Raw genomic sequence first — 111,600 nt, 5'->3', positions numbered from 1 at the left:
GCACCCCCGTGCACGCTTTCGACCTGGTGCTCACCCCTGAGCGCAAACTGGCCCGCGAGGACATCACCAAGGTGCTGGAGAACCTCGAAAGCCAAGGCTACCACCTGCAGATGCCGCCGCTGGAAGATGAGTACATCGAGCACCTGCCCGAAGAGCTGCTGCGCCGCAACGACCCCGTCTGACCATGCGCGTACTGATCGCTGAGCATGACCATGCTCGATACGCCGGGCTTTTGCGCGTAGCCGCGCCTGACGTGGACGTTGTGACCAGCGGCGACTCTGCCGAACTGGCCCGCCAGGCACCGCAGTGCCCGGTGTGGCTGGGCCAGCCGGACTTGCTGGCCAGTCTGCTGCGCCAAGGCCACAAGCCGGGCTGGATACAGTCGACATGGGCCGGTATCACGCCGTTGCTGGCCGACGGCCTGCCGCGTGATTACCGCCTGAGCCGCGCAGTTGGCATATTTGGTCAGGTGATGGCCGAGTACATGCTCACCTATATGCTAGGCCATGAGCGTGAGGTGCTGTCGCGCCTGGTCAGCCAGGTCGAGCGGCGCTGGGATGACCGCCCGGGGCGCAGCCTGGAAGGGCGCAAGGTCCTCATTGTGGGGGCGGGCGACATTGGTCAGCGTGTGGCCGAGTTCCTGCAGCCGTTTGGTGTGGAGCTGTACGGGGTTGCCAGCAGCGCCCGTGAACAGGCCCCGTTCGTCGAGGTGGCGGCGCTGGCCGACCTGCCGCGCATGGTCGGCCAGGTCGACTACGTGCTGAACCTGCTGCCGGATACCCCGGCGACTCATGACCTGTATGACGCCGCGCTGTTCAAATGCTTCCAGCCCTCGGCCTTGTTCATCAATGCCGGGCGTGGTGTGGCGGTGGTCGATGCCGACCTGGTCGAGGCGTTGAAAGAGGGCCATCTGGCTGGTGCCGTGATCGATGTGTGCCGCCAGGAGCCGTTGCCCAAGCAACACCCGTTCTGGACCGCCTGGGGCTTGCTGCTGACCGGGCACAGCTCGGCGCCCACCTCGCCGACAGCGATGGTGCGCTTGTTTGTCGAGAATGTGCGGGCTTATGAAGCGGGGCAGGGGTTGCGGGGTGAAGTCGATTTCGCCCGGGGCTACTGATCGCTGTGGCCTGTATCGGCCTCTTCGCGGGTAAACCCGCTCCAGCACAGGGTGGTGATACCCCCCGTAGGAGCGGGCTTGCCCGCGAAGAGGCCAGCACCTGCCAACACAAACCTTACAGGCTGAAATCGCCTTCAGCAGCCAGCTCGCTCAGCGGCTTGCGCGGGCTCGGCACTTCACGCGCCTGCAGGGCTTCATCCAGGCTGGCCTTGTCCCCCAGCTTGCCGATCGCCACCATGGCATGCAGTACGTAACCCTCGGGAATCTTCAGTTCCTGACGTGCCAGGTCCTGATCGAAGCCGGCCATGCCATGGGTATGCCAGCCGCTGATGCTGGCCTGCAGGGCCAGGTGCCCCCAGGCAGAGCCCGTGTCGAAGGTGTGCCACAGCGCCGGTTTTTCTTCCGTAGCGCCCGGGGCCGCGAACGTGGTCTTGGAAATGACCAGCACCAGCGCCGACGCCTGTTGCGCCCAGCTGCGATTGAAGGGCACCAGCAGGCTCAGGTAACGCTCCCAGTTCGGCGTGTCGCGGCGGGCATAAAGGAAGCGCCAAGGCTGCGAGTTATAGGCCGAAGGTGCCCAGCGGGCGGCTTCGAGGAAGCTCAGCAGGGTTTCTTCGCTGATCGGCTCGGCGGTGAAGGCGCGTGGCGACCAGCGGTTGATGAACTGCTCGTTGATGGCGTAATCGGCAATGCGGGGGTTGGCGCTCATGGCGGCTCCTGCGAACGGACGGGAAAAGCGCACGCTACTGCGTGCCGTCGCGACTGACAAGCGGTCTGGCTTTGCCGAAGGCCAGGCTCTAGACTGGCGCCGCCGCGCGCCGTGGCCCCCAAGATGAAGGCAGGAACCCTGTGTGATGATCGCTGAAAACGCGCCGTTCTGGCGGCGCAAGACCCTTGAAGAGCTCAGCCAGCAAGAGTGGGAGTCGCTGTGCGATGGCTGCGGCCTGTGCTGCCTGCAAAAGCTCGAGGACGAAGACGACAACAGCGTCTATTACACGCGCATCGCCTGCAAATTGCTGGACCTGAATACCTGCCAGTGCAGCGACTACCCCAACCGCTTCGCCCAAGTGCCAGACTGCATCCAGCTCACCCCGGGCAAGGCCGACCAGTTCAAGTGGCTGCCGAGTACCTGCGGTTACCGCCTGGTCAGTGAGGGCAAGGACTTGCCGGCCTGGCATCACCTGGTCTGTGGCGACCGGCAACAGGTTCATGAACAGCGCATTTCCCAGTCGGGACGTATGCTCAGTGAACACGATGTGCACGAAGACGACTGGGAAGACCACCTGATCTTTCGCGCCAGCTGACCGGCGCGGCCCGCTGCCTCGGGGAAACAAGGAGTTTCTGTATGCGTTGCCACCTGATGTTGCTGTTGGGCCTGATGGCCAGTTCGCCGGCCTGGGCGAAAAAGGTCGACCTCGACTACCAGGTGCGCTTGCTGCCTGCCAGCGGCCAGGCCGAGGTCCGCGTGACATTGGCCGAAGGCAGCGCCGTGCGCAGCCTGGACTTCGACCTGGGCAAGGCTGGGGCCTACAGCGGCTTCCAGGCTGATGGGCAATGGCAGCTGAAGGGGCAACGTGGTATCTGGCAGCCAGCGGCCGGCAAGACCAGCCTCAGCTACCGTGTGCAACTGGACCAGAAGCTGGCCAGCGGCGCCTATTCATCACGCATCACCCCGCACTGGGCCCTGTTCCTCGGCGACCAGCTGATACCCCCTGCGCGCCTCGACCAGCAGGATGGTACCGAGCTGGTGGCGCGCCTGGCTTTCGACCTGCCCGAGGGCTGGAAGAGCATCGAAACGTCCTGGCCGCGCATCGGCAAGGGGAAGTTTCGCATCGACAACGTGTCGCGCCTGTTCGATCGCCCGACCGGCTGGATGCTTGCCGGCGACCTGGGCAGCCGCCGCGCTCGCCTGGGCGAGACCGAAGTGACCGTGGCCGCGCCGGTGGGGCAGGGCATGCGGCGCATGGACAGCCTGACCTTGCTCACATTCGTCTGGCCACAACTACAAGCTGTGTTCCCGCGTAACCCGCCCAAGCTGCTGTTGGTCGGGGCGCGTGACGGCATGTGGCGAGGGGCTATGGCTGCGCAGGGCTCGTTGTACCTGAACAGTGCCCGGCCCATGGTCAGCGAAAACGGCAATAGCCCGTTGCTGCGCGAATTGGTGCAACTGTTCGCGCAGATTGAGGGGCGTGACGGCAGTGACTGGCTGGTAGAGAGCCTGACCGATTATTACGCCAACGAGTTGTTACGCCGCTCGGGCGGGATGAGTGATGACCGTTACCAGGTCTGGCAGGCGCGTCTGAGCAAGCAGGGCGCCAAGGTCAACCGGCTCAAGGGTGAGCGCGCAAGCCCGGCCCAGGTGGCCCGTGGCGTGATGCTGTTGCAGGCATTGGACAAGGAAATCCGCATTCACACCCAGGCCAAACGTTCGTTGGACGATGTAGTGCGTGGGCTGATGCGCCTGCCCAGCGTCAGTACCGAAGACTTCGTGCAGATCAGCGAGAACGTGCTGGGGCGGGGTTCGGATGTGCTGCAGAGCAAGGTGTTGCACTAAGGCCCGTATGAAAAGCCTTGCCTGACCTTCGTCTCAAGGCTTTTCATACAGGCCCAAGGCATCCCTGGCGCCTGTCCCGGCCTTTGACAGCCCAAGCTTCGCCGCATGGCCTTGTTATTTGAACTTGGGCCCTGAGCGGGTATTCAGCCCTTTGGCCATGCGGTCATACAACACCACATTCACCGTCGCCGCCAGGTTCATGCAGCCCTCGGTCGGGATGTAGATAGTCTCTTCACACCATCCCCGCACGTCTTCGCTCAACGAGCCGTCCTCTGGCCCGAAGATGTAAATGGCCCGGTCCGGATGGGTGTAATCCGGCAATGGCCGCGCACCCTCTACCAGTTCCACCGCCACGGGCGTGCAGCCCAACGGAATAATGCGCTGCAGGTCGTCGATGCCGATCAGCGGGATGTCGTAGTGCACGCGCTTGGTGTCGGTGACGAAGTCACGCGCGCGTTCATAGCGTTTGCCCGTGTAGAACACCGAATTGACGCCATAGCAGCCCGCGGCGCGCATCACAGAGCCGACGTTTTCTGCCGACTTGGGGTTGAACAGGCCGATGCAGCTGTATCGTTTGTTTGCCACGTACCGGGGCCCTTCGCGAAAAAAGCGCGATTATACGGGCTGCCCGGTAACAGCGGGGGGCGAATCGATGGTCAGTCTTTCTTCAGCATGCCCGCCAGCCCGGCAAACGGGTTGTGCGTAGCCTTGGCAATGCTCGGGGTGCTGGTGGAGCCTTCGCTGAAGTACTGCTGGTCGGTGTAGCGCGAGTGCTCGTTGTCGTGGCAGTACAGGCACAGCAGCTCCCAGTTGGAGCCGTCCTGAGGATTGTTGTCGTGGTTGTGGTCACGGTGATGCACGGTCAGCTCGCTCAGGCGCTTGCCAGCGAACTCGCGGGCGCAGCGACCGCACACGTGCGGGTACATTCTCAGGGCCTTGTCGCGGTAGCCCATTTCCTTGTCGCGCTTGGCATCGGCCAGGATGCGGTCGAGGCGCGCGGTAGCGGCGGCAGAAGAGGTGGAGCTCATGGTGTTTCCTTTGTTCTGATCAGGCAGGTGACGGTTATGCCATTGAGTCTAGCGCGCTTGCAGGTCAGGCGGACAGGCGAAAGCGTTGATTTAGGCGTAGCCTGTAGAAAGGTTCCCGACAGGAGGTTGCTGATGTTTCACGCGATCCTCGCCGCGCTGTTGATGGCTGGCCTGCCCCTGGCAGAAGCTGCCAGCACGCCACCTCGTCTCAATACGCCAGTGCCTGGTGCACCGGGTACGCCTACGCCCACGCCATACCCGCAGATAACCCCGAGTACACCGCCCAAGGCTTACGACAGCCAGCCGGGGGCGCCACTGTTGCCGCCGATGCCAGTGCCCGGCCCGCCGAAGGATCAGCCATTGCCCGGGTTGCGGCCGGAGCCGCCGAAGCCGGTTGTGGAGGATGATTGACGGGTGCGAGCTGAGGGGGCTGGGGGGTGCAACCCGCCCCCCGCTATCTCAAAGAATACCCAGCTCGCCAAACACGAACGCATACTCCAGAGCCACATCCTTCAACCCCTGGTACCGCCCGCTCATCCCGCCATGCCCAGCCCCCATCTCGGTCTTGAGCAGCAGCAGGTTGCTGTCGGTCTTGAGTGTGCGCAACTTCGCCACCCATTTGGCTGCCTCCCAATACTGCACGCGGCTGTCGTTGTAGCCCGCCACCACCAGCATCGCCGGGTAGGCCTGCGCTTTCAGGTTCTCGTACGGCGCATAAGCCTTGATCCGTTCATACACCTCCGGCTCCTCAGGGTTGCCCCATTCGTCGTACTCGGTCACGGTCAGCGGCAGCTCCGGGTCGAGCATGGTGTTGAGCACGTCGACGAACGGCACTTCGGCAATGGCGCAGCGGAACAGCGCCGGGCGCAGGTTGAGCACCGCGCCGATCAGCAGGCCGCCAGCGCTGCCACCACTGATGGCCAGGCGGTCGGCGGCAGTCACGCCCTGGCTGATCATGTGCTCGGCGCAGGCGATGAAGTCGCTGAACGTGTTGTGCTTGTACTCCTGCTTGCCGGCACGGTACCAGGCTTCCCCCAGTTCACCACCACCTCGCACGTGGGCGATGGCAAAGGCCACGCCGCGCTCCAGCAGGCTCAGGCGCGCATGTGAGAACCAGGGGTCGAGGCTTTCGCCATAGGCACCATAGCCGTACAGGTACAGTGGCACGGTCTTGCCCAGGTCCTGGCGGCGGCGTACCAGGCTGATCGGCACCAGGGTGCCGTCCGCTGCGGTTGCCCACAGGCGCTCACTGACATAGTCATCGGCATCGAATGCACCGAGCACCGGGGTTTGCTTGAGCACCACCTGGGCGCCCGTGGGCAACGTCAGTTGGCGCACCTGGGCCGGGCGGTTGAGCGCTTCGTAGCGCAAGCGTATGCGAGTGCTGGCAAATTCAAGGCTGTCCTGCACGTACAGGCTGTAGGCTGCGTCTGGCAGTTCGACGCGGTAGGCCGGCAAGCCCTGCGGGCGGACTTCGATGATCGGCAGGCCGCCTTCGCGCAGGCTCAGGGTGAGGGCACCGGCGTTCAGGCTGAGGCCTTCGAGCATGACCGCGTCGCGGTGCGCCACCAGCACCTGCCACTGTTCGCGGCTTGGCACTGGCGCGGCTGGCGCGTGGTACAGGGCGAAGTTGATGCCATCCTGGTTGGTGCGGATGAACCAGCGCCACTGGCCGTCGAGTTGGCCATGGTCGGGGAAGTATTCGTGGCCTTCGACGCGCGGCGCCAGGCAGGTGAACGGCGCCTGCGGGGTTTCGGCGTCCAGCACCCAGGCCTCGCTGGTGGTCTTGCTGTTCAGCAGCAGCACCAGCTGGCGCTCGGAGCTGGTGCGGTAGCAGTGCAGGAAGAAACGCCCATCTGGCTCTTCGAACACGGTGTGCGCGGCGTCGGTGCCCAAGGTGTGGCGACGCAGGCGCCATGGGCGGTGGGTGTCGTCCAGCTCTGCGAAGAAGAGCGTCTGGCTGTCGTTGGCCCAGGTCAGGCTACCGTCGCAGTCGTCGAAGGGCAGGGTAGTGACACTGCCACTAGCCAGGTCTTTGACGTACAGGGTATAGATTTCGTCGCCGCTGGTGTCGAGGCTATAGGCCAGCAGGCGGTGGTCGGGGCTGATGTTGAACGCGCCCAGGGAGAGGAAACCGCCGTTGGCCAGGGCGTTGGGGTCGAGCAGCAGTTGCTCCTGGCTTTCATCGACGGTGTTCGAGTCGTCGGCCGGACGTGGGCAGCGGTAGTGACGCGGATATTCGTCGCCGGCGGTGGTACGGGTGTAGTACAGGTAGGGGCCCCAGGGCGCCGGCAATGACAGGTCGGTCTCCAGGATGCGGCCCTTGATTTCTTCGAACAGGCGCTCACGCAACGGTGCCTGGTCGGCCAGGCAGGCTTCCTGGTAGGCGTTTTCAGCTTGCAGGTAAGCGAGTACCTCGGGGGTGTCGCGCTGTTGCAGCCAGGCATACGGGTCGGTGGCCTGGTCGGCTTGGGCAATCGGGGGTTGGGGCTTGGTTGGCATTGAAGGTCTCTTGATTGGAGTTGCCTGTGCCGGCCTCTTCGCGGGTAAACCCGCTCCAACAGGGATCGCACCGAGGTAGGAGCGGGTTTACCCGCGAAGAGGCCGGCACAGGCAAACACTGTCTGCGCCCGGAAAAGTGTTTATCATAGGCATCTCTTTGCCTGGCTTGCACGAACACCATGACCGAGAACGACTACACCTTCGCCTGGGGCTTGTACGCAGTAGCCGCCTTAGGGTGCCTGCTGGTGGGCTTCAAGCTCACCGGCTGGATGTGGCGCTGGCTGCGCGAACCGCTACGGGTGGTGCTGGCGGTGCTGCTGCTGACCCCGACCATCGTCGACCCGGTCAAGGACAGCTTCGCCCCTGCAATCGCCATCACTGCGCTGGATGTCGCTTTCAAGGTCGGCAACAACGCCTGGCGCGCTGTGTCCGACTTCGCCATGTACGGCATGATCGCCTTCGGCCTGTACTTCCTCTTCGTGCTGCTGCGCTGGCCGCTGGAAAAGCGCGCGCACGCACGCCGTGAGCAGGCCGAAGCCGCCGCCAGGCGTCAGCAGGCCGAGGATGACCAGCTCGGCACCCATGCGCCGCTGGCTGCCGAGCGCAGCGATCGTTACCGTGACGACTTGCCGCCAGCCGCTACGCGTGGCGCAGGCCGGGTCGAGCCTCGTCTGTAAACGGAGACACGCCTATGTGCGAACTGCTGGGCATGAGTGCCAACGTCCCTACCGACATCGTTTTCAGCTTCACCGGCCTGATGCAGCGGGGCGGGCGAACCGGCCCGCACCGTGACGGCTGGGGGATAGGCTTTTACGAAGGCCGCGGCCTGCGCCTGTTCCAGGACCCGGCCGCGAGCAGCGAGTCGGAAGTGGCCAACCTCGTGCAGCGCTACCCGATCAAAAGTGAAGTGGTGATCGGTCATATCCGTCAGGCCAACGTCGGCAGGGTATGCCTGTCCAACACCCACCCGTTCGTGCGGGAAATGTGGGGCCGCAACTGGTGCTTCGCGCACAACGGCCAGCTGGGTGACTTCAAGGGCCTGGCCAGTTTCTACCGGCCAGTGGGCGACACCGACAGCGAAGCGGCCTTCTGCGACTTGCTCAACCGCATCCGCAGCGCCTTCCCCGAACCGGTGCCGGTGGAACAGCTGCTGCCCGTGCTGGTCGAAGCCTGTGCCGGCTACCGGGATCTGGGGGTGTTCAACTGCATGCTCAGCGACGGCGACTGGCTGTTCTGCTTTTGCTCGACCAAGCTGGTGCACATTACACGCCGTGCGCCATTTGGTGCCGCACGGTTGAAGGATGTCGACCTGATCGTCGATTTTCATACCGAAACCACCCCCAACGACGTGGTCACGGTGATTGCCACCGAGGCCCTGACCGAGAACGAGACCTGGCACCGCTACGCGCCGGGTCAGTGGGCCCTGTGGCGGCACGGCGAGTGCGTGGCGCACGGCCAGAGCTAAGGACGCTGCATGTTCAGAAGTTACCTGCGATTGCTGTTGTTCACCTTCGGCCTGCTGGCCGGTATCCAGGTCCCGGGGCTGGTCAAGGACTATAGCCAGCGGGTCGAGGCGCACCTGTTCGAATCGCGCGAGGCGCTCGATGGGTTCCGGCAAACGGCCGAGCGCTTTTTCAAGGGCGACTTGCAGGCGCTGCTGCAGCACTACCGCAGCAGCGACGACCCGGTGTTCAACAGTGATGCCAACAGCATCGAAAGCCTGATGATCCGCAACGAACTGCTGGAAAACGAATGGCAGGTGCTGCAAGGGTCATGGGCCGGGCGTACCTGGCATGTGCTGGTACAGGCCGACCCGCAGTTGCGTGAAGAAACCCTCAATGGCTACAGCTACCAGATTCTGCTGGTACCCGAGGCGATTGGCTGGGGTGTGGGTGCCGGTTTTGTGCTGGCCTTTGTGGTCGAAAGCCTGTTGCTGGGGATTGGCTGGCTGATCCTGGGCGGGCGGCGCAGGGTGGTGAAAGAGAGCTGGCGCTAAGTTCTGCTGTACCTGTACCGGCCCTTTCGCGGGCAAGCCCGCGAAAGGGCCGGTACAGGCAGAGACTGTTGGTCAGACCAGCACGATCCGCTGCCCCCCCACATCCCGCGCATACCGCTCCAACACCTGCCTGCAAACCCCAACCACCTCATCGACCAACGCCACCCCGGTCTGCCACGCCACCACCAGCTCAAGGCTCGGCGGCGGCTGCAACCCTTCCAGCAGCACCAGCTCGCCCCGGCCCAACTCGGCATCCACCAGCGCCGGCGGTAGCGCGCCAATGCCAAAACCATCGCGCAACAGCCGGGTAATCGCCGCCACCGAATTCACACAATTCAACCGCGGCGCCTCTGCCCCCGCAGCCTGCAGCAAGCTCAGCACCTCTTGGTGCGGCCGTGAATTCTTCGAGAAGGTGATGATGCGCTCGCGCCCAAGTTCGGCCAGCGACGCATAGTCCCGGTGCTGGTGGGCGCCTGCGGCCACCACCCAGCCCATTGGGTAGCGCGCCAGGTCGAGGCTGCGGATCGATTGCTCGCGCAGCAAGTCGGTCTGCAAAATCACGTCAAGAAAGCCCTTCTGCAGCTGCTCGCGCAAGTTCAGCGCGGTGTCGGCCACCAGTTCGATTTCCACCTGCGGGTAGCGCTCGGTCAGCTCCGCCACCAGCGCGCTCATCCAGGTGTGGATCACCGTGTCCATTACCCCGATGCGAATGCGTCCGACCTTGGCCCGGTCGCTGTCCAGCGACTGCTTCATGGCCTTGGCGGTTTCCAGCATGCGTTCGGCGTATTCCAGCACCTTGCCGCCCTCCGGGGTCAGGCTGACGCCGCGGGAGTCGCGCAGCAACAGCTTCACGCCCAGGTCAGCCTCCAGTGCGGCAATACGGCTGGATACCGAAGCCTGGGTGGTGAACAGCTTTTCTGCCGTCAGGCGGAAGCTCTTGAGCCGGGCGACCCAGACGAAGGTTTCGAGGAAGCGAAGGTTCATGATCAGTTTTTCTTGTTCCAGACCGGCGGTTTTTTTCGTTGGACGCAGGCGAGGCGGCCTCTGAACAATGACGCCCAGGCCGCGACGCTTCATGTCGCCCATAAAACAATACCAACAAGCCGAGGCATCCATGAACCCCACCGGCGTGCAACAGCAGGTCAGTTCCCTCCGTTCGTCCGGGCCTTTCGCCTGGTACCGCGACATCGACAAACAGCAACGACGTACCTTCTGGAGCTGCAAGATTGGCTATGGCCTGGACGGCATGGACACACAGATGCTCAGTTTCGTCATTCCTACGCTGATCATGCTGTGGGGTATCACCACCACCGAAGCCGGGTTGATCCACACCAGCACGCTGATCGCCTCGGCTGTAGGAGGCTGGGTGGCCGGTATCCTCTCCGACCGCATCGGCCGGGTGCGTACCCTGCAACTGACGGTGTTGTGGTTCGCCTTCTTCACCTTCCTGTGCGGCTTCGCTCAGAACTACGAGCAATTGCTGATTGCCCGAACCCTGATGGGCTTTGGCTTCGGTGGCGAGTGGACCGCCGGCGCGGTGTTGATAGGCGAAGTGATCCGCGCCCAGGACCGCGGCAAGGCGGTGGGCATGGTGCAGTCCGGCTGGGCAATTGGCTGGGGCCTCACGGCCATCCTTTATGCGCTGCTGTTCTCCTGGCTGCCGGCAGAGCAGGCCTGGCGTGCGTTGTTCCTGCTGGGGCTGGTACCGGCAATCTTCGTGATCTTCGTTCGCCGCCTGGTCAAGGACCCTGAGGTCTATCGTAAGGCCAAGGCAGTGGAAAACACCGAGGCACCCTCGCGCTTCTACGAAATCTTCGCGCCGGGCATGCTCTGGACCACCGTGCGGGCATCCCTGCTGACCACCGGCGCACTCGGCGGTTACTACGCCATCACCTCGTGGTTGCCAACCTTCCTGAAGAACGAACGCGGCCTGAGTGTGCTGGGCACGGGGGGCTATCTGGCCATGGTGATCGTCGGCTCGTACATGGGTTATGTGGTCAGTGCTTATCTGTCCGACCTGCTGGGGCGCAAGAAGAACTTCATCCTGTTCGCCGTGGGCTCCTTCGTCATTGTGCTGTTGTACACGCAGATGCCGGTCAGCGATGGCGTGATGCTGTGGCTGGGCCTCCCGTTGGGCTTCTTCGCCTCGGGTATCTTCAGCGGCATGGGGGCGTTTCTGACCGAACTGTTCCCCACGCGCATTCGGGGTTCGGGGCAGGGCTTCTGCTACAACATCGGCAAGGTCATTGCCGCGCTGTTCCCGTTAATGATCGGCATGCTCGGCCAAAATGTTCCGCTGGGGTTGGGTATCGGCGTGTTCTCTGCTGTGTCATACGGCATTGTGATCGTGGCGGCCTTGAGCTTGCCGGAAACCCGCGGCAAACAGCTGCAGGCGCGGTAAGGTAGGCATATGCACAACAACAACGGAGGCCTCGTGGTGGAACGCCTGCTACTCAATTGCGACATGGGCGAGAGTTTCGGCAGCTGGCGCATGGGCCTGGATGCCGAAGTCATGCCTTACATCGATTGCGCCAACATCGCCTGCGGCTACCACGCCGGCGACCCCGGTATCATGCGTCGCACGGTGACGTTGGCGCTTGAGCACGGGGTGACTATCGGCGCTCATCCGGCCTACCCGGACCTGGTCGGCTTCGGCCGCCGCTCCATGGCCTGCAGCCCGGAAGAAATCCGTGACCTGCTGCATTATCAGATCGGTGCGCTGGATGGCATCTGCAAAGTGCTGGGTGGTCGCGTGGCCTATGTGAAGCCCCATGGTGCGCTGTACAACGACATGATGGCCGACCCGCTCAAGCTGCGTACCGTGCTGGAGGCCGTCGCGGCCTATGACAGCAACCTGCCGTTGATGCTGATGGCCACCGCCGACAACCGTGCCGCCCAGGCACTGGGCGATGAAATCGGCGTGCCGCTGTGGTTCGAGGCGTTCGCAGACCGCGCATACACTGCCAGCGGCCATCTGCTGTCGCGGCGCCTGCCGGGCGCGGTGCATCACGACCCGGCGCGGGTGGTGGAGCAGGCGGTGCGTCTGGCCCGAGGCGAAACGCTGTTGGCTGACGATGGCAGCGCCTTGCAGCTTGCCGCCCGCACCCTCTGCGTGCATGGCGACAACGACAGTTCGGTGGAGGCGGTGCGGCAGATTCGCCAGGCCCTCGATGGGCTGGAGGTGTGATGAAGCCGCGAATCGAAGTGGTCGCCATCGACAGCCTGATGGTACGCCTGTTCGACCGTATCGATGAGGTCAACATGCCATGGATGCTCGCCGCCAGCCGGCGCTTGAGCGCGGCGTTCGGCGAGCATTTGCTGGACCTGGTGCCGTCTTATACCACGCTGATGGTGCAGTCTGCCCTGGCGCCAGGCGAGGCCAGGGCGCGAATCGCTCAGGCGCTGGACGGCTTGCAGCCTGACACAGGCAGTGGCGGCCGCCGACACGAGATCCCGGTGTGGTACGACGCCAGTGTCGGCCCCGAGCTGCCTGTGCTGGCAGCCCGCAGCGGCTTGAGTGAAGCGGAGATTGTTCGCTTGCACGGTGAACGCGATTACCCGGTGTTTGCCCTGGGCTTCGCACCGGGTTTCGGCTTCATGGGCCTGGTCGACGAGCGCCTGGCCAGTCCTCGTCTGAGTACCCCACGCAAGCGCGTGGCGGCGGGCAGCGTGGGTATTGCCGAGCGCCAGACGGCGGCCTACCCGGCAGTATCGCCGGGTGGCTGGAACCTGATCGGGCGCACCCCGGTGCGGTTGTTCGACCGTGAGCGTGAGGGTTACAGCCTCTTGCAACCCGGTGACCGGGTGCGCTTCGTGCCGGTTTCGCGCAGCGAATTCCTGGCCATGGGTGGTGATGTGGAGGCGCAGGGATGAAGCAGTTGATGATCGAGGCCAGTACGCCGTTGTGCCAGTTACAGGATGCCGGGCGCTTTGGCGTGCGCCACCTTGGCGTGACCCAGGGCGGGGCGCTGGACTGGGTGGCGATGCACTGGGCCAACTGGCTGCTGGGCAACCCGTTGGGGGCGCCGGTGGTCGAGGTGGCGCTGGGTGGTTTTTGCGTGGTGGCCGAACAGGATTGCGTGCTGGCCCTGGCCGGTGCCGACCTGGATGCGTGTGTCGATGATCAGCCCCTGGCGCCATGGCGCAGCTTTGCCCTGGCCAAGGGGCAGCGCTTGACCCTGAAGCAGCCCAAAGTGGGTGTGCGGGCGTATCTGGCGGCACCGGGTGGGTTTCTGGGCGAGGATGTGCTGGGCAGTTGTGCCACTGTGGTACGTGAAGCACTGGGTGGCATCGATGGCCAGGGTGCTGCGCTGGCTAAACACCAGGCATTGGCTTTTACCGGTAGCAATGCCCCCCTGCGCGAAGTGCCGCAAGCGTTGTGCCCGCAGTTCGCCCAAAAGCCGGTGCTGGACCTGGTGATGGGCGCGCAGATCGGTGAATTCAGCGGTACCAGCTTGTTCGAGGCATTCAACCGGGAGTGGACGCTGGATAGCCGGGCCGACCGCATGGGCATCCGGTTGTTGGGGCCGCAGCTGGTGTACCAAGGGGCGCCGATGATCTCCGAAGGGATCCCGCTGGGGGCGGTACAGGTGCCGCCAGACGGGCAGCCGATCGTGTTGCTCAATGACCGGCAAACCATTGGTGGGTACCCGCGGCTGGGCGCGCTGACGCCGCTGGCGCTGGCGCAACTGGCGCAGTGCATGCCGGGGACGGTGGTGCGGTTCAGGGCGGTGGTGCAGGACGAGGCCTGGCGAGAGCAGCAGCTTTACCTGGGGCGTTGGTCGTAAGGCTGCTGGCCCTTTCGCGGGCTTGCCCGCTCCCACAGGGATAGCACTGCATTTGAGGGTTGTGAATGTGGGGGGCCTGTGGGAGCGGGCGAGCCCGCGAAAGGGCCGGTACAGGCAACCTCACTTGGACAGGTAGCGCATCCCGTCCTCCAACCCTTGCAGGGTCAGCGGATACATCTTGTCCTCGATCAGGTCGCGCACCAGATGTGTCGAGGCGGTGTACTCCCAGGCCTGCTTGGGGTACGGGTTGATCCAGATGACCTTCCTGAATTTTTCCATGAAACGCTGGATCCACACATACCCGGCTTCTTCGTTCCAGTGCTCCACGCTGCCACCGGGCTGGGTGATCTCGTAGGGCGCCATGGCCGCGTCACCGACGAACACCACCTTGTAGTCATCGCCGTACTTGTGCAGCAGGTCGAAGGTGGAAAAACGTTCGGACGTGCGGCGCAGGTTGTTCTTCCACACCGACTCATAAACGCAATTGTGGAAGTAGTAATACTCCAGGTGCTTGAACTCGGTCTTGCAGGCCGAGAACAGCTCTTCGCAGACTTTGACGTGGGCGTCCATCGAACCGCCAATGTCGAACAGCAACAGCAGCTTCACGGTGTTGCGCCGCTCGGGGCGCATCTGGATGTTCAACAACCCGGCATCACGCGCGGTGTGGTCGATGGTGCCATCGATGTCGAGCTCTTCGGCGGCGCCTTCGCGGGCGAACTTGCGTAGCCGGCGCAGGGCCAGCTTGATGTTGCGGGTGCCAAGCTCGACCTGGTCGTCGAGGTTCTTGTACTCGCGTTGGTCCCAGACTTTTACTGCCTTGCCCTGACGCTTGCCGGCGTCACCGACGCGGATGCCCTCGGGGTTGAAACCACCCGAGCCGAATGGGCTGGTGCCGCCGGTGCCAATCCACTTGTTGCCGCCAGCGTGGCGTTCCTTTTGCTCTTCGAGGCGCTGCTTGAATGCCTCGATAAGCTTGTCCAGGCCGCCCAGCGACTGGATCTGCGCGCGTTCTTCATCGGTCAGCGAGCGCTCGAATTCCTTGCGCAGCCAGTCTTCGGGGATTAGCGCCTCGATATGCCGGTCGAGGTTTTCCAGGCCCTTGAAATAGGCTGCGAAGGCACGGTCGAACTTGTCGAAGTGGCGTTCATCCTTCACCAGGATGGCGCGGGCGAGGTAGTAGAACTCGTCCATGTCGGCGAACACCACGCGCTTTTGCAAGGCCTGGTGCAGGTCGAGCAGTTCACGCACCGAAACCGGCACCTTGGCCGCACGCATCTCATTGAACAGATTGAGCAGCATGGCCCTGCTCCTGTCAGCGGTTGCCGCGCCGGCTCATGAAGGCCAGGCGCTCGAGCAGTTGTACATCCTGCTCGTTTTTTACCAGCGCACCGGCCAGCGGCGGGATGGCCTTGGTCGGGTCGCGTTCGCGCAGCACCGCTTCACCGATGTTGTCGGCCATCAGCAGCTTGAGCCAGTCGACCAGCTCGGAGGTGGACGGCTTTTTCTTCAGGCCCGGCACCTTGCGCACGTCGAAGAACACATCCAGCGCCTCGCTGACCAGCGACTGGCTGATGTTCGGGTAGTGCACGTCGACAATCTGCTGCAGGGTAGTGCGGTCGGGGAAGGCGATGTAGTGGAAGAAGCAGCGGCGCAGGAAAGCGTCCGGCAGCTCTTTTTCGTTGTTCGAGGTAATGATGATGATCGGACGCTGTTTGGCCTTGATGGTCTCGTCGATTTCGTAGACGTAGAACTCCATCTTGTCGAGTTCTTGCAGCAGGTCGTTGGGGAATTCGATATCGGCCTTGTCGATTTCGTCGATCAGCAGGATGACCCGCTCGTCGGCCTCGAAGGCCTCCCAGAGCTTGCCCTTTTTCAGGTAGTTGCGCACATCGTGCACCTTGTCCACGCCCAGCTGCGAGTCGCGCAGGCGGCTGACCGCGTCGTACTCGTACAGCCCCTGGTGGGCCTTGGTGGTGGATTTGATGTGCCAGGTGATCAGGCGCGCCCCGAACGAAGCCGCCAACTGCTCGGCGAGCATGGTTTTGCCGGTGCCCGGTTCGCCCTTGACCAACAGCGGGCGTTCGAGGGTAATGGCCGCGTTTACCGCCAGTTTCAGGTCGTCTGTGGCGACGTAGTCGCGGGTGCCTTCGAACTTCATGGGGGGTTGTCCTCTGTTTAGGGCTGTGCGGGCCTTTTCGCGGTACAGGGTTGAAGGTGCGGGTTTACCCGCGAAGCGGCCCGAACAGGCAGCACATAATCCGGATTTGTTTCCGACTATAACGCGGGGCCAGGCGGCTGCAAACGCAGACCGGGTATTCAGTCCCTGAATGCCCCGTCACGCTGTCTCAGTCAGACTTCGGCGCTGGTTGCTCATAGCGCGCATTGAATGCCTGGACAAACCCGTTGCGCAGGATCTGCAAGAACGCTTCGAAGGCACTGATATCCTGTTGGCGCACACTGCCGCTGAGTTCCACCCGGGTGGCGAACTGGTTTTTCGGCTGGTTCTTCAGCACCGTCTCCGTCGCACCCACCAGGGCCTCCCACACCGAGCGGAAGAAACCCTTGTCCTTTTCCTCGACGTCCTGTTGCCAGTCGAACACGTCGACATCACGCAGCAGCGGTTTTATATAGCCGTTCAGCCGGCCGTTTTCTGCCTGGGCCTCGATGACCACGTCACCGTGCCCGGCATTGAAGTCGAATTTGCCGTAAGCGCTGGCAAAGTCATTCAGTTTGCGCAGCTCGATGCCGGTGGCGCGAAGCCTGAATTCGAAATCGTCGAAATCACTGAAAGGGTCGAAGGTGGCACGGCTTTCTACATTCGCATCCCCTGCGATGAGCGCCGTGCCTTCGAAACTTGCGTCGCGACGGCCTTTCTGGTCGCGCACGTTGGTCAGGTTGCGGATGCTGGCGTTCAACCGGGTGGCCTTGAGGTCGACCGGTGGCTTGGAATTGAAGTTGCGGAACGTCAGCACGCCATTGTCGATACGCACTTCGTTGAGGGTGATGGGCAGGAGTTTTTCCAGCTGCTGGCGCCAGTCGGTACCTTGGCCGGTCTGCGACGCCTGTTTGCTACCACCGTCGACAAAATTCAGCTCGGGATGCACGAAGGTCACCTCCGCCACCACTGCCTTGTCGTACCACAACGAATGCCAGCTCACCGAGAGGTCGATCAGTGGGGCGTCGAGAAACGGTACGGGCACCTTGCCGGTGGTCTTGATGATTTTCAGCCCGTTTATCTGATAGGCACCGCGCCACCAGGCCAGGTCCACATCGGCTACCTGGCCGCGGTAGTCTCCCATGTCGGCCAGCTTGTCGTTGAGGTAGTCGCGCACCAGGTAGGGCAGGGCCAGGTGCAGCGCCACCAGCAGCACGATCAGGCTGGCCAGGCCGACCAGCGGCCAGCGATAGCGGGCTTTCATGAGGCTGTCTCCAAGGCGGGATGTGCGGTTGACCGCAACGTGCCGGGCTGAGTTCGAACAGGCTTTACGGGCCACCGCCGCAGGCTTACCCTTGAGGCATTTCCCTGCTTTTTCATGCCAAGGACCCCTGCCATGAGCCGTATCTTTGCAGACAACGCCCACTCCATCGGTAACACGCCGCTGGTGCAGATCAATCGCATCGCCCCGCGCGGCGTGACCATCCTGGCCAAGATCGAAGGGCGCAACCCCGGGTACTCGGTCAAATGCCGCATTGGCGCGAACATGGTCTGGGACGCCGAAAGCAGCGGCAAGCTCAAACCGGGCATGACCATTGTCGAGCCCACCTCGGGCAACACCGGTATCGGCCTGGCCTTCGTCGCCGCCGCCCGCGGCTACAAGCTGATGCTGACCATGCCCGCTTCGATGAGCCTGGAGCGCCGCAAGGTGCTGAAGGCACTGGGCGCCGAGCTGGTATTGACCGATCCGGCCAAGGGCATGAAGGGCGCGATCGAGAAGGCCAACGAAATCGTCGCCTCCGACCCGGAGCAGTACTTCCTGCCGGGCCAGTTCGAAAACCCGGCCAACCCGGCCATTCACGAGAAAACCACCGGCCCTGAGATCTGGAACGACACGGACGGCGCCATCGACGTGCTGGTGGCGGGTGTGGGCACTGGCGGCACCATCACCGGCGTGTCGCGTTACATCAAACATACCCAGGGCAAGGCCATCCTGTCGGTGGCAGTGGAGCCCGTGGCATCGCCGCTGATCAGCCAGACCCTGGCCGGCGAAGAACTCAAGCCCAGCCCGCACAAAATCCAGGGCATCGGCGCCGGCTTCGTGCCGAAAAACCTCGACCTGTCGATCGTCGACCAAGTGGTGACGGTGACCGACGAAGAGTCCAAGGCCATGGCGATTCGCCTGATGCAGGAAGAGGGCATCCTTTGTGGTATTTCCTGCGGTGCGGCAATGGCGGCAGCGGTGCGCCTGGCCGAAAAACCGGAAATGCAGGGTAAGACCATCGTCGTAATCCTACCCGATTCGGGCGAGCGATACTTGTCGAGCATGCTGTTCAGCGACATGTTCAGCGAGCAGGAAAACCAGCAGTAATCAGCCTTCCCGCTGATCCGGCGCAACAATCGGCGGCCTGGTTTATTGCAAAATCTTCATGAATGCGATCCCGCCCGGGTTGTTTTTACCGCGGCGGGATCGGTTTATGATGGCAGGATGATTTTCTGGAGAGCAGGCAGCGCAGCCCTGGCTCTTCCCCAAGGAGTGAAAGCATGACCTTTTCCTTTGCAGCCAAGGCGGGTGTCTTGCTGGTGTTTTTCGGCAGCGTGCTGTTCGTGCACCTGCGCGGCAAGGCCCGCCTGCCGGTGTTGCGCCAGTTCGTCAACCATTCGGCGCTGTTCGCCCCCTATAACGCGTTGATGTACCTGTTTTCCGGCGTGCCGTCCAAGCCCTACCTGGATCGCCAGCGCTTCCCGGAGCTGGACGTGTTGAAGGACAACTGGCAGGAAATTCGTGAAGAGGCCATGCGCCTGTTCGACGAAGGCTATATCCGTGCCGCTGAGAAAGATAACGACGCCGGCTTCGGTTCGTTCTTCAAGAAAGGCTGGAAGCGCTTTTACCTGAAGTGGTACGACAAACCGCTGCCTTCGGCGCAAACCCTGTGCCCGCGCACTGTCGAGCTGGTCAGCAGCATCCCCAATGTCAAGGGCGCAATGTTTGCCCTGCTGCCCGGCGGCAGCCACCTGAACCCGCACCGCGACCCGTTCGCAGGCTCGCTGCGTTATCACCTGGGGCTGTCCACGCCAAACTCCGACGCATGCCGCATCTACGTGGACGGTGAGCAGTACGCCTGGCGTGATGGCGAAGACGTGATGTTCGACGAAACCTACGTGCACTGGGTCAAGAACGAAACCGACGTTACCCGCGTGATCCTGTTCTGCGACATCGAGCGCCCGCTGAGTAGCCCGCTGATGACGCGCATCAACCGTAAGGTCAGTGCCTTCCTCGGCCGCGCCACCGCGCCGCAGAACACCGACGACGAGCGCGTGGGCGGGATCAACCAGGCGTACGCCTGGAGCAAGCGCTTCAGCAACAGGATCAGCAGCCATGTGAAGCAGTTCAAACGCGCCAACCCCAAGGCTTACCGCGTGCTGCGGCCGGTACTGGCGGTGGTGGTGGCGTATCTGTTGTATCGCTGGTTGTTCTGAGTTTTTCTGCGTTAACCGGCCCCTTTGCGGGGCAAGCCCGCTGCCACCGGTGCGCCTCATCCTTCAAGGACGAGGGTGCGTTTCTGGCAGCGGGCTTGTGCCGCGAAGAATCACTCGCTATATTCCAGAACATTCACTTCTTCAAAGACCGCGTTCATGCCAGCCATCCCTTCCACCACACGCTTTGCCATCGCGCCAGTCGCGGGCCTGGTCGTGCGTGGTAGCCAGCAGCCGGTCATGATCTGTCACTCCCCACCACCTGTCAGTGGCGTCGTAGGCGGCGTAGCTCCGCCTCATTGCGTGGTTGTGCTGGGCTGATCGGCTTCGTGCCGCAACCCTTCGCACGCGCAACGTACTGAACACGGTCGGCTACTGCTCACGTTGAAGCGCACGCCGTCCGTTTGGCTTATCTGCCTACTATCAGGTGGCAATTCATGTCTGTCTTTACCAAAACGTCCGTGGCCTCGGCGGCCACTACCTGCCTGTTCGTCCTGCTGTGGAGCAGCGGGGCGATCGTCTCCAAGCTCGGCCTGGCGCATGCCAGCCCGTTTGCCTTTCTGCTGTTGCGCTCGGCGCTGGCCCTGGCCGGCCTGTTGCTGATCGGCCCGTTGCTAGGGCTGCGCTGGCCGCGTACTCGCGGGAGCATTCTGCGCGCCCTGGGTACCGGTTGTGTGCTGCTCGGTGCCTATCAGATCTTCTATCTGTTGGCGCTTGATACCCATGTCACCCCCGGCGTCATGGCCACGGTGATGGGGGTACAACCGATCCTCACCGTGGTGCTGATGGAACGCCAGCGCTCCTGGAGCCGTTTGTTCGGCCTGGGTTTGGGGTTGGGCGGCTTGATCATGGTGGTCTACCAGGGCATCAACCTGGGCGGGGTATCGCTGGCGGGCATGCTGTTCGCCCTGCTGGCGCTGGTCAGCATGACCTTTGGCTCGATCCTGCAGAAGCGCATTACCGACAACCCCATGGGCACGCTGCCGCTGCAGTACCTGGCCGGCTTTGCCATGTGCGCGCTGTTCGCACCTCTGCAACCGCTTCATGTCGAGTGGACCGGCAGCTTCGTCGGTGCGCTGCTGTGGATGGGCCTGGTGGTCTCGCTGCTGGCAACCTTGCTGCTGTACCGGCTGATCGCCAAGGGCAACCTGGTCAATGTCACCAGCCTGTTCTACCTGGTGCCGGCAGTGACTGCGGTGATGGACTTGCTGATCTTCGGTAACCGCCTGGCACCGCTCAGCCTGTTGGGCATGGGGCTGATCGTGGTAGGGCTGCTGTTCGTGTTTCGCAAGCCTGCCGCGCGCCTGGCCGAGGCGTAGGCCCTAGCGGAATTCTTCGGGGATGGCGTGGCGCAACACGCCTTCCTCGAAGTCCAGCAGGCCGGCTTCGCGCTGGGTGAGCAGGTAGTAGAGCAGGGTATCGAGCGAGCGTTGCGGTGGGACCTCGACCGCCAACATCTTCACTGCCTGCTCGGTTTCACAGGCGCAGCCGAAATCCAGCAATGCTGCGCGTACCTGGTCGAGGGTTTCCGGTGGTTTGACGACCACCCGGAACACCGAGCTGCCGCTGCTGTGGCGCAGCGCTGCGAACCAGGTTTCGCCTGCTTCCTCACGGGTGTCGATCACGTCGCCCGGGGCGATGCCATAGACATGGAAGGGGATGTTGTCGATGGCATAGCCGCCTTCCACGGCCTTGGCCCACAGGCCCTCGACCGAGGCTGGTGGGTAGCCGTTCTCGTCCTGTTCCAGGCGGAACAGGACCTTTTTGTACGCGCTGTTCATGCCGTACTCCGCTTCAGCTGCGCGCCGGGCGCAGCACCAGCCACAAGGCCAGGCCTATCAGCAGGCCGCCGTATAGATGCGCCATCGACAACGGCTCATTCAGCAGCCACGCCCCCCACAATACGCCGAATACCGGGATCAGGAAGGTCACGGTGCTGGCTTTGACCGGTCCGATCTCGGCCAGCAAGCGGAAGTACAGGATGTAGGCAAAGGCGGTGCACAGCAAACCCAGCCCCAGCAACGACAACCACACCTCCCAGCCCCCCCAGCTGGCGGGCGGTTGGGTGAGTGCGCTCCAGCCGAACAGCGGGGTCAGCATGAGCGTTGCGCCGAGCATGCTGCCCAGCGCGGAAAGACGGCTGTCCAGGCCACTGATCCAGCGGCGGGCGAGGAACCCGGCAAAGCCGTAGCAGGTGGTGGCCGCCAGGCAGGCGAGGGCGCCTTGCAGCAGGGCCATGTCCAGTGCCACCGGGCCGGCGCCGCTAAGGATGCCGACGCCGAACAGGCCAAGGAAGATGCCGCAGAGTTTGGCCAGGGTCATTGGCTCGCGGAAGAACAGTACGCCGACCAGCACACCCATCAGCGGGGTGGTGGCGTTGAAGATCGCCGAATAGCCGGCCGGCAGCACCTGGGCCGCCACCGAGTAGAAGGTGGCGGGGATGCCGGAGTTGATCATGCCCAGCACCAGGCACGCGCCGAGCTTGCCCTGGAAGTCCCAGCGCACACGGGCAGCGGCCAGAAGCACGATCAGGCCCAGGCAGGCGATCGAAACCCGGAAGAACGCGGTCGGCACCGTGCCCAGTTCGGGGGCGATGATGCGCATGAACAGGAAACTCGCTCCCCAGACGGCGGCAAGGGTCAGCAGGCGGGCTAGGGCGATGGGGCTCACAACGGTCTCCGGAGGTAAGGCAGGGGCGCGAGTGTACGCCAGGGGGCGGGGGGATTCTTGTGCTTTCTTGCTGTGTAATTCCTCTTGGGCTGCGGGGCTCTGGGCAAGGCAACTGCAACTACAGCTCGGGCCTTCAATGGCAGTAACCCATGAAGCCAAGGGCGGCTAAGCTCTGTACTCAATCCCAGCTCCGAGGCCCCACGCATGTCCCAGCCCTGGCCCGCTGTCGAAATCGCCCGGATGATCCTCGCCGGCTTCGACGACTACCGCGATCATTTCCAGCGCATCACCCTGGGTGCTCGCCAGCGCTTCGAACAGGCGCGCTGGCAGGATATCCAGCAGGCCGCCGCTGCCCGCATCAATCTCTACGAAGAGAAAGTCGCCGAAGTCAACGGTTGGCTGCGCCAGGCCTTTGCTGCAGAGGTGCTGCTGGATGTGGAACAGTGGCCGCTGGTGAAAAACGCCTATATCCACCTGATCGACCCCCGCCTGGACGACGAGTTGGCAGAGACCTGGTACAACTCGCTGTTTTGCAGCCTCTTCAGCCATGACCTGATCAGCGACGGCTGCATGTTCATCCACACTACCCGGCCTTCCATGCGCGGCCGCGAGCGCGCCGCGCAAACCCGTACCTATCGGCTTGACGGCAGTCTCAGGAACTTGCTGCGCGCGGTGTTCGCCGATTACCCGTTCGACATGCCCTATGGCGACCTGGAAGGCGACCTGGCGCGGCTGGAAGAACAACTGCGCGAATGCCTGCCCGACTGGGTGTGCAAGGACCCGGCGCTGGCCGTGGAGCTGTTTGTACCCGTGCTTTACCGCAACAAGGGGGCCTATCTGGTCGGCCGCCTGTACAACAGCGATGAGCAGTGGCCGTTGGTGATTCCCTTGCTGCACCGCGAGGGCCACGGCATCGAGGCCGATGCGCTGATTACCGACGAGGCCGAGGTGTCGATCATCTTTTCGTTCACCCGCTCTTACTTCATGGCCGATGTCCCGGTGCCCGCCGAGTTCGTCAATTTCCTCAAGCGCATCCTGCCGGGCAAGCACATTGCCGAGCTGTATACCTCGATCGGGTTCTACAAGCAGGGCAAGTCGGAGTTCTACCGCGCACTGATCAACCACCTGGCCAGCAGTGATGACCGCTTTGTCATGGCACCAGGGGTGCGGGGCATGGTCATGAGCGTGTTCACCTTGCCCGGCTTCAATACGGTGTTCAAGATCATCAAGGACCGCTTCTCGCCATCGAAAACCGTGGATCGCGCCACGGTGATCGACAAGTATCGGCTGGTGAAGAGTGTCGACCGGGTGGGGCGTATGGCCGACACCCAGGAGTTTGCCGATTTTCGCTTTCCGCGCAGCAAGTTCGAGCCGGATTGCCTGGCCGAGTTGCTGGAGGTGGCGCCGTCGACGGTGGCGCTGGAGGGCGACACGGTGCTGATCCGCCACTGTTGGACCGAGCGGCGCATGACGCCGTTGAACCTGTACCTGGAGCAGGCCACCGAAGGCCAGGTGCTGGAGGCGCTGGAGGACTACGGCCTGGCCATCAAGCAGTTGGCGGCGGCGAACATCTTCCCCGGCGACATGTTGCTGAAGAACTTTGGTGTGACCCGTCATGGCCGGGTAGTGTTTTACGACTATGACGAAATCAGCTTCCTGACCGAGGTGAATTTCCGCCACATTCCGCCACCGCGTTACCCGGAGGACGAAATGTCGGGCGAGCCGTGGTACTCGATCGGGCCGCATGATGTGTTCCCCGAAGAGTTTCCGCCGTTTCTGTTTGCCGATATGGGCCAGCGGCGGTTGTTCAGCCGCTTGCATGGGGAACTGTATGACGCGGATTACTGGAAGGGGCTGCAGGCGGCGATACGTGAGGGGAAAGTGATCGATGTGTTTCCGTATCGGCGCAAGGCCCGGTGAATCAGCGCGAACAGGCCTGTCACGCCTTCAAACACTTCATCTCGCTCAAATGGGTACGCACCTTGCCCAACCGTTCCTGCAGGAACCTCCGTTGCTGCGGGGTGCTCTGCCGCACCAGGTCCACCAGCAGGCTGCGTGCCTGCTGCTCGCTATTCCGATACGCCGCCCGGTATTCGGGTGTCCACAAACTCTCCTTGCGTTGCAACAAGGTCGCCAGGCGCGGTTCGAAGCTGGAGTCGTTGCGCTGGTTCATTGCCAACAGCAGTTGCTGCTGCCAGTGGGCACGGTTGGCGATCCATTCACGGTTCTGGTCACCCAGCGCTTGAGACCAGGCCTGGATGCGTTGCTTCTGTACCGCCGTCAACTCGCCAAACCATGGCGTCAGGCGTTTTTCCATGCGTTCGCTACGGCGGGCCATCTGCTTGGGCAATGGCGTATCCACATACTGCTTCTGCCGTTCACTGATGTCTTCGCGGAAGGCCTCACGCATCTGCGCTACCTGGTTGTCGCTCATGCCGCGCAGCAGTTCGGTGGCCGAAGGGGTGATTTCCTCGGCCAATCGACCAATTGCCTCACGGACCTCGCGGGTGCTTTGCTGCAGGGCCTGGTCGGTGACCTGGTCGTCGGCGACCATGTCACGTAGCCGGTCGAGCCAGTCGAGGTAGCCGGGCAGTTGAGTCTTGCAATGCCAGGCCAGGTGCTCGCGCAACCGATCATCCAGCAGCGCCCTTTGCTCGCGGTTCATGTCCAGGTAGTCGCTCAGCGACCACGGCACCAGGCGGTCGAGGTTGCGATAGGCCAGGTCGATGCGGCTGCAGGCGGCCAAGGCCAGGGCGAAGCCGATGGCGATAAGCAGGGCTTTGGGCAGGCGTAGCGGCATGTGCTGTTCCTTCCTCAGGCTGGCCAGAAGGTAGATGCAAGTGCGGCCTGGCGGTTCCACTGCATGAGTGGTCGGGCCATGTGGTGGCTTCAGGTGTAGAATAGCCGCCTTGTCTTGAGGATCATCGGAAATGGCTCTGCTTGGGCGTTACAACAGTTTGCAAATCGTGAAACACGTGGACTTCGGTCTGTACCTGGACGGCGGCGCCGATGGCGAAATCCTGCTGCCCGGGCGCTACATCCCGAAAAACGCCGAGACCGAGGTCGATGACTGGTTGAACGTGTTCATCTACCTGGACAGCGAAGACCAGCTGATCGCCACCACCGAGAAGCCCAAGGTGCAGGTCGGCGAGTTCGCCAGCCTGAAGGTCAAGGACATCAACGGTGCCGGTATCTTCCTGGACTGGGGCCTGTCCAAGGACTTGCTGATGCCGTACTCGGAAGAGGCTCGGCCACTGAAGATCGGTGATTACTGCGTGGTGCACGTGTACCTCGACAAGCGCACCCGCCGGATCACTGCCACGTCGCGCCTGGACCGCTACCTCGATGTCACCCCGGCCGACTACAAGGTTGGCCAGCCGGTCGAGCTGCTGGTGGCCGGCGAAACGCCGATGGGCTTCAAGGCCATCATCAACAACCGCCACTGGGGCCTGATCCACAAGAACGAGGTGTTCAAGTTCTTGCGCTCGGGCATGCACGAGAAGGGCTTCATCAAGGAAGTGCGCCAGGACGGCAAGATTTCACTGAGCCTGCAGCCGGTAGGCGCCGCCCTGGCGGACACCCTGCAAGAGCAGATCATGGCGCGCCTGGAAGCCGAAGGCGGGGTGTTGGGGGTGTGCGACAAGAGTGACCCTGCGTTGATCAGCAAGCTGTTCAACGTCAGCAAGGGCAACTTCAAGAAGGCCATTGGCGGGTTGTTCAAGCAGGGCCTGATCGTCATCCATGACGATCGCATCGAGAAAGCCTGACGGCCTTACGCCTGTACGAAGTTGCGGAAGTCCAGCTGCTCGCCACCCGGACGGGTGTCGCGCAGCAGCGAGTCCCGGTCGGCGCTGAGGGCCAGGCTGATGGTGGAGCGGCGCTTGCCAGGCTTGCGCACTTCCATTTGCTCAAGGTGAGCCTTGAGGAAATTGGTGGGCACCTTCAGGTGCTGCAGCTCATCGCTTTCCGGCGTGTGCAGCAGCAGGTTGACCCAGTCGGCCTGGCCCTTGCCCAGCAGTGCCACCGGCACTTCGAACCACCACAGGTTGCGTTTGTTGTCCAGGATGGCGAACAGGGTGTTGCTGCTGGTCAGCACCGGCCGGGCCAGTGCTTCGTTGCGCCGGGCGATGGCGGCGGGTTTGTCGAGTTTCATGCAGGTTCCTGCGCGTTGACGCTATGAAGGCCTTCATTGTGAGGGGTGGCACGGGGCGGAGCAAGGTTTGTGACTTGCGGTGCCAGTGCCGGCCTCTTCGCGGGCTTGGGCGGTATTCGCCTGCCGTTTTACCGTTCGGCTTCTGGCCGGGAAATCCGTTGAAACTCCTGGCCCAGGCGTTGGGTCAACCTTCTGTCGACACGGTTCACGTGTCTCCATTTGCAGGAGTTTTGCCATGAGCGGTACTAAAGACAAAGCGAAAGGCTTGGCCAACGAAGCGATCGGCAACGTGAAACAGGGTGTTGGCAAGGTGACCGACAACGACAAGCTGCGGGCTGAAGGCAAGGCGCAGGAGCTTAAAGGCGAGGCGCAGCAGGTCAAGGGCAATGTGAAGGATGCGGTGAAGAAGCCTTGACTTGAGGTGAGGCGGCCTGTGCCGGTCTCTGGCGGGTAAACCCGCGTAGAGGCCGGCACTATTCGTAAGCAAATTCTTCAATCACGGCCGGGAGCAGCACAGCTCGGGCACGGTCTATTAGACTTGCCTGTGTAACGATCAAGCGGCGAAAGGAGACGCTATGATTTTCCCCGACCTGCGCGGCTTGCCCCTGCACCGCGTGCTGGTTCGCACCGTCAAGGAATTCCTCGACGACGAGATGTCCACCTATGCCTCAGCGCTGGCCTACCAGGCGCTGTTCTCGCTATTCCCCTTCCTGTTGTTCCTGATTGCCCTGATCGGTTTCCTACATTTGCCGGACTTTTTCTCCTGGCTGCGTCTGCAATCGGAACTGGTGTTGCCGCCCCAGGCGCTGGAGCAGGTGAACCCGGTGATCGACCAGCTGCAACAATCCAAGGGTGGGCTGCTGTCGGTGGGTATCGTGATCGCCCTGTGGACCGCCTCCGCCGGCGTGCGCTTGATGATGAGCGCCATGAACGCCGCTTACGATGTGCCCGAAGGGCGCCCGGTGTGGAAGCGTATCCCGCTTTCCATTTTCTACACCGTGGGCCTGGCTGGCATGCTGCTGGCGGCCGCAGCGCTGATGGTGCTGGGCCCGCAGGTGATGGAATGGATAGCCGCCCAGATCGGCATGCAGGAGTTCATCGTCACACTGTGGACCATCCTGCGCTGGCCGGTGATCATCATTCTGCTGATGGTGGCAGTGGCCCTGATCTATTACGTGATGCCTGATGTGAAACAGCAGTTTCGCTTCATCACCCCGGGCTCGGTGCTGGCGGTTGTGGTGTGGATCGTGGCCTCCCTGGGCTTTGCCTACTACGTGAAGACCTTTGCCGACTACAACGCCATGTACGGCAGCATTGGTGCAATCATCGTGCTGTTGCTGTATTTCTATATTTCGGCTGCCGTGCTGCTGCTCGGCGCCGAAATGAATGCGGTGATCGAGCACATGTCAGCCGAAGGCAAGAACCCGGGCGAGAAAGACTTCGACGGGGAAAAGCCCAAGGAAACCTTGACTGTACTGGGTCACGAGCACCCGAACCCGAGCAAGCCTCATAGCGTCGAGCCGAACCCCTGATGATCCGTGACATTCTCAAGATGGGCGACGAACGCCTGCTGCGCATCGCTCCGCCAGTGCCCGAGCACATGCTTGGCAGTGCCGAACTGCAGCAACTGATCGACGACATGTTCGAAACCATGCGTCACGTAGGCGGTGTGGGCCTGGCTGCTCCGCAGATCGGCATCGACCTGCAGTTGGTGATCTTCGGCTTCGAGCGCAGCGAGCGATACCCCGATGCCGAGGCGGTGCCGCAGACCATTCTGCTGAATCCGGTCATCACCCCGACCTCAAGCGAGATCGAGGACGGCTGGGAAGGTTGTCTGTCGGTGCCTGGCTTGCGCGGCGTGGTGCCGCGCTTCAAGCATATCGGCTACCAGGGCATCGACCCCCAGGGCAACCCGATCAACCGCTTTGCCGATGGCTTCCATGCGCGGGTGGTGCAGCACGAGTGCGACCACCTGATCGGCCGGCTATACCCCTCGCGCATCCAGGACTTTTCCAGGTTCGGCTACACCGAGGTGCTGTTCCCTGGGCTCGAGGTCAGCGAGGACTGACCTCGCTGCAGGGCTACCAGGCGTTTGTTGCGCTGATAGCGAAGCAGGCGGCTGGCCAGGGCTTCTGGCAGCTGTTGGGCCAGGTCGAAACCCAGGCGCTGGTAGAAGGGCGTCAGGTCGGGATGACAGAACAGCCAGACGGGCCCGTCAACCTGCGCCAGTGCTGCCTCGATCAACTGCGCGGCCACCCCTTGGTGGCGCCGCTGCGGGGCGACGAACAGGCCCGTCAGCCAGAATCCCTCACCCACCGCACTCAGGCTCAGCCCGGCGATGATGCCAGGGGCCCGTGCTACCCACAGTTCGGCGTCGCTTGCAGCGCGCATGCGTGAGCTGTGCTGGCGGTAGAAGTGGTCCAGCAAACGGCGTTCTGTGTCCGAAAGCGTCGAACAGGACAATTTTTCAGAAATGGTGAGTCCTACCCTGAAACGTGGCCAGAGGCTCTGGCCTGATGATTTGCGGCCACTTTGTCGCAGATTGTTGCAAAACCGGCAAGGGTGAATATCCGACTCCGGGGTTCAACTATTGCTGGCCGGGAGTAGAATTTTCTTCATCCCCCCTGGCAGTACGAAGCGGGATCGGTACTTCGTGCCATCTAGACCCTAGATGACAACTTCTCCGCGCCGGATACGGCAATAGAAGTCAATCGATCAGCTTGAACGCTCTAAAGGCAAAACCACATGAAACCATTACTGATTCTTGCATTGGTCGGTATGTCCTCGTTCGCCCTCGCCGATGAGGCCAAACCCGTCTCCAGCGAGCCTGTGGCTCAGCAGTACGACTACTCGATGAACCTGGACATCAAGCGGGTGATCAACCTGTCGACCATCCCCAATGTCTGCGAAGTGGTACCTGCGACCATGACCTATGAAGACCATCAGGGCCAGGTACACACCATCCAGTACCGGGCCATGGGGGAAGGTTGCCAGCAGGGGTGATAGCTAGGTAGTGCGATGAAAGTTGCTGCGGGCTTCCATGTGATCGCCGCAGCATTTTCACCGTCCGTGGGATCGAGCGCCGCCCGCGCGGCGCATCGCGAGCAAGCTCGCTCCTACATTTGTTTCTGGCCAGTATTGCCTGTGCCTACGCGCGTGACCGCCTTGTTTGCTCCACCCGATATCGAGGAGGACGCCAAAGGGCCGCGCGCTTCTGCCTCAGGAATAACTGGCCCGAAACAAATGTAGGAGCGAGCTTGCTCGCGATGCGCCGCGCGGGCGGCGCTCGATCTCCCAGGCGCCCAATCACCGAGAACATTCACCAGGCAGTCCCTGATGCACGCTCTCAGCTGCCCCCCGACAAAATATTCTCCTCCACTGTCGATTCCCCCTCCCTCAGTTCGACCATAAGTGAAGGCACGCACGCAGTGTGCCAAAACACCCTGTCCTGTCGGAGGACCCCCGATGAGCACCGCAGCCGAATCCGAAATCCGCCAATTGATCGAGCGCTGGATGCAAGCCGTGCGCGATCGCGACATCCCGGGCATCATCGCCCCCTACGCCGACGATATCGTCGCCTTCGATGCCATCCAGGCCCTGCAATTCAAAGGCAAGTCCGCCTACACGGCGCACTGGGAAATGTGCATGGGCATGTGCACCGGCCCCATGGTGTTCGAACTTGCCCAACTTACCGTGTACGCCGCTGGCGATCTGGCCCTGGCCCATTGGCTGAACCGCTGTGGCCCGGGCGACGACGAAAGCCAGTGCGGCTTCATGCGCGCCACGGTGGGCTATCGTCGTCAAGGCGGCCAGTGGCAGGTCATCCACGAACACTGGTCGGCGCCTTTCGACATGGAAACGCAAAAAGCCCTGTTCGATCTCAAGCCCTGAGCCTTTATCGCCAAACGCACTTTGCCAATACCCTGGAGGCGACCATGAAATACCTGTGCCTGGTCTATTGTGACGAGGGGCTGTTGCACAGCCTGCCCGACAGCCCGGCAGACGCCGAATGCATGGCCTACGCCGAAGCCATTCACGGTTCCGGGCGCATGCTGGCGGCCGAGGCGCTGAAGCCGGTGCAGACGGCCACCACGGTACGCATGCGCAACGGACACATGAGCCTGACCGACGGCCCGTTCGCCGAGACCAAGGAGCAACTGGCCGGTTTTTACCTGGTGGAGGCCCGCGACCTCAACGAAGCGCTGAATATCGCCAAGGGCATCCCTGCTGCGCGGGTCGGCAGTGTCGAGGTGCGACCGGTGCGCGAGCTGCAACCCTGACAGCCAAGGAGAACAATCAGCATGAGCCTTGCCCCCATTGCCCAGGCGCAACACGAGTTGTCCATCAACCGCCTAATCGACGCCCCACCGGCCAAGGTATTTCGCGCCTGGACCGAACCCCAATGGCTGATGCAGTGGTGGGGGCCGCACGGCATGACCACCCCGGAGTGTGAAATGCAGTTGTGGGCCGGTGGCCTGTTTCGCACCCTGATGCGCGCGCCGGATGGTAGCGAGTACCCCAACCAGGGCGTCTTTCTGGAAATTGCCGCGCCACGCCGGCTGGTGTTCACCGATGCCTTCGGCCCCGGATGGGTGCCGTCGGACAAGGCCTTCATGACCGCCGTGATCAGCTTTGACGAGGAACAGGGCAAAACCCGCTACACCGCCCGTGCCTGGCACTGGAATGCCACCGACTGCCGGGCCCATGAAGAAATGGGCTTCCACCAAGGCTGGGGAGAAAGCCTGGACCGCCTGGTGGAGGTGGTGACCCAGCGGATGCCCGACTGATGGCCGCACTGGCCCATGTGCGCGCCGAAGTCGAGGCCGTGTACCGGCGGGAATCGCGGCGCATACTGGCGACACTGATCCGCTTGCTGGGTGATTTCGACCTGGCCGAGGAGGCCATGCATGACGCCTTCTTCATTGCCGTCGAGCGCTGGCAACGCGACGGTATCCCCGCCAACCCGCGAGCGTGGCTGGTCTCTGTCGGGCGCTTCAAGGCCATCGACGCGCTGCGCCGGCGCGTCCGCTTCGACCGCTCCCAGGCGGACTTGAGCATGCTGCTGGAGGGTCAGGCGCAGGACCCCAGTGAAGAAGAACTGCTGGCGGATGACCGCCTGCGGCTGATCTTCACCTGTTGCCATCCGGCCCTGTCGGCCGACGCTCAGGTGCCATTGACGCTTCGCGAAGTCTGCGACCTGACCACCGAGCAGATCGCCCGCGCCTTTCTGCAAAGCCCGACAACCATCGCCCAGCGGATCGTGCGTGCCAAGGCCAAGATCCGTGACGCGGGCATACCGTACCAGGTACCCGAGCTGAATGAGCTGCCCGAGCGCCTGGAAAGCGTGTTGCGGGTGATCTACCTGGTGTTCAATGAGGGCTATTCGGCATCATCGGGCGAAACACTGCTGCAGCAGGATATGAGCGATGAAGCCATTCGCCTGGCGCGGTTGCTGGTGCAGTTGCTGCCCGACCCGGAGGCGGTCGGCCTGCTGGCGTTGATGTTGCTGCAGGCGTCCCGGCAGCGGGCGCGCATCGATGGCCAAGGCGATTTGGTGGTTCTGGAGCAGCAGGATCGTAGCCTGTGGGACCGGCAGTTCATTGCCGAAGGCTGTGAACTGGTGCGCCTGGCCCTGCAGAGCCGTGCGTTCGGCGCCTATACCGTCCAGGCGGCGATTGCTGCTGTGCATGCCGAAGCGGCGACGGCTGAAGAAACGGACTGGGGGGAGATCGTCGGGCTGTATGACGTATTGCAGCGGTATTGGCCATCAGCGGTGGTGGCGCTTAACCGGGCGGTGGCGCTGGCGAAGCGGGATGGGCCGGAGGTTGGCTTGCGGGAAGTCGAAGGGATTCTGGCGCGGGGGGAGTTGCTGGACTATCACCTGGCACATGCGGCGCGCGCCGAGTTGCATTGCCAACTGGGGCAGGTAGAAGAGGCGCGAGCGGCCTGGCAGCAGGCGCTGGCCTTGACCCGGCAGGCGCCTGAGCGGCGGCATATCGAGCGGCGCTTGCAGGCTATCGAATGATGTGGGGGGTGCCGGCTCTTTGCGGGCCAGCCCATATCCCACAGGCTGCCCGCTAAATCAACGAATTAGCGGGTTACCCAGGACAGCAGCCTTGAAGTAGGTGCTGGCGGCATCACACTTCAGCTCGCCACAAAGTTCGGCGGCGACACCAGCTCGACGGTCTGCTGCTTGCGCGGCGCCAGGATTTCGGCTTCACCCGCGACCACCAGCTCGTCGTTCTGGTTGTACACGTTGGTGGCGATGCGCACCTTGAACTTGGGCAGCTTCTCGAGGATTTCCAGGCGCACGGTCAGGGTGTCGCCAATTTTCACCGGCTTCTGGAAGCTCATCTGTTGGCCCAGGTAGATGGTGCCAGGGCCAGGCAGTGTGCAGGCCACTGCAGCACTGATCAGCGCGCCGCTGAACATGCCGTGGGCAATACGTTCGCGGAACATGCTCTTGGCGGCGAATTCGGCATCCAGGTGAACCGGGTTGTGGTCACCGGACATCGCAGCGAACAGCTGGATGTCGCGTTCTTCAACGGACTTCTTGTACTCGGCCGTCTGGCCGACTTCGAGGGCTTCGTAAGGCGTGTTGGTGACCTGAGACATCGATGCTTCCTTAAGCGTTGGGCGAGGGCGGCTATCATTCACTGCGTGCAGGGCGGCCAAGGGCCAGCGCCTGTTCAAGCCAGCCGAGAATGTCGGCGATGACCTCGCCACGGTTGATTTCGTTGAGTACTTCATGCCGCGCCTCCGGGTAGACGCGCAGCTGTACATGTCGATTGCCGGTCGCGCGCAGGGCGTCGGCCAGATGGGTGAGACGCTTGCCGGCACTGACCGGATCACATTCTCCGCCGATCACCAGCATCGGCAGGTTGGGATCGATCTGCGCGAGGTTACCCGGCTGACTGATCTGCGCCAAGCCCTGCAGCAGATCGAGCCACAACTGGTTGGTGCAGCGAAAGCCGCACAACGGGTCATTCACGTACTGATCGACCTCGCCCAGGTCGCGGCTGAGCCAGTCGAATGCCGTGCGGTTGGGCTTGAAGGCGTTGTTGAACGAACCGAAGGACAACCATTCGATCAGTGCACTCTTGCCCAGTGGCCCCTGGCGCCAGGACTCCAGCCGGGCAATCAGCCGCGCAAAGCGGTACAGCACGGCCGGTTGGTAGTTGGAACCGCTAAGGATCGCCCCGTGCAGGCTGCCACTGTGATGCAGCAGGTACGCCTGGGCGATGTAGCTGCCCATGCTGTGGCCGAACAAGAACAGCGGCGTGCACGGGAACTGCTGGCCGATGTGCTGGGCCACACACCCCAGGTCATTGACCACGGCATTCCAGCCATGATGGCGGGCGAACAGGCCGAGGTTGCCCAGTTCGGCAGTGCGCCCGTGGCCACGCTGATCGGCAGCGAACAGGGCAAAGCCGGCCTCGCTCAGAGCCTGGCCCAGGCGCTGGTAGCGCCCGGCATGCTCGGCCATGCCATGGGCCAGCAGCACCACGGCCTTTACCGGTGTGGCCGGCAGCCATTGGTGTACGTACAGGCTGCAGTGCTCACTGGCGGGCAGCCAGAAGGCGTCGTGAGGCATGGCGGGTCCTTGTGCGCGCGGTTACCCGAACAGTGTATGCACAACCGGCCGGATTGCAGGAGGGGCACAAATAAGATTCACAATGTTAATGGCGGCACTTGGCGTATATGCCACCTTGGGTTTACCTGCTAACGTCGAATCAACGCCTTTTCGCCGGCAGGCGGTCAGGTAAAGGACTAAAGGACGCAGTGCAGGTCCAGGCAGAGGAACAATAATAAATGCAAGCCGACTTCTGGAATGACAAGCGCCCGGCAGGCGTGCCTTCCACCATCGACATCAATGCCTACGCCTCGGTCGTCGAGGTGTTCGAGCGCTCCTGCAAGCGCTTTGCCGACCGCCCGGCGTTCAGCAACCTGGGCGTGACCCTCAGCTACGCGGAACTGGAGCGCCATTCGGCAGCCTTCGCTGCCTGGTTGCAGCAGCACACCGACCTCAAACCGGGTGAGCGCATCGCCGTACAGATGCCCAATGTGCTGCAGTACCCCATCGCCGTCTTCGGTGCCATGCGCGCCGGGCTGATCGTGGTCAATACCAACCCGCTGTACACCGAGCGCGAGATGCGCCACCAGTTCAAGGACAGTGGCGCGCGTGCGCTGGTGTACCTGAACATGTTCGGCAAGCGCGTGCAGGAGGTGCTGCCCGATACCGGTATCGAATACCTGATCGAGGCAAAGATGGGTGACCTGCTGCCGGCCGCCAAGGGCTGGCTGGTCAACACCGTGGTCGACAAGTTGAAGAAGATGGTGCCGGCCTACCGGTTGCCCCAGGCGGTGCCGTTCAAGCAGGTGCTGCGCGAGGGCCGCGGGCTGTCGCCCAAACCGGTGTCGCTGAACCTCGATGACATCGCTGTGCTGCAGTACACCGGCGGCACCACCGGCCTGGCCAAGGGCGCCATGCTCACCCATGGCAACCTGGTGGCCAACATGCTGCAGGTGCTGGCCTGCTTCTCGCAGCACGGCCCCGATGGGCAGAAGCTGCTGAAGGACGGCCAGGAAGTGATGATTGCGCCGCTGCCGCTGTACCACATCTATGCCTTCACCGCGAATTGCATGTGCATGATGGTCACCGGCAACCATAACGTGCTGATTACCAACCCGCGGGATATTCCCGGCTTCATCAAGGAGCTGGGCAAGTGGCGTTTCTCTGCCTTGCTGGGCCTCAATACCTTGTTTGTCGCACTGATGGACCACCCGGGCTTCCGTCAGCTGGACTTCTCGGCGCTGAAGGTCACCAACTCTGGTGGCACAGCGCTGGTCAAGGCCACCGCCGAGCGCTGGGAAAACCTTACCGGGTGCCGCATCGTTGAAGGCTACGGCCTGACAGAAACCTCGCCGGTGGCCAGCACCAACCCCTATGGCCAGCTGGCGCGTCTGGGTACGGTGGGCATCCCCGTGGCGGGTACTGCGTTCAAGGTCATCGATGATGATGGCAACGAACTGCCGCTGGGCGAGCGGGGCGAGCTTTGCATCAAAGGCCCGCAGGTCATGAAGGGGTACTGGCAGCAGCCCGAGGCAACGGCCCAGGCACTGGATGCAGAAGGCTGGTTCAAGACCGGTGATATCGCGGTGATCGACCCGGACGGCTTCACCCGAATTGTCGACCGCAAGAAGGACATGATCATCGTCTCGGGCTTCAACGTGTACCCCAACGAAATCGAGGATGTGGTGATGGGGCATCCCAAGGTCGCCAACTGTGCGGCTATCGGCGTGCCGGACGAGCGTTCCGGCGAGGCGGTCAAGCTGTTCGTGGTGCCGCGCGAGGGGGGGCTGAGCGTTGATGAGCTGAAGGCCTACTGCAAGGCCAACTTCACCGGCTACAAAGTACCCAAGCACATCGTGCTGCGCGAATCGTTGCCCATGACGCCGGTGGGCAAGATTTTGCGGCGGGAGTTGCGCGATATAGCGTGATACCGGGATGGCTTCTTCGCGGGTAAACCCGCTCCTACACTGCCCAATGTAGGAGCGGGTTTACCCGCGAATGCCTTAAACCGCTCTAACAGGCTCTATACAGCCTTATCTGCGACATTTTGGATAATTACTCTAAAAATGACCTGTATTGTTCATTGAGTCATTTTTGTGACCATAAGGCCTGTTTTGGCCTCTAGGCGACCCCAGACAAAGCTGTTACTCTCGGCCCGCTTCCAGATGATCCGGTTTGCAACGAACCGTCATCTCATATCAATAATAAGCGCATCGACGCGTGAATCGAACTTCGCTGTTGCTGAAGGAGTGGGCTTCCATGATCGAAAATTTTTGGAAGGATAAGTACCCAGCCGGGATTACGGCGGAAATCAATCCTGACGAATTCCCCAATATCCAGGCAGTACTCAAGCAATCCTGCCAACGCTTTGCCGACAAACCGGCCTTTAGCAACCTGGGCAAGACTATCACCTATGGCGAGTTGTATGCGTTGTCGGGGGCGTTTGCCGCCTGGCTGCAGCAGCATACCGACCTCAAGCCGGGTGACCGCATTGCCGTGCAACTGCCCAATGTCCTGCAATACCCGGTCGCGGTCTTCGGTGCCATGCGTGCCGGGCTGATCGTGGTCAACACCAACCCGCTGTACACCGCGCGGGAGATGGAACACCAGTTCAACGACTCGGGTGCCAAGGCCCTGGTGTGCCTGGCCAACATGGCCCACCTGGCGGAAAAAGTGGTGCCCAAAACCCAGGTCAGGCACGTTATCGTCACTGAAGTTGCCGACCTGCTGCCACCACTCAAGCGCCTGCTGATCAACAGCGTGATCAAGTACGTGAAGAAGATGGTGCCGGCCTACAACCTGCCGCAGGCCGTGCGTTTCAATGACGCCCTGGCGCTGGGCAAGGGCCAGCCCGTGACCGAAGCCAACCCGCAGGCCAACGACGTGGCGGTGCTGCAGTACACCGGCGGTACCACCGGTGTGGCCAAAGGCGCCATGCTGACCCACCGCAACCTGGTGGCCAACATGCTGCAGTGCCGCGCACTGATGGGCGCCAACCTGCACGAAGGCTGCGAAATCCTCATCACCCCGCTGCCGCTGTACCACATCTATGCGTTTACCTTCCATTGCATGGCGATGATGCTGATCGGCAACCACAACGTGCTGATTAGCAACCCGCGAGACTTGCCGGCGATGGTCAAGGAACTGGGCAAGTGGAAGTTCAGCGGCTTTGTGGGCCTCAACACCCTGTTCGTTGCCCTGTGCAATAACGAGGCGTTCCGAGCCCTGGATTTCTCGGCGCTGAAAATCACCCTGTCGGGCGGCATGGCCTTGCAGCTAAGCGTGGCCGAGCGCTGGAAGGCCGTTACCGGTTGCGCCATCTGCGAAGGCTACGGCATGACCGAAACCAGCCCGGTGGCGGCGGTGAACCCGTCGGAAGCGAACCAGGTGGGCACCATCGGTATTCCGGTGCCGTCGACCTTGTGCAAGGTCATCGACGACGCCGGCAATGAGTTGCCGCTTGGCGAAGTGGGCGAGCTGTGTGTGAAGGGCCCGCAGGTGATGAAGGGCTACTGGCAGCGTGAAGACGCCACGGCTGAGATTCTCGACAGCGAAGGCTGGCTGAAGACCGGTGACATCGCCGTGATCCAGGCGGACGGCTACATGCGCATCGTCGACCGCAAGAAAGACATGATCCTGGTCTCAGGCTTCAACGTGTACCCCAACGAGCTCGAAGACGTATTGGCGGCCTTGCCGGGCGTGCTGCAGTGCGCTGCCATCGGTGTGCCGGACGAGAAGTCGGGTGAAGTGATCAAGGTCTTCATCGTGGTCAAGCCGGGCATGACCGTGACCAAGGAGCAGGTGATGGAGCACATGCGTGCCAACGTCACCGGTTACAAGGTACCGCGCCACATCGAGTTCCGCGATTCGCTGCCTACCACCAACGTGGGCAAGATCCTGCGCCGCGAACTGCGTGATGAAGAGCTCAAGAAGCAAGGCTTGAAGAAGATCGCCTGACCATAAGCCTGCACGCTCAGTGTGGGGGCGGCCTCGTGTCGCGAAAGGGCCGCGACGCGGCCCTGGGATTTCGGCGGCGATGCATCAATGGCTGGGGGCGGCGCCGTCTTCAGACATTGTGAGCCCCTGTAGGAGCGGGTTTACCCGCGAATACGGTAGTGGCGACAACGGTGAACGGCGGGTGGAGATCGGTCAGCAGGGCCGGCCCTTTCGCGGGTAAACCCGCTCCTACATCCGCGCAACTCAGCGCAGCTTCTCGAGCATCTGGTAATACCACATCCCCGCCGCCAGCAGCGGGTTCCCCAGCAAGTCCCCCATCGGCACCCGCACATGCTTGCACTGGGCGAAGGTGTCGAACTTCTCCAGCGTCCCGGTCAACGCTTCGGCCATGATCTCGCCCATGATGTGGCTGGTGGCAATGCCATGCCCCGAGTAACCCTGGCAGTACCACACGTTGTCCGACAGCTTGCCCAGCTGCGGGATGCGGTTGACCACGATGCCCATGGCGCAGCTCCACTGAAACTCGATCGGCACCCCCTTCAATGCCGGGAAGGTGCGTTCGATGCAGGGGCGCAATTCGCCTTCGATGTCCCGTGAATCCTTGCCTGAGTAGTTGGCGCCGCCGCCGAACAGCAGGCGCTTGTCGGCCGTCAGGCGGTAGTAGTCGAGGACGAAGCGGCAGTCGTACACCGCCAGGTCCTGCGGGTTGATCTGCTCGGCCAGCTCACCCAGCGGCGCGGTGGTGACGATACCGCCCATGGCCGGGAAGATCTTGCCCTTGAGCTGGCGCTTTTCGAGCTTGTGATACACATCGCCGGCCAACATCACCTGGCGTGCCTCCACCCGGCCATGCGCGGTAACCACCGCCGGGCGCGGGCCATGGACGATGTCCAGCACTTCGGAATTTTCGAATATCAGTGCACCCAGGCCATGTGCGGCACGGGCTTCGCCCAGGCACAGGTTGAGTGGGTGCAGGTGCAGGTTGCGCAGGTTCTTCAACGCACCCAGATAAAGCGGGCTTTGCAGATGCTCGGCCACTGCAGCGCGATCGAGCAATTGCACCTGATCGCCCATGCCACGGCGCCGCGCTTCGGCCTCGAACGCACGCAGTTCGTTCATGTGCGAAGGCTTCATGGCTGCATGCAGGTGGCCACGCTTGAGGTCACAATCGATGCCATAGCGCGCCACGCGCTGCTCGATCACCTGGTGCCCGCGCCAGCGCAAGTGCCAGATGAAGTCGTCAACTTCGGCGCCCAGATGGTTGCGCATCTGCGAGCGCATGGCCTCGTCGCCCGACAGGCTGCCGGTGACCTGGCCGCCGTTGCGCCCGCTGGCGCCCCAGCCGATACGGTTGGTTTCGACGATGGCGACCTTCAGGCCGCGCTCGGCCAGTTCAACCGCCGTGGCCACGCCCGTAAAGCCACCGCCGATGATCGCCACATCCACCTGCACCGTGCCCTTGAGTTGCGGGTACGCAGTGTGGTCGTTGAGGGTGGCGCTGTAGTAGGACGGCGCGCGCTGCGCCGGGCCGTTGTTCAATGCTGCGTTCATGGGTGTTCCTTGTTATTTAGGGGCTCAGGCCTGGTGCAGGTACCAGCGCCAGTCCTGTTCGCTGACTTCGGCCATGAACTGGCGGTACTCGGCGCGCTTGACCTTCAGGTACACGCCAAGGAAGTCTTCGCCCAATGCTTCACGGGCCCAATCGGAATGTTGCAGGGCGTCGAGTGCGGTCAGCCAGTCAGTGGGCAGGTGTTCGGTGGCCTGGGCATAGCCGTTGCCTTCAACGGGCGCGCCTGGGTCAAGCTGTTCGCGGATGCCCCAGTGGCTGGCAGCAAGGATCGCCGCTGCAGCCAGGTAAGGGTTGGCATCCGCGCCACAGATGCGGTGCTCCACATGGCGGCTGTTGGCAGGGCCTCCTGGCACACGCAGGCTCACGGTGCGGTTGTCCACGCCCCAGGTTGGCGCCAGGGGCGCATAGCTGTTGGCCTGGAAGCGGCGGAAGGAGTTGGCGTTGGGGCAGAACAGCAGCAGCGAGTCGCGCAGGTGGCGCAGCATGCCGGCCACGGCCTGGCGCAGCAGCGGGGTGCCGGCCTTGTCTTCGCTGGCGAACAGGTTGTTGCCGGCGCTGTCGGCCAGGCTCAGGTGCATGTGCATGCCGGTGCCGGCCAGTTGGGCGAATGGCTTGGCCATGAAGCAGGCCTGCATGCCGTGGGCATGGGCCACACCTTTTACCAAGCGCTTGTAGCGCACCGCCTGGTCCATCGCCTGCAGCGCATCGCCATGCTCCAGGGTGATTTCCACCTGGCCCGGGGCGTACTCGGAAATGGCCGTGCGCGCCGGGATGCCTTGGGCCTTGCAGGCAGCGTACAGGTCGGCGAGGAACGGTTCGATCTGCTCCAGTTCGCGCAGGCCATAGACCTGGGTGCTGCGGGGGCGGCCGCCATCGTTGTCCAGTGCCGGTTGTGGGCGGCCCTGGGCATCACGCTGCTGGTCGAGCAGGTAGAACTCCAGCTCGCAGGCCATCACCGGGTGATAACCATCGGCCTTCAACGCTTCGATGGTGCGCAGCAGCACATGGCGTGGGTCCGCGATGCTGGCCGGCAGACCCTCGCTGGGGTGCATGCTCACCTGCACTGCGGCGGTGGGCACCCGGCGCCAGGGCAGGCGCACCAGGCTGCCGTCAAGCGGGTAGGCACGGCAGTCGATGTCGCCGACGTCCCACACCAGGCCGGAGTTTTCCACGTCGTCGCCGTTGAGGGTCAGGCCAAGGATGGTGCTGGGCAGTGGCCGGCCTGTCTGGTACACGGCCAGCAGTTCCTCGCGGTGCAACAGCTTGCCGCGTGGCACACCGTTGGCGTCGAGGATGAACAGTTCGAACAGCTCGATATCGGGGTTGTCGGCCAGAAAACGGGTAGCCTGCTCTACAGGGGCAAAGTGCATGATCAATTCGCTCATAGACGCGCAGGGCCACCGCGCAAGCAGGCGGCCCGGTTGAGTCAAACGGCCAGACGCTGGCCGGGTTTGGTCACAATGGCGTGAGCGAAGTGTCCGGTGGGCGCGCGTGACGGCAGTGCCACAAGGCCCAGAAGGCGAGGATGATGTGGACCAGCGGATTTTCCCCGGCACGGCTCCGGGCCTTCGGTAGCGAAGGGCGGGACGACGGTGGGGCGATGGGCTGGGCGGGAGTCATGCCTTTGATACTCACATGCGGCGTAAGGTTGATTAAAGCAGTGAATGGCAACCTTTACATCGCACTTGGCTAAACATTCGTGTTGAAAGCATCACGGTCAAAGTGGAAGCGGCCTTGCGGCCCTATCGCGACACAAGGCCGCTTCCACAGGGAGCGTGCAGGCAGCAGAGAATCCGCAAATCTGCGACAATCGCCCGACTTTCCGAATGCCGATCATGAAAAAGCAGGCTCACCTGCATCACTAAAAAGCCCCATGACTGACCACGCCATCGACAAACTGCTGCAAAACCTCGACCACGCCATGATTGCCGACCGCCATCGCCTGCGCCGGCAACTGCACGAACTGCGCAAGCGCCCCGACGAGGCGAAGCTGGCGCAGTGGGTGGAGAAGGTCCAGGCCTCCTGCGCTCAGGTCACCGCGCGTCAGCAGAGCGTGCCGACCGTACGCTACGACGACAACCTGCCCATCGCCGCCAAGCGTGACGAAATCAAGAAGGCCCTGGCCGAAAACCAGGTATTGGTGATCGCCGGCGAAACCGGCTCTGGCAAGACGACCCAGTTGCCGAAAATCTGCCTGGAGCTTGGCCGTGGCAGCCATGGGTTGATCGCCCATACCCAGCCACGCAGGATCGCAGCGCGTAGTGTGGCCGCGCGAGTCGCTGAAGAGCTGGGCACGCCCCTGGGCGCGCTGGTCGGCTACCAGGTGCGTTTCGAAGACCAGAGCGATTCCAATACCTTGGTCAAGCTGATGACCGACGGCATTCTCCTGGCCGAAACCCAGCATGACCGCTTCCTTGAACGCTATGACACGATCATCGTCGACGAAGCGCACGAGCGCAGCCTGAACATCGACTTCCTGCTCGGCTACCTGAAAACGTTGCTGCATCGCCGACCGGACCTGAAACTGATCATCACCTCGGCCACCATCGACCTGGAGCGCTTCTCCAGGCATTTCGACGGTGCGCCGATCATCGAGGTGTCCGGGCGCACCTTCCCGGTGGACACCTGGTACCGCCCGCTGACCAGCGAGCAGGACGAAGAGGGCAACCAGATCGAGGACGACCTCACCGTCGATCAGGCCATCCTTGCCACCCTCGACGAGCTGGCGCAGCACGAACGCAGCGAGGGCAAGGGCCCGGGCGATGTGCTGATCTTCCTGCCGGGCGAGCGGGAAATCCGTGATGCCGCCGAGATCCTGCGCAAGGCGCAACTGCGCCATACCGAGATTTTGCCGCTGTACGCGCGCCTGTCACCGGCCGAGCAGCAGCGTATCTTCCAACCGCACACCGGGCGCCGCGTGGTGCTGGCCACCAACGTCGCCGAAACCTCGCTGACCGTGCCTGGCATCCGCTATGTGATTGACACCGGTACTGCGCGCATCAGCCGCTACAGCTACCGCGCCAAGGTCCAGCGTCTGCCGATCGAGGCCGTGTCACAGGCCAGTGCCAACCAGCGTAAAGGCCGTTGCGGCCGGGTCGAGCCGGGCATTTGCGTGCGTCTCTACAGCGAAGAGGACTTCAACAGCCGGCCAGCGTTTACCGACCCGGAGATTCTGCGCACCAACCTGGCGGCGGTGATCCTGCAGATGTTGCACCTGCGCCTGGGCGCAATCGATGCCTTCCCGTTCATCGAGCCGCCGGATGGCAAAGCCATCAGCGACGGCTTCAACCTGTTGCAGGAGCTTTCGGCGGTTAACCGCGAGAACCAGCTGACGCCAATTGGCCGCCAGTTGGCGCGCTTGCCGATCGACCCGCGTCTGGGCCGCATGCTGCTTGAAGGCGCGCGCCTGGGCAGCCTGCAGGAAGTGCTGATTGTCACCAGCGCGCTGTCGGTGCAGGACCCGCGTGAACGCCCCCCAGAACGCCAGCAGGCCGCCGATCAGGCGCACGCACAGTGGAAGGACGTGGACTCGGACTTCGCTGCGCTGGTCAACCTGTGGCGTGGCTTCGAGGAACAACGCCAGGCGCTGACCGCCAACCCGCTGCGCAACTGGTGTCGCAAGCAGTTCCTGAACTACTTGCGGCTGCGCGAGTGGCGCGATGCTCATCGTCAGTTGGCGCTGATTTGCCGTGACCTGCAGCTGACGGTGAACAAGGAACCGACCGATTACCAGAAGCTGCACAAGGCAATCCTCAGCGGGCTGCTCAGCCAGATTGGCCAGAAGACCGAAGAGGGCGACTACCAGGGCGCCCGTCAGCGGCGCTTCTGGGTGCATCCATCTTCGGGCCTGGGGCGCAAGCGCCCGCAGTGGGTCATGGCTGCCGAGCTGGTCGAAACCACCAAGCTGTATGCGCGCATGGTGGCCAAGATCGAGCCGGACTGGATCGAGCCGCTGGCCGGCCACCTGATCAAGAAGAACCATTTCGAGCCGCACTGGGAGAAGAAGCGCGGGCAGGTGGTGGCCTACGAGCAGATCACGCTCTACGGGCTGATCCTGGTCGGCCGTCGGCCGGTGCACTACGGCCCGATCGACCCGGCGACCTCGCGCGAGCTGTTTATCCGTGAAGGCCTGGTGGGTGGCGAAATCCAGTCGCGGGCCAAGTGCCTGGCGGCCAACAAACGCCTGCTTGGAGAGCTGGACGAGCTGGAAGCCAAGGCTCGCCGGCGTGACATCCTGGCTGACGAAGAAACGCTGTACGCTTTCTATGAAGCGCGCCTGCCGGCGGAAATCCACCAGACGGCGACCTTTGATAGTTGGTACCGCATGGGCAGCCAAAAGGACGCCAACCTGCTGATCATGCGCGAGGAGGACGTGCTGGCCCGCGAGGCCAGCGAAGTGACCGCCGCACAGTACCCCGACAGTATGCAGGTGGGCGATCTGCGCCTGCCGCTGAGCTACCACTTCGAGCCCGGCCACCCCCGTGATGGTGTGACGGTGCGGGTGCCGGCACCGCTGTTGCCGAGCCTGCCGGGCGAGCGCCTGGAGTGGCTGGTGCCGGGCCTGCTGGAGGCCAAGTGCGTGGCGCTGGTGCGCAACCTGCCCAAGGCCCTGCGCAAGAACTTCGTCCCGGTGCCAGACTTCGTCAAGGCTTCGCTGGCGCGCATGACCTTCGGCCAAGGGGCGCTGCCACAGGCCCTGGGCCAGGAGCTGCTGCGCATGACCGGTGCACGTGTGTCGGACGAGGCCTGGGACGAGTCGGTCAACCAGGTCGAGGGCCACCTGCGCATGAACATCGAAGTGGTCGATGGCCAGGGCAAGTTCCTTGGCGAAGGCCGCGACCTGGCGGAACTGACCGCGCGCTTTGCTGCCGCCAGCCAGGCCGCCCTGGCCGTGCCGCGTGACGCCAAGGGTGAGCAGCCGGTGCAGGCCAAGGCCTTCAGCGAAGTGAAACAGACCGCCCAGCAGAAGATCGCCGGCCTGTCGATGACCGTGTACCCGGCACTGGTGGAAGACAACGGCACTGTGCGTGAAGGGCGTTTCTCGACCCAGGCCGAAGCGGAGTTTCAGCACCGCCGCGCCTTGCAACGGCTGTTGCTGCAGCAACTGGCCGAGCCGGCCAAGTTCCTGCGCGGCAAGCTGCCGGGGCTGACCGAGCTGGGCCTGCTGTACCGTGAAATGGGGCGGGTCGAGGCGCTGGTCGAAGACATTCTGCTGGCCAGCCTGGACAGTTGCATCCTGGAAGGCGAACAACCGTTGCCACGTGATGGCGCGGCCTTGGCCGCGCTGGCTGAACGCAAGCGCGGCAGCTGGGCCGAGCATGCCGAGCGCCTGGCAAGGCAAACCCTGGAAGTGCTGAAGCTGTGGCATGGTCTGCAGAAACGCTTCAAGGGCAAGATCGACCTGAGCCAAGCGGTGGCACTGAACGACATCAAGCAGCAGCTAGGCAACCTGGTGTACCCGGGCTTCGTGCGCGAAACGCCTGGGGTGTGGTTCAAGGAGTTGCCGCGTTACCTCAAGGCGGTTGAATTGCGCCTCGAAAAACTTGGCTCGCAAGTGCAGAAAGACCGGGTGTGGAGCGGCGAGCTGGCCAATTTGTGGGCGCAGTACAAGGCCCGTGCCGACAAGCATGCCCAGGAAGGCAAGCGCGATGAGCAACTGACCGTGTACCGCTGGTGGCTGGAAGAATATCGAGTGTCGCTGTTTGCCCAGCAGTTGGGGACCAAGGTGCCGATTTCTGACAAGCGATTGAGCAAACAATGGAGTCAGGTGGAAGGCTAACCTCTATTATTTGTGGCAAACTTTGGGGCGTTTGGGGCCGCTTTGCGGCCCTTGGCGGGTGACACCGCCTTGCGGGGGTAAACGTAGGCCCCTGAATTGGCACTAAAGTGCCATTAACCTGTCATGTTTCCAGCCAGCGCCCTGTGGCGGTGGCCTTTGACCAGAGGAACGACCGTGCATAACGTCGTGATCAGCGGCACCGGCCTGTACACCCCGGCCCAGAGCATTTCCAACGAAGAGCTGGTGGCTTCCTTCAATGCCTGGTCGCAGCAGTTCAACCAGGGAAACGCTGCCGCCATCGAGCGCGGTGAAGTCGAGGCGGCGCCGCTCTCCGACGCGGCGTTTATCGAAAAGGCCTCGGGCATCAAGAGCCGCTTTGTCATGGACAAGGCCGGTATCCTCGACCCGCAGCGCATGAAGCCGCGCCTGCCCGAGCGCAGCAACGATGAACCGTCAGTGCTGTGTGAAATGGCCGTGGCCGCTGCCCGCCAGGCCCTGGAGCGCGCAGGCCGAACGGCGGCCGATGTCGACGGGGTGATCGTCGCCTGCTCCAACTTGCAGCGCCCTTACCCGGCGATCGCCATCGAAGTGCAACAGGCACTGGGTGTCCAGGGCTTTGCCTTCGACATGAACGTGGCCTGCTCGTCGGCCACCTTCGGCATCCAGACCGCCGCCAATAGCGTAGCGCTGGGCCAGGCGCGGGCGGTGCTGATGGTCAACCCCGAAGTGTGCACCGGCCACCTCAACTTCCGTGACCGCGACAGCCATTTCATTTTTGGCGATGCCGCCACCGCCGTGTTGCTGGAGCGTGCCGACCAGGCCACTTCGGCGCACCAGTTCGACATCGTCAGCAGCAAGCTCTGGACTGAGTTCTCCAACAACATCCGCAACAACTTCGGCTTCCTCAACCGTGCGGCGGAAGAGGGCGAAGGCGCTGCGGACAAGCTGTTCATACAGGAAGGCCGCAAGGTGTTCCGCGAGGTGTGCCCGAAGGTGGCCGAGCTGATCGGTGAGCACCTGCAGGAGAACGGGTTGCAACCAGGCGACGTGAAGCGCTTCTGGCTGCACCAGGCCAACCTCAGCATGAACCAGCTGATCGTCAAGAAACTGTTGGGGCGTGAAGTGGCCGAGGAAGAGGCACCGGTGATTCTGGACCGTTACGCCAATACCAGCTCGGCGGGGTCGGTGATTGCCTTCCACCTGTACCAGGATGACCTGGCCAAAGGCTCGTTGGGCGTGTTGAGCTCGTTTGGTGCGGGGTATTCGATTGGTAGTGTGATTCTGCGCAAGCGCTGATTCATCAGGCGCCTGTTACGGCCTCTTCGCGGGCTTGCCCGCTCCCACAGGTACAGCACAGTTCTCAAGGTCTGTGGTGATACTGTGGGAGCGGGCAAGCCCGCGAAGGGGCCGGCGCATTTCACACAGACAAAAAGAAGCGGGAAACGCCGGATGGGGTCGGCGTTTCCCGCTTCAGGTGAAGCAGAGCAGGGTGTTGCTTAGAACTTGGCTTCCAGGTCTACCTGCAGGGTGTCGACGTCAGCATTGCTGTTCGGCAGCTGCGACAGGTCGGTCTTGGCCATCAGGTAGGCAGCACCCAGGGAGAAGTTCTTGTCGATCTCGTAACCGACCTTGAACTTATGACCGCGCGAACCGGTGTAGCCGTTGCCGAAGTCCGAATCGGTGAACAGGCTGACCACCGCGTTACGCTGCACATCGCGGTAGTTGTAGTCCAGGCTCCAGGCACCCATTTTGGTTTTCAGGCCAGCCAGCCAGGCCTGATCTTCGCCGTCGGTGCTGTCGGTGTTCTTCACGTACTGGCCATAGGCCGACAACGGAATGGCCAAGCCAGTGAAGTCGATCTGGCCAAAGCCTTCCACCAGATTGAACTCGTTGGTGGTGTTGCCGAACGACTGCAGGATGGCTGCTTCCTTGTCGTTGTCGTAACCATAGATGCTGGCACCCACGGTGAGCTTGAGCACGTCGGCCGGCGCGAACTTGGCGCCCAACTGGCCGTGGTAGACCTGCGCATCGTGCTTGTACTGGACGCCGTCACCATCGACGTTGTCCTTCAGGGTGTACTGACCGGCGCTGGCAAACACTTCGGCCCCGCCCAGGTCAGCCTTGTAGGTGGCCGCCACACCTTCCGGGTTGATGTCGCTATCCCAGATGATGTCGCCCATGCTCACCCAAGGCTGTTGCATCTTGCCGCCAATCAGGTGCAGGTTAGGGACTGCAGTCGGGTGCCAGTCGAGGTAGGCCAGGTCGACCCACAGCGACTTCTTGTCGAAGTAGTTGTCGAAGCTCTGGTTGGTCGAACGTCGGTCAGCGCTGCTGCCAGTGGCGATACGGACCCCAGCGTCGACCTGCGGGTTGATCTCGCTGTAGAAGCCGACACGGGCACGTACTCGCTGGCGGTCCTGGTTGCCGCTGCTGCTGTTCGGATCGTCGACGTTGACGTCTTCGTAACGCAGGCGCACGTCACCCTTGATCTGGGTCTTGGCGGCCCATGCCACTTTTTGTTCAAAGGAGCTCATACGTTCGGACTGAGCTTTCTGGTCGGCCTTTTCCTTGGTTTCTTTTGCCAGGTCGCCCTGCAGTTCGTTGTACTGCGCCTGGTTGATCGAGCCATTGGCGCGGAGCATTTCGAGCAGCTTGGCGTCGACAGCAGCACTGGCCGGGGCACTCAGGGCCAGCATCATGCCGGTGAGGCTTACTCCGGTAAGTGTGGAAACAAGACGCATAAGGTTCTCCCTACTGAAAAAAATGGGGGAGGCTCAAGCGCCTGCCCCTGCGTTGGCATGTCTTCGGAAAGGGCCTGAATAGACAGGTTCTAGGGTTCCGGAAAACAGGCGCAAGTATTGCGGGGGCCAATGACAGATTAATGTCTGATTAGTGGCACTGTTGTTAAGTAATTGAGTATTAAAGGTCCCACCCGGCGTTCGTCATTTGAGCGACGGGCCTTCCTTGGGGATACTGACGGTCTTCAGACAGCGAGCCGAAAACGTGACCAGCCTGTACAGCCTTGCCCACCTGCGTGATCTTTCGACGGCCACCTGGGATGCCCTTGTGCCAGCCGGCCAACCCTTCCTGCGCCATGCTTTTCTCAGTGCAATGGAGGACAGCGGCAGCGTGGCGCGCAACACGGGCTGGGCCGCCGAGCACCTGGTGCTGGAGCGAGGCGGGCAGGTGCGGGCGCTGTTGCCCGCGTACCGCAAATGGCACTCGTTTGGCGAGTATGTGTTCGATCATGGTTGGGCCGATGCTTGTGAGCGGGCCGGTATCGCCTACTACCCAAAACTGCTTGGCGCTGTGCCGTTCAGCCCGGTCAGCGGCCCACGGCTGCTGACGGCCGATCCGGCTGACGGTTTGTTGATGCTGCAGGCCCTGCCGGAGTATCTGGGCAAGGGTGGGCTTTCCGGAGCGCACATCAACTTCACCGACCCGGCGCTGGACGCGCAGTTGGCGGGCCTGCCTGGGTGGATGGAACGCCTGGGCTGCCAGTTTCACTGGCAAAACCGGGGGTATCGCGACTTCCAGGACTTTCTCGACAGCCTCAGCTCGCGCAAGCGCAAGCAGATGCGCAAGGAGCGCGAGCAGGTGGCGGGGCAGGGTATCGACTTCCGCTGGTACCGCGGTGATGAACTGGACGAGGCACAGTGGGATTTCGTCTTTCTATGCTATGCCAACACCTATGCGGTGCGTCGTCGTGCCCCCTACCTGACGCGCGAATTTTTCAGTCTGCTGGCCGAGCGCATGCCCGAGGCGGTGCGCGTGGTGATGGCCCGCCAGGGTGGGCGTGATGTGGCCATGGCCTTGAGCCTGGTGGGCGGCGACAGCCTGTTTGGCCGCTACTGGGGCTGCCTGGATGAGTTCGACCGGCTGCATTTCGAGACGTGTTTCTACCAGGGCATGGACTTTGCCATTGCCGAGGGTTACCAGCGTTTCGATGCCGGGGCACAGGGCGAGCACAAGTTGATACGCGGGTTCGAGCCGGTGTTGACGCGGTCGTGGCATTACCTGCTGCACCCGGGGTTGCGGCGGGCGGTGGAGGATTTTCTGCTGCAGGAACGGGAAGGGGTCAAGGGGTATGCCGAAGAGGCGCGGGGGATGTTGCCCTACCGCCGGGACTGAGAGATCTGTGTTGCCTGTGCCGGCCTTTTCGCGGGTAAACCCGCTCCTACAACGATAGCGAACCTGTGTAGGAGCGGGTTTACCCGCGAAAAGGCCGCGCAGGTGTCAATCGACCCCGACAAAACCTCCGGTCTGGTGGTGCCACAACCGGGCATACAGCCCTTGCTGCTCCAGCAACTCACTGTGGCTGCCACTCTCGACAATTCGCCCCTTGTCCAGCACCACCAGCCGGTCCATACGGGCAATGGTGGAAAGCCGGTGGGCAATGGCGATTACCGTCTTGCCCTGCATCAGCGTCTCCAGGCTTTCCTGGATCGCCGCTTCCACTTCCGAATCCAGCGCCGAGGTGGCCTCGTCCATGATCAGGATCGGCGCATTCTTCAACAGGACCCGTGCAATGGCGATACGCTGACGCTGGCCACCCGACAGCTTGACCCCGCGTTCGCCCACATGGGCATCGAAACCGGTGCGGCCCTGGGCATCCGAAAGCTGTGGGATGAACTCGTCAGCCCGCGCGCGGCGCACAGCTTCATGCAGTTCTGCATCGCTGGCACCGGGGCGGCCGTACAGCAGGTTTTCGCGAATCGAACGGTGCAGCAGCGAGGTATCCTGGGTGATCATGCCGATCTGTGCACGCAGGCTGGCCTGGCTCACCTTGGCAATGTCCTGGCCGTCGATGAGGATGCGCCCACCCTGCACGTCGTACAGACGCAACAGCAGGTTGACCAGAGTCGACTTGCCTGCCCCGGACGGGCCGATCAAACCGATTTTCTCACCCGGGCGGATGTCCAGGTTGAGCCCTTCTATGACATTGGTGGCCTTGCCGTAATGGAAGTCGACGTCAACGAAACGCACCGCGCCGCGGCTGACCTTCAGGGCCGGCGCATTGGGCGGGTCGGTGACGGTGACCGGCTGGGCGATGGTCTGCAGGCCGTCCTGCACCATGCCGATGTTCTCGAAGATGCCGTTGACCACCCACATGATCCAGCCCGACATGTTGACGATGCGGATCACCAGGCCAGTGGCCAGGGCGATGGCACCCACGGTGATCAGCGATTGGCTCCACAGCCACAGGGCAAGGCCGGTGGTGGCGACCACCAGCAGGCCATTGAGGGTGGTGATGACCACGTCCATGCTGGTGATCACCCGGGAGGCCAGCTGGGTTTTCTCGGTCTGCTCGCGGATTGCCTCACGCGCATACTGCTGTTCGTAGTCGGTATGGGCGAACAGCTTCAGCGTTGCGATGTTGGTGTAGCCGTCGACGATACGCCCCATCAGCTTGGAACGTGCGTCCGAAGACACCACCGAGCGCTCCTTGACCCGTGGCACGAAGTAGAACAGCGCTGCAATGTAGCTGACGATCCACGCCAGCAGCGGCAGCATCAGGCGCCAGTCGGCCTCGGCGAACAGCACCAGCGAGGTGATGGCGTAGATCAGCACATGCCATAGCGCGTCCACCGCCTGCACGGCGGAATCGCGCAGCGAATTGCCGGTCTGCATGATGCGCTGGGCTATACGCCCGGCGAAGTCGCTCTGAAAGAAGTTCAGGCTCTGCTTGAGCACATAGGTATGGTTTTGCCAGCGGATCAGGCTGGTCATGCCGGGGTTGATGGTCTGGTGCACCAGCAGGTCGTGCAGGCCGAAGAACAATGGCCGCAGCAGCAGAATCACCACCAGCATCCAGATCAGCTCGCCGCTGTGCTGGCTGAAGAAGTTGGCATTGGGCGTACCCTGGGCCAGGTCGATGATGCGGCTGAGGTAGCTGAACATCGCCACCTCGATCAGCGAGGCGACCAGGCCGACCACCAGCAGGGCCACGAAGCTGGGCCACACCTGGCGCAGGTAATACAGGTAGAACGGCCACACCGTGCTCGGGGGGGCTTCGCTCGGTGCCTCGCGGAAAATATCGATCAGTCTTTCGAAACGGCGGTACAGCATGGGCGACAACACTCCTGTTCGTCCGACCCTCAGGCGGTTTCACATCCCTGTGAAGCCTGCAGTCAGTCGATACGTTTGGCGGACTTGATATAGACCGGATCGGCCGGTACGTCGCGCATGCCTTTTTTGATGGTGGTCGGCGAGTTGACGATCTGATCGACCACTTCCATGCCTTTGGTCACCTTGCCGAACACGGCATAACCGGCGTCGCGGCCTGGGTTGAGGAAGTCGTTGTCGGCGACGTTGATGAAGAACTGGCTGGTGGCCGAGTTCGGGTTGGACGTGCGTGCCATCGACAGGGTGCCGCGGGTGTTCTGCAGGCCGTTGCTGGCCTCGTTCTTGATCGGGGCCTGGGTTTCTTTTTGCACCATCTGGTCAGTGAAACCGCCGCCCTGGACCATGAACCCCGGGATCACGCGGTGGAAGATGGTGTTGTTGTAGAAACCGCTGTCCACGTACTGCAGGAAGTTCTTGGTACTGAGCGGTGCCTTCTCGGCGTTCAGCTCGATTTCGACCTGGCCGAAGCTGGTGTCCAGCAGGACGTGCGGGGTCTTGTCGGACGCCATGACACTGGTGGCAAAGGCGACCGAGCAGGCGGTGAGCAGGAGTTTTTTCAGCATGGGCTCAAAGATCCTTGAGAAGTGGAAGCGGCTGCGAGGAACTGCAGCAGGGTCTGGTTGAAGACCTCGGGTTGATCGAGGGGTGTAGCGTGCCGGGAATCGTCGACGACGACCAGCCTGGCGTTGGGTATGAGGGCGACGTAGCGCTCTTTGAGTTGTATCGGCGTGTAATCGTGGTCGGCGGCGATCACCAGGGTAGGACAGTGAATCTGCCCGATGCGTTCCTGCACGCCCCAGTCGACGATGGCGTCGAAGCTTTTCAGGTAGGCGCGCTTGTCGTTGCGCGCCCAGCGCTGGGCCATTTTCTGCCGCAGGTCTGCTTGTTGTGGTTTGGGGAACAGCCGCTCGGCCAGCCCCTTGCCGACGGTTTCGACACTGAGGATGCGCGCCAGGCTCCAGCGCTTGAGCCACCACGCCCAGTCACTGCGGGTGCGGCGCTTGACCTCAGGGGCGCTGTTGACGATGCACAGGCTGCGCAACCATTGAGGGTGGTCGACGGCAAACTGGAAGCCGACCATGCCGCCCATGGACAAGCCGACGAAGTGCACCGGGCCTGTGTGCAAGTGTTCGAGCAGGGCCAGCAGGTCGGCACTGAAGGTGGCGATCTGGTAACCGTCAGCGGGTTTGTCGGAGCGACCGTGGCCGCGGATGTCCATGAGTATCACCCGGTAGTGGCGGCTGAACAGCGGCACCTGCAACTCCCAGTCCTGGCAGCTGGAGCCCAGGCCGTGCAGCAACACCAGGGGTTCGCCCTGGCCATATTCCTCGTAATGCAGCGTGCATCCTTCGTGTTCGAAATAGGCCATGGGCGCGGTCCTCTCAGGCTTGTGGGGGGGCTGCGAAGGGCACGTCCAGTGGCGCGGTGTCGAAATTGCGCAGCAGGTCGATGAGAATCTGCGTGGCCGGGCCCAGGGTCTTCTCTTTGCTCGAATAAAGGTAGAACAGTGGGTGGCGGCTGCCACCCTGATCCAGCGGCAATGGCTTGAGCACGCCTTCGCGCAGCTCGCGCTCGATCATGTGACGGGGCAGCCAGGCAAAGCCCAGGCCGCTGCTGACGAAGGTGGCGGCGGTGCCCAGGCTGCCGACGGTCCAGCGCTGCTCGGCGCCCAGCCAGCCGACGTCGCGCGGTTGGGCGCGGCCGGAGTCACGAATCACCACCTGCAGCTGGCTTTCCAGGTCCTGGAAGGTCAGTTCGCGTCCCAGGCGGTGCAGGCTGTGTTCGGGGTGGGCGACGGCGATGAATTCCACTGCGCTCAATTCGGCGCCCAGGTAGCCGCCGATGCTGTAGCTGCTGATGGCCAGGTCGGCGATGCCTTCGTGCATCACTTCCTCCACGCCAGACAGCACTTCTTCACGCAGGCGCACCCGGCAGCCGCGGCTTTGTGGCATGAACGCAGCCAGCGCGCGTACCAGACGGGCGCTGGGGTAGGCGGCATCGACCACCAGGCGCACCTCGGCTTCCCAGCCCTGTTCCATGTGGTGGGCCAGGTCTTCGAGCTGGCTGGCCTGCTTGACCAGGTGGCGCGAGCGGCGCAGCAGCACATTGCCGGCCTCGGTCAGCACCGCCTTGCGGCCATCGATGCGCAACAGCGGGACGCCCAGCTGCTCCTGCATGCGGGCCACGGTGTAGCTGACCGATGACTGCGAGCGGTGCAAGGCCTCGGCGGCCTGGGCAAACCCGCCGTGATCGACCACTGCTTGCAGGGTTCGCCACTGGTCAAGGGTTACGCGCGGCGCTTTCATCTTTCGCTCCTGTTGTCCTAAGCTGCGCTCTTTCAAGGAGAGCGGCCCATGAAGAAATGTTGTGCGGCAATACTGATGTGCCTGCCCCTCGGGGCCATGGCTTATCCCATCGATGTGGAGAAGGAGCTGACCGGGGTCAAGCTCGACTACACCGCCTATGACACGGCCTATGACATTGGCGCCATCACCCTCAACAACTATGGGCAGGTCCCGGCGGCGTGCAAGGTGACCTTCCGCAATGGCCCAGAGGCACCGCGGGTGCGCCGTGTGAACGTACCGGCAGGTAAAAGCGTCGATGTCACCGCGAAATTCAATCGGCAAATCATCAAACTGCGGATCGCCTTGAACTGCAGCGCGGAATAAACTGATTAATCGATAGATTGGACCCACTTTTTACGCTTTTTTATCGATAGGTCAAGCCTTAATCTCACCTCCATCGAATCGCACCCTTTTTTGCCGATGGAGGCACCCCCATGTCCCGCGTACTGATCATCGAAAGCAGCGCCCGCCAGCAGGATTCCGTTTCCCGTCAGCTGACCAAGGACTTCATCCAGCAATGGCAGGCCGCTCACCCGGCCGATCAGATCACTGTGCGCGACCTGGCAGTAAGCCCGGTTCCCCACCTGGACGCGAACCTGCTGGGCGGCTGGATGAAACCCGAAGAACAGCGCAGCGCCGCCGAACTGGAGGCCCTGGCCCGTTCCAACGAGCTGACGGATGAGTTGTTGGCTGCCGACGTACTGGTGATGGCTGCGCCCATGTACAACTTCACCATCCCCAGCACCCTGAAAGCCTGGCTGGACCATGTGCTGCGTGCCGGCATCACCTTCAAATACACCCCGACCGGCCCGCAAGGCCTGCTGACCGGCAAGCGCGCCATTGTCCTGACTGCCCGCGGCGGCATCCATGCGGGTGCCAGCAGTGACCACCAGGAACCGTACCTGCGCCAGGTCATGGCTTTCATCGGCATCCACGATGTCGACTTCATCCATGCCGAAGGCCTGAACATGAGCGGCGAGTTCTACGAGAAGGGCGTCAACCAGGCCAAGGCCAAGTTGGCGGCGGTGGCCTGAGGCATCACGAATTCCCAACCCTGACACCTGTTTTTGCTCCTTTGGGTGTACCTGCCCGGCTTGTATGGCCGGGCTTTTTTATCCCTGGGGTTTGAGGTCGCCAATGTTGGCCTCTTCGCGGGTAAACCCGCTCCTACAAAGGCCATTGCGGTCCCTGTGGGAGCGGGAGTGCCCGCGAAGAGGCCGGTACAGCCCCTACATTCCTCATGGTTGAACTCATTCGCCGCAACCCGCTAAGGTCGCCGCCTTGATTCACGAGAGGCAACCATGGGCTACCTGATAATCGTCGCGCTGATCCAGGCGTTTTCCTTCAGCCTGATCGGCGAGTACCTGGCCGGGCACGTCGACAGCTATTTTGCGGTGCTCGCCAGGGTGCTGCTGGCCGGCCTGGTGTTCCTGCCGTTGACCCGCTGGCGTCACGTCGAGCCGCGCTTCATGCGCTGGATGCTGCTGATCGGCGCGTTGCAGTACGGCATCACCTACGTCTGCCTGTACCTGAGTTTCCGCGTGCTTACCGTACCGGAGGTGCTGCTGTTCACGATCCTCACGCCGCTACACGTGACCTTGATCGAAGATGCCCTGAACCGGCGCTTCAACGCTTGGGCGCTAGTGGCCGCGCTGGTCGCCGTGGCCGGTGCTGCCGTGATCCGCTTCGACAGCATCAGCGGCGAGTTCTTCATCGGCTTCCTGCTGCTGCAACTGGCTAACTTTACCTACGCCGCTGGCCAGGTGCTGTACCGTCACCTGGTCGCTCGCCACCCCAGCGACCTGCCACACTACGCCCGCTTCGGTTACTTCTACCTCGGTGCCTTGCTGGTGGTGCTTCCGGCCTTCCTGCTGTTCGGCAACACTCAGCACCTGCCGAGCACTGATGTGCAATGGCTGGTGCTGTTGTTCCTGGGGCTGTGTCCGACGGCGCTGGGGCTGTACTGGTGGAACAAAGGTGCATGCCTGGTTTCTGGCGGTACGCTGGCGGTGATGAACAATCTGCATGTGCCGGTGGGGCTGCTGCTGAACCTGTTGATCTGGAACCAGCACGAGCCGCTGGGGCGGCTGTTGATCGGCGGGGGGATCATCCTGGCGTCGGTGTGGCTGAGCCGCCTGGGTGGGCGCGCACAGGCGCCGCTGGCCGGCAAGGCCTGACGCGCCCGTTGATCCGGGGCTGCAAGGCAGCCCCGGCAATCTCAAGCCTCGCTCATTTCTTCCAGGCGACGCGGCATCGGCTCTACCGCCGTGCGCCCGGCCAACCCCACGCGCATATCATTGCCACTCGGCTGCTGATACAGGCTCAAGCCGAACTCTGGCAACACCGCCAGCAGATAGTCGAAGATATCCCCCTGGATCCGTTCGTAATCCGCCCACACCGTGGTGGTGGTGAAGCAGTAGATTTCCAGCGGTACGCCTTCGGCGGTGGTCTGCATCTGCCGCACCATGCAGGTCATGTTCGGATGAATATTGGGGTGGTTCTTCAAATAGGCCAGGGCAAACGCGCGGAAGGTGCCGATGTTGGTCAGCTTACGGCGGTTGGCCGACAGGTCCGCCACCGGCCCCAGCGCCTCGTTCCAGTTTTGCAGTTCCTGGCGCTTGCCCGCCAGGTAGTCACTCAGTAGCTGCACCTGGCTCAGGCGCTGTTCTTCTTCGCGGGTGAGGAAGCGCACGCCGGCGGCGTCGATGAACAGGCTGCGCTTGATGCGCCGGCCACCGGACTGCTGCATGCCGCGGTAATTGCGGAATGACTCGCTCATCAGGCGCCAGGTGGGGATAGAGACGATGGTCTTGTCGAAGTTCTGCACTTTCACCGTGTGCAAGGTGATGTCCACCACGTCGCCATCGGCGCCCACCTGCGGCATTTCGATCCAGTCACCCACATGCAGCATGTCGTTGCTGGTCAACTGCACGCTGGCGACGAACGACAGCAGGGTGTCCTTGTACACCAACAGCAGCACCGCCGACATCGCACCCAGGCCGGACAGCAGCAACAGCGGCGAGCGGTCGATCAGGGTAGCGACGATGACGATCGAGGCGAAGATCCACAGCATCATCTTGGCCAGTTGCACGTAGCCCTTGATCGAGCGGGTGCGGGCATGTTCGGTACGGGCATAGATGTCGAGCAGGGCATCCAGCAGGCATGACAGCGCCATGGTCATGAACAACAGGGTAAAGGCCAGGGCGACATTGCCGAGGAAGTGCTGAGCAGTGTCGGACAGCTCAGGCACCAGCTTCAGGCCGAACTGCAGCACCAGGGACGGGGTTGTTTGCGCCAGGCGGTGGAACACCTTGTTGTGGCGCAGGTCGTCCAGCCACTTCAGCGCAGGCTGGCGGGCCAGCAGGCGCGCGCCGTGCAGTATCAGGAAGCGCGCCAGGCGGCCGACTACCAGGGAGATGAGCAGCAGTACCGCCAGACCGATGGCGGCGTGCAGCATGGGATGTTGGTCGAGGGTGCCCCACAGGTCGAGGGAGTCACGCCAGATTCGTTGGATATCCATGGGCTTGCGTACAGTCTTGTTGCGAAACGAAGCCGTATTAGAGCGCGGATAGCGACAAAGTTGCCAAAAGAAATTCGGCTAAGGCTGCAGAAAACGTTACCCTATGCAACTGAATTTCCCGCACTTGTCTGAGGTTACCTCCGTGTTCTCCCAATTCGCCCTGCATGAACGCCTGCTTAAAGCCGTGGCCGAGCTTAAATTTGTCGAGCCAACCCCGGTGCAGGCCGCGGCCATCCCCCTGGCCCTGCAAGGGCGGGATCTGCGTGTGACTGCGCAGACCGGCAGCGGCAAGACGGCGGCCTTCGTACTGCCACTGCTCAACCGTCTGGTCGACCTCAGCGGTCCGCGTGTCGAGATTCGCGCGTTGATCCTGCTGCCGACCCGTGAACTGGCCCAGCAGACCCTCAAGCAGGTGCAGCTGTTCTCGCAGTTCACCTACATCAAGTCGGGCCTGGTGACTGGCGGCGAAGACTTCAAGGAACAGGCCGCCATGCTGCGCAAGGTGCCTGACGTGCTGATCGGCACCCCGGGCCGCCTGCTCGAGCAGCTCAATGCCGGCAACCTCGACCTGTCCCACGTGCAGGTCCTGATCCTGGACGAAGCCGACCGCATGCTCGACATGGGCTTTGCCGAAGACATGGAGCGCCTGTGCAAAGAGTGCGAAAACCGCGAGCAGACCTTGCTGTTCTCGGCTACCACCGGTGGCGCGGCCCTGCGCGACATCATCGGCAAGGTGCTGAAAGACCCTGAACACCTGATGCTCAACAGTGTCTCGCAACTGGCTGAAGGCACCCGCCAGCAGATCATCACGGCCGACCACGACCAGCATAAAGAGCAGATCGCGCAGTGGTTGCTGGCCAACGAAACCTTCGACAAGGCGATCATCTTCACCAACACCCGCGCCATGGCCGACCGCATCTACGGTCACCTGGTGGCCAAGGACGTGAAGGCTTTCGTGCTGCATGGCGAAAAGGACCAGAAGGACCGCAAGCTGGCCATCGAGCGCTTCAAGCAGGGCAGCTCCAAAGTGCTGGTGGCGACCGACGTGGCAGCCCGTGGCCTGGATATCGACGGCCTGGACCTGGTGATCAACTTCGACATGCCACGTAGCGGTGACGAGTACGTACACCGTGTGGGCCGTACCGGCCGTGCCGGTGGCGAAGGCCTGGCGATCTCGCTGATCACCCACAACGACTGGAACCTGATGTCGAGCATCGAGCGCTACCTCAAGCAGCAGTTCGAGCGCCGGGTCATCAAGGAAGTGAAGGGCACCTACAACGGGCCGAAGAAGGTCAAGGCCTCGGGCAAGGCGGCCGGTAGCAAGAAGAAAAAGGTCGAGAAGAAGACCGGTGACAAGAAAGCCGCAGCCAAGCGCAAGCCTACTGCCAAGCCGAAGGCCAACGCGCCTCTGGCCAGTGCTGACGGCCTGGCACCGCTGAAGAAGCGCAAGCCTGCTGCTCAATAAGACTCACGCAGGCCCTTTGCAGAAGCGACGCAAGTTCGCATCTGCGAAGGGCGTGCGCAGGCGACGAACGATCACTCCGCTTTTTTCTCTGCCTGTTTCAACTCCTTGATCCGCTGGTCGATCAGCTGACACTTGTCGGGCAAGTCCTTGCTCGCCGTCCCCAGATCCATCCCCTGAAGCTCATCATTGATCTCCTTGGCCTTTTGCGGGTTCTGCTCAGTCAACTGAGTAACCAGCCCGGCCAGCTCCTCACGTTTCTGCGTTGCTTCTTCAGGTGTGCATGCCCAAGCGGGCAGGGCGCAGAGCAGGGCAGCGGCACAGGCTATGGGCAGTAGCGGTTTCATCCTTCCAACCTCCGGCGGTGGTGATGCCCGGTGGAGGGCTGGGGGGCAGGGAAGTTCAGGGCTTGCGACCGATGGAAGATTTCTTTGGTGGTGGTAGTCCGTTTCTGAAACGCTCCCGTATCCCTCCAGCGCCGTTGAGCAGCACGCTACATCGCTCTAGTCTCGAAGGAAAAGAGGGGGTATTGTATGTACAGCTGTAAATACAGGTCGTCCCATGTTCTTTGAATGGGACGAAGGGAAAAACCAGAGCAATATCCGCAAGCACGGCATCGACTTTGCCGACGTTCCTGACATGTTCAACCATCCCATGCTGATCCGGCGTGATGAGGATGTGGAATGTGCTGAAGAACGTTGGGTCAGCCTAGGATGGCTAAAGGCGCTGATAGGTGTCGTCGTGTACACGGAGAGGCGGGGTGAGGTGATACGCATCATTTCTGCAAGAAAAGCCACCAAACGGGAGGCCAGGTACTATGACCAAATCATCGAGAACTGATTGGAGCCGCCTGGCCCGACAGGACGACAAGGATATCGACACATCAGATATCCCTGAACTGGACCAGGACTTTTTCCGCCAGGCCGAGCTGCGCGTTCCCGCCAAGCAGACGGTGACCATTCGACTGGATTCAGATGTCCTCGCCTGGTTCAAAGAGCAGGGCAGCGGCTACCAGACCCGCATCAATCAATTGCTGCGCCAATACATGCAAGCGCAACAACGCCAGCGCTAAGCGCTTCGGAACGCTTGGCAACCTTGGCAGGTCCCAACCTGTGTACCCCTTTCGTCCACAGCAGGAGCCCGTAGCCATGAGCATCGCCTACGACTGGGACCTGATCGAACGCTTGCTGCACGAAGTGCAGAACGGCGCCGGTCACAGCTTCACGCCCCGCCCCTATGCCGAGCAGCATGCTGCTGCACTGGCCGCCAAGGGTGAGCCGGTGGGTGACGTGGATCACCTGAAAACCCGTGCATGCGAGTATGAAAAGCTGCTATTCGAGCGCGGATTCATTGAATGCCGACCTGAAGAGGACGGCGGCAATGGCGAAAACTTCGTCCTGACCGAACGCGGCTCGCGCTTGATGAGCCTGATCGACAGCAGCATCCCCGGCTTCGAGCACCCGCGCCAGGTGTTGGATGAGCAGGAGGATGCGCTGGACGAAACGACGTTCGAACAGGTATCTGCGAAGGCACAGATTGCTTGAGGTCGTTTTAAGGCTGGCAAGTGCAGCGTTCAAAACCCGATAATCGGTAGCTTCTGAACGCTGCCGAGCCTTGCTTATGCCTACGATCACCCCAGAGGCCCGCTTATGAGCGCGGTCCGCAAGAACCCAGACGCCTTTGCCTTCCAGGTAATGCTGGGCCTTTGCCTGATCTGGGGCTGCCAGCAGGTACTGATCAAGACCGCCGCCGTCGACATCGCGCCGGTGATGCAAGCAGCACTGCGCAATGGCATTGCCGCTGTGCTGGTAGGCCTGATGCTGTGCTGGCGGGGTGGCTGGGAGCAGGTCGGCAGCACCTGGCGCGCAGGGCTGGTGGCGGGCGGGCTGTTCGGGGTGGAGTTTCTGTTCATTGCCGAAGGGCTGAAACTGACCTCGGCGGCGCACATGTCGGTATTCCTCTATACCGCGCCGGTATTTACCGCCTTGGGCCTGCATTTTCGTCTACCCAGTGAACGCTTGCGGCTGCTGCAGTGGCTGGGCATTCTGCTGGCCTTCGGCGGCATTGCCATGGCCTTTGCCGGTGGCTCTTCGTTCGAGCACATGGACGGCCGCACCTTGCTGGGTGATGCCTTTGGCGTGATCGCCGGGCTGGCCTGGGGCGCGACCACGGTGGTGGTGCGCTGCTCGCGGTTGTCGGAGGCGCCAGCGACCTTGACCCTGTTCTATCAGCTGGCAGTCGGTTTTGCCGGGCTGTTGCTGATCGCTCTGCTCAGCGGTCAGATCGGCGCGGTGTCGCTGACGCCGCTGGCGATGGGCAGTGTATTGTTCCAGGGGATTGTGGTGTCGTTCATCAGCTACCTCACCTGGTTCTGGTTGCTGCGCAAATACCTGGCGTCGAACCTCGCGGTGTTTTCCTTCATTACCCCGTTGTTTGGGGTGACCTTTGGCGTTTTGCTGCTGGATGAGCCGCTCAGTGCGAATTTCGTGGTGGGGGCGTTGATGGTGTTGTTGGGTGTGATCCTGGTCAGTGCCGAGCCTTGGGTTAAACAACAATTGCGGCGGTTGGTAGGGTGATGGGTTGCCTGTACCGGCTCAGGATGCAACCTTGGCCTGACAGGCGCTTCCTTGTTGTGCATCACCCGGCAACTGAACCAACCCGCCAGCCACCACCAACCCGCCCGCCGCCAGCATCAATGCGGGTTGCAGCCCACCGCTGTAGTGGCTGCTGAGCGCCGCCAACAGCGGCCCACTCAACTGCCCCAAGGCAAAGCATGCGGTCAGCAGCCCGGCATTGCGCTGTGTGGCCTGTGGCGCCAACTCGCGCGAGCGTTGCATGACCAGTTGCATGCAGGCCAGGAACGGCCCGCCACACAGCGCAACACCCAGCGCCAGCCCGATACCCCCACCCATCAGGCAGGCCAGCACACCCAGCCCTTGCAACCACAGGGTGGCGGTCAACCAGGTTGAAGTGCGGCCACCACGGCGCACGCTCACCAGCAAGACGCCCAACGCCGCCGCCAGGCCAAACGCCGGCCAGAACAGGTCAGCCAGCCACTGCCCGCGAAACTGCTGATTGGCCATCTGTGACAGAAAGGTGGCCGGCAGGATGTAGCCCATGCCATACAGGCCATACACCAACCCAAGGCGGCCAGTGCCGACATTGCGCGTCGGGCCTTGTCGTACTGGCGACTGAGTCGGTGCCGCTTGCAATGCCCGTGGCAACCACGGCCGCACGGCCAGCAGCATCACCAGCGCAGCTACGGCATAGATCAGCCACAGGGCTGCCGAGCCAAGCCCCAGCACATGCGCAACCAGTGCCAGTAACCCGGTCACGGCGATACCGAGGCCGGGCCCGGCGAATACCAGCGCTCCCAGACGTTGGCGGTTGTGCGCAGTGGCTACTTGCTGGCTGAGGCTGGTGATCATCACCAGCACCCAGGCGCTGGCTACGCCTGTGCCAAAGCGCAGCAGCAGGTGGCCCCAAAAGCCGTTGGCAGCCCAGGAGGCCAGGGTCAGCAGCACACACAGCCACAGCCCCCCATGCAGGCGCCGCCGTACCTGGCCTGGCGAGCGGGCGAACATGGCGTCCACCGCGCCCACGAAATAGCCCAGGTAATTGGCCGCCGCGACCAGCCCAGCGACTGTCAGGTCGAACTGGCCCTCGGCAATCAGTTGCGGCAGTTGCGGGGTGAGGGCGAAACGGCCGATGCCCATGGCCATCATCAGCGCCACGGCGCTGGCGAGCAGTTGAATGAGTGGCGACATGACAGGTCTCCTGCGCAGGTAAGCGATAGATGGCAGGTTAGGGCGGTTTATTTTTCAATAAAATTGAATAATGATGATAAAGTTGTTCTGTTTTGGAGAATGCCGTGGAATTCAGCCAACTGCGTATCTTCCAGGCCGTGGCCGAGGAGGGCTCGGTTACCCGCGCCGCAGAGCGCCTGCACCGGGTGCCATCAAACCTTTCCACGCGCCTGCGCCAACTCGAGGAGCAGCTGGGCGTTGAACTGTTCCTGCGCGAACGTCAGCGCCTGCAACTGTCGCCAGCAGGCAAGGTGCTGCTGGACTATGCCAACCGTATGTCCGCCTTGCGCGACGAAGCGCTGGGCGCCGTGCGTGGCGGTCAGCCGGCTGGGGACTTCGTGCTGGGGACCATGTACAGCACGGCGGCGACCCACTTGCCGGCGTTGCTGGCGCGCTATCACCAGGCTTACCCACAGGTGAACCTGCAAGTGCGTGCAGCACCCAGCGGCGAGTTGCTTGAAGGGCTGTTGAACCACTCCCTGGATGCTGCTCTTGTGGACGGGCCACCGAGCCTTGCCGGGCTGGATGGCGTGCCGCTGTGCGATGAGCAACTGGTACTGATCACCAGCCCCGAGCACCCGGCGGTCCTCACCGCCAAGGACGTGGCGGGCAAGGCGGTGTTCACCTTCCGCCAGGGCTGCTCGTACCGCATGCGCCTGGAGGCCTGGTATGCCCATGCCCATACGCCGATGGGGCGGGTGATGGAGATCGAGTCGTACCAGAGCATGCTGGCCTGTGTGATCGCGGGTGCGGGTGTGGCGATGATGGCCCAGTCGATGCTCGACAGCCTGCCTGGGCGTGATCGGGTGAGGGTGCACCCGCTGCAGGCACCTTTCGATCAGGCGGTCACCTGGCTGATGTGGCGCCAAGGTATGCGCGGGGCTAATCTGCAGGCATGGATCGACCTGCAACAAAGCGAAACGATTAACCAGTCGTCGGAATGCGCCGCCACGGCTTGATCCGAGTCAAAATCGCCCTTATCTGTAGGAACAGAGGCATGCGTAATACAGGACATCGGGCTATGATCTGTATGAAACATCGCAGGATTGATTTGCCGTGAGGCTGACCCGTCAAGGGGGCATTATGAATAAACCACTGTCAAACTGGCTCCATGACCTGGCTGTCGCCTTGGGGCTGATTCCACCACCCTTGCAGCCGGTGCCGATCCCGACTGATGAAGAGCAGCGCAAACGTCAACCGCGTCGGCGCTGATTAACGACAAAGGCCGCTACACCCGAGTGGGTGCAGCGGCCTTTTTGTGTCTGCTGATTGTCTATTGCCTGTACTGGCCCTTTCGCGCGGGCAAGCCCGCTACAAGCGAAAGGGCCGGTACAGCAGTCAGGCCAGCTTCACCGCCGCCACCGACTTGCGCGACACCAGGCTCACGCCCACAAAGCTCACCAGCCCTACTGCCAGGCTGTAGTAGATCGGCGTATTGGCCTCCAGCCCGTCCAGGAACATGAACAGCAGGGCGGTGGCAAAGCCCAGCGACATGCTGGCAATCGCGCCTGCAGTGGTCGCACGCTTCCAGAAGATCGCCCCGATCAGCGGGATCAGCATGCCGCCGACCAGCAGGTTATAAGCCAGGGTCAGGGCGTTGATCACATCATTCACCATCAGCGCGATGCCCAGCACCACCAGGCCGGTGAGCAGGGTGAACAGGCGGCTGGTACCCAGGCTCGACTGCTTGCCGCCACGCAGCTTGGGCAGCAGGTCTTCGGTCACGGTGGTCGAGGCAGCCAGCAGACCGGCGCTGGCGGTGGACATCATGGCCGCCAGGGCCGCAGCCATCAGCAGGCCACGGATGCCATCGGGCAGGGTGGTCTTGATCATCTCGGCAAAGGCGTTGTTCGGGTTGGCCAGGTCGGGCATCAGCACATGCGCAGCCATGCCGATCGCAGCGCAGGCCAGGCCATACAGCACGCAATACACACCAGCGGCGGTACCGGCACGCTGACAGACCTTTTCGTCACGGGCGGTGAACACCCGCTGCCAGATGTCCTGGCCGATGAGGATGCCGAAGAAGTAGATCAGGAAGTAAGTGATGATGGTGTCCCAGCCAATGGTAGTCAGCTGGAAGCTGGCCGCTGGCAATTTGGCCACCAGGGTATCCCAGCCACCGGCCTTGTACAGGCACACTGGCAGCAGGATGAACATCAGGCCGACGGTCTTGATCACGAACTGGACGATATCGGTCAGGGTCAGCGACCACATGCCGCCGATGGTCGAGTACAGCACTACCACGCCGCCGCCGAGCATCAGAGAAGCCCAGAACGGCAGGTCCAGCAGCACCTGCAGGACGGTGGCCATGGCCAGGGTCGAGGTGACCCCGATCATCAGTGCATAAGCCAGCATGATGACGGCGCTGGCCTGGCGTGCGGTGGGGTTGTAGCGTTGCTCCAGTACCTGGGTCACGGTGAAGATGCGCAGGCGCAGCAGCGGTTTGGCGAGGAACAGGTTGATGGCGATGATGCCCAGGCCCAGGGCTGCGCACAGCCAGAAGCCGGAAATGCCGTGGACGTAGCCCAGGCGCACGGTGCCGACGGTGGAAGCGCCACCGAGTACGGTGGTGGCCATGGTGCCCATGTACAGCACCGGGCCGAGATTGCGCCCGGCTACCAGGTAGTCTTCATGGGTTTTCGCGCGGCGCATGCCATACCAGCCAAGGCCTAGCATGCCAGCGGTGTAGATCATTACAACAATGATGTCCAAGGCCATTGGGGGTCTCCCGATTATCTTTATTATGGCGAGATCGACCGCGCGGGCGTTTGCACGGCGCCCGGCGGTCTTTTCTTGTGTTGGCGGGCCTCAGTGGCCCTCCCTCATGGCTCCTGCCGGGGTAGAGCGGTATTAGCGACGCACCACGCCAGGTAGCACGCAGAGCATCTCGAACAGCAGGTTGGCACCGAGCAGCGAGGTGTTGCCGGTGGTGTCGTAAGGCGGGGAGACTTCGACAAGGTCACAGCCGATCAGGTCCAGGCCGTGGCAGCCGCGAATGATCTCCATCGCCTGGATGGTGGTCAAGCCGCCGATTTCCGGGGTTCCGGTACCGGGCGCCCAGGCCGGGTCGATGCCATCGATGTCGAAAGACAGGTAAACCGGGCCACCGCCGACCTTTTCCCGCACTTCGGCCATCAGTGGCTCCAGTGACTTGTGCCAGCACTCTTCGGCCTGGACCACGCGGAAGCCCTGGCGACGGCTCCAGTTGAAGTCGTCGGCGGTGTAGCCCTGGGCGCGCAGGCCGATCTGCACCACGCGGTCGCAGTCGAGCAGGCCTTCTTCCACGGCGCGGCGGAAGGTGGTGCCGTGGGCGATCTTCTCGCCGAACATGTGGTCGTTGACGTCGGCGTGGGCATCGATGTGTACCAGGCCGATCTTGCCGTGTTTCTTGTGCAGCGCACGCAGGATCGGCAGGGTGATGGTGTGATCGCCCCCCAGGGTCATGGGAATGACGTTGTGCTCGACGATCTCGTCATACGCTTCTTCGATGATGCGCACGGCGTCCAGCAGGTTGAAGGTGTTGATTGCCACATCGCCGATATCGGCGACCGACAGCGAGTCGAACGGGGCGGCACCGGTCGCCATGTTGTACGGGCGGATCATCACCGATTCGGCGCGGATCTGCCGTGGGCCGAAGCGGGTGCCGGAACGTAGCGAGGTACCGATATCCAGCGGGACGCCGATGAAGGCCGCATCCAGACCTTTCGCGCTTTGCAGGTGGGGGAGGCGGAGCATGGTGGCGATGCCGCCGAAACGCGGCATTTCGTTGCCGCCCAGTGGTTGGTGGAGAGTCTTGTCCACGGTGGGCCTCATCAGTCGGTCGATTGTTGTGTTTGTTCGAACCTGTGCCGCCGCGCGCCATTCACGTGTGGTTTGCCGGCGGGCAGGGACATTTCGGCCAAGTCTGCTCAAGCGAGCGCCAGGGAAGAATCGCTACCGACAAATACTTAGTTCAGGAATTTCTGAACTAAAGGCGGGTAGAGCAGTTAGACTGCGCGCACATACCCTTGTGGAACCGTTGCACCATGGCCTCGACCTTGCCCGACCTGAAACTGCTGCGCATCTTCATCAGCGTGGTGCGCCACCAGGGCTTTGCCAACGCCCAGCGCGAGCTGAACCTGTCGACCTCGGCCATCAGTACCTACATGAGCCAGCTGGAGGGCGCCTTGGGTATCGTGTTGTGCCACCGGGGTCGGGGGGGCTTCAGCCTGACCAGCAAGGGCGAGCTGTTCCATCAGGAAACCCTGCGCCTGCTGGCCGAGCTGGACGGTTTCGAGCAGTATGCCGCCGCCCTGAAGGGCGAACTGCGTGGCACCCTCAACCTTGGGGTGATCGACTCCACCGTCGGTGATCGCGCCTTGCCGCTGGCCGAAGCCATCGGTGCCTACAGCCAGGAGCACCCGGCGGTGCACCTGCATCTATCGGTGTCCAGCCCCTACGAGCTGCAACTGGGTGTGCAGGACAACCGCCTGGACCTGGCCATCGGCGCGTTTTCTTCGCGGATGAGCGGCCTGCTCTACCAGCCGTTGTACCGCGAACAGCACTGGCTGTACTGCAGCAGCCGCCACCCATTGTATGCCGAGCGGCGCATTCCCGAGCAGGTAGTGACCCAGCAGCGCATGGTCGGCCGTGGTTATTGGAGCCAGGCCGAACTGGCCCGGCATGGCTTCAAGCACAGTGCGGCGACGGTTGAAAGCATGGAGGCGCAGCTGATCCTGATCCTTTCCGGGGCCTATATCGGCTACTTGCCTGAACACTACGCCCAGGCCTGGGTCGACAAGGGTGACTTGCGCGTGCTGTCGCCGTCGACCTTTGGTTACCAGGCCCCGTTCTCGCTGATCATTCGCCGCGGGCGCAGCCGTGAACCGCTGATCCAGACCTTCCGTGACCTGCTGAAAAGCCAGCTCAACGTGGGCTGAGATGCGACGCATTCATGCATTCCGTCGGGAGGGGGGCTAAATTTCAGCAAACGCTGGCCGCTAACCTGATAGCGCTCTGCTACATATCAACTTGCGCTGATGATTTCCCCCTTATTTCATCCTGCAAGGATCGCCCAAGATGCGCATGAATTTGCCCGTCACTGAGCACGAAAGAACCTTCCCCGGCGATCAACGCCTTATTTCCACGACTGACCTCGACAGCCGCATCACCTACTGCAACGACGCCTTTGTGGCAATCAGCGGCTTTACCTACGACGAGCTGGTCGGCCAACCGCACAACCTGGTGCGCCACCCAGACATGCCGCCGGCGGTGTTTGGCCATATGTGGGAAACCATCAAGCAGGGCAAACCCTGGATGGGCATCGTCAAAAACCGGGCGAAGAACGGCGATTACTATTGGGTAAGCGCCTATGTCACGGCGATATACGAACAAGGCCGGATCAGTGGCTACGAGTCGGTGCGCTCGGTGCCCACGCGCGAGCAGATCCGCCGTGCCGAGGCACTGTATGCGCGTTTGCGTGATGGCCGCGGCCCAGTGCCCTGGGCTGCTCGCCTGGGGCACGGCCTGGGCCATGGCTGGCCACTGATCGGCGCCGGCCTGCTGTCGGCGGCGGGTTACCTTTGGCTGCCCCCCTATGCGGCGCTCGCGGTGCTGATGGCAAGTCTGCTGCTGGCTTGGTACTGGGTCGAGCACCGGCAGAACCAGGCCATTCGTCGCACGTTGGCTGAGCATCCCAAGGCCTTTACCAGTCCGTTGGTGGCGCTGACCTACAGCGACAACCCAGGCCTGAAGGGCCAGCTCGACCTGGCCATCATCAGCGAAGAAGCCCGCCTGCAAACGGCCCTGACCCGCCTGGTGGATGCCGGGGTCGGGGTAAAGTCGCGGGCGGCGCAATCTTCCGACTTGTCCGATGCCCAGGCGCAGATGCTCGACCGGCAGCGCAGCGAGACTGACCAGTCCGCCACGGCCATCGCGCAGATGGCGGCGACCATCCAGCAGGTCACCCACAACGTGCAAAGTACGGCACACGCGGCAAGTGATGCCGACCAGCTGGCGCAGCAGGGCAGCGAGCTGGCCCTGAAGAGCCTGAAAGACATGGGCAGCATGAGCGATGCGGTCAATGACATTGGTCAGGCAGTCAACGCCTTGGCCGAGCAGACCCAGTCGATTGGTAGTGTGGTCGACGTGATCACTTCGATTGCCGAGCAGACCAACCTGCTGGCGCTTAACGCCGCCATTGAAGCGGCGCGCGCCGGTGAGCAAGGACGCGGGTTCGCCGTGGTGGCTGATGAGGTGCGGTCGTTGGCGCAGCGTACCCGCGCGTCGACCGAAGAGATCCACCATATCATCGCCTCGTTGAGGGCCGGGGCGGAGCGAGCGGTGAGCACTGCCAGCCGGGGCGAGCAGATTTCCCGGGACAGTGTGCACAGTGTCGAGGCGGTGCAGGCGGCGCTGAGCGGGATTGCCGTGGCGGTCAGCCGCATCACCGGCATGAGCCAGCAGATGGCCACGGCATCGGAGCAACAGAGCCATGTGGCTGAAGACATCAACCAGCAGATCGTGAGAATTGCCCAGCTGTGCGACCAGAGTGCCGGGCAAGCCAGGCAAGGCGCGGAAATCAGCCAGGACCTCGAGCGCATGGCGGAGTACCTGCATAGCCTGGCGGAAAGGTTCAACCGCTGAAATCGCGGGGCCCGCAAAGCGGGCCCCGGTTATGTGGCAAACTGTCCCCGCCAAGGAGACCGCCATGCCCAGACCCCGCTGCGAGCGCTGCCAGCGCCCGCTCGACCATTGCCTATGCCCACTGATCCCCGCGCTCGACAGCCGCACCCGTGTGATCCTGCTGCAGCACCCCAGTGAAACTGCCCATGCCCTGAACACGGCGCGCCTGGCTGCCCTTGGCCTGAACAATGCCGAGCTGCGGATTGGAGAGGTGTTCGATGACCTGCATGACCTGCTCGCCACCCCCGGATACCACCCGGTGCTGCTGTTCCCGGGTGATGACGCCCAGGTGCTGACAGCTTATGGCGAGGCGGGCGACAAACCTTTGCTGCTGATCGTGCCCGACGGCACCTGGCGCAAGGCGCGCAAGCTGCTGTACCTGAACCCGTTGCTGGGGGGGCTGCCACGGGTGACGCTGGGGCAGGTGGCCGCTTCACGCTATCGGTTGCGCAAAGCGCCGGAGGCGGGTGCGTTGTCGACGATCGAGGCGGTGGTCGGGGCATTGAACACGCTGGAGCAACCGGCCTGCTTCGATGCACTGCTGGCGCCGTTCGAGACGTTGATCGAGGGGCAGATCAGGGCCATGGGCGTAGAGACCTTTCAGCGTAATCATGGCCGCGAGTGAGGGTTGGGGGCTGCTTTGCAGCCCATTCGCAGCACAAAGCGGCCCCGCTACCTAAAACCCGCTCAACGCATCTCAGGCAGACGCGCCTCGGTGCGGACTTCGGTGGTCGCCAGCGCCTCTGGTGGCAACGAAATATGCTGTTTGCTCAGCAATTCACCCATGGTCGCCAGTACGCGGTAGCGCGAGAACTCTTCGGTATAACGCACCTCGGTGTAGCGGCGGTCGGCGTTGTACAGCTCGTTCTCACTGTCGAGGACGTCCAGCAGGGTGCGCTGGCCCAGGCCGAACTGGTCCTGGTAGGCCGCACGCACACGCTTGGTGGTTTCGGCGTATTCACGCGCGGTCGGCAGCTGCTTGCTGGCGTTGTTCATGGCGTTCCACGCCAGGCTCAGGTTCTCGGTCAACTCACGCAGGGCGTTGTTGCGAATGTCCAGTGCCTGGTTGATCTTGTGCGCGTCGGACTGCAGGCGAGCCTTGTCGCTGCCACCGCGGAACAGGTTGTAGTTCATCTCCACGCCAGCTTGCCAGTCGTTGTTGTTGTGGCCTTTCTCGCCGCCGGTGTTGTTGTTGGCACCGGTTGCCAGAATGGCGTCGAAGCGTGGGTAGAAGGTCGACTTGCCCACTTCGTACTGCTTCTCGGCGGCGTTGACGTCAGCCTGGGCAGACTTGATGTACGGGTTGTTCTGACGCATGCCATCGCGGGCTTCTTCGAGGGTGCCTGGCACCTCGCCCTTGATGCTCTGCGGGCTTTCCAGCTCGTCCGGGGCACGGCCAATCACACTGAAGAAGTTGGCCTCGGCATCGGCCAGGTCGACTTCGGCGGTGTCCAGGTTGTTTTCCGCCAGGGCGCGACGGGCGCGGGACTGGTCGAGGTCGGCGGTGCTGCCGACGCCGCGCTCGTTGCGCAGGCCAATCTGATCGTTGACGCGCAGGTGAGCTTGCAGGTTGTTCTTGGCCAGGGTCACCAGTTCACGGCGTTTGAGCACTTCCAGGTAGACCTCGACTGCACGCAGGGCGACATCCTGGGCAACGGCCTGGGTGTAATAGGCGCGGGAGGTAGAGACCGCCTCGGTGCGTCCTACTTCATTCGAGGTGTTGAAGCCGTCGAAGATCATCTGCCGCAGGCGCAGTTCGGACTGGGTGTAGTTGAGGGTTTCCTTGTTGTGGTTTCCCTCGGCGCGGGTAGTGGCGTTGTCCGAGCGCTGGCGGCCATAACCGGCAACCAGGTCCACGGAAGGGTAGTAGCCACCACGCGCGAACTTCACGTCTTCATCGGCCGACAGCTTGCTGTTACGGTTGGAGCTGACTTGTGGGTGGTAGTCCACGGCGCTTTGGACAGCCTCGGTAATCGACATCGCCTGTACGTTGGCACTCGCCAGGGCCAACAGTAAAGCACTGGTGATGGGGTTCAAAACGCGCATGGTACATCTCCCTGATCCTGGAATTGATCCTGCTGTTCGCCAAAAAAATGACGATAAACTTATCGCGTATAGTGTTGCAGGTTTTTAACAACACAGCTAAGTACATTCAACGCGATAGGTAAGAAGATTTATTCATATCAAATTGCCATATAATATCTTTTTTGTCTAATAAGTGTGCATTCAAGGGCAGGGAATGAACGCAGGAAATGCCTTGAAAACCAATGGATACAAGGGCTATGCCCAGTTCCAGAACTAATTCGGATAAAGAGGGCATTGATTAGGCGAAAGCGATATTTGGCGACAAAATATTGTCACTTTGGCTTGTGCAGGGTTTTCAGGCTGAGGATGTACAGGGTGACCAATGCGGCACTGGTCAACATGAAGGTGCGCGCCCAGAACAGCGGCACCAGGTAGCACGACAGGCCAATGCTGGCCCACATCAGGCCGATGGCGTAGACCTTGCCCTTGAGGGGGATGCCTTCACCACTGAGATAGTCACGGATCCATGGCCCCAGCTTGGGATGATGGACCAGCCAGTGATGGAAGCGCGGCGAGCTGCGGGCAAAGCAGGCCGCCGCCAAAAGCAGGAATGGGGTGGTGGGCAATACCGGCAGGAATATCCCCAGCACCCCCAGCGCGACGCTGAGCCAGCCAGTGGCCAGCAGCAGGTAGCGCACAGGTTGCTCAGTGGTGGCGTGGCTTGAGCAGCGCCGGTTTTTCGTCAGGGGCGTGCAGCAGCAGGAACAGTGCGCTGAGTGCCTCAGGGATCTGCACGATCATGTCATCCTGCAGGTTGGCGTTGCTGGCGATGTCGGCGAACTCTGGTTGTTCGTCGAACAAGCCCGAACCCACCATGATCGGCAGCAGCATTTCGCTGACTTCTTCCTCGGCGTTTTCGAACCACGCCTCTTCCCGCAGGAACACGCCTTCCATGAAGCCGATGCACCAGCCGCGCAGGTCGGAATCGTCCGGCTCATCGGTCAGGTCGAGGTCGCAGGGCAGGTCGAATTCTTCGTCGCTGGCCAGCTGGCGGGCAATGTGCGCCTTGAGCGCCACCAGGGTGGCCTCGATCTCGGTGCGCTGGGCTTCGCTGGCGTAGTGCGGCTCCTCGGCGAACAGGGCGTCAATCCATTCGCGCTCGGGCACGTCCTCGGCGTTGATCGAAAGAGCGGTGAGGTAGCCGTGTGCGGCGACATAGTCCAGCGCTTCTTCGTGCAGCTCGTCGGCGTCGAGGAAGGCTTGCAGGCGGGTCAGTTGCTCGGCGAAGGACATTACAGGGCTACCTTGGGGAATAAACGATAACGAATTCTAGCACCTTGCAGCGGCAGCGGGGCAAAGGGAACGTCTATCGCCGCGGTGCATGTGCAGCACGGTGCTGCGGTATACTCCGCGATTTTTCATCCAGGGGCAGGTTTCAATGGCTGCCTGGCAAAAACCGCTTACGCATTTGGCGTGTGCGGGGCGGGTTTTTCGTCCAGCCTTTATCCAGGATGGTACGGCGATTTGGAGTTGCACATGCTCGAACAGGCTCAGCGCGTTCTCAAGGACATCTTCGGCTACGACAGTTTCCGTGGGCGCCAGGCAGCGATCATCGAATGCGTGGCCAATGGCGGCGATGCCTTGGTACTGATGCCCACCGGTGGCGGCAAATCGCTGTGTTTCCAGGTGCCGGGGCTGCTGCGCCCGGGCTTGACGGTGGTGGTATCGCCACTGATCGCGCTGATGGACGACCAGGTCGCCACCCTTGACGAGCTGGGTGTGTCTGCGGCCGCCCTGAACTCTACCCTGACGGCGGAGCAGCAGCGTGAACTGGCCGGGCGCCTGCGCCGTGGTGAGGTCAAGATGCTGTACCTGGCGCCGGAACGCCTGGTGCAGCCGCGCATGCTCGACTTCCTGCGCGATCTGGACATCTCGCTGTTCGCCATTGACGAGGCCCACTGTGTTTCGCAATGGGGCCACGATTTCCGCCCCGAGTACCTGCAACTGGGTCAGCTGGCCGAACTGTTTCCGCATGTGCCGCGCATTGCGCTTACCGCTACGGCCGACATGCGAACCCGCGAGGAGATCGTTCAGCGCCTGCACCTGCAAGGCGCCGAGCGCTTCCTGTCGAGTTTCGACCGGCCCAACATCTTTTACCGCATCGTGCCCAAGGAGGCACCGCGCAAGCAGTTGATGGCCTTCCTCGGCGAACGTCGTGGCAACGCTGGCATCGTCTACTGCCTGTCGCGCAAGAAGGTCGACGAAACCGCCGCCTTCCTCTGTAGTCAGGGGTTCCCCGCGCTGCCGTATCACGCCGGCCTGGCCGCCGAGACGCGGGCGGCCAACCAGCATCGCTTCCTGAACGAGGAAGGGCTGATCATGGTCGCTACCATTGCTTTCGGCATGGGTATCGACAAGCCCAACGTGCGCTTCGTTGCTCACCTCGACCTGCCCAAATCGCTTGAAGCCTACTATCAGGAAACCGGCCGGGCCGGCCGTGACGGCCTGCCCTCCGATGCCTGGATGGCCTACGGGCTGCAGGACATGGTGATGCTCAAGCAGATGCTGCAGAACTCCGAAGGCGACGAGCGCCACAAGCGCATCGAGCAGCACAAGCTGGACGCCATGCTGGCGCTGTGCGAAGAAACCCGCTGCCGCCGCCAGTCGCTGCTGGCGTACTTCGACGAGTTCCTCGAACAACCGTGCGGGCACTGCGACAACTGTGTCGACAACATCCAGACCTGGGACGCTACCGAGCCGGCCCGCCAGGCGCTGTCGGCGGTGTTCCGCACCGGCCAGCGCTATGGTGTTGGCCACCTGGTCGATGTGCTGTTGGGCAAGGACACCGAGAAGGTGCGCAATTTCGGCCACGAGAAGCTGTCGGTATTCGGCGTTGGCAAAGGCTTGGCCGAGGTCGAGTGGCGCTCGCTGTTCCGTCAGTTGGTGGCGCGCGGCCTGGTCGATATCGACCTGGAAGGCTACGGCGGCCTGCGCCTGTCCGACAGCTGCCGGCCGCTGCTGCGCGGCGAGGTGACCTTGCAACTGCGCCGTGATCTCAAACCGCAGACCACGGCCAAAACCTCGTCGTCCAGCGGCGGCAGCCCGGCCAGCCAGCTGGTGCGTGCCGAAGAGCGCGATCTGTGGGACGCGCTGCGTACCCTGCGCCGCAAGCTGGCCGAAGAACACAGTGTGCCGCCCTACGTCATCTTCCCCGACTCGACACTGCTGGAGATGCTGCGCAGCCAGCCGGTCAGCCTCAGCGACATGGCCCAGGTCAGCGGTGTGGGGGCGCGCAAGCTGGAGCGCTACGGCCAGGCGTTCCTCGAAGTGCTGAACAACAGCGGTGGCACCGACGAGGCTCCGAAAGTGGTGCTCGACCTGCGCCACGAACTGGTCAGCCTGGCCCGTGCCGGCATGACCCCGGCGCAGATCGCCGGGCAGCTCAACTGCAGCGAGAAGAACGTGTATAGCCTGCTGGCCGAGGCGTTGGGCCGCCAGGAGCTGAGTCTGGACCAGGCCATCGACCTGCCGGAAGACCTGATGATGGAGGTGCAGGACGCCTTTCTTGATGGCGAGGGTGAGCTGCCACCGGTGTCGGCCATTGCCCCGCAGTTCGGGGCGCGGGTGCCGGAGGGCGTACTCTATTGCGTGCGCGCAGCACTGGCGGCGGAATTCGAATTGTAAACGCATGCAGGATCGAAGGCAGAAGCGCCATCTGCTGACCTTTGTCATGCTTTTTGACGATTATCGAACGCGTAACCATGGCCGAGCCTTGCCTCGTAGGGCAGGGCATGGTTAGCTGCCTAATAATTAGATCTACTCCAATGAGTTCCTTATGCCCCTGAACGACAACCAACACCGCTTTGGCATGCAACTGGCCCAGATGTCCCGAGGTTGGCGTGCCGAGCTGGACCGCCGCCTGGCCGGGCTCAACCTGTCCCAGGCGCGCTGGCTGGTGTTGCTGCACCTGGCCCGCTTCGAAGAAGCCCCGACACAGCGTGAGCTGGCCCAGAGCGTAGGCGTCGAAGGCCCGACCCTGGCGCGTCTGCTCGACAGCCTGGAAGCGCAAGGGCTGGTGCGCCGGCAGGCGGTGCTGGAGGATCGGCGGGCGAAGAAGATTGTACTGTGCCCGCCGGCCAAGCCGTTGATCGATCAGATCGAGACCATCGCCAACCAGCTGCGGGTAGAGCTGTTTACCGGCGTGGACGAGGCGGACTTGCAGGTCTGTATGCGCGTGCATGCCAAGATCCTGGCCAACCTCGAAAAGTCCTGAGCTCACCCATCGATGCAGGTGCAGTGCAAGCCTCAGAAGGTGTGCCCAAGGTTCAGGTACACCGCTTGCTCATGCGCACTGTTGGCGCCGTAGCTGAAGTTCAGTGGCCCTAGAGGCGTATCCAGCCCCAGAAAGATGCTCGCCGCATTGATGTACCCACTGTCGAATTCGTTGTCGTTGTTCCACGCCCGCCCACGCTCCAGCGAGCCGCCGATGTACAGCGGGAAGTCCAGCGGCACATAGGCCCGCGGCGTCAGCCGGCGGTAATAGACCATGCGCAGCAGGCTCGCGTTCTGCCCCGATACCGAGTCCTCGCGGAAGCCTGACAGCTGTCGCGCCCCGCCCATCACGAAGCTCGACGTCACCACTTCGGTATCGTCAAGCGTGCGCCCGTAGCTCCCACCCAGCACGAACGTGTTCGGCCCGCTGCTGATGGCCTTGTCCAGGGTGAACAGCCACTGCCGGTAATCCTGGTCGGAGTCCAGCGACTTGTCGTATTTGCGCAAGGTCAGGCCGATGTCCTCGCCATGGTGCGGGAAGTACACGTTATCGAGGGTGTCGAACGAGTACTTCAGCTCGTAGAAACCTTCGTTGAAACTGACTTTGGGCAGGTCCTGGTCGCCGATGCGCACCTCGGCCTCGCCCCAGGCCTTGCCCACGCCCAGGCGCACTTCCCCGCTGTTGCCGATCTGCCGGCCTACGTTCAGGCCAAAACCGTAGCGCTCCAGGCGATACTCGGCGACCGGGTCGTTGTCCAGGGTGGCCTCGATGTTCTGCGAGCCCAGGTCCAGATACGGCGCAATGAAGTAGCGTGAGCCCACATCCAGGGGTTGGTAGAACTCACTGTACAGCGCTTGCTGGTCACCGATCTGGCCGCGGGTCAGCCATTCGGCGCCAAGGCTGTTGATGCCGTTGACCCGGTAGCTGGCGCCCAGGTTGAAAGCGCTGTCGCCGCGCAGGTCATCGGACAGGTTCAGGCCCAGGCGCAGGTAGTCGGTGCCGCCGCGTCGGCCCCGGGCGTTGATCACCAGGGTATTGTCGTTGCCCTTGTGCACCACGCGGTACTGCACCCTGTCGAAGTAGTCCAGGCCATACAGCGTACCCATGTCGGTCTGCAGGCGGCCCAGTTCCAGCGGTGCGTCGATCGGCTGGCGGATGTACGAGCGGATCACATCATCGCTGACCTTGGAGTCGTTTTCGATCCGGATTGCGGTGATTACCGGCGTGCGCTGGCGCGGCGAGCGGGCCACGGCCAGGCTGGCGTCGCCCTCGAGCTGGCGCAGGGTGGCCAGGCGTGGGTCAAGCAGGCGAGTGGCGCGGTAACCGGCGTCGATCATGTCGCGGGCACGGCCGAAGTCAGTCACGCCGAAGGCGGTCAGCGATGGCTGGATGAGGATGTCGTCGCGGTGCAGACTGGCCAGTTGTTCTTCGGAGTTGCGCCGGGTCATCAAAGTGATCGACTGATTCAGCACGTCGACGACCGTCAGTAATTGCTTGCGATCGCGCAGCGGGGTGCCGATGTCGACCACGATGGCCAGGTCCACGCCCATTTCGCGGGCCACATCCACCGGAATGTTGTCGACCATGCCGCCGTCCACCAGCAGACGGCCGTCCAGCTCGACCGGGGCGAACACGGCGGGGATCGACATGCTGGCGCGGATTACCTGGGGCAGGTGACCACGGCGGAATACGACTTTTTCGCCACTGGCGATGTCGGTGGCCACGGCGCGGAAGGGGATGGGCAGCTTGTCGAAGTCGCGGGTATCGGCGGTATGCGCCAGTTTGCTTTCCAGCAGCAGTGACAGGTTCTGGCCCTGAATCACACCCAGCGGCAGGCCCAGGCTGCCGTCGTCGCGAAAGCTGAGCTTCTGCTTGACCAGAAAGTCGCGGTCATCCTGCTTGCGCCGGAACGGCACATCCTCGCGGGGCGGTGCATCGGAGAGCGCCTGTTGCCAGTCAAGGGTGGTCGCGAGTTTTTCCAGCTCTTCGACACTGTAGCCCGAGGCGTACAGGCCGCCGACCACCGCGCCCATGCTGGTGCCGGCGATGGCGTCGATGCGCACACCCTGTTCCTCCAGCGCCTTGAGTACGCCGATGTGGGCCAGGCCACGGGCCGCACCGCCAGACAACACCAGGCCGACCTTGGGCCTGGCGGGTTCCGCAGCGATTGCCGTAAGCGAGGTAAGGACGAGCAGAAAACAGAACAGCAAACGGCGCATCGTGAGTCTCAAACCGTGGGCTAAAGACCGATAGTATAAGCGGCCCCTTACCTGGAGATGTTTCACCATGGCTAACCACAAGCCGGAAATCGTCATCACCTATTGCACCCAGTGCCAGTGGCTGCTGCGTGCTGCCTGGCTGGCTCAGGAACTGCTCAGCACCTTTGCCGACGACCTTGGCCGGGTGGCGCTGGAGCCGGGTACCGGGGGTATCTTCCGCATCACCTGCAATGGCGTGCAGATCTGGGAGCGCAAGGCCGACGGTGGTTTCCCCGAAGCGAAGGTACTGAAGCAGCGGGTGCGCGACCAGGTCGACCCGCAGCGTGATCTTGGTCACAACGACCGCTGATCAGGCGCCCTCGGTCAGTGGTCGCTGCCTGGGCGGTTGCTCGGCAGCCAGACGGCTGGACAGCACGATAGCGAAGATGATCAGCGCGCCGCCCAGCAGCATGCGCACGGTCGGGGTTTCGGCGAACACTGCCCAGGCCACGGCAATACCGTAGACCGGCTCCATGCCGAACACGACCGCGGCGGTGCGCGCCTTGATCACCGCCAGGCTGGCGACGAACAGGCTGTGCGCCACACCCGTGCAGAAGATGCCGAGCAGGGCGATCCACAGCCAGTCCAGGGCCGCAACGTCGGCCAGGCCGGGCGCTGCGAACGGCAGCAGGCACAGGCCCACCACCAGGTTTTGCCACAGTGCGGCCTGTACCGCAGGCAAACGGCCGGAGCCGGCCCGGTTGGTCAGTGACAGCAGCGAGAACAGCAGGCCCGAGAGCAGTGCCCAGAGCAGGCCGCCGGTGGCTTCGCTGGCCAGGTCGAATGCTGGTGTGACCAGTATCAGGCCGATGCTGACCAGCACGACCAAGACGGCTTCGTTACGGTGGATACGCTCGCGGAACAGCAGGCTTTCGAGGATCACCGTAAAGGCCGGGAAGCTGGCGAAGCCGAGGGTGGCGATGGCTACGCCGCCCACTTTGACGGCGATGAAGAAGCTGACCCAGTGGCCGGCCAGCAGCACACCACCGAGCAGCAGGCGGCGCGCATCCTGGCTGCTCAGGCGTTGCCAGCCCGGACCGGCCAGGCTGGCGAACAGGGCCAGCGCGAGTACGGCGAAGGTGGCGCGACCGAAGACGATGATCGCCGGGCTGGCGCTGGTGGCCAGTTTGCCGAAGACGCCGGTAAGGCCGAAGAACAGCGCGCCAATGTGCAGTGCGCCGAGGGCGGTGCGGTGGTTCATGGTGGGTCCTTGATGGAGATCTCTACAGGCAGTGCCGGCCCTTTCGCGGGTAAACCCGCTCCTACAGGTTTTGCACAACATTCAGGCGGGGGCATCCTGTAGGAGCGGGTTTACCCGCGAAGGGGCCGGCAAAGGCAAAGTGTAAAGCCTCAGGCAAACACATTCTGTCGCAAGACTGCTGTCAGTTATCGCCAGACTCTCGCCGCAAAGCCAAAGGTGTACACCCGAACGCCCGCAGCATCGCCGCTGAAAAGGCACTTTGCGAGCTATACCCCACCTGCGCCGCAATTTCGCCCATCGGCAGCACGGTCTGCACGATTAGCCGCCGCGCCTTGAGCAACCGCCGCTGGCGAATGTAGTCCATCGGAGTCATCCCGCACTCCGCGGTAAATCGCGCATGCAGCCGGGCAATGGACAGCCCGGCGATGCGTGCCAGGTCGGCAACCTGCAGCGGGTAGGCAGCATGCTGTTCGATATGCGCATCGAAGGCGCTGTAGGGCAGGCGCTGGCTGGGGTGCACGCTGGCTGCCGCCGTGGCGTTGAGGCTGGCCAGCAGCAGTGCCGCGCCTTGCCTGGCGATCAACGGGTCGTGCACGGGGCTGGTCGCCAGCCAGTCCACCAGTTGCTGCTGGCGCTCATCCAGGCTTACGGCGGCCGGGCGGTCGAGCAGGCGGCGGCTGGCATCGGCATGCTCGCCCAGGTGCTCGCGCAGCCAAGGCTCCCCTGGCACATCAAGCACCAGGCAATCACTGCCGGCATCGCTGGCGCACGTGTGATGAGCACCCGCCGGGACCACGATCAGCCCCTGGCGATCGATGCCGGCGCCATGTCCCTGGACCTCGAACTCCAGGCGGCCGCGCAGGCCGAACACCAGTTGCGGGTGTTCGTGGCTATGGGCGATCAGGCTGTCGCGGTAATGGCGCAGCGAGAGGATCGGGCCGGCGGTCATGGGGGCTTCCTCGCAGGGCAGGCGCCCATTGTGCCTCAATCCCTGCACGCCATCACTCGTCACCGTTTTGCCATGGCGCTGTCATGTGTGCCTGCCAGTCTCCAGCAAACTGCGCCGGAGCCTGCCCATGAGCCATGCCGAACTGTCCCGCCCCTCGCGCAAGCAACGCGTGCGTACCCTGTGGATCTCCGACGTGCACCTGGGTACCCGCGACTGCCAGGCCGAACACCTGTCGCAGTTTCTCAAGGGCTACCAGGCTGATCGCGTCTATCTGGTGGGCGATATCATAGATGGCTGGAAGCTGCGCGGCGGGATCTACTGGCCGCAAGCCCACACCAACGTGATTCGCCGGCTGCTGACCATGAGCAAGCGCGGTACCGAGGTGATCTACGTCACCGGCAACCATGACGAATTCCTGCGCCGCTACTCAAAGTTGATTCTGGGCAACATTCAGCTGGTAGACGAGGCCGAGCACCTGACAGCCGATGGCCGCCGACTGCTGGTGGTCCATGGTGATCAGTTCGATGTGATTACCCGTTACCACCGCTGGCTGGCGTTTCTGGGTGACCGCGCCTACGAATTCACCTTGGTGCTCAACCGCTGGCTCAACCACTGGCGTGCGCGGTATGGCTATGGTTACTGGTCGCTGTCGGCGTACCTCAAGCACAAGGTGAAAGGCGCGGTGAACTTCATCAGCGACTTCGAGAACGCCATTGCCCATGAGTGCACCCGCCGTGGTTTTCACGGGGTGGTGTGCGGGCATATCCATCATGCCGAGATCCGCAAGGTGGGTGAGGTGGACTACCTCAATTGCGGGGACTGGGTGGAGTCGTGCACGGCCCTGATCGAGCATTGGGACGGCAGTGTCGAGCTGTATCGGCTGGCCGAAGCGCAGGCCGTGGCGGCGTTGCGCGAGCCGGCTTAAGGCTCGAGGGCAGGGGGCCGCCAAGCGGCCTCAGATGCTTACAGCCTGAGCTTGCCTAGCAGGATATCCCGGAACATCACGAAATCCCCGGCCAGGCTGTACAGCGGATAGGTAAAGGTCGCTGGCCGATTCTTCTCGAAAAAGAAGTGCCCGACCCAGGCAAAGCCATAGCCGAACACCGGCACGGCCAGCAGCAGCAACCATTTGCCACTGCCAATGGTGTAGGCCAGCAGCGCTATCACCAGGCTGGTGCCGACGAAGTGCAGGCGGCGGCAGGTGGGGTTGCTGTGCTCCCCCAGATAGTACGGATAGAACTCGGCAAAACTGCGAAACTGCGCTGTGCTGTTCATGGCAGTGCTCCGGGATTAATACTTCTGGACAAGATACACGGCGTGGAGCCTGATTCGAGTCTAGAGTGACTGACGGGGCCTACCAGTGACAATAGGCGCCAAATGAGTATCCTTGGGGTTCACCGCAGGAGCGGTCGGTAAAAGAAGCCTGTCATGAGCGAAAGAACAACGTCAGCCAGTTGGGCATCAGGGATCGTGAAGGCACTTGAACTGGAAGGGCTGGATTGCAGAGCCATGTTCAAGCAATTGGGGTTGGACTTTGCCGCCCTCGACGACCCCGATGCACGTTTTCCGCAAGATTCCATGACCCGCCTCTGGCAACTGGCGGTGGAGCTGTCGGGCAATGAGGCCATCGGCCTGAACATGGCACGGGTGGTTCGCCCGGCGTCGTTCCATGTGGTGGGCTATGCGTTGATGTCCAGCCGCACCCTGGCCGAGGGCTTCGAGCGCCTGGTGCGCTACCAGCGCATCATCGCCGAAAGCTCCGACCTCAGTTTCGTCCTCGGCCCCGAGGGCTATTCGCTGATTCTGACCGTGCACGGCGACCACCTGCCGCCAACCCGGCACAGCGCCGAAGCGTCGCTGGCCTGTGCGCTGGCGCTGTGCAAATGGCTCAGTGGCCGGCCGGTCCAGCCGCGGCGGGTCCTGGTGCAGGGGCCGCAGCCGAAGAATGTCGAGCCTTACAAGGTGGCGTTCCATTCGCCGCTGGTGTTCGGCGCCCCACATGATGCGCTGGTGTTCGAGCGGGCCGACATGGAGGCGCCGCTGCCGACCGCGAACGAGGCCATGGCGGTGCTGCACGACCGGTTTGCCGGCGAGTACCTGGCACGCTTCTCCGAAACCCGGGTCAGCCACCGCGTGCGCCAGGTGTTGTGCCGCATCCTGCCGCAGGGTGAGCCCAAGCGCGAAACCCTGGCCCAGGCCCTGCACCTATCGCAGCGCACCCTGCAACGGCGGCTGCAGGAGGAAGGCACCAGCTTCCAGACCTTGCTTGACGACACGCGCCGCGAACTGGCCGAACAATACCTGGCCCAGCCGGGCATGACCTTGCTGGAAACCGCCTACCTGCTGGGCTTTGCCGACCCCAGCAACTTCTATCGGGCGTTCCGCCGCTGGTTCGATGCCACGCCCAGCGAGTACCGCGCCCGCCTGGGCGCGGAAGGCGAAGTGCTCAGTGACGCCAGAACGCCGGCATGCACAACACCAGCACCGTGATGATTTCCAGGCGACCCAGCAGCATGCCGGCCGCCAGAATCCATTTGGCCGCGTCAGGCAGCGTCGCGTAGTTGCCCGCTGGGCCGATCACTTCACCCAGGCCCGGGCCTACACCCGAAACCGTGCCGGCGGCGCCGGTCAGCGCGGTCATCCAGTCCACGCCCAGCAGCGACAACAGCAGCGCCATGACACAGATGGTGATCGCGAAGAAGAACGAGAACGTCAGGATCGAGCGCACGATGTCTTCGTCGAGGCGATGGCCGTTGTATTTCTGCTTGATCACCGCGCGCGGGTGAATCAGCTGGTTGAGGCTGGCCTTCAACAGGATGTATGCCACCTGGAAGCGGAAAATCTTGATGCCGCCTGCGGTCGAGCCGGAGCAGCCGCCAACGAAGCCCAGGTAGAAGAACAGCATCAGCGAGAAGTTACCCCACAGGCTGTAGTCACCCAAGGAGAAGCCGGTGGTGGTGACCACCGAGGTCACGTTCAGCGCCACATGGCGCAGGGCATCGAGCCAGTGCAGGTTGGTGCTGTACCAGTACCAGGTGCCCAGCACCAGCCAGGTGACCACCAGCATGCCCAGCAAGCCTTGCACCTGCTGGTCGCGGATCAGCGCCTTGCGGTTGCCGCGCAGGGTGGCTACGTAGAGGGTGAACGGCAGGCTGCCCATGATCATCACCACTACTGCAACCCAGTGCACGGCCGGGATATCCCATTTCGCCAACGACTGGTCGGAGGTGGAGAAACCGCCGGTAGAGATAGCCGACATGGCATGGTTGATTGCATCGAACGGGCTCATGCCCGCCCACCAGAAGGCCAGCGCGCCGAGTATCGAGAAACCGACGTAAACCCCCACGATGGACTTGGCGACCATGTGCGAACGCGGCATGACCTTTTCCGAGCGGTCGGACGATTCGGTCTGGAACAGGCGCATGCCACCGATGCGCAGCAGCGGCAGGATCGCCACCGCCATGGCGATAAAGCCGATACCGCCGAGCCAGTGCAGCATCGAGCGCCACATGAGGATGCCCGGCGACATGTTATCGAGCCCGCTGAGCACGGTGGCGCCAGTGGCGGTGATGCCTGACATGCTTTCGAAGAAGGCGTCGGTGTAGCTGATGTGCTGGGTCAGCAGGAACGGTAGCGCGGCGAACACGCACACCACCAGCCAGCTGCTGACGGTCAGCAGGTACATGTCGCGCGGGCGCAGGTGTACATGCTCCGGGCGCCCCTGCACCACCAGGGCCAGGCCGGCGATGAAGGTGATCAGGCTCGACCAGAGAAACGACGGCATGTCACCGGTGCGCTCGAAGATCACCAGGGTCGCCATGGGCACGGCCATGCTCACGGCCAGCGTAATCAGGAAGATGCCGATGATGAAACCAATGATCCTTAAGGTCGGCAACGCCATGTGATCTGCTCAGACTCGAAACGGAAGGGCGCCATTCTACCTATGGGTCTGGTGATGTAAACGCTAGAATGGCCGCACATTCACCTGCCAGGAGGGTAGCCGATGGAGGCTCTCGACGCATTGCTCAACCGTGTTTCCGTGCCACGCCTGACTGACCCGGCGCCCAATGCCGCCCAGCGCGAGGCGCTGTTCCAGGCTGCCCTGCGCGCCCCGGACCATGGTCAGCTGCGGCCGTGGCGTTTTCTAACCATCGAAGGCCAGGGCCGCGAGAAGCTGGGTGAGCTGTTCGCCGAAGCCGTGCAGCACAAGGGCGATGCCAGCCAGGCAGCTTTGGACAAGGCCCGTGCCATGCCGCTGCGGGCGCCGTTGCTGATCGTGGTGGTGGCCAGGTTGCAGGACCATTTCAAGGTGCCCAAGTCCGAGCAACGCCTGGCGGCGGGCTGTGCGGCGCACGCTATTCTGATTGCTGCACACGCGCAGGGGATCGGCGCAGTGTGGCGTACCGGTGACATGGCTTTCGATGCCCATGTGCACAAGGGGTTGGGGTTGGCCGAGAACGAGGAGCTGATCGGCTACCTGTATGTCGGTACGCCGCTGACCGAGCCGCGGACGGCGCCGGTGCTGGAAACGGCTGATTTCGTTAGTAGCTGGGGTGAGTAACCTGGCCTTGGGCTGATTCATGTATCGAGGCTTCCGGCCTCTTCGCGGGTGAACCCGCTCCACATCCCCTGTAGGAGCGGGTTTACCCGCGAAGAGGCCGGAAGCCTTTGCACCCCATCAACTGCCTGCCGCTCCAGCCAAGGGCAACTCCAGCCTGGCCACAAACCCACCCTGTGGATGATTCTCCAGCATCAGGCTACCGCCATGGCGCTCCGCTGCCTTGCGCGCAATCGCCAGCCCCAGGCCATGCCCCGGCGCTTCCTGCCCCGGCGCGCGGAAGAACGGCTCACCCAGTTGCGCCAGGTGCTCCTCTGCCGCCCCAGGCCCATGGTCACGCACGCTGATCACGATGCGGTCCTGCTCGCGCGCGGCGCTGACCTCGACCGGCTGGCCCGCCGGGTTGAAGCGCAGGGCATTGCGCAGCAGGTTGTCAACGGCACGCTCGATCAGCGTTGGCCAACCCTGCAAGCTCAAACCTGGCTGCGCCTCCAGGCGCACGTCCTGATCCGGCGCGCTCAGCAGGGCGTCCTTGCGCACGCTGCCGAGTAGGGCATTGAGGTCGACCGGTTCGGCATGGGCTTGTTCGGCATCCACCCGGGCCAGGGCGAGGATTTCGCTGATCAGGTCTTCCAGGCGGTCGCATTCGCGGGTCAGGCGCGGCCACAGCGCTTGCCGCTGCTCAGGCTCGGCGCGTTCGGCCAGGGCCAGGGCGATGCGCAGCCGGGCCAGTGGCGAGCGCAGTTCGTGGGACACGTCGCGTAGCAGCTGGCGCTGGCTGCCAATGGTGCTTTGCAGGCGTGCGCCCATCTTGTTGAAGTCCTTGGCCAGCACGCCAAACTCGTCGCGCCGCGCTGCCAGCCGTGCCAGGCTGTTCTGCTGATAGGTGGTCTGGCCCAGGTCGTGTACGGCACTGCGCAGGCGGCTTAGCGGGCGGGTAATGGACAGCGTCACCAGCAGGCTGAACAGGGTCAGCACGACCAAGGCAATGCCCAGTGCGCTGAGCGGCCAAAGCAGGCTCTCGCGGTGCCAGGCATCCAGCGCCGGGTGAGGGATGCGGTAGATCAGCAAGTAGGTTTCGCCGGTGTCGGGGCTGGTGTATTCCTCGGTCAGCCGGCGCCATGGCAAGCGCCGCTGGTCATTGTGCTGGCGCGCTTCGAGGGCTGCCGCACGGCGTGGGAAGGTACCGGGCACCACGGCTTCACCGCTATCGTCGAGCACCTGCACGTCGATCTTGTAGCGGTTCTTGCGTCGTTCCAGAAAGTGCTGTGCCGCCTCCAGGCCTTCCTGCTCGTAGTGCTTGGTCCACTTGCTGGCCAGGGTATTCAGGCCCGGGTGACGGCTGAGGATCCAGGCGTCCTGGTTGAGCATGTGCCCCAGCAGGATCGACAGGCCTGCGACCAGGGTGATGGCCAGCCAGAAACTGGCCAGGATGCGCCAGAACAGTGAACGCACGTGCACCTCCTAAACGGGAAAAGCCCGGCCCGCAGTGATGCGGGCCGGGCATGGGGCGGACAGCTTACTGGGCCTTGGCGCCTTTTTCAGCTTTCCAGGCCTGGAACTCCTGCCACTCGGCTTTCTTGGCGGCGCGTTCTTTTTGCAGTTCGTCAAACTTCTTCTGCTGGTCAGCCGTGAGCAACTTGCGCACTGCGCTGTCGGTCTTGTCGCGGTTGGCTTGCAGTTCATCCTTCATGGCTTTCTGGTCGGTGGCCGGCAGCTTGGACAGGTAGCGCTCGGTAATGTCGCGGCGCTGCTGCATTTGCTCGCCCATCAGCTTGCCGATCTGCTGGCGCTGATCGCGGCTCAGGTCCAGTTGGTGGAAAGGCGCATCACCGCGATGATGCGGGCCGTCGTGGCGCGGGCCGCCATCTGGCATGGCCATGGCTACGGTCGGCAAAGCGGCAGCGAACATCAGGGCGATAAGGGTCTTGCGCATGGTGTCTCTCCTTTCATAGGCCGGTGATTACCGGATGAGCACAGTCTAGGGAGATCACCGTCAAGCGCAGTCAGGGGATGGTAAAGGCAAAGTAAAGATGATTGGCCTGTGCAGGCCCCGCCTTGTGCCGCCAATGGGGCGCGCAGCGGCCCCGGCGTTTTTACAGGCAGTAGTAATATCCACGGCTACGCAACGCCACAATGCGTGGCCGGCCATCGGCGTGGGGGCCGATCTTCTTGCGCAGGTTGCTGACATGCATGTCCAGGCTGCGGTCGTACAGGGTCAGCTTGCGGCCCAGGCCGATCTGCGCCAGTTCCTGTTTGTCCAGCGGCTCGCCGGGCTGGCGCAGCAGCGCTTCAAGAATACGGCTTTCGGACAGGGTCAGGGTCATTTCGCGGCCATCGATGCTGGCCACGCCCCGCGCAGGGCTGTAGACCAGGTCACCCAGTTCCATCTGGCTGGTCGTGGCGGTGGGGTGGCTGCGGCGCAGTACCGCGCGCAGGCGGGCAGTGAGCTCACGCGGGTCGCAGGGTTTGGCCAGGTAGTCGTCGGCGCCCAGTTCCAGGCCGAGAATGCGGTCCAGCGGCTCGCCGCGGGCTGAAAGCATCAGCACCGGCAGCTCGGCATGCTCGCTGCGCAGCTGCTTGAGAAGCTCCAGGCCGCTGCCGTCGGGCAACATCACATCCAGTACCACAGCAGCAGGGGCATGCTCGGCCAGGGCCAGGCGTGCGCTCTGCCCATCGTGGCAGGCACGCACGGAAAACCCTTCCTGGGTCAGCCAGCTGCCGAGCAGCTCGCACAGTTCCTGGTCATCATCAATCAGTAACAGCTCGCTCATGACTCACTCAATTCAACCATTGACGGCGGTGATTCGGCCCGCCAGTGGCAAAGATACCGCAGACTGATGGCCTGAGTATAACTGCTGGTGCCGCGTGGCCCTCTTCGCGGGTGATGGCACAGATCCGAAGGTTTGTGTAGCGAAGAAGGCCGTGCCGTCTCAGGTCAAGGCAGTACTTGCTTGAACGGCTTGACCACAACCTTGTCGTACACGCCGGCAGCGATGTACGGGTCGGCATCGGCCCAGGTCTGCGCCGCCGCCAGCGATTCGAATTCGGCAACGATCAGGCTACCGCTGAAACCCGCTTCGCCCGGGTCGTTGCTGTCGATGGCCGGGTGCGGGCCGGCCAACACCACGCGGCCTTCGGCCTTGAGCTGCTGCAGGCGTTCGATGTGCGCCGGGCGGGCGGCCAGGCGCTTTTCCAGGGAGTTTGCGACGTCGCTGGCGATAATGGCGTAGAGCATGTCAATCCTTGGGTTTGGAGGTAGAAGGGTCATCGTGCAGGTGGCGCGACAGGTACACGCCTTGCGCCACCAGGAAGATCACGGTCATGCCCAGGCTGCCGAACACCTTGAAGTCCACCCAGAAGTCCTGGAAGGTGAAGGCGACAAACAGGTTGGCCGCGCCGCAGAACAGGAAGAAAGCGATCCAGGCCAGATTCAGGCGCGTCCAGATGGCATCAGGCAGGGTCAGGGCGTGGCCCATGATGCGCTTGATCAGCACCCGATCGCCGATGAAGTGGCTGCCGGCAAAACCCAGGGCAAACAGCCAGTTCACGACAGGAGCCTTCCATTTGAGGAAGGTTTCGCTGTGAAAGGTCAGGGTCAGGCCACCGAACACCAGGCAGGCGATCAGCGTCAGCCACTGGCCCTTCTCCAGCTTGCGCTGGCGCAGGAACAGTGCGCCGTACACGACCAGCGAGCTGATGATCAGCATGGCCGTGGCGCTGTAGATGCCGCCAAATTCGAAGTGATGGCCGGCGACTTCCATGGGGCGCGGGTCGAGCTTGTAGACGATGAAGAACAGCAGCAGCGGGATGAAATCGATGAATTGTTTCACAATGGCAGCCAGAATCGGGATGTGACGGCATAATAACAAACATCGATTCCAGCGAAAGCGCTCCTCTATGAATGTTGATCTGCACTGTCACAGCACGGCCTCCGACGGCGCCCTGTCGCCTTCGGTACTGGTTGCCCGGGCTCATGAGCACGGGGTGCAAGCGCTGGCACTGACCGACCATGACACCCTCGAAGGCCTGCCCGAAGCGCGCCAGGCCTGCGTTGACCTGGGTATGCGCTGGGTCAGCGGGGTGGAGCTGTCCTGCACGTGGGGCGGCGCGACCATCCATGTGCTGGGTTATGACTTCCCACTCGACGCACCGCCATTGCTGGCGGCGATTCAAGCGCTGCACCACGGCCGCTGGCTGCGTGCCGAAGAAATCGACAGACGGCTGGCGGCCAAGGGCATGCCCGGCACGCTCGAAGGCGCGCGCGCCGTGCAGCACGAGTTGGGTGACAGCGGCAACGCCCCGGCGCGCCCGCATTTTGCCGAGTATCTGGTGCGGGCCGGGCACGTCAAGGACCGTGGTGAAGCGTTTCGCAAGTGGCTGGGCGCCGGCAAGCTGGGCGACGTCAAGCAGCACTGGCCGACGCTCGACGAAACCGTTGCCACGCTGAGGCAGTCCAATGCCTGGGTGAGCCTGGCGCATCCCATGCACTACGACCTGACCCGCAGCAAGCGCAGGCGGCTGATTGCCGACTATATTCAGGCAGGAGGGCAGGCGCTTGAAGTGGTCAACGGGATGATGCCTGCTGAGCAAGTGGGCACCATGTCCATCCTTGCCCGTGAGTTCGGCCTGCTGGCAAGCGCTGGCAGTGACTTCCACGGCCCCGGCACCTGGGGCGAGATCGGTGCCTATCGGCCTTTGCCCGAGGATCTGCCACCTTTGTGGCGTCGATTCAGCCATGAACAGCCTTTGGCGCTATGAACAGGACGATTACGTGAGCCAATTTTTCCAGATTCATCCGGAGAACCCACAAGCGCGCCTGATAAAACAGGCCGTCGAGATCATCCGCAAGGGGGGCGTGGTGGTGTATCCGACGGATTCGGCGTATGCGCTGGGTTGCCAGATAGGCGACAAGTCGGCAATCGAGCGGGTGCGGCGCCTGCGCGGGCTGGACAAGACGCACAACTTCACCCTGATGTGCTGCGACATGTCGCAACTGGGGTTGTACGCCAAGGTCGACACCGGCACCTTCCGCTTGCTGAAGGCGCATGTGCCGGGGCCTTACACCTTCATCCTCAACGGCACGCGTGAAGTGCCGCGCCTGCTGTTGCACGATAAGCGGCGTACCATCGGGCTGCGTGTACCGGACCATGCCATCACCCTGGCCTTGCTGGCCGAGTTGGGCGAGCCACTGATGAGCGTCAGCCTGATCCTGCCGGGCGACAGCGAGCCGATGACCGACCCTTACGAGATCCGTGAACGGCTGGAGCACCATGTTGACCTGGTGATCGATGGCGGGTTCGGCGACCTCAAGGCGTCGACCATCATCGACCTGTCCGGCGACGAACCGGAACTGATCCGCGAAGGTTGTGGCGACCCCACGCCATTCCTGGTCAACGCGTGAGCCAGCTGGAAGCGCCTGAGGCGCCGGCCGAACGGGTCGAGGAGCCTCGGCAACTGCAGTTGGCGCTGGTCTATGGTGAAGCCCTGACCGAGCTGCCGCTGGACCTGTACATTCCGCCGGACGCCCTTGAAGTCATCCTCGAAGCTTTCGAAGGCCCGCTGGACCTGTTGCTGTACCTGATCCGCAAGCAGAATATCGATATCCTCGACATCCCTGTGGCCGAGATCACCCGGCAGTACATGGGCTATGTGGAGCTGATGAAAAGCGTACGCCTTGAGCTGGCCGCCGAATACCTGGTGATGGCTGCCATGCTGGCCGAGATCAAGTCACGCATGCTGCTGCCGCGTTCCGCCGACGTCGAGGAGGAGGAGGGTGACCCACGCGCCGAACTGATCCGCCGCCTGCAGGAGTACGAGCGCTTCAAGGCTGCCGCCGAGGGCATCGACGAATTGCCACGGGTCGGGCGCGAGGTGGTGGTGCCGCGCCTGGAAGCGCCGCAGGCCAAGGTACGCAAGCTGTTGCCTCAGGTCAGCCTGGAAGAGCTTTTGATGTCCATGGCCGAGGTGATGCGCCGCAACGACCTGTTCGAAAGCCATCAGATCACCCGTGAGACCTTGTCCACCCGCGAGCGCATGAGCCAGGTGCTGGAGCGTCTCAAGGGCGGCGCCTTTGTGCCGTTCATCGCGCTGTTCGCTGCCGAGGAGGGCAAGCTGGGCGTGGTGGTGACCTTCATGGCCGTTCTCGAACTGGTGAAGGAATCGCTGATCGAACTTGTGCAGAATGAACCTTTCGCCGCCATTCACGTGCGGCTTCGCCCGGCGCCAGTTGAAGAACCCAATGAACCTGAATGAACCCCGCGACCTGGCGTCGCTGATCGAAGCCTTCTTGCTCGCTTCGGGCAAGCCGCAATCCCTGGAGCGCCTGTACGAGCTGTTCGAGGAGGCCGAGCGCCCCGAGCCCAAGGTGTTCAGGCAGGCCCTGGAGGTGCTGGGCAAGTCGTGCGATGGGCGTGCGTTCGAGCTCAAGGAGGTGGCCAGCGGCTATCGCCTGCAGATTCGCGAGGATTATGCCCCTTGGGTCGGGCGCCTGTGGGAAGAGCGCCCGCAGCGCTATTCGCGAGCGCTGCTTGAGACACTGGCCCTGATTGCCTACCGCCAGCCGATCACCCGTGGTGAAATCGAGGACGTGCGGGGCGTTGCGGTGAACAGCAATATCATCAAGACCATGATGGAGCGCGAGTGGATTCGCGTGGTCGGCTACCGCGAAGTGCCCGGGCGGCCGGCGATGTTCGCCACCACCAAGGCGTTTCTCGATCATTTCAACCTCAAGAGCCTTGAGGACCTGCCGGCCTTGGCCGAGCTGCGCGAAATGGAACCAGCGCCGCAACTTGACCCGGATGATGCGCCGGTGCCTGCGCACCTGCAGGCGTTGGCGGATGCCAGCCTTGGGGACGAGGAGGTTGGTGAGCCGAAAGAGGAGACCAGCTTCCGTAGCCTGTTGGTGGAGCTGGATGCCATGGAAGACGGTTTGAAAACCGATTTTGATGATCTGCGGGGAGAGGAGCCTGAGCCTCCGGTGGAGGAGGAGATCAAGGCTCAGCCCTGATTGATCTGCTGCCTGTGCTGGCCTCTTCGCGGGCAAGCCCGCTCCCACAGGGGTATCACAGGCCCCGAAGGTTGCGCGAACCTGTAGGAACGGGCGTGCCTGCGAAGAGGTCAGCACAAAGCCCACTGGGCAGAAAATCATGCCCAGCCCCACAAAACCCTCTACCCTCCAGTGCGTTCCCCTGATGAACCGCGTATGATGCGCGGCCTTTTGGCGCGTTCGTCGCCAGAAACCTGTTTTCATTCCTACACCGGGAGGTGCCCAGATGAGTGAGCAAGACCTGAAAGAAACCGAAATCACCCCGCCATCCGGCGAAAAGCTGCAGAAAGTGCTGGCGCGCATTGGCGTGGGCTCGCGGCGTGATGTCGAGGCCTGGATCAGCCAGGGTCGCATCAAGGTCAACGGCGTCGAGGCCACCCTTGGCCAGCGCGTCGACCTGCACGACGCCATCGCCGTCGACGGCAAGCTGATCAAGCGCGAGGAGGCCGCCGAGGCCACCCGCCGGGTGATCATGTACAACAAACCCGACGGCGAAATCTGCACCCGTGACGACCCGGAAGGGCGCCCGACCGTGTTCGACCGCTTGCCACGGCCAAAAGAAGGCCGCTGGATCAACATCGGCCGCCTCGACATCAACACCACTGGCTTGCTGCTGTTCACCACCGACGGTGAACTGGCCAACCGCCTGATGCACCCATCCTACGAGATGGACCGTGAGTACGCGGTACGTGTGCGTGGTGAAGTCGACGACGAGATGATCGAGCGCCTGAAAGCCGGCGTAATGCTGGAGGACGGCCCGGCCAAGTTCACCGATATCCAGAAGGCACCGGGTGGCGAAGGCTTCAACCACTGGTACCACTGCGTGGTGATGGAGGGTCGTAACCGTGAGGTGCGTCGCCTGTGGGAATCCCAGGGCATGGTGGTCAGCCGCCTGAAGCGTGTGCGTTTCGGCCCGGTGTTCCTCAATTCTGACCTGCCGATGGGCCGCTGGCGCGAAATGACCCAGGGCGAAATCGACATCCTCGCCGCCGAAGTCGGCCTACAGCCGGTCGCGCTGCCAGCCATGAAGCTCAAGGCCAAGGACAAGATGGAGCGCCTGCAGCGCAAGTCGACCCGCCCGCTGGGCCGTGGCGAGCGCGTGCGCAACCTGCGCCCGGCCCACGAAGGTGCCGCTACTGGCGAACGCCCGGCGCGTCAGCCGCGTGAAGAAGCGCCGCGCAAACCCACCCGTGGCAGCACGGTGGCTGAGCGCCCGAGCGAGATGCGCAAGCGTCCGGGCAAACCTGATGGCGACAAGCCGGCAGGCCGTGGTCGCGGCAAGCCGCGTGGCTAATAAGCCAGTGTGGTCATCAAGGAACCAGCCTTCGGGCTGGTTTTTTTATGCCTGCGGGAATGTGGACCAAGCCCAAGATATTGAACAAAAAGAATTTTTCGGACGACTGGCAAGTTCTTGAACCGCCTTGTAAAGAAATCTGTACGAATGTGGCCGTTTTCAGTCCGCATTTCAGATCAAGCCCGATCGTGTAAACAAACCTTGCCGGCGCCCCTGTGCCAAAGCCGTCGCCATGGCGCCACCCACCCTTGCTCAAACCCCCGTCCCCACGGTGTTATAGCCGCCATTGCCTTGTGCAGGAGCCCGTCCAGAGAGCCGGGCTGACAAAACAACAAATGGAGGCGCCATGTACGCCGATCACTTCGCCTTTGAAGGCCTGTACCACAGGAACGCTGCGTTTTTTCCCGAGGAAACGATGCAACGCGTTGACGCCTGCGCGTTTGCAGGGGTATACAGTGCGCCGCGTTTTACCTGTGACCCTCTTGCGTACCGCGCACTCTTGATCACGCCTGGTTGACCCGCTCCGGCGGCACCTGAGGTCAAGAAACCCAAGGTAACCACCTTGCCCATTCCGCTGCGCCACGAGCGCGGTGGGTCCGATTCCGTCACAGATAAAAACAATGCAGGTGACTTCGTTCATGAGTGGACAAAACATGCATTCAGGCGAGCTAAAGCGGGGCCTGAAGAACCGCCATATCCAGTTGATCGCCCTCGGCGGTGCGATTGGTACCGGCCTGTTCCTCGGCTCGGCAGGCGTGATGAAATCCGCCGGCCCGTCGATGATCCTTGGCTACGCGATCTGCGGCTTCATCGCCTTCATGATCATGCGCCAGCTGGGTGAAATGATCGTCGAAGAGCCGGTGGCCGGCTCGTTCAGCCATTTCGCCCACACCTACTGGGGTGGGTTCGCCGGCTTCCTGTCGGGCTGGAACTGCTGGGTGCTGTATATCCTGGTGGGGATGTCGGAGCTTTCGGCGGTCGGCAAGTATGTTCACTACTGGTGGCCGGAGATCCCCACCTGGGTCACGGCGGCAGCCTTCTTCGTGCTGATCAACGCCATCAACCTGATGAACGTGAAGTTCTTCGGTGAAGCCGAATTCTGGTTCGCCATCATCAAAGTGGTCGCCATCGTCAGCATGATCGGCCTGGGTGCCTACCTGCTGACCAGCGGCAGCGGCGGCCCTGAAGCCACCGTGGCCAACCTGTGGACACACGGCGGCTTCTTCCCCAACGGCGTCAGCGGGCTGGTAATGGCCTTGGCTTTCATCATGTTTTCCTTTGGTGGCCTGGAAATGCTCGGCTTCACCGCCGCCGAGGCCGACAAGCCAAAGACCGTGATCCCCAAAGCGATCAACCAGGTCATCTACCGCATCCTGATTTTCTATGTCGGTGCGTTGGTGGTGCTGCTGTCGCTGACCCCGTGGGACAACCTGGTCGCCAGCATCGACGCCTCGGGTGGCAGCTACGGCAGCAGCCCGTTCGTGCAAGTGTTCTCGCTGCTGGGCAGTGACGTGGCTGCCAACCTGCTGAACTTCGTGGTGCTGACTGCGGCGCTGTCGGTGTACAACAGCGGCACCTACTGCAACGCCCGCATGCTGCTGGGTATGGCCGAGCAGGGCGATGCCCCGGCGTCGCTGGCCAAGGTCGACAAGCGGGGCGTGCCAGTGCGTTCGATCCTGGTGTCGGCTGCCGTGACCTTCGTCGCCGTGCTGCTGAACTACCTGATGCCGCAAAACGCGCTGGAACTGCTGATGTCGCTGGTCGTGGCCACCCTGGTGATCAACTGGGCGATGATCAGCTACTCGCACCTGAAGTTCCGTCAGCACCTCGACCGTACCGGGCAGAAACCGCTGTTCAAGGCGCTGTGGTACCCGTACGGCAACTATGTGGTGCTGGCTTTCGTGGTGCTGATTCTGGGCATCATGCTGATGATCCCGGGCATCCAGGTGTCGGTGTATGCGATCCCGGTGTGGCTGCTTGCGATGTTCGTGGTGTACATGGTCAAGTCGCGTCGCCAGGTGAATGCGGGCGGTGCTGTTGAGAGTGTGGCCAAGTAAGGCGCCATAGGCGGTATGTGAAAACCCGGAGTCAGGTGACTGGCTTCGGGTTTTTTGTTGCCTGTGCGGGCCCTTTCGCGGGTGAACCCGCTCCTACGGGTACAGCGTTGCCCTCAGGTCAGATGACCCCGCCAAAAATCAGATCTGCTCCAGCAACCACCCCCTGAATGCCCGCAGCGACGGCAGTGCCTCATTCCTCGGCGGGTAGATCAGGTAATAACTGCGCTGGCTGGCAAACGCCACCCCCGGGCTGTACAGCTCTCCCTTGGCCAGTTCCTCCTCCACCAATATGCGCGGCACCAGCCCGATCCCGATCCCGGCACGTACCGCCTGGATCAGGTGCGAGGTCAGCTCGAAGCTCGGCCCCAGCCGCATCGCCCGGTGCGGCAGGCCATGATGGGAAAACCACTCGCCCCACGCATGCGGGTTGTTGGCCACATTCAGCAGCACCTCTTCGCTGATCCTGGCCGGGCTCCAGCCTTGGCTGCCGACGCCAGCCTCCGGCGGCAAGATCACCACCAGCTCCTCGGCATGCAGGCGATGGCAGACAAGCCCCGGCAAGTCGTGGCTGGCCACGCCGATGGCGGCATCGATTTCGCTGGTGTCGAAGTTGATGGTTTCAATGCGTGAATGAATGTGCACCAGCATGCCCGGGTGAGCGCTGTAGAACGCATGCAGCCTCGGCAACAGCCATTTCGAACCGAAGGTTGGCAGGGTGGCCAGGCGCAACGTGCCTACTCCCGATTGATAGGCCAGTGCCTGCAAGGTGGCGCTGCGGATGCGCCCCAGTGCCTCGCTCAGCTCGCGCTGGTACAGGCGGCCGACATCGGTCAGCTGTACCTGGCGCCCCTCGCGGCGGAACAGGGTCAGGCCCAACTGCTGCTCCAGGGCCTGTACCTGGCGGCTGACCGCGCTTTGGGTCAGCGACAGTTCGGCGGCGGCGCGGGTGTAGCTTTCATGCCGGGCGGCGGCCTCGAAAGCCAGCAGCAGTGACATGGATGGGGTCAGGTGGCGGTAATTCATTCATAAAATTCATTGATAGCGGCAGGATTATCCGTTTGCCCCTGACGCGAAACTACAGGAACATTGGCCTATACGTCATCCCTGCATGCCTGAACCCATGCCGGGGCCACAGGTATCCCGTGATCTAGCCAATATCAAGAGGCCATCCTTCGATGATCGCCCAGCTGTCCACCGTTGCACCGAGCGCCAATTACCCCGAATTCCTCGAAGCCCTGCGCAACAGCGGCTTCCGCGGCCAGATCAGTGCCGACTACGCAACCCGCACGGTACTGGCCACCGACAACTCGATCTACCAGCGCTTGCCGCAGGCGGCGGTGTTCCCGCTGGATGCCGACGATGTGGCGCGGGTCGCCACGCTGATGGGCGAGCCGCGCTTCCAGCAGGTCAAGCTGACCCCCCGCGGTGGTGGCACCGGCACCAACGGCCAGTCGCTGACCGACGGTATCGTCGTCGACCTGTCGCGGCACATGAACAACATCCTCGAAATCAACGTGCAAGAGCGCTGGGTGCGGGTACAGGCCGGCACGGTCAAGGACCAGCTCAATGCTGCGCTCAAGCCGCACGGGCTGTTCTTCGCCCCTGAGCTGTCCACCTCAAACCGCGCCACGGTCGGCGGCATGATCAACACGGACGCCAGTGGCCAGGGCAGTTGCACCTACGGCAAAACCCGCGACCACGTGCTGGAGCTGCACAGCGTGCTGCTCGGTGGCGAACGCCTGCACAGCCTGCCGATCGACGATGCTGCGCTGGAACAGGCCTGCGCCGCGCCGGGCCGGGTCGGCGAGGTGTACCGCATGGCCCGGGAAATTCAGGAAACCCAGGCCGAACTGATTGAAACCACCTTCCCCAAGCTCAACCGTTGCCTGACCGGCTACGACCTGGCGCACCTGCGCGACGAGCAGGGCCGCTTCAACCTCAACAGCGTACTGTGCGGCGCCGAGGGCTCGCTGGGCTACGTGGTCGAAGCCAAGCTCAACGTGCTGCCGATTCCCAAGTATGCGGTGCTGGTCAATGTGCGCTACACCAGCTTCATGGATGCGCTGCGTGATGCCAACGCGCTGATGGCGCACAAGCCGCTGTCGATCGAGACGGTCGACTCCAAGGTGCTGATGCTGGCGATGAAAGACATCGTCTGGCACAGCGTTGCCGAGTACTTCCCGGCGGACCCCGAGCGCCCCACGCTGGGCATCAACCTGGTGGAGTTCTGCGGCGACGAGCCGGCCGAGGTCAACGCCAAGGTGCAGGCGTTCATCCAGCACCTGCAAAGCGACACCAGCGTCGAGCGCCTGGGCCACACCTTGGCCGAAGGCGCCGAGGCAGTCACCCGCGTCTATACCATGCGTAAGCGTTCGGTCGGCCTGCTGGGCAACGTCGAAGGCGAAGTGCGCCCGCAGCCGTTCGTGGAGGACACCGCAGTACCACCAGAACAGTTGGCCGACTACATCGCCGACTTCCGCGCACTGCTCGACGGCTACGGCCTGGCCTACGGCATGTTTGGCCACGTCGATGCCGGCGTGCTGCACGTGCGCCCGGCACTGGACATGAAGGACCCGGTGCAGGCCGCGCTGGTCAAGCCGATTTCCGATGCCGTTGCCGCGCTGACCAAACGTTATGGCGGGTTGCTGTGGGGTGAGCACGGCAAGGGCTTGCGCTCGGAATACGTGCCCGAGTACTTCGGCGAACTGTACCCGGCGTTGCAGCGCCTGAAGGGCGCCTTTGACCCGCACAACCAGCTCAACCCGGGCAAGATCTGCACGCCACTTGGCAGCGCAGAGGGCCTGACCCCGGTCGATGGCGTGACCCTGCGCGGCGACCTTGACCGTACCATTGACGAGCGCGTTTGGCAGGACTTCCCCAGCGCCGTGCACTGCAACGGCAATGGCGCCTGTTACAACTATGACCCCAACGACGCCATGTGCCCGTCGTGGAAGGCCACCCGCGAACGCCAGCATTCGCCCAAGGGGCGCGCCTCGCTGATGCGCGAGTGGCTGCGCCTGCAGGGCGAGGCGAACATCGATGTGCTGGCTGCGGCGCGCAACAAGGTGTCGTGGCTCAAGGGCCTGCCGGCGCGTCTGCGCAACAACCGTGCGCGCAACCAGGGCCAGGAAGACTTCTCCCATGAAGTGTACGACGCTATGGCCGGCTGCCTGGCGTGCAAGTCGTGCGCCGGGCAGTGCCCGATCAAGGTCAATGTGCCGGATTTCCGCTCGCGCTTCCTCGAGCTTTACCACGGTCGCTACCAGCGCCCGCTGCGTGACTACCTGATCGGCTCGCTCGAGTTCACCATCCCCTACCTGGCGCACGCGCCGGGGCTGTACAACGCGGTGATGGGCTCGAAGTGGGTGAGCCAGCTGCTGGCCGACAAGGTGGGCATGGTCGACAGCCCGCTGATCAGCCGCTTCAACTTCCAGGCTACCCTGACCCGTTGTCGCGTTGGCATGGCCACGGTGCCGGCCCTGCGCGAGCTGACCCCGGCCCAGCGCGAGCGCAGCATCGTGCTGGTGCAGGACGCCTTCACCCGCTACTTCGAAACGCCGCTGCTGTCGGCCTTCATCGACCTTGCCCACCGCCTGGGCCACCGGGTATTCCTGGCGCCGTACAGCGCCAACGGCAAGCCGTTGCACGTACAGGGTTTCCTTGGCGCGTTTGCCAAGGCAGCGATCCGCAACGCCACGCAGCTCAAGGCCCTGGCCGACTGCGGCGTGCCGCTGGTGGGGCTGGACCCGGCGATGACGCTGGTGTATCGCCAGGAGTACCAGAAGGTGCCAGGCCTGGAGGGTTGCCCGAAGGTGCTGTTGCCGCAGGAATGGTTGATGGATGTGCTGCCCGAGCAGGCGCCTGCCGCACCGGGCAGCTTCCGCCTGATGGCGCACTGCACCGAGAAGACCAATGTGCCGGCCAGCACCCGGCAGTGGGAGCAGGTGTTCGCCCGTCTGGGGCTGAAGCTGGTGACCGAGGCCACCGGTTGCTGTGGTATGTCCGGTACCTATGGGCACGAAGCTCGCAACCAGGAAACGTCTCGGACCATATTCGAGCAGAGCTGGGCGACCAAGCTGGACAAGGACGGGGAGCCGCTGGCAACCGGTTATTCGTGCCGTAGCCAGGTCAAGCGCATGACCGAGCGGAAGATGCGTCACCCGCTTGAGGTGGTGTTGCAGTACGCTCAGCGCTAAGGTTCAGGGCCTTTGGGGGCTGCTTTGCAGCCCTTCGCGGGTGAACCCGCTCCTACGGGGGATCGTGCACGCCAGGGGGGCGGGATTACCCGCGAAGAGGCCGGCAGCGGCTTTCAGTCTTCTGTTGTACGGTCCCTGTCCCTACGCCCTTGGCGGTACAAATAGAGGCTCAACACCAACCCGCACGCTGCCGCAGCCGCCGCGAACAGAAACATCGAAGCAAAGCCGAACCCCGCCGCCACCGCACCGACCAATGGCCCGGTCACCCCCAGTGACAAGTCGATGAACAGCGAATACGCCCCCACCGCCGCCCCGCGGTTAGCTGCCGACACTTGGTTCACTGCCTCCACGCCCAATGCCGGAAACACCAGCGAGAAACCAAACCCGCTCAATGCAGCCCCCGCCAAGGCCAGTTCGGCGTTGGGTGCCAGCCACAGCATCAACAACCCGAGCGTTTCCACCGACAGGCAGGCGATCGCCACCCTGAAGCCACCGATGCGGTTGATCAGGTTGCCAAAGAGCAGCCGTGCGCTGATGAAACTGGCGCCGAACAGGCTCAGGGTCAGCGCCGCATTGGCCCAGCCACGGCTTGCATAGTAAAGGGTGATGAAGGTGGCGATGGTGCCAAAGCCGATCGAACCCAGGGCAAGCCCCGAGCCATGCGGGAATACCTTGCCCAGCACCCGCAGGAACGGCAGGCGTACACCGCTGACGATGGGTGCGGCTTGCTTGGGCCAGGCCAGCAGCAAACCGAGTACGCACAGCAGGATGATGCTCACACCCATGCTCCACAGCCCGATGCCTTTGACCATCAGCACACCCAGTGGGGCGCCGATGGCCAGCGCACCATAGCTGGCGATGCCGTTCCAGGAGATGACCTTGGCCGTGTTTGCGGCACCCACCCGACCAATGCCCCAGCCGATCGCACCCGAGCCTACCAGGCTTTCGGCGCTGCCCAGCACCAGGCGGCCGACCAGCAGGCAAGCCAGGCTCAGCCAGGGCAGGTGAGTGAGGAAGGCGCAGGCCAGCATGAATACCCCGCTTAGCCCGCAGCCGGCCAGGCCGTACATGACTGCCTTCTTGCTGCCGTGGTTGTCGATGATACGGCTGGCGCCAGGGCGGCTGAGCAACGTCGCGAGGTACTGCACGCTGATCACCAGGCCGGCGACCACAGCACTGAAACCCAGGTCGTTGTGCACATAGCCGGGCAACACGGCCAGAGGGATGCCGATGTTCAGGTAGCCGATGAAGGTGAACAGGACGATGGAGACGATTTGCCCAGTGACGGCAAGGGACGTGGGACTGCGTGCTGGCATTGGGGATCCGTTGCTGCGGTAAGAATGGCGGTGTATGCCGCCATCTTAACCACAGCAAGGGTGTTTGCGGGCGCAGCTGTCAGCCTGTAGTCAGTTGGTGTAATCGAGCATCCTGGTCACACTGAACTCGGCTTGCGAGTAATCCAGCCGCAAGCGCAGCAGGACAAAGCCGGCTCATCGGGTGAACCTGGACGAATGCAGCAGGGCGTCGAGCGCTTGAGCGGCTGGCGCATTTCTGCCTCTTAGCGGTAGGAGGCACGAGTCAGTGTGGGGGGAGGGGCGGGGCAGGTGGTAGTGGGTTGTTACAACGTTGATTTTAGACGGTGTGAAAACGTGATGACGGGGGTAGCCCGCAGGTCAGCCGTTTTCACACAGTCGGGGATGCGCAGTTATTCCTGGTCAGCGCTGGATTGATCGTCACCATCCTGCTCGGCGGCAGCTGCCGGTTCGGCGTGAACGGTCACGGATGGCTCTTCTGGGTTCAGGCTTGGGAAGGGAAGATTCGGGATTTCATGCATCTCGTCGTTCCTCGCAAGTGTGAGTGAAAAGTCTGCGCCAGGCGCGTTTGGAGCTTCAAAAAGCTCGGGCAGGATACACAAGTCTGGATGACAGTTTGGTTTTTTTCCCGGTCGTTTGTCGGTTTTGCGGGCGAACAGCGCACATATGCCCCATGAAAAAAGGGGCCTCTGGCCCCTTCCTTCTGGTGTTTACTTCCGGCCTTCAGCCGTTTCCGCCACCTTGTCAGTGCGTGCACACATGATGAAGTCGTTGCGGTGCAGGCCTTTGATCGAGTGGCTCCACCAGGTCACGGTGACCTTGCCCCATTCAGTCAGCAGCCCTGGGTGGTGGCCTTCGGCTTCGGCGATTTCGCCCACGGCATTGGTGAACGCCAAGGCGTGCTTGAAGTTCTTGAACAGGAACACGCGCTCCAGCTCCATGTGGCCGTCACGTACTTCGATGTTCCAGTCCGGGATTTCGCGGATCAGCTCGGCCAGCTCTTCGTCGGTGACTTTCGGCGCATCGGCGCGGCAGGCTTCGCAATGGGCTTGGTTCAAGGCATTCATGAGGTGTTTTCCGGTTCGAGTTGTTATCGGCAAGGTCGCTCAGGCAGCGACCTTGGGTGGAAACTTCGGTGCATGCAGACCCAGCTGCATGGCTTTATGGACCATGCCCATGATGTCCTCGTGGGCCAGGTCGAACAGGCGCTTCATGTTCGGCAGTACGAAATACACCGGTTGCAGAATGTCGATGCGGTAGGGCGTACGCATGGCCTCGATCGGGTCGAAGGCCTGGTGCTCAGGCTCGTCAGACAGACTGTAGACGGTCTCTTTCGGCGACGAGAGGATGCCACCACCATAGATTTTGCGGCCTTGCGCGGTTTCCATCAGGCCAAACTCGATGGTCATCCAGTACAAGCGTGCCAGGTACACACGTTGTTCCTTGGTCGCGGCCAGGCCGAGCTTGCCGTAGGTGTGGGTGAATTCGGCGAACCAGGGATTGGTCAGCAGCGGGCAGTGGCCGAAGATCTCGTGGAAGATATCCGGCTCTTGCAGGTAGTCCAGCTCTTCCGGGGTGCGGATGAAGGTGGCGACCGGAAAGCGCTTGCTGGCCAGCAATTCGAAGAAGGTCTGGAAGGGGATCAGCGCCGGAACCCGGGCAACCTGCCAGCCGGTGGTGGCACCCAGCACCTTGTTGATCTCGCCCAGTTGCGGAATGCGGTCATGCGGCAATTTCAGCTGGTCGATGCCGTCCAGGTATTCCTGGCACGCACGGCCTTCGATCACTTTCAGCTGGCGGGTGATCAGGGTGTTCCACACCGCATGCTCTTGCTGCGGGTAATCGATAAAACCATGCGCATCGGGCTCGCGTGCCACGTATTGCGTCTGTTTCATGAGGCTCTCCTGGTGAGGGCTTTTCTTGTTATGTGCAGGACATGCCTAAAGGAATATCCCTTCGCCAGAGGTTTTGCACGGGGGCGCGGATCGGCCGCGGAGTGTGCCGATGTCGGTTTTCGTAACGATAATTTTACAAAACTCGGCAAGTGTCGGAAAATTCGAGGCATCTGGCTGGCGGAAACACAGTTTTTGTCAGCTTATCTTTACGACTTTTCCGCGCTGTGTTGAAAAACATCAGCGCTTCGAGAGCCCTCATGCGTATCAAAGTCCATTGCCAGAACCGCATTGGCATCCTGCGCGACATCCTCAACCTGCTGGTGGAGTACGGCATCAACGTACTGCGCGGCGAGGTGGGCGGTGATCATGGCAACGCCATCTACCTGCACTGCCCGAACCTGATCAACCTGCAATTTCAGGCCCTGCGGCCGAAGTTCGAGGCCATTGCCGGGGTATTCGGCGTTAAGCGTGTGGGCCTGATGCCCAGCGAACGCCGGCACATGGAGCTGAATGCGTTGCTGGGGGCGCTGGACTTCCCGGTGCTGTCGATCGACATGGGCGGCAGCATCGTTGCGGCCAACCGTGCAGCCGCGCAGTTGCTTGGCGTGCGGGTTGATGAGGTGCCGGGCATGCCGCTGGCGCGCTACGTAGAAGACTTCGATCTTCCGGAGCTGGTGCGGGCCAACAAGTCGCGCATCAACGGCTTGCGCATCAAAGTCAAAGGTGATGTGTTTCTGGCCGATATCGCACCGCTGCAGTCCGAACACGATGACAGCGAGGCGCTGGCCGGCGCGGTGCTTACCCTGCACCGTGCCGACCGGATCGGCGAGCGTATCTACAATGTGCGCAAGCAAGAGCTGCGTGGCTTCGACAGCATCTTCCAGAGCTCGCGGGTGATGGCTGCCGTGGTGCGTGAAGCGCGGCGCATGGCGCCGCTGGATGCACCGTTGCTGATCGAGGGCGAAACCGGAACCGGCAAGGAGTTGCTGGCGCGTGCCTGCCACCTGGCCAGCCCGCGTGGGCAGTCGCCGCTGATGGCGCTCAACTGCGCCGGGCTGCCCGAGTCGATGGCCGAGACTGAGCTGTTCGGTTACGGCCCCGGGGCATTCGAAGGGGCACGGGCCGAAGGCAAGCTGGGGCTGCTGGAGTTGACTGCAGGCGGCACGCTGTTCCTTGACGGGGTAGGGGAGATGAGCCCGCGCTTGCAGGTAAAGCTGCTGCGCTTTCTGCAGGACGGCTGCTTCCGTCGGGTAGGTAGCGATGAAGAGGTCTACCTGGATGTGCGGGTGATTTGTGCAACCCAGGTCGATTTGTCCGAGTTGTGTGCCCGTGGCGAGTTTCGCCAGGACCTGTATCACCGGCTCAATGTACTGTCGCTGCACATTCCGCCTTTGCGCGAATGCATGGATGGTCTGGAGGGGTTGGTGCAGCATTTTCTCGATCAGGCCAGTCGGCAGATTGGCTGCGCCATGCCGCGCCTGGCACCGGCGGCAATGGACAAACTTGGGCAGTATCACTGGCCAGGTAATGTAAGGCAGTTGGAAAACGTTTTGTTCCAGGCGGTTTCGTTATGTGACGGCGGCGTGGTTAAAAGCGAGCATATTCGTTTGCCGGATTATGGCGTGCGGCAACCGTTGGGCGAGTTTTCGCTGGAAGGGGATCTTTCGCAGATAGTCGGGCGCTTTGAAAAGGCGGTGCTGGAAAGTTTGATGGGGGAGTTTCCCAGTAGTCGGGCCTTGGGCAAAAGACTGGGTGTTTCGCATACCACGATTGCCAACAAGTTGAGGGATTATTCGTTGGGCAAGTCGACTGATTAAATGGCTGTAAGTTAATAGCCTGTTAATCAGGTGGTGAATGCTTCGCGGGTGAACCCGCTCCTACAGGTACCGCGCCGTATTCATGGTGTGCGAGGTACCCGTAGGAGCGGGTTCACCCGCGAAGGGGCCCGCAGGGCCCCCAATTCACAAGGTATCAGCCGTTAGAGCAGCCGTTCCCCATCACGCGGTATTCGAGAATGTGCTTCTGGCCCTGGGAGTCCTCGTAGGTCATGCGGGCTGGCACGACTTCGCACACATTGGGCACTTCGCTCATGGAAATAACGCGGGCAATGTCCAGGTGCTGCGAGTAACTGTACTGTTCAACCGGAATCTGCTCGGCATCTTTGGCTTCGCCGGCCATTGCCGCGCCGCAAAGACTGCCAAGTACCAATACCAGTAAAGCTTTCATTTTCTATTTACCTGTCTAAGGTCGTGAGGGGGCACGCGGCGCTTATGGCGCCGCGAGTATTGCTAGTTTTAACTATCGGGATTAGATGGAGATTAACGCTTGCCTTCGTGGGGGCTGTTACCAGTTGTTAATCGCCTTGCCGTTGCTGGCGAGGTGAATTTTATGGCGCTGGCCAAGGCCGAAACAGTGGGTGTTTTGATAAAGTGTTTTGACAGAATCTGTAACAATCCTGTGGCAAACCCCTCGTTTTTTCGTCGGCAAGGCTGTAATGCCCGCGCCAGAGCGTTTTGCCGGAACGGGTGTACCAAATTACTACCAACGTCGAATGGCTTTTGTCGCTCTGGTACAGTTACAAACGGTTCCATACAAAAACAACTATTACACCGAGGTAACACAGATGAGTGCGGCTCCACTGTATCCCGTTCGTCCCGAGGTTGCGGCCACTACCCTGACCGACGAGGCCACCTACAAGGCCATGTACCAGCAATCGGTGATCAACCCGGACGGCTTCTGGCGCGAGCAGGCCCAGCGTATCGACTGGATCAAGCCGTTCACCAAGGTCAAGCAGACCTCCTTCGACGACCACCATGTCGATATCAAATGGTTCGCCGACGGCACTCTGAACGTTTCCTCCAACTGCCTGGACCGCCACCTTGAAGAGCGCGGTGACCAGTTGGCCATCATCTGGGAAGGTGACGACCCTTCCGAGCACCGCAACATCACTTACCGCGAGTTGCACGAGCAGGTCTGCAAGTTCGCCAACGCCCTGCGTGGCCAGGATGTGCACCGCGGTGACGTGGTCACCATCTATATGCCGATGATCCCCGAAGCGGTGGTCGCCATGCTGGCCTGTGCACGCATTGGTGCGATTCACTCGGTGGTGTTCGGTGGCTTCTCGCCCGAGGCGCTGGCTGGCCGTATCATCGACTGCAAATCCAAGGTGGTGATCACTGCCGACGAAGGCGTGCGTGGTGGCCGCCGTACCCCGCTCAAGGCCAACGTCGATCTGGCGCTGACCAACCCTGAAACCAGCAGCGTGCAGAAAATCATCGTGTGCAAGCGCACCGGTGGCGACATTGCCTGGCACCAGCACCGCGACATCTGGTACGAAGACCTGATGAAAGTGGCCTCCAGCCACTGCGCCCCCAAAGAAATGGGTGCTGAAGAGGCGCTGTTCATCCTTTATACCTCCGGCTCCACCGGCAAGCCGAAGGGCGTGCTGCACACCACAGGCGGTTACCTGGTTTACGCCGCGCTGACCCATGAACGGGTGTTCGATTACCGTCCGGGCGAGGTGTACTGGTGCACCGCCGACGTCGGTTGGGTCACAGGCCACAGCTATATCGTCTACGGCCCGCTGGCCAACGGCGCCACCACCTTGCTGTTCGAAGGCGTGCCGAACTACCCGGACATTACCCGCGTATCGAAGATCGTCGACAAGCACAAGGTCAACATCCTCTACACAGCGCCAACTGCCATTCGCGCCATGATGGCCGAAGGGCAGGCGGCTGTTGAAGGCGCCGACGGTTCCAGCCTGCGCCTGCTGGGGTCGGTGGGTGAGCCGATCAACCCTGAGGCCTGGAACTGGTACTACAAGACCGTCGGCAAGGAGCGTTGCCCGATCGTCGACACCTGGTGGCAGACCGAGACCGGCGGCATTCTGATCAGCCCGCTGCCTGGTGCCACCGGCCTCAAGCCGGGTTCGGCAACCCGCCCGTTCTTCGGTGTGGTGCCTGCCCTGGTCGATAACCTGGGCAACCTGATCGACGGTGCTGCCGAAGGCAACCTGGTAATCCTCGACTCCTGGCCGGGTCAGTCGCGTTCGCTGTACGGCGACCATGACCGCTTCGTCGACACCTACTTCAAGACCTTCCGTGGCATGTACTTCACCGGCGACGGTGCGCGCCGCGACGAGGACGGTTACTACTGGATCACCGGCCGTGTGGATGACGTGCTCAACGTGTCCGGCCACCGCATGGGCACTGCCGAAATCGAAAGCGCCATGGTCGCGCACTCGAAGGTTGCCGAGGCTGCAGTGGTTGGCGTGCCGCATGACATCAAAGGGCAGGGCATTTATGTGTATGTCACCCTCAATGCCGGCATCGAGGCCAGCGAGCAATTGCGCCTGGAGCTGAAGAACTGGGTGCGCAAGGAGATCGGCCCGATTGCTTCGCCGGATGTGATCCAGTGGGCGCCGGGGCTGCCGAAGACCCGCTCGGGCAAGATCATGCGCCGCATCCTGCGCAAGATCGCCACCGGTGAGTACGACGCCCTGGGCGATATCTCGACCTTGGCTGACCCGGGTGTGGTACAGCACCTGATCGATACCCACAAGGCGATGAACCTGGCTTCGGCGTAAACCCTTCCCGGCAATACCCCCTGCAGGAGCGGGCTTGCCCGCGAATGCGTCAGTTCAGGCTAAGCTGTCCCCTGACCTCACGCATTCGCGGGCAAGCCCGCTTTTGCATTGTTACCCGACAATCATCGGTTACTGTTCTGTCACCGGCCCCGCACAGGTTCGGGGCGCCAGGAAACAATTCCGGCCCGTTTCGGTGCATCGGAGTCAGCATTTTGTGCATCAAGGCACGCTGCACTTGCCGTCGTACAAGGCTTTGCCAATAATAGGCCCAGGAATTGCTAGGTCTATAGGTTCTATTTCTTGCGCCATTGCATATTCTGCACTGGCTGTCAACATCGCCCGCGGCGGTTTCAGGCGCTTCTATAAGTAGTTGTCGCTTTGAAGAAATATCGACTACCGGGCTGTCGTTAAAATGCCACTCACTCGCTCGTGGTATGCGGCCTTGGTCGAACCCTGCGCGGCTCGCGTTGTACTCATTCGCATATCGGGCAGCTGTTACCTGCCTTGTATTGCCCCGTACCGATGGAGTTACCTGATGAAGAAGCTCGCACTGCTTGGCGCCCTGGCGCTGTCTGTGTTTTCCCTGGTGTCGCAGGCTGCTGAAAAACCGCTGAAAATCGGCATCGAAGCTGCCTACCCACCCTTCGCCTTCAAGCAACCTGACGGCAGCATTGCCGGCTTTGACTACGATATCGGCAACGCGCTGTGCGAAGAGATGAAAACCAAGTGTACCTGGGTCGAGCAGGAGTTCGACGGCCTGATCCCGGCGCTGAAAGTGCGCAAGATCGACGCCATCCTGTCGTCCATGTCGATCACCGATGACCGCAAGAAGTCGGTCGACTTCACCAAGCGCTACTACCTGACTCCGGCGCGCCTGGTCATGAAGGACGGCACCACCGTCAGCGACAGCCTGGACGAACTGAAAGGCAAGAAGATCGGCGTGCAGCGCGGCTCCATTCACGACCGCTTCGCCAAGGAAGTGCTGGGCGCCAAGGGTGCCACCGTGGTGCCTTACGGCACCCAGAACGAAATCTACCTGGACGTTGCAGCTGGCCGCCTCGACGGCACTGTGGCTGACGCCACCCTGCTGGAAGATGGCTTCCTCAAGACTGACGCCGGCAAGGGCTTCGCGTTCGTAGGCCCGGCCTTCACCGACGCCAAGTACTTCGGTGACGGTATCGGTATTGCCGTACGCAAGGGTGACAAGGCCAATGTCGACCGCATCAACGCGGCGATCGACGCCATTCGTGCCAACGGCAAGTACAAAGAAATCGAAAGCAAGTACTTCAATTTCGACATCTACGGTCCAGACTCGAAGTAAGACGTCGGGTTTCACCTGTGCAATGGTGCAAACAGCAGAGGCTCTGAGGTTTGCACCATTTTTCATTCTCTAGGTCGAGGACCTCATCATGTTGAAAGGCTACGGGGCAGTCATCCTCGACGGGGCGTGGCTGACGCTACAGCTCGCCCTGTCGTCGATGGCCCTGGCCATCGTGCTCGGCCTGATCGGTGTGGCGCTGCGTTTGTCGCCAGTGCGCTGGTTGGCCTGGCTGGGCGATCTGTATTCCACGGTGATCCGTGGTATTCCGGACCTGGTCCTGATCCTGCTGATCTTCTACGGCGGGCAAGACATCATCAACCGGGTGGCGCCGCTGCTCGGCTATGAAGACTATATCGATCTGAATCCGCTGATTGCGGGTATCGGTACCCTGGGCTTCATCTTTGGCGCCTACCTCTCGGAAACCTTCCGCGGGGCCTTCCTGGGCATTCCCAAGGGCCAGGCCGAGGCGGGCGTGGCGTATGGCATGAGCCCTCGCCAGGTGTTCTTCCGTATCCAGGTGCCGCAAATGATTCGCCTGGCCATTCCGGGCTTCACCAACAACTGGCTGGTGCTGACCAAGGCTACTGCGCTGATTTCGGTCGTCGGTCTGCAGGACATGATGTTCAAGGCCAAGCAGGCGGCTGACGCCACCCGCGAACCCTTCACCTTCTTCCTGGCAGTGGCGGCGCTGTACCTGGTGCTGACCAGTGTTTCGCTGTTGGCCCTGAAGTATCTGGAGCGCCGCTACTCGGTGGGCGTCAAGGTGGCTGAACTATGATCTTCGACTACAACGTCGTGTGGGAAGCGCTGCCGATGTACTTCGGCGGCCTGCTGACCACCCTGAAACTGCTGGCGATTTCGCTTTTCTTCGGCCTGTTGGCAGCCATTCCGCTGGGCCTGATGCGGGTATCCAGGCAGCCGGTGGTCAACCTTGCTGCATGGCTGTACACCTACGTCATCCGTGGCACGCCGATGCTGGTGCAGCTGTTCCTGATCTACTACGGCCTGGCCCAGTTCGAGGCAGTGCGCGAGAGTATCTTCTGGCCGCTGCTGTCCAGCGCTACCTTCTGCGCCTGCCTGGCGTTCGGCATCAATACCAGTGCCTACACCGCCGAAATCATTGCCGGCAGCCTCAAGGCGACGCCGCATGGCGAAATCGAGGCTGCCAAGGCCATGGGGATGTCGCGCATGAAAATGTACCGCCGCATCCTGCTGCCTTCGGCACTGCGTCGGGCACTGCCGCAGTACAGCAATGAAGTGATCATGATGCTGCAGACCACCAGCCTGGCGTCGATCGTCACCCTGATCGACATCACCGGTGCTGCGCGCACGGTCAATGCCCAGTACTACCTGCCTTTCGAGGCCTATATCACGGCGGGCGTGTTCTACCTGTGCCTGACCTTCATCCTGGTGCGCCTGTTCAAGATGGCCGAACGCCGCTGGCTCGGCTACCTGGCGCCGCGCAAGCACTGACCGCTTTGTGAGAATCGACAGCATGTACAAACTCGAAGTCCAAGACCTGCACAAGCGCTACGGCAGCCACGAAGTGCTCAAGGGCGTGTCGCTGGCGGCCAAGGCCGGCGACGTCATCAGCATCATCGGCTCCAGCGGTTCGGGCAAGTCGACCTTCCTGCGCTGCATCAACCTGCTGGAGCAGCCGCACGCTGGCAAGATCCTGCTCAACAACGAAGAACTGAAGCTGGTCCCCGGCAAGGATGGTGCGTTGAAGGCCGCCGACCCGCGTCAATTGCAGCGCATGCGCTCGCGCCTGTCGATGGTGTTCCAGCACTTCAACCTGTGGTCGCACATGACTGCGCTTGAGAACATCATCGAAGCGCCCGTGCACGTGCTGGGCGTGAACAAGAAGGAAGCCCTGGAAAAGGCCGAGCACTACCTGGCCAAGGTGGGTGTTGCCCATCGCAAGGATGCCTTCCCCGGGCATATGTCGGGGGGTGAGCAACAGCGTGTGGCAATTGCCCGGGCGCTGGCCATGGAACCGGAGGTCATGCTGTTCGACGAGCCGACCTCGGCACTTGACCCTGAGCTGGTGGGTGATGTGCTGAAGGTGATGCAGGCGCTGGCCCAGGAAGGTCGGACCATGGTGGTGGTGACCCACGAAATGGGCTTTGCCCGCGAGGTGTCCAACCAGTTGGTGTTCCTGCACAAAGGCCTGGTGGAAGAAACCGGCTGCCCACGTGAAGTGCTGGCCAACCCGCAGTCGGAGCGCCTGCAGCAGTTCCTCTCCGGCAGCCTGAAGTAAAAGCTGCATTTTTGCACCAGAATAGGGCATGCTGCGCGGCGAGCGCAGCCTGACCCGGCGCACAGACTCGAACGACCTCAGGTTTCGGACCGCACCCTATGACCACCCAGCGAATCGGTTTTCTCATCTGGCCCAGCACCAGGCCTTTGACCCTGGCGTTGGCCGAGGAAGTGTTGCTGGTGGCGCAGCGTGTGCATCCGGATGTGGTCTACGAGTTGGTCTTCCTGCAGGCCGAGCCTGCGCAGGAAGGCGCCTGGCGGCTGCCGGGCGAGCCGTGGACCGGCCGCCTGGAGGGCTGCCACAAGCTCTTTCTGCTGGCCGACGAGCCGCCTGCGGCGATGGGGGCTGCCTTTTCAGCGGCGCTCAAGCAACTGGCGCGCAGTGGTTGCCTGATCGGTGGCCTGTCGGCCGGGGTGTATCCGCTGGCCATGCTGGGCCTGCTCGATGGATACCGGGCAGCCGTGCACTGGCGCTGGCAGGATGACTTTGCCGAACGCTTCCCCAAGGTGATTGCCACCAGCCACCTGTTCGACTGGGATCGCGACCGACTGACCGCCTGCGGCGGTATGGCCGTGACCGACCTGCTGCTGGCAGTGCTGGCGCGCGATCACGGGGCGGAGCTGGCCGGGGCGGTGTCGGAAGAGCTGGTGGTAGAGCGCATCCGCGAGGGTGGCGAGCGCCAGCGTATTCCGCTGCAGAACCGCCTGGGCTCGAGTCACCCCAAGCTGACTCAGGCCGTTTTGCTGATGGAAGCCAACATCGAAGAGCCGCTGACCACCGACGAAATTGCCCAGCATGTGTGTGTGTCGCGTCGGCAGTTGGAGCGTATCTTCAAGCAGTACCTGAACCGCGTGCCCAGCCAGTACTACCTGGAGTTACGGTTGAACAAGGCGCGGCAGATGCTGATGCAGACCAGCAAGTCGATCATCCAGATCGGGCTGTCTTGTGGTTTCTCGTCGGGGCCGCATTTTTCCAGTGCCTACCGTAATTTCTTTGGTGCAACGCCGCGGGAAGACCGGAACCAGCGTCGCAGCAGCAGCCCGTTTGAATTGAGCTCGGCGCCGGCTGAAAAGGGCTGAGATTTCGGGTGGGTTCGGGGTGTAGGCCTTGAGGTTGGTGGTGGGGCG

The 111,600-nt window shown here is 62.5% G+C and carries 109 protein-coding genes (1 of these 109 only partly in view); 63 read left to right on the top strand and 46 right to left on the bottom strand.

Annotation, left to right across the window (positions count from 1 at the left end):
• Together ACF8FB_RS07515 and ACF8FB_RS07510 are read left to right on the top strand one after the other, a co-directional pair.
• Positions 1–182, top strand: the 3' portion of a protein-coding gene (locus ACF8FB_RS07515) for a YcgL domain-containing protein (RefSeq protein WP_010955258.1). Its footprint begins 112 nt before the window's first position; the window shows 182 of its 294 coding nt (coding positions 113–294); its start codon lies off the left edge, out of view; the stop codon is at positions 180–182.
• A 2-nt stretch (positions 183–184) separates the two neighbouring features.
• A complete protein-coding gene (locus tag ACF8FB_RS07510; RefSeq protein WP_392510773.1) occupies positions 185–1,117 on the top strand; it encodes a D-2-hydroxyacid dehydrogenase in 933 nt (310 codons plus the stop codon).
• Between the two features lie 115 nt (positions 1,118–1,232).
• Here ACF8FB_RS07510 and ACF8FB_RS07505 read toward each other — a convergent pair whose 3' ends face one another.
• Positions 1,233–1,826, bottom strand: coding sequence for a nitroreductase family protein (locus tag ACF8FB_RS07505; RefSeq protein ID WP_014590030.1), 594 nt, complete (start codon positions 1,824–1,826; stop codon positions 1,233–1,235).
• A 145-nt stretch (positions 1,827–1,971) separates the two neighbouring features.
• Between ACF8FB_RS07505 and ACF8FB_RS07500 the strand changes: the two genes are divergently transcribed.
• Positions 1,972–2,421, top strand: a complete 450-nt coding sequence (locus ACF8FB_RS07500; protein WP_014590031.1) for a YcgN family cysteine cluster protein — start codon at positions 1,972–1,974, stop codon at positions 2,419–2,421.
• Positions 2,422–2,462: 41 nt separating this feature from the next.
• Positions 2,463–3,671, top strand: coding sequence for a hypothetical protein (locus ACF8FB_RS07495; RefSeq protein ID WP_392511165.1), 1,209 nt, complete (start codon positions 2,463–2,465; stop codon positions 3,669–3,671).
• Positions 3,672–3,785: 114 nt separating this feature from the next.
• Here ACF8FB_RS07495 and ACF8FB_RS07490 read toward each other — a convergent pair whose 3' ends face one another.
• Entirely contained in the window at positions 3,786–4,256 is a 471-nt protein-coding gene (locus tag ACF8FB_RS07490; RefSeq protein WP_010955253.1) for an RNA methyltransferase, read from the bottom strand.
• A gap of 71 nt (positions 4,257–4,327) precedes the next feature.
• Positions 4,328–4,699: a YajD family HNH nuclease gene (locus ACF8FB_RS07485; RefSeq protein ID WP_003254676.1), complete on the bottom strand. Its 372-nt coding sequence runs from the start codon at positions 4,697–4,699 to the stop codon at positions 4,328–4,330.
• 132 nt (positions 4,700–4,831) lie between these two features.
• Between ACF8FB_RS07485 and ACF8FB_RS07480 the strand changes: the two genes are divergently transcribed.
• Positions 4,832–5,110, top strand: coding sequence for a hypothetical protein (locus ACF8FB_RS07480; RefSeq protein WP_049586991.1), 279 nt, complete (start codon positions 4,832–4,834; stop codon positions 5,108–5,110).
• A gap of 48 nt (positions 5,111–5,158) precedes the next feature.
• On the opposite strand, the gene ACF8FB_RS07475 is transcribed toward ACF8FB_RS07480, so the two are convergent.
• On the bottom strand, positions 5,159–7,201 hold the full coding sequence (locus ACF8FB_RS07475; RefSeq protein ID WP_010955252.1) for a S9 family peptidase: 2,043 nt from the start codon (positions 7,199–7,201) through the stop codon (positions 5,159–5,161).
• 179 nt (positions 7,202–7,380) lie between these two features.
• On the opposite strand from ACF8FB_RS07475, the gene ACF8FB_RS07470 reads away from it, so the two are divergent.
• Genes ACF8FB_RS07470 through ACF8FB_RS07460 form a run of 3 tightly spaced genes read left to right on the top strand, consistent with a single transcriptional unit; the run spans position 7,381 to position 9,197 of the window.
• Complete coding sequence (locus tag ACF8FB_RS07470; RefSeq protein WP_392510769.1) at positions 7,381–7,878, top strand: MFS transporter; 498 nt, start codon at positions 7,381–7,383, stop codon at positions 7,876–7,878.
• Positions 7,879–7,892: 14 nt separating this feature from the next.
• Complete coding sequence (locus ACF8FB_RS07465; protein WP_010955250.1) at positions 7,893–8,666, top strand: class II glutamine amidotransferase; 774 nt, start codon at positions 7,893–7,895, stop codon at positions 8,664–8,666.
• A 9-nt stretch (positions 8,667–8,675) separates the two neighbouring features.
• Positions 8,676–9,197, top strand: coding sequence for a DUF2937 family protein (locus tag ACF8FB_RS07460; RefSeq protein WP_010955249.1), 522 nt, complete (start codon positions 8,676–8,678; stop codon positions 9,195–9,197).
• 72 nt (positions 9,198–9,269) lie between these two features.
• Here ACF8FB_RS07460 and ACF8FB_RS07455 read toward each other — a convergent pair whose 3' ends face one another.
• On the bottom strand, positions 9,270–10,181 hold the full coding sequence (locus ACF8FB_RS07455; protein ID WP_003254668.1) for a LysR family transcriptional regulator: 912 nt from the start codon (positions 10,179–10,181) through the stop codon (positions 9,270–9,272).
• Between the two features lie 130 nt (positions 10,182–10,311).
• On the opposite strand from ACF8FB_RS07455, the gene ACF8FB_RS07450 reads away from it, so the two are divergent.
• The 4 genes from ACF8FB_RS07450 to ACF8FB_RS07435 are packed head-to-tail and all read left to right on the top strand — an operon-like array spanning position 10,312 to position 13,984.
• Positions 10,312–11,598, top strand: a complete 1,287-nt coding sequence (locus ACF8FB_RS07450) for an MFS transporter (RefSeq protein WP_161774978.1) — start codon at positions 10,312–10,314, stop codon at positions 11,596–11,598.
• 9 nt (positions 11,599–11,607) lie between these two features.
• Complete coding sequence (locus ACF8FB_RS07445) at positions 11,608–12,384, top strand: 5-oxoprolinase subunit PxpA (RefSeq protein ID WP_392511164.1); 777 nt, start codon at positions 11,608–11,610, stop codon at positions 12,382–12,384.
• Complete coding sequence (pxpB, locus tag ACF8FB_RS07440) at positions 12,384–13,070, top strand: 5-oxoprolinase subunit PxpB (protein WP_049586992.1); 687 nt, start codon at positions 12,384–12,386, stop codon at positions 13,068–13,070. Before ACF8FB_RS07445 ends, pxpB begins: the two co-directional genes overlap by 1 nt.
• Complete coding sequence (locus tag ACF8FB_RS07435) at positions 13,067–13,984, top strand: biotin-dependent carboxyltransferase family protein (RefSeq protein WP_010955244.1); 918 nt, start codon at positions 13,067–13,069, stop codon at positions 13,982–13,984. Before pxpB ends, ACF8FB_RS07435 begins: the two co-directional genes overlap by 4 nt.
• 120 nt (positions 13,985–14,104) lie before the next feature.
• On the opposite strand, the gene ACF8FB_RS07430 is transcribed toward ACF8FB_RS07435, so the two are convergent.
• The 3 genes from ACF8FB_RS07430 to ACF8FB_RS07420 form a co-directional block, all read right to left on the bottom strand.
• On the bottom strand, positions 14,105–15,283 hold the full coding sequence (locus tag ACF8FB_RS07430) for a VWA domain-containing protein (RefSeq protein WP_104886552.1): 1,179 nt from the start codon (positions 15,281–15,283) through the stop codon (positions 14,105–14,107).
• 13 nt (positions 15,284–15,296) lie between these two features.
• On the bottom strand, positions 15,297–16,142 hold the full coding sequence (locus tag ACF8FB_RS07425; RefSeq protein WP_003254658.1) for a MoxR family ATPase: 846 nt from the start codon (positions 16,140–16,142) through the stop codon (positions 15,297–15,299).
• A 187-nt stretch (positions 16,143–16,329) separates the two neighbouring features.
• A complete protein-coding gene (locus tag ACF8FB_RS07420) occupies positions 16,330–17,403 on the bottom strand; it encodes a DUF748 domain-containing protein (protein ID WP_392510764.1) in 1,074 nt (357 codons plus the stop codon).
• A 132-nt stretch (positions 17,404–17,535) separates the two neighbouring features.
• Here ACF8FB_RS07420 and cysK point away from each other — a divergent pair, with 132 nt between their 5' ends.
• The 3 genes from cysK to ACF8FB_RS07405 all read left to right on the top strand — a co-directional run bounded on the left by cysK (position 17,536) and on the right by ACF8FB_RS07405 (position 20,935).
• A complete protein-coding gene (gene cysK / locus ACF8FB_RS07415) occupies positions 17,536–18,510 on the top strand; it encodes a cysteine synthase A (protein ID WP_003254654.1) in 975 nt (324 codons plus the stop codon).
• A 173-nt stretch (positions 18,511–18,683) separates the two neighbouring features.
• Complete coding sequence (locus ACF8FB_RS07410; protein WP_003254653.1) at positions 18,684–19,619, top strand: aspartyl/asparaginyl beta-hydroxylase domain-containing protein; 936 nt, start codon at positions 18,684–18,686, stop codon at positions 19,617–19,619.
• A 434-nt stretch (positions 19,620–20,053) separates the two neighbouring features.
• Complete coding sequence (locus ACF8FB_RS07405; protein WP_003254651.1) at positions 20,054–20,935, top strand: DMT family transporter; 882 nt, start codon at positions 20,054–20,056, stop codon at positions 20,933–20,935.
• Between the two features lie 3 nt (positions 20,936–20,938).
• On the opposite strand, the gene ACF8FB_RS07400 is transcribed toward ACF8FB_RS07405, so the two are convergent.
• Both ACF8FB_RS07400 and ACF8FB_RS07395 read right to left on the bottom strand, forming a co-directional pair.
• The gene (locus ACF8FB_RS07400) at positions 20,939–21,397 is read right to left on the bottom strand and encodes a DUF4265 domain-containing protein (protein ID WP_004576044.1); all 459 of its coding nucleotides are present in this window, start codon (positions 21,395–21,397) and stop codon (positions 20,939–20,941) included.
• 13 nt (positions 21,398–21,410) lie between these two features.
• Positions 21,411–22,286: a DMT family transporter gene (locus ACF8FB_RS07395; protein ID WP_014755695.1), complete on the bottom strand. Its 876-nt coding sequence runs from the start codon at positions 22,284–22,286 to the stop codon at positions 21,411–21,413.
• A gap of 204 nt (positions 22,287–22,490) precedes the next feature.
• Between ACF8FB_RS07395 and aceK the strand changes: the two genes are divergently transcribed.
• Positions 22,491–24,206, top strand: a complete 1,716-nt coding sequence (gene aceK / locus ACF8FB_RS07390) for a bifunctional isocitrate dehydrogenase kinase/phosphatase (protein ID WP_010955236.1) — start codon at positions 22,491–22,493, stop codon at positions 24,204–24,206.
• Positions 24,207–24,225: 19 nt separating this feature from the next.
• Here aceK and ACF8FB_RS07385 read toward each other — a convergent pair whose 3' ends face one another.
• On the bottom strand, positions 24,226–25,086 hold the full coding sequence (locus ACF8FB_RS07385) for a DUF6279 family lipoprotein (RefSeq protein ID WP_010955235.1): 861 nt from the start codon (positions 25,084–25,086) through the stop codon (positions 24,226–24,228).
• Positions 25,087–25,216: 130 nt separating this feature from the next.
• Here ACF8FB_RS07385 and ACF8FB_RS07380 point away from each other — a divergent pair, with 130 nt between their 5' ends.
• The gene (locus ACF8FB_RS07380; protein ID WP_010955234.1) at positions 25,217–26,053 is read left to right on the top strand and encodes a S1 RNA-binding domain-containing protein; all 837 of its coding nucleotides are present in this window, start codon (positions 25,217–25,219) and stop codon (positions 26,051–26,053) included.
• Positions 26,054–26,058: 5 nt separating this feature from the next.
• Here the strand turns inward: ACF8FB_RS07380 and ACF8FB_RS07375 are convergent, their stop codons facing one another.
• On the bottom strand, positions 26,059–26,439 hold the full coding sequence (locus tag ACF8FB_RS07375; protein WP_003254641.1) for a hypothetical protein: 381 nt from the start codon (positions 26,437–26,439) through the stop codon (positions 26,059–26,061).
• Positions 26,440–26,674: 235 nt separating this feature from the next.
• On the opposite strand from ACF8FB_RS07375, the gene ACF8FB_RS07370 reads away from it, so the two are divergent.
• From ACF8FB_RS07370 to def, 3 genes are all read left to right on the top strand, one after another.
• On the top strand, positions 26,675–26,854 hold the full coding sequence (locus ACF8FB_RS07370) for a CsbD family protein (protein WP_012051514.1): 180 nt from the start codon (positions 26,675–26,677) through the stop codon (positions 26,852–26,854).
• Positions 26,855–27,014: 160 nt separating this feature from the next.
• On the top strand, positions 27,015–27,971 hold the full coding sequence (locus ACF8FB_RS07365; RefSeq protein WP_003254637.1) for a YihY/virulence factor BrkB family protein: 957 nt from the start codon (positions 27,015–27,017) through the stop codon (positions 27,969–27,971).
• On the top strand, positions 27,971–28,507 hold the full coding sequence (def, locus tag ACF8FB_RS07360) for a peptide deformylase (protein ID WP_392511163.1): 537 nt from the start codon (positions 27,971–27,973) through the stop codon (positions 28,505–28,507). The genes ACF8FB_RS07365 and def overlap by 1 nt, the downstream gene beginning before the upstream one ends.
• Here def and ACF8FB_RS07355 read toward each other — a convergent pair.
• Positions 28,462–28,866, bottom strand: a complete 405-nt coding sequence (locus ACF8FB_RS07355; protein ID WP_392511162.1) for a GNAT family N-acetyltransferase — start codon at positions 28,864–28,866, stop codon at positions 28,462–28,464. The genes def and ACF8FB_RS07355 overlap by 46 nt on opposite strands.
• Before the next feature lie 318 nt (positions 28,867–29,184).
• Between ACF8FB_RS07355 and ACF8FB_RS07350 the strand changes: the two genes are divergently transcribed.
• The 5 genes from ACF8FB_RS07350 to ACF8FB_RS07330 all read left to right on the top strand — a co-directional run bounded on the left by ACF8FB_RS07350 (position 29,185) and on the right by ACF8FB_RS07330 (position 32,464).
• Positions 29,185–29,442, top strand: a complete 258-nt coding sequence (locus ACF8FB_RS07350) for a DUF2790 domain-containing protein (protein WP_003254632.1) — start codon at positions 29,185–29,187, stop codon at positions 29,440–29,442.
• A gap of 462 nt (positions 29,443–29,904) precedes the next feature.
• On the top strand, positions 29,905–30,330 hold the full coding sequence (locus ACF8FB_RS07345) for a nuclear transport factor 2 family protein (protein ID WP_003254630.1): 426 nt from the start codon (positions 29,905–29,907) through the stop codon (positions 30,328–30,330).
• 44 nt (positions 30,331–30,374) lie between these two features.
• Positions 30,375–30,719: a YciI family protein gene (locus ACF8FB_RS07340; protein ID WP_010955228.1), complete on the top strand. Its 345-nt coding sequence runs from the start codon at positions 30,375–30,377 to the stop codon at positions 30,717–30,719.
• Positions 30,720–30,740: 21 nt separating this feature from the next.
• On the top strand, positions 30,741–31,226 hold the full coding sequence (locus ACF8FB_RS07335) for an SRPBCC family protein (protein WP_392511161.1): 486 nt from the start codon (positions 30,741–30,743) through the stop codon (positions 31,224–31,226).
• Complete coding sequence (locus tag ACF8FB_RS07330; RefSeq protein WP_392511160.1) at positions 31,226–32,464, top strand: RNA polymerase sigma factor; 1,239 nt, start codon at positions 31,226–31,228, stop codon at positions 32,462–32,464. Before ACF8FB_RS07335 ends, ACF8FB_RS07330 begins: the two co-directional genes overlap by 1 nt.
• A gap of 119 nt (positions 32,465–32,583) precedes the next feature.
• Here the strand turns inward: ACF8FB_RS07330 and ACF8FB_RS07325 are convergent, their stop codons facing one another.
• Together ACF8FB_RS07325 and ACF8FB_RS07320 are read right to left on the bottom strand one after the other, a co-directional pair.
• Positions 32,584–33,054, bottom strand: a complete 471-nt coding sequence (locus ACF8FB_RS07325; protein WP_014755701.1) for a MaoC family dehydratase — start codon at positions 33,052–33,054, stop codon at positions 32,584–32,586.
• Positions 33,055–33,088: 34 nt separating this feature from the next.
• Positions 33,089–34,033, bottom strand: a complete 945-nt coding sequence (locus tag ACF8FB_RS07320) for an alpha/beta hydrolase (RefSeq protein WP_392511159.1) — start codon at positions 34,031–34,033, stop codon at positions 33,089–33,091.
• A 218-nt stretch (positions 34,034–34,251) separates the two neighbouring features.
• Here ACF8FB_RS07320 and fadD2 point away from each other — a divergent pair, with 218 nt between their 5' ends.
• On the top strand, positions 34,252–35,940 hold the full coding sequence (gene fadD2 / locus ACF8FB_RS07315) for a long-chain-fatty-acid--CoA ligase FadD2 (protein ID WP_392511158.1): 1,689 nt from the start codon (positions 34,252–34,254) through the stop codon (positions 35,938–35,940).
• Positions 35,941–36,271: 331 nt separating this feature from the next.
• Positions 36,272–37,969 (top strand): long-chain-fatty-acid--CoA ligase FadD1, encoded by a 1,698-nt coding sequence (fadD1, locus tag ACF8FB_RS07310; protein ID WP_003254620.1) that lies wholly within the window; start codon positions 36,272–36,274, stop codon positions 37,967–37,969.
• A gap of 243 nt (positions 37,970–38,212) precedes the next feature.
• Here fadD1 and ACF8FB_RS07305 read toward each other — a convergent pair whose 3' ends face one another.
• Entirely contained in the window at positions 38,213–39,520 is a 1,308-nt protein-coding gene (locus tag ACF8FB_RS07305) for an FAD-binding oxidoreductase (RefSeq protein WP_350298177.1), read from the bottom strand.
• Between the two features lie 24 nt (positions 39,521–39,544).
• Positions 39,545–40,909 (bottom strand): glutamine synthetase family protein, encoded by a 1,365-nt coding sequence (locus ACF8FB_RS07300; RefSeq protein WP_010955221.1) that lies wholly within the window; start codon positions 40,907–40,909, stop codon positions 39,545–39,547.
• Positions 40,910–41,412: 503 nt separating this feature from the next.
• Between ACF8FB_RS07300 and hrpA the strand changes: the two genes are divergently transcribed.
• Positions 41,413–45,318 (top strand): ATP-dependent RNA helicase HrpA, encoded by a 3,906-nt coding sequence (gene hrpA, locus ACF8FB_RS07295; RefSeq protein ID WP_350298176.1) that lies wholly within the window; start codon positions 41,413–41,415, stop codon positions 45,316–45,318.
• A 174-nt stretch (positions 45,319–45,492) separates the two neighbouring features.
• A complete protein-coding gene (locus tag ACF8FB_RS07290; protein ID WP_392511157.1) occupies positions 45,493–46,614 on the top strand; it encodes a beta-ketoacyl-ACP synthase III in 1,122 nt (373 codons plus the stop codon).
• Positions 46,615–46,814: 200 nt separating this feature from the next.
• Here the strand turns inward: ACF8FB_RS07290 and ACF8FB_RS07285 are convergent, their stop codons facing one another.
• Positions 46,815–48,059 carry a putative porin gene (locus ACF8FB_RS07285; RefSeq protein WP_003254615.1) on the bottom strand — a complete coding sequence of 415 codons (1,245 nt, stop codon included), beginning with the start codon at positions 48,057–48,059 and terminating at the stop codon, positions 46,815–46,817.
• Between the two features lie 262 nt (positions 48,060–48,321).
• Here ACF8FB_RS07285 and ACF8FB_RS07280 point away from each other — a divergent pair, with 262 nt between their 5' ends.
• Complete coding sequence (locus tag ACF8FB_RS07280) at positions 48,322–49,449, top strand: GNAT family N-acetyltransferase (protein WP_392511156.1); 1,128 nt, start codon at positions 48,322–48,324, stop codon at positions 49,447–49,449.
• Positions 49,450–49,554: 105 nt separating this feature from the next.
• Here the strand turns inward: ACF8FB_RS07280 and ACF8FB_RS07275 are convergent, their stop codons facing one another.
• The 4 genes from ACF8FB_RS07275 to ACF8FB_RS07260 all read right to left on the bottom strand — a co-directional run bounded on the left by ACF8FB_RS07275 (position 49,555) and on the right by ACF8FB_RS07260 (position 53,750).
• Positions 49,555–51,387, bottom strand: coding sequence for an ABC transporter ATP-binding protein (locus tag ACF8FB_RS07275; RefSeq protein WP_392511155.1), 1,833 nt, complete (start codon positions 51,385–51,387; stop codon positions 49,555–49,557).
• Positions 51,388–51,449: 62 nt separating this feature from the next.
• Positions 51,450–52,007: a peptidylprolyl isomerase A gene (locus ACF8FB_RS07270; protein ID WP_020191622.1), complete on the bottom strand. Its 558-nt coding sequence runs from the start codon at positions 52,005–52,007 to the stop codon at positions 51,450–51,452.
• A complete protein-coding gene (locus tag ACF8FB_RS07265) occupies positions 52,001–52,813 on the bottom strand; it encodes an alpha/beta fold hydrolase (protein ID WP_010955215.1) in 813 nt (270 codons plus the stop codon). Before ACF8FB_RS07265 ends, ACF8FB_RS07270 begins: the two co-directional genes overlap by 7 nt.
• A gap of 13 nt (positions 52,814–52,826) precedes the next feature.
• Positions 52,827–53,750, bottom strand: a complete 924-nt coding sequence (locus ACF8FB_RS07260) for a LysR family transcriptional regulator (protein ID WP_003254610.1) — start codon at positions 53,748–53,750, stop codon at positions 52,827–52,829.
• Positions 53,751–53,798: 48 nt separating this feature from the next.
• On the opposite strand from ACF8FB_RS07260, the gene ACF8FB_RS07255 reads away from it, so the two are divergent.
• The 3 genes from ACF8FB_RS07255 (at position 53,799) to ACF8FB_RS07245 (ending at position 55,966) form a co-directional block, all read left to right on the top strand.
• Entirely contained in the window at positions 53,799–54,113 is a 315-nt protein-coding gene (locus ACF8FB_RS07255; protein ID WP_012051530.1) for a hypothetical protein, read from the top strand.
• 110 nt (positions 54,114–54,223) lie between these two features.
• Positions 54,224–54,823, top strand: coding sequence for an FMN-dependent NADH-azoreductase (locus ACF8FB_RS07250; protein ID WP_392510747.1), 600 nt, complete (start codon positions 54,224–54,226; stop codon positions 54,821–54,823).
• A gap of 267 nt (positions 54,824–55,090) precedes the next feature.
• Positions 55,091–55,966 (top strand): carboxylate/amino acid/amine transporter, encoded by an 876-nt coding sequence (locus ACF8FB_RS07245; protein ID WP_350298174.1) that lies wholly within the window; start codon positions 55,091–55,093, stop codon positions 55,964–55,966.
• Positions 55,967–56,007: 41 nt separating this feature from the next.
• On the opposite strand, the gene ACF8FB_RS07240 is transcribed toward ACF8FB_RS07245, so the two are convergent.
• Positions 56,008–57,309 (bottom strand): mechanosensitive ion channel family protein, encoded by a 1,302-nt coding sequence (locus tag ACF8FB_RS07240; protein WP_392510745.1) that lies wholly within the window; start codon positions 57,307–57,309, stop codon positions 56,008–56,010.
• A gap of 103 nt (positions 57,310–57,412) precedes the next feature.
• Here ACF8FB_RS07240 and ACF8FB_RS07235 point away from each other — a divergent pair, with 103 nt between their 5' ends.
• Positions 57,413–58,774, top strand: coding sequence for a DEAD/DEAH box helicase (locus ACF8FB_RS07235; protein WP_392510744.1), 1,362 nt, complete (start codon positions 57,413–57,415; stop codon positions 58,772–58,774).
• Positions 58,775–58,845: 71 nt separating this feature from the next.
• Here ACF8FB_RS07235 and ACF8FB_RS07230 read toward each other — a convergent pair whose 3' ends face one another.
• Positions 58,846–59,118, bottom strand: a complete 273-nt coding sequence (locus ACF8FB_RS07230) for a hypothetical protein (protein WP_003254599.1) — start codon at positions 59,116–59,118, stop codon at positions 58,846–58,848.
• Positions 59,119–59,332: 214 nt separating this feature from the next.
• Here ACF8FB_RS07230 and ACF8FB_RS07225 point away from each other — a divergent pair, with 214 nt between their 5' ends.
• The 4 genes from ACF8FB_RS07225 (at position 59,333) to ACF8FB_RS07210 (ending at position 61,347) form a co-directional block, all read left to right on the top strand.
• Positions 59,333–59,611 carry a BrnT family toxin gene (locus ACF8FB_RS07225; protein ID WP_010955211.1) on the top strand — a complete coding sequence of 93 codons (279 nt, stop codon included), beginning with the start codon at positions 59,333–59,335 and terminating at the stop codon, positions 59,609–59,611.
• Complete coding sequence (locus ACF8FB_RS07220; RefSeq protein WP_004576871.1) at positions 59,589–59,843, top strand: BrnA antitoxin family protein; 255 nt, start codon at positions 59,589–59,591, stop codon at positions 59,841–59,843. The genes ACF8FB_RS07225 and ACF8FB_RS07220 overlap by 23 nt, the downstream gene beginning before the upstream one ends.
• Before the next feature lie 76 nt (positions 59,844–59,919).
• Entirely contained in the window at positions 59,920–60,315 is a 396-nt protein-coding gene (locus ACF8FB_RS07215) for a hypothetical protein (RefSeq protein WP_003254595.1), read from the top strand.
• A 105-nt stretch (positions 60,316–60,420) separates the two neighbouring features.
• Positions 60,421–61,347 carry a DMT family transporter gene (locus ACF8FB_RS07210; protein ID WP_010955209.1) on the top strand — a complete coding sequence of 309 codons (927 nt, stop codon included), beginning with the start codon at positions 60,421–60,423 and terminating at the stop codon, positions 61,345–61,347.
• Between the two features lie 18 nt (positions 61,348–61,365).
• Here the strand turns inward: ACF8FB_RS07210 and ACF8FB_RS07205 are convergent, their stop codons facing one another.
• A complete protein-coding gene (locus tag ACF8FB_RS07205; protein ID WP_350298170.1) occupies positions 61,366–62,538 on the bottom strand; it encodes an MFS transporter in 1,173 nt (390 codons plus the stop codon).
• A 104-nt stretch (positions 62,539–62,642) separates the two neighbouring features.
• Between ACF8FB_RS07205 and ACF8FB_RS07200 the strand changes: the two genes are divergently transcribed.
• The gene (locus ACF8FB_RS07200) at positions 62,643–63,536 is read left to right on the top strand and encodes a LysR family transcriptional regulator (RefSeq protein ID WP_003254589.1); all 894 of its coding nucleotides are present in this window, start codon (positions 62,643–62,645) and stop codon (positions 63,534–63,536) included.
• Positions 63,537–63,660: 124 nt separating this feature from the next.
• Positions 63,661–63,789 (top strand): PA1414 family protein, encoded by a 129-nt coding sequence (locus ACF8FB_RS07195; protein ID WP_009683677.1) that lies wholly within the window; start codon positions 63,661–63,663, stop codon positions 63,787–63,789.
• Positions 63,790–63,915: 126 nt separating this feature from the next.
• On the opposite strand, the gene ACF8FB_RS07190 is transcribed toward ACF8FB_RS07195, so the two are convergent.
• Both ACF8FB_RS07190 and speB read right to left on the bottom strand, forming a co-directional pair.
• Positions 63,916–65,295: a sodium:solute symporter gene (locus ACF8FB_RS07190; RefSeq protein WP_010955206.1), complete on the bottom strand. Its 1,380-nt coding sequence runs from the start codon at positions 65,293–65,295 to the stop codon at positions 63,916–63,918.
• Positions 65,296–65,427: 132 nt separating this feature from the next.
• A complete protein-coding gene (gene speB, locus ACF8FB_RS07185; protein WP_041166556.1) occupies positions 65,428–66,378 on the bottom strand; it encodes an agmatinase in 951 nt (316 codons plus the stop codon).
• Between the two features lie 224 nt (positions 66,379–66,602).
• On the opposite strand from speB, the gene ACF8FB_RS07180 reads away from it, so the two are divergent.
• The 3 genes from ACF8FB_RS07180 (at position 66,603) to ACF8FB_RS07170 (ending at position 69,865) form a co-directional block, all read left to right on the top strand.
• Positions 66,603–67,496, top strand: coding sequence for a LysR family transcriptional regulator (locus ACF8FB_RS07180; RefSeq protein ID WP_003254585.1), 894 nt, complete (start codon positions 66,603–66,605; stop codon positions 67,494–67,496).
• A 139-nt stretch (positions 67,497–67,635) separates the two neighbouring features.
• On the top strand, positions 67,636–69,201 hold the full coding sequence (locus ACF8FB_RS07175; protein ID WP_346641402.1) for a PAS domain-containing methyl-accepting chemotaxis protein: 1,566 nt from the start codon (positions 67,636–67,638) through the stop codon (positions 69,199–69,201).
• Positions 69,202–69,265: 64 nt separating this feature from the next.
• The gene (locus ACF8FB_RS07170) at positions 69,266–69,865 is read left to right on the top strand and encodes a tRNA-uridine aminocarboxypropyltransferase (protein WP_010955203.1); all 600 of its coding nucleotides are present in this window, start codon (positions 69,266–69,268) and stop codon (positions 69,863–69,865) included.
• A 62-nt stretch (positions 69,866–69,927) separates the two neighbouring features.
• On the opposite strand, the gene ACF8FB_RS07165 is transcribed toward ACF8FB_RS07170, so the two are convergent.
• The 3 genes from ACF8FB_RS07165 to ACF8FB_RS07155 form a co-directional block, all read right to left on the bottom strand.
• The gene (locus ACF8FB_RS07165) at positions 69,928–71,286 is read right to left on the bottom strand and encodes a TolC family outer membrane protein (RefSeq protein ID WP_010955202.1); all 1,359 of its coding nucleotides are present in this window, start codon (positions 71,284–71,286) and stop codon (positions 69,928–69,930) included.
• Positions 71,287–71,597: 311 nt separating this feature from the next.
• On the bottom strand, positions 71,598–71,963 hold the full coding sequence (locus ACF8FB_RS07160) for a YbaN family protein (RefSeq protein WP_010955201.1): 366 nt from the start codon (positions 71,961–71,963) through the stop codon (positions 71,598–71,600).
• 7 nt (positions 71,964–71,970) lie between these two features.
• On the bottom strand, positions 71,971–72,558 hold the full coding sequence (locus tag ACF8FB_RS07155; RefSeq protein ID WP_010955200.1) for a YecA family protein: 588 nt from the start codon (positions 72,556–72,558) through the stop codon (positions 71,971–71,973).
• A 243-nt stretch (positions 72,559–72,801) separates the two neighbouring features.
• On the opposite strand from ACF8FB_RS07155, the gene recQ reads away from it, so the two are divergent.
• Complete coding sequence (gene recQ / locus ACF8FB_RS07150; RefSeq protein ID WP_392511154.1) at positions 72,802–74,949, top strand: DNA helicase RecQ; 2,148 nt, start codon at positions 72,802–72,804, stop codon at positions 74,947–74,949.
• Positions 74,950–75,100: 151 nt separating this feature from the next.
• Positions 75,101–75,538, top strand: coding sequence for a MarR family transcriptional regulator (locus tag ACF8FB_RS07145; RefSeq protein WP_010955198.1), 438 nt, complete (start codon positions 75,101–75,103; stop codon positions 75,536–75,538).
• A gap of 32 nt (positions 75,539–75,570) precedes the next feature.
• On the opposite strand, the gene ACF8FB_RS07140 is transcribed toward ACF8FB_RS07145, so the two are convergent.
• Positions 75,571–77,757, bottom strand: coding sequence for a patatin-like phospholipase family protein (locus tag ACF8FB_RS07140; protein WP_392511153.1), 2,187 nt, complete (start codon positions 77,755–77,757; stop codon positions 75,571–75,573).
• 67 nt (positions 77,758–77,824) lie between these two features.
• Between ACF8FB_RS07140 and ACF8FB_RS07135 the strand changes: the two genes are divergently transcribed.
• A complete protein-coding gene (locus ACF8FB_RS07135; protein ID WP_010955196.1) occupies positions 77,825–78,106 on the top strand; it encodes a SelT/SelW/SelH family protein in 282 nt (93 codons plus the stop codon).
• On the opposite strand, the gene ACF8FB_RS07130 is transcribed toward ACF8FB_RS07135, so the two are convergent.
• Complete coding sequence (locus tag ACF8FB_RS07130) at positions 78,107–78,997, bottom strand: DMT family transporter (protein WP_010955195.1); 891 nt, start codon at positions 78,995–78,997, stop codon at positions 78,107–78,109.
• A gap of 181 nt (positions 78,998–79,178) precedes the next feature.
• Positions 79,179–79,946: an AraC family transcriptional regulator gene (locus ACF8FB_RS07125; RefSeq protein ID WP_104886533.1), complete on the bottom strand. Its 768-nt coding sequence runs from the start codon at positions 79,944–79,946 to the stop codon at positions 79,179–79,181.
• A 127-nt stretch (positions 79,947–80,073) separates the two neighbouring features.
• Here ACF8FB_RS07125 and ACF8FB_RS07120 point away from each other — a divergent pair, with 127 nt between their 5' ends.
• Positions 80,074–80,871 carry a UDP-2,3-diacylglucosamine diphosphatase gene (locus ACF8FB_RS07120; RefSeq protein WP_003254566.1) on the top strand — a complete coding sequence of 266 codons (798 nt, stop codon included), beginning with the start codon at positions 80,074–80,076 and terminating at the stop codon, positions 80,869–80,871.
• Between the two features lie 38 nt (positions 80,872–80,909).
• On the opposite strand, the gene ACF8FB_RS07115 is transcribed toward ACF8FB_RS07120, so the two are convergent.
• Positions 80,910–81,221, bottom strand: a complete 312-nt coding sequence (locus ACF8FB_RS07115; RefSeq protein WP_003254563.1) for a DUF962 domain-containing protein — start codon at positions 81,219–81,221, stop codon at positions 80,910–80,912.
• A 153-nt stretch (positions 81,222–81,374) separates the two neighbouring features.
• Between ACF8FB_RS07115 and ACF8FB_RS07110 the strand changes: the two genes are divergently transcribed.
• Entirely contained in the window at positions 81,375–82,436 is a 1,062-nt protein-coding gene (locus ACF8FB_RS07110; RefSeq protein ID WP_104886532.1) for an AraC family transcriptional regulator, read from the top strand.
• Here the strand turns inward: ACF8FB_RS07110 and ACF8FB_RS07105 are convergent.
• Positions 82,393–83,847: a TrkH family potassium uptake protein gene (locus ACF8FB_RS07105; RefSeq protein ID WP_020193572.1), complete on the bottom strand. Its 1,455-nt coding sequence runs from the start codon at positions 83,845–83,847 to the stop codon at positions 82,393–82,395. The genes ACF8FB_RS07110 and ACF8FB_RS07105 overlap by 44 nt on opposite strands.
• A 102-nt stretch (positions 83,848–83,949) precedes the next feature.
• On the opposite strand from ACF8FB_RS07105, the gene ACF8FB_RS07100 reads away from it, so the two are divergent.
• Positions 83,950–84,507 carry an NAD(P)H nitroreductase gene (locus ACF8FB_RS07100; protein WP_392511152.1) on the top strand — a complete coding sequence of 186 codons (558 nt, stop codon included), beginning with the start codon at positions 83,950–83,952 and terminating at the stop codon, positions 84,505–84,507.
• 117 nt (positions 84,508–84,624) lie between these two features.
• Here the strand turns inward: ACF8FB_RS07100 and ACF8FB_RS07095 are convergent, their stop codons facing one another.
• The 5 genes from ACF8FB_RS07095 to ACF8FB_RS07075 form a co-directional block, all read right to left on the bottom strand.
• A complete protein-coding gene (locus tag ACF8FB_RS07095; RefSeq protein ID WP_392511151.1) occupies positions 84,625–85,965 on the bottom strand; it encodes an ATP-binding protein in 1,341 nt (446 codons plus the stop codon).
• A 58-nt stretch (positions 85,966–86,023) separates the two neighbouring features.
• On the bottom strand, positions 86,024–86,440 hold the full coding sequence (locus ACF8FB_RS07090) for a Spy/CpxP family protein refolding chaperone (protein ID WP_010955189.1): 417 nt from the start codon (positions 86,438–86,440) through the stop codon (positions 86,024–86,026).
• A gap of 160 nt (positions 86,441–86,600) precedes the next feature.
• Positions 86,601–87,278 (bottom strand): response regulator transcription factor, encoded by a 678-nt coding sequence (locus ACF8FB_RS07085; protein WP_003254551.1) that lies wholly within the window; start codon positions 87,276–87,278, stop codon positions 86,601–86,603.
• Positions 87,279–87,442: 164 nt separating this feature from the next.
• Positions 87,443–87,742 carry a YciI family protein gene (locus tag ACF8FB_RS07080; RefSeq protein ID WP_003254549.1) on the bottom strand — a complete coding sequence of 100 codons (300 nt, stop codon included), beginning with the start codon at positions 87,740–87,742 and terminating at the stop codon, positions 87,443–87,445.
• Between the two features lies 1 nt (position 87,743).
• Positions 87,744–88,337: a septation protein A gene (locus ACF8FB_RS07075; RefSeq protein ID WP_010955188.1), complete on the bottom strand. Its 594-nt coding sequence runs from the start codon at positions 88,335–88,337 to the stop codon at positions 87,744–87,746.
• A 67-nt stretch (positions 88,338–88,404) separates the two neighbouring features.
• Between ACF8FB_RS07075 and ACF8FB_RS07070 the strand changes: the two genes are divergently transcribed.
• The 6 genes from ACF8FB_RS07070 (at position 88,405) to ACF8FB_RS07045 (ending at position 94,903) form a co-directional block, all read left to right on the top strand.
• On the top strand, positions 88,405–89,265 hold the full coding sequence (locus ACF8FB_RS07070) for a PHP domain-containing protein (protein ID WP_010955187.1): 861 nt from the start codon (positions 88,405–88,407) through the stop codon (positions 89,263–89,265).
• Positions 89,266–89,278: 13 nt separating this feature from the next.
• The gene (locus tag ACF8FB_RS07065) at positions 89,279–89,908 is read left to right on the top strand and encodes an L-threonylcarbamoyladenylate synthase (protein WP_014590089.1); all 630 of its coding nucleotides are present in this window, start codon (positions 89,279–89,281) and stop codon (positions 89,906–89,908) included.
• Between the two features lie 110 nt (positions 89,909–90,018).
• Entirely contained in the window at positions 90,019–90,759 is a 741-nt protein-coding gene (locus tag ACF8FB_RS07060; protein ID WP_162490571.1) for a ScpA family protein, read from the top strand.
• On the top strand, positions 90,746–91,513 hold the full coding sequence (gene scpB / locus ACF8FB_RS07055) for an SMC-Scp complex subunit ScpB (protein ID WP_392510737.1): 768 nt from the start codon (positions 90,746–90,748) through the stop codon (positions 91,511–91,513). The genes ACF8FB_RS07060 and scpB overlap by 14 nt, the downstream gene beginning before the upstream one ends.
• Before the next feature lie 265 nt (positions 91,514–91,778).
• Positions 91,779–92,846: a 23S rRNA pseudouridine(2605) synthase RluB gene (gene rluB, locus ACF8FB_RS07050; RefSeq protein ID WP_003254539.1), complete on the top strand. Its 1,068-nt coding sequence runs from the start codon at positions 91,779–91,781 to the stop codon at positions 92,844–92,846.
• Between the two features lie 638 nt (positions 92,847–93,484).
• Positions 93,485–94,903, top strand: a complete 1,419-nt coding sequence (locus ACF8FB_RS07045) for an amino acid permease (RefSeq protein WP_392510736.1) — start codon at positions 93,485–93,487, stop codon at positions 94,901–94,903.
• Between the two features lie 138 nt (positions 94,904–95,041).
• On the opposite strand, the gene ACF8FB_RS07040 is transcribed toward ACF8FB_RS07045, so the two are convergent.
• The gene (locus ACF8FB_RS07040; RefSeq protein WP_003254537.1) at positions 95,042–95,926 is read right to left on the bottom strand and encodes a LysR substrate-binding domain-containing protein; all 885 of its coding nucleotides are present in this window, start codon (positions 95,924–95,926) and stop codon (positions 95,042–95,044) included.
• A 152-nt stretch (positions 95,927–96,078) separates the two neighbouring features.
• On the opposite strand from ACF8FB_RS07040, the gene ACF8FB_RS07035 reads away from it, so the two are divergent.
• Positions 96,079–99,099 (top strand): FAD-binding and (Fe-S)-binding domain-containing protein, encoded by a 3,021-nt coding sequence (locus tag ACF8FB_RS07035; protein ID WP_392511150.1) that lies wholly within the window; start codon positions 96,079–96,081, stop codon positions 99,097–99,099.
• Positions 99,100–99,212: 113 nt separating this feature from the next.
• Here ACF8FB_RS07035 and ACF8FB_RS07030 read toward each other — a convergent pair whose 3' ends face one another.
• The 4 genes from ACF8FB_RS07030 to phhA all read right to left on the bottom strand — a co-directional run bounded on the left by ACF8FB_RS07030 (position 99,213) and on the right by phhA (position 102,307).
• A complete protein-coding gene (locus ACF8FB_RS07030; protein WP_350298161.1) occupies positions 99,213–100,415 on the bottom strand; it encodes an MFS transporter in 1,203 nt (400 codons plus the stop codon).
• Positions 100,416–100,804: 389 nt separating this feature from the next.
• Positions 100,805–100,933, bottom strand: coding sequence for a hypothetical protein (locus ACF8FB_RS07025; protein WP_003254533.1), 129 nt, complete (start codon positions 100,931–100,933; stop codon positions 100,805–100,807).
• 189 nt (positions 100,934–101,122) lie between these two features.
• The gene (locus ACF8FB_RS07020) at positions 101,123–101,479 is read right to left on the bottom strand and encodes a 4a-hydroxytetrahydrobiopterin dehydratase (RefSeq protein ID WP_003254532.1); all 357 of its coding nucleotides are present in this window, start codon (positions 101,477–101,479) and stop codon (positions 101,123–101,125) included.
• A 39-nt stretch (positions 101,480–101,518) separates the two neighbouring features.
• Complete coding sequence (gene phhA, locus ACF8FB_RS07015) at positions 101,519–102,307, bottom strand: phenylalanine 4-monooxygenase (protein WP_003254528.1); 789 nt, start codon at positions 102,305–102,307, stop codon at positions 101,519–101,521.
• Between the two features lie 257 nt (positions 102,308–102,564).
• Here phhA and ACF8FB_RS07010 point away from each other — a divergent pair, with 257 nt between their 5' ends.
• A complete protein-coding gene (locus ACF8FB_RS07010; protein ID WP_014590097.1) occupies positions 102,565–104,124 on the top strand; it encodes a sigma-54-dependent phenylalanine hydroxylase transcriptional regulator PhhR in 1,560 nt (519 codons plus the stop codon).
• Between the two features lie 154 nt (positions 104,125–104,278).
• Here the strand turns inward: ACF8FB_RS07010 and ACF8FB_RS07005 are convergent, their stop codons facing one another.
• Entirely contained in the window at positions 104,279–104,533 is a 255-nt protein-coding gene (locus ACF8FB_RS07005) for a DUF2790 domain-containing protein (RefSeq protein ID WP_003254526.1), read from the bottom strand.
• A gap of 397 nt (positions 104,534–104,930) precedes the next feature.
• On the opposite strand from ACF8FB_RS07005, the gene acs reads away from it, so the two are divergent.
• The 6 genes from acs to argR all read left to right on the top strand — a co-directional run bounded on the left by acs (position 104,931) and on the right by argR (position 111,552).
• The gene (acs, locus tag ACF8FB_RS07000; protein WP_003254525.1) at positions 104,931–106,892 is read left to right on the top strand and encodes an acetate--CoA ligase; all 1,962 of its coding nucleotides are present in this window, start codon (positions 104,931–104,933) and stop codon (positions 106,890–106,892) included.
• Between the two features lie 535 nt (positions 106,893–107,427).
• Positions 107,428–108,213: an ABC transporter substrate-binding protein gene (locus tag ACF8FB_RS06995; protein WP_003254524.1), complete on the top strand. Its 786-nt coding sequence runs from the start codon at positions 107,428–107,430 to the stop codon at positions 108,211–108,213.
• Positions 108,214–108,301: 88 nt separating this feature from the next.
• On the top strand, positions 108,302–108,991 hold the full coding sequence (locus ACF8FB_RS06990; protein ID WP_003254523.1) for an ABC transporter permease: 690 nt from the start codon (positions 108,302–108,304) through the stop codon (positions 108,989–108,991).
• Positions 108,988–109,686, top strand: a complete 699-nt coding sequence (locus ACF8FB_RS06985) for an ABC transporter permease (RefSeq protein WP_003254520.1) — start codon at positions 108,988–108,990, stop codon at positions 109,684–109,686. Before ACF8FB_RS06990 ends, ACF8FB_RS06985 begins: the two co-directional genes overlap by 4 nt.
• A gap of 22 nt (positions 109,687–109,708) precedes the next feature.
• Positions 109,709–110,473: an ABC transporter ATP-binding protein gene (locus ACF8FB_RS06980; protein WP_010955179.1), complete on the top strand. Its 765-nt coding sequence runs from the start codon at positions 109,709–109,711 to the stop codon at positions 110,471–110,473.
• Between the two features lie 98 nt (positions 110,474–110,571).
• Positions 110,572–111,552, top strand: coding sequence for a transcriptional regulator ArgR (argR, locus tag ACF8FB_RS06975; protein WP_004576734.1), 981 nt, complete (start codon positions 110,572–110,574; stop codon positions 111,550–111,552).
• Positions 111,553–111,600 lie beyond the last annotated feature (48 nt).

The organism is Pseudomonas sp. yb_2, from assembly GCF_043103905.1.
Lineage (GTDB): Bacteria > Pseudomonadota > Gammaproteobacteria > Pseudomonadales > Pseudomonadaceae > Aquipseudomonas > Aquipseudomonas alloputida.
The sequence above is the reverse complement of the archived record's forward strand: the minus strand, read 5'-3'. Positions and strand labels throughout refer to the sequence as shown.

Coding starts and splice junctions, on each gene's coding strand:
- ACF8FB_RS07510 (WP_392510773.1), top strand. CDS start 185: ATGCGCGTACTGATCGCTGAGCATGACCATGCTCGATACGCCGGGCTT.
- ACF8FB_RS07505 (WP_014590030.1), bottom strand. CDS start 1,826: ATGAGCGCCAACCCCCGCATTGCCGATTACGCCATCAACGAGCAGTTC.
- ACF8FB_RS07500 (WP_014590031.1), top strand. CDS start 1,972: ATGATCGCTGAAAACGCGCCGTTCTGGCGGCGCAAGACCCTTGAAGAG.
- ACF8FB_RS07495 (WP_392511165.1), top strand. CDS start 2,463: ATGCGTTGCCACCTGATGTTGCTGTTGGGCCTGATGGCCAGTTCGCCG.
- ACF8FB_RS07485 (WP_003254676.1), bottom strand. CDS start 4,699: ATGAGCTCCACCTCTTCTGCCGCCGCTACCGCGCGCCTCGACCGCATC.
- ACF8FB_RS07480 (WP_049586991.1), top strand. CDS start 4,832: ATGTTTCACGCGATCCTCGCCGCGCTGTTGATGGCTGGCCTGCCCCTG.
- ACF8FB_RS07475 (WP_010955252.1), bottom strand. CDS start 7,201: ATGCCAACCAAGCCCCAACCCCCGATTGCCCAAGCCGACCAGGCCACC.
- ACF8FB_RS07470 (WP_392510769.1), top strand. CDS start 7,381: ATGACCGAGAACGACTACACCTTCGCCTGGGGCTTGTACGCAGTAGCC.
- ACF8FB_RS07465 (WP_010955250.1), top strand. CDS start 7,893: ATGTGCGAACTGCTGGGCATGAGTGCCAACGTCCCTACCGACATCGTT.
- ACF8FB_RS07460 (WP_010955249.1), top strand. CDS start 8,676: ATGTTCAGAAGTTACCTGCGATTGCTGTTGTTCACCTTCGGCCTGCTG.
- ACF8FB_RS07455 (WP_003254668.1), bottom strand. CDS start 10,181: ATGAACCTTCGCTTCCTCGAAACCTTCGTCTGGGTCGCCCGGCTCAAG.
- ACF8FB_RS07450 (WP_161774978.1), top strand. CDS start 10,312: ATGAACCCCACCGGCGTGCAACAGCAGGTCAGTTCCCTCCGTTCGTCC.
- ACF8FB_RS07445 (WP_392511164.1), top strand. CDS start 11,608: ATGCACAACAACAACGGAGGCCTCGTGGTGGAACGCCTGCTACTCAAT.
- pxpB (WP_049586992.1), top strand. CDS start 12,384: ATGAAGCCGCGAATCGAAGTGGTCGCCATCGACAGCCTGATGGTACGC.
- ACF8FB_RS07435 (WP_010955244.1), top strand. CDS start 13,067: ATGAAGCAGTTGATGATCGAGGCCAGTACGCCGTTGTGCCAGTTACAG.
- ACF8FB_RS07430 (WP_104886552.1), bottom strand. CDS start 15,283: ATGCTGCTCAATCTGTTCAATGAGATGCGTGCGGCCAAGGTGCCGGTT.
- ACF8FB_RS07425 (WP_003254658.1), bottom strand. CDS start 16,142: ATGAAGTTCGAAGGCACCCGCGACTACGTCGCCACAGACGACCTGAAA.
- ACF8FB_RS07420 (WP_392510764.1), bottom strand. CDS start 17,403: ATGAAAGCCCGCTATCGCTGGCCGCTGGTCGGCCTGGCCAGCCTGATC.
- cysK (WP_003254654.1), top strand. CDS start 17,536: ATGAGCCGTATCTTTGCAGACAACGCCCACTCCATCGGTAACACGCCG.
- ACF8FB_RS07410 (WP_003254653.1), top strand. CDS start 18,684: ATGACCTTTTCCTTTGCAGCCAAGGCGGGTGTCTTGCTGGTGTTTTTC.
- ACF8FB_RS07405 (WP_003254651.1), top strand. CDS start 20,054: ATGTCTGTCTTTACCAAAACGTCCGTGGCCTCGGCGGCCACTACCTGC.
- ACF8FB_RS07400 (WP_004576044.1), bottom strand. CDS start 21,397: ATGAACAGCGCGTACAAAAAGGTCCTGTTCCGCCTGGAACAGGACGAG.
- aceK (WP_010955236.1), top strand. CDS start 22,491: ATGTCCCAGCCCTGGCCCGCTGTCGAAATCGCCCGGATGATCCTCGCC.
- ACF8FB_RS07385 (WP_010955235.1), bottom strand. CDS start 25,086: ATGCCGCTACGCCTGCCCAAAGCCCTGCTTATCGCCATCGGCTTCGCC.
- ACF8FB_RS07380 (WP_010955234.1), top strand. CDS start 25,217: ATGGCTCTGCTTGGGCGTTACAACAGTTTGCAAATCGTGAAACACGTG.
- ACF8FB_RS07375 (WP_003254641.1), bottom strand. CDS start 26,439: ATGAAACTCGACAAACCCGCCGCCATCGCCCGGCGCAACGAAGCACTG.
- ACF8FB_RS07370 (WP_012051514.1), top strand. CDS start 26,675: ATGAGCGGTACTAAAGACAAAGCGAAAGGCTTGGCCAACGAAGCGATC.
- ACF8FB_RS07365 (WP_003254637.1), top strand. CDS start 27,015: ATGATTTTCCCCGACCTGCGCGGCTTGCCCCTGCACCGCGTGCTGGTT.
- def (WP_392511163.1), top strand. CDS start 27,971: ATGATCCGTGACATTCTCAAGATGGGCGACGAACGCCTGCTGCGCATC.
- ACF8FB_RS07350 (WP_003254632.1), top strand. CDS start 29,185: ATGAAACCATTACTGATTCTTGCATTGGTCGGTATGTCCTCGTTCGCC.
- ACF8FB_RS07345 (WP_003254630.1), top strand. CDS start 29,905: ATGAGCACCGCAGCCGAATCCGAAATCCGCCAATTGATCGAGCGCTGG.
- ACF8FB_RS07340 (WP_010955228.1), top strand. CDS start 30,375: ATGAAATACCTGTGCCTGGTCTATTGTGACGAGGGGCTGTTGCACAGC.
- ACF8FB_RS07335 (WP_392511161.1), top strand. CDS start 30,741: ATGAGCCTTGCCCCCATTGCCCAGGCGCAACACGAGTTGTCCATCAAC.
- ACF8FB_RS07330 (WP_392511160.1), top strand. CDS start 31,226: ATGGCCGCACTGGCCCATGTGCGCGCCGAAGTCGAGGCCGTGTACCGG.
- ACF8FB_RS07325 (WP_014755701.1), bottom strand. CDS start 33,054: ATGTCTCAGGTCACCAACACGCCTTACGAAGCCCTCGAAGTCGGCCAG.
- ACF8FB_RS07320 (WP_392511159.1), bottom strand. CDS start 34,033: ATGCCTCACGACGCCTTCTGGCTGCCCGCCAGTGAGCACTGCAGCCTG.
- fadD2 (WP_392511158.1), top strand. CDS start 34,252: ATGCAAGCCGACTTCTGGAATGACAAGCGCCCGGCAGGCGTGCCTTCC.
- fadD1 (WP_003254620.1), top strand. CDS start 36,272: ATGATCGAAAATTTTTGGAAGGATAAGTACCCAGCCGGGATTACGGCG.
- ACF8FB_RS07305 (WP_350298177.1), bottom strand. CDS start 39,520: ATGAACGCAGCATTGAACAACGGCCCGGCGCAGCGCGCGCCGTCCTAC.
- ACF8FB_RS07300 (WP_010955221.1), bottom strand. CDS start 40,909: ATGCACTTTGCCCCTGTAGAGCAGGCTACCCGTTTTCTGGCCGACAAC.
- hrpA (WP_350298176.1), top strand. CDS start 41,413: ATGACTGACCACGCCATCGACAAACTGCTGCAAAACCTCGACCACGCC.
- ACF8FB_RS07285 (WP_003254615.1), bottom strand. CDS start 48,059: ATGCGTCTTGTTTCCACACTTACCGGAGTAAGCCTCACCGGCATGATG.
- ACF8FB_RS07275 (WP_392511155.1), bottom strand. CDS start 51,387: ATGCTGTACCGCCGTTTCGAAAGACTGATCGATATTTTCCGCGAGGCA.
- ACF8FB_RS07270 (WP_020191622.1), bottom strand. CDS start 52,007: ATGCTGAAAAAACTCCTGCTCACCGCCTGCTCGGTCGCCTTTGCCACC.
- ACF8FB_RS07265 (WP_010955215.1), bottom strand. CDS start 52,813: ATGGCCTATTTCGAACACGAAGGATGCACGCTGCATTACGAGGAATAT.
- ACF8FB_RS07260 (WP_003254610.1), bottom strand. CDS start 53,750: ATGAAAGCGCCGCGCGTAACCCTTGACCAGTGGCGAACCCTGCAAGCA.
- ACF8FB_RS07255 (WP_012051530.1), top strand. CDS start 53,799: ATGAAGAAATGTTGTGCGGCAATACTGATGTGCCTGCCCCTCGGGGCC.
- ACF8FB_RS07250 (WP_392510747.1), top strand. CDS start 54,224: ATGTCCCGCGTACTGATCATCGAAAGCAGCGCCCGCCAGCAGGATTCC.
- ACF8FB_RS07245 (WP_350298174.1), top strand. CDS start 55,091: ATGGGCTACCTGATAATCGTCGCGCTGATCCAGGCGTTTTCCTTCAGC.
- ACF8FB_RS07240 (WP_392510745.1), bottom strand. CDS start 57,309: ATGGATATCCAACGAATCTGGCGTGACTCCCTCGACCTGTGGGGCACC.
- ACF8FB_RS07235 (WP_392510744.1), top strand. CDS start 57,413: ATGCAACTGAATTTCCCGCACTTGTCTGAGGTTACCTCCGTGTTCTCC.
- ACF8FB_RS07230 (WP_003254599.1), bottom strand. CDS start 59,118: ATGAAACCGCTACTGCCCATAGCCTGTGCCGCTGCCCTGCTCTGCGCC.
- ACF8FB_RS07225 (WP_010955211.1), top strand. CDS start 59,333: ATGTTCTTTGAATGGGACGAAGGGAAAAACCAGAGCAATATCCGCAAG.
- ACF8FB_RS07220 (WP_004576871.1), top strand. CDS start 59,589: ATGACCAAATCATCGAGAACTGATTGGAGCCGCCTGGCCCGACAGGAC.
- ACF8FB_RS07215 (WP_003254595.1), top strand. CDS start 59,920: ATGAGCATCGCCTACGACTGGGACCTGATCGAACGCTTGCTGCACGAA.
- ACF8FB_RS07210 (WP_010955209.1), top strand. CDS start 60,421: ATGAGCGCGGTCCGCAAGAACCCAGACGCCTTTGCCTTCCAGGTAATG.
- ACF8FB_RS07205 (WP_350298170.1), bottom strand. CDS start 62,538: ATGTCGCCACTCATTCAACTGCTCGCCAGCGCCGTGGCGCTGATGATG.
- ACF8FB_RS07195 (WP_009683677.1), top strand. CDS start 63,661: ATGAATAAACCACTGTCAAACTGGCTCCATGACCTGGCTGTCGCCTTG.
- ACF8FB_RS07190 (WP_010955206.1), bottom strand. CDS start 65,295: ATGGCCTTGGACATCATTGTTGTAATGATCTACACCGCTGGCATGCTA.
- ACF8FB_RS07180 (WP_003254585.1), top strand. CDS start 66,603: ATGGCCTCGACCTTGCCCGACCTGAAACTGCTGCGCATCTTCATCAGC.
- ACF8FB_RS07175 (WP_346641402.1), top strand. CDS start 67,636: ATGCGCATGAATTTGCCCGTCACTGAGCACGAAAGAACCTTCCCCGGC.
- ACF8FB_RS07170 (WP_010955203.1), top strand. CDS start 69,266: ATGCCCAGACCCCGCTGCGAGCGCTGCCAGCGCCCGCTCGACCATTGC.
- ACF8FB_RS07165 (WP_010955202.1), bottom strand. CDS start 71,286: ATGCGCGTTTTGAACCCCATCACCAGTGCTTTACTGTTGGCCCTGGCG.
- ACF8FB_RS07155 (WP_010955200.1), bottom strand. CDS start 72,558: ATGTCCTTCGCCGAGCAACTGACCCGCCTGCAAGCCTTCCTCGACGCC.
- recQ (WP_392511154.1), top strand. CDS start 72,802: ATGCTCGAACAGGCTCAGCGCGTTCTCAAGGACATCTTCGGCTACGAC.
- ACF8FB_RS07145 (WP_010955198.1), top strand. CDS start 75,101: ATGCCCCTGAACGACAACCAACACCGCTTTGGCATGCAACTGGCCCAG.
- ACF8FB_RS07140 (WP_392511153.1), bottom strand. CDS start 77,757: ATGCGCCGTTTGCTGTTCTGTTTTCTGCTCGTCCTTACCTCGCTTACG.
- ACF8FB_RS07135 (WP_010955196.1), top strand. CDS start 77,825: ATGGCTAACCACAAGCCGGAAATCGTCATCACCTATTGCACCCAGTGC.
- ACF8FB_RS07130 (WP_010955195.1), bottom strand. CDS start 78,997: ATGAACCACCGCACCGCCCTCGGCGCACTGCACATTGGCGCGCTGTTC.
- ACF8FB_RS07125 (WP_104886533.1), bottom strand. CDS start 79,946: ATGACCGCCGGCCCGATCCTCTCGCTGCGCCATTACCGCGACAGCCTG.
- ACF8FB_RS07120 (WP_003254566.1), top strand. CDS start 80,074: ATGAGCCATGCCGAACTGTCCCGCCCCTCGCGCAAGCAACGCGTGCGT.
- ACF8FB_RS07115 (WP_003254563.1), bottom strand. CDS start 81,221: ATGAACAGCACAGCGCAGTTTCGCAGTTTTGCCGAGTTCTATCCGTAC.
- ACF8FB_RS07110 (WP_104886532.1), top strand. CDS start 81,375: ATGAGCGAAAGAACAACGTCAGCCAGTTGGGCATCAGGGATCGTGAAG.
- ACF8FB_RS07105 (WP_020193572.1), bottom strand. CDS start 83,847: ATGGCGTTGCCGACCTTAAGGATCATTGGTTTCATCATCGGCATCTTC.
- ACF8FB_RS07100 (WP_392511152.1), top strand. CDS start 83,950: ATGGAGGCTCTCGACGCATTGCTCAACCGTGTTTCCGTGCCACGCCTG.
- ACF8FB_RS07090 (WP_010955189.1), bottom strand. CDS start 86,440: ATGCGCAAGACCCTTATCGCCCTGATGTTCGCTGCCGCTTTGCCGACC.
- ACF8FB_RS07085 (WP_003254551.1), bottom strand. CDS start 87,278: ATGAGCGAGCTGTTACTGATTGATGATGACCAGGAACTGTGCGAGCTG.
- ACF8FB_RS07080 (WP_003254549.1), bottom strand. CDS start 87,742: ATGCTCTACGCCATTATCGCCAGCGACGTCGCAAACTCCCTGGAAAAG.
- ACF8FB_RS07070 (WP_010955187.1), top strand. CDS start 88,405: ATGAATGTTGATCTGCACTGTCACAGCACGGCCTCCGACGGCGCCCTG.
- scpB (WP_392510737.1), top strand. CDS start 90,746: ATGAACCTGAATGAACCCCGCGACCTGGCGTCGCTGATCGAAGCCTTC.
- rluB (WP_003254539.1), top strand. CDS start 91,779: ATGAGTGAGCAAGACCTGAAAGAAACCGAAATCACCCCGCCATCCGGC.
- ACF8FB_RS07045 (WP_392510736.1), top strand. CDS start 93,485: ATGAGTGGACAAAACATGCATTCAGGCGAGCTAAAGCGGGGCCTGAAG.
- ACF8FB_RS07040 (WP_003254537.1), bottom strand. CDS start 95,926: ATGAATTACCGCCACCTGACCCCATCCATGTCACTGCTGCTGGCTTTC.
- ACF8FB_RS07035 (WP_392511150.1), top strand. CDS start 96,079: ATGATCGCCCAGCTGTCCACCGTTGCACCGAGCGCCAATTACCCCGAA.
- ACF8FB_RS07030 (WP_350298161.1), bottom strand. CDS start 100,415: ATGCCAGCACGCAGTCCCACGTCCCTTGCCGTCACTGGGCAAATCGTC.
- ACF8FB_RS07025 (WP_003254533.1), bottom strand. CDS start 100,933: ATGCATGAAATCCCGAATCTTCCCTTCCCAAGCCTGAACCCAGAAGAG.
- ACF8FB_RS07020 (WP_003254532.1), bottom strand. CDS start 101,479: ATGAATGCCTTGAACCAAGCCCATTGCGAAGCCTGCCGCGCCGATGCG.
- phhA (WP_003254528.1), bottom strand. CDS start 102,307: ATGAAACAGACGCAATACGTGGCACGCGAGCCCGATGCGCATGGTTTT.
- ACF8FB_RS07010 (WP_014590097.1), top strand. CDS start 102,565: ATGCGTATCAAAGTCCATTGCCAGAACCGCATTGGCATCCTGCGCGAC.
- ACF8FB_RS07005 (WP_003254526.1), bottom strand. CDS start 104,533: ATGAAAGCTTTACTGGTATTGGTACTTGGCAGTCTTTGCGGCGCGGCA.
- acs (WP_003254525.1), top strand. CDS start 104,931: ATGAGTGCGGCTCCACTGTATCCCGTTCGTCCCGAGGTTGCGGCCACT.
- ACF8FB_RS06995 (WP_003254524.1), top strand. CDS start 107,428: ATGAAGAAGCTCGCACTGCTTGGCGCCCTGGCGCTGTCTGTGTTTTCC.
- ACF8FB_RS06990 (WP_003254523.1), top strand. CDS start 108,302: ATGTTGAAAGGCTACGGGGCAGTCATCCTCGACGGGGCGTGGCTGACG.
- ACF8FB_RS06985 (WP_003254520.1), top strand. CDS start 108,988: ATGATCTTCGACTACAACGTCGTGTGGGAAGCGCTGCCGATGTACTTC.
- ACF8FB_RS06980 (WP_010955179.1), top strand. CDS start 109,709: ATGTACAAACTCGAAGTCCAAGACCTGCACAAGCGCTACGGCAGCCAC.
- argR (WP_004576734.1), top strand. CDS start 110,572: ATGACCACCCAGCGAATCGGTTTTCTCATCTGGCCCAGCACCAGGCCT.